Annotated in this window: 95 protein-coding genes, 4 tRNA genes and 1 pseudogene (2 of these 100 cut by a window edge); 45 read left to right on the top strand and 55 right to left on the bottom strand. The window is 73.3% G+C overall.

The features are described from left to right. The 3 genes in view from H8838_RS18800 to mobA are tightly spaced (at most 27 nt apart) and all read right to left on the bottom strand, a layout consistent with a single transcriptional unit that may run on beyond the window. Positions 1–337: the 5' portion of an NAD(P)H-quinone oxidoreductase gene (locus H8838_RS18800; RefSeq protein ID WP_185994346.1), read on the bottom strand. The gene continues 644 nt to the left of window position 1, outside the view; the window shows 337 of its 981 coding nt (coding positions 1–337); the start codon lies at positions 335–337; its stop codon lies off the left edge, out of view. Positions 338–364: 27 nt separating this feature from the next. Next, a complete protein-coding gene (locus tag H8838_RS20110) occupies positions 365–688 on the bottom strand; it encodes a DUF6457 domain-containing protein (RefSeq protein WP_181312980.1) in 324 nt (107 codons plus the stop codon). Between the two features lie 18 nt (positions 689–706). Beyond that, on the bottom strand, positions 707–1405 hold the full coding sequence (gene mobA, locus H8838_RS18795) for a molybdenum cofactor guanylyltransferase (RefSeq protein WP_224766256.1): 699 nt from the start codon (positions 1403–1405) through the stop codon (positions 707–709). 25 nt (positions 1406–1430) lie between these two features. Here mobA and H8838_RS18790 point away from each other — a divergent pair, with 25 nt between their 5' ends. The 4 genes from H8838_RS18790 to H8838_RS18775 all read left to right on the top strand — a co-directional run bounded on the left by H8838_RS18790 (position 1431) and on the right by H8838_RS18775 (position 6396). Then, positions 1431–2198 (top strand): carbon-nitrogen hydrolase family protein, encoded by a 768-nt coding sequence (locus tag H8838_RS18790; RefSeq protein ID WP_185994347.1) that lies wholly within the window; start codon positions 1431–1433, stop codon positions 2196–2198. 10 nt (positions 2199–2208) lie between these two features. Further along, complete coding sequence (locus H8838_RS18785) at positions 2209–3585, top strand: hypothetical protein (protein ID WP_185994348.1); 1377 nt, start codon at positions 2209–2211, stop codon at positions 3583–3585. A 69-nt stretch (positions 3586–3654) separates the two neighbouring features. After that, positions 3655–3885, top strand: a complete 231-nt coding sequence (locus H8838_RS18780) for a biotin/lipoyl-binding carrier protein (protein WP_181312984.1) — start codon at positions 3655–3657, stop codon at positions 3883–3885. A 198-nt stretch (positions 3886–4083) separates the two neighbouring features. Further along, on the top strand, positions 4084–6396 hold the full coding sequence (locus tag H8838_RS18775; protein WP_185994349.1) for an SCO7613 C-terminal domain-containing membrane protein: 2313 nt from the start codon (positions 4084–4086) through the stop codon (positions 6394–6396). Between the two features lie 283 nt (positions 6397–6679). Here H8838_RS18775 and H8838_RS18770 read toward each other — a convergent pair. Then, positions 6680–6769: transfer RNA gene (locus tag H8838_RS18770), tRNA-Ser, on the bottom strand. 55 nt (positions 6770–6824) lie between these two features. Continuing rightward, positions 6825–8360, bottom strand: coding sequence for a sulfatase family protein (locus tag H8838_RS18765; RefSeq protein WP_185994350.1), 1536 nt, complete (start codon positions 8358–8360; stop codon positions 6825–6827). Positions 8361–8426: 66 nt separating this feature from the next. Between H8838_RS18765 and H8838_RS18760 the strand changes: the two genes are divergently transcribed. Then, positions 8427–8762 (top strand): hypothetical protein, encoded by a 336-nt coding sequence (locus H8838_RS18760; RefSeq protein WP_185994351.1) that lies wholly within the window; start codon positions 8427–8429, stop codon positions 8760–8762. Between the two features lie 106 nt (positions 8763–8868). Continuing rightward, a complete protein-coding gene (locus tag H8838_RS18755; RefSeq protein ID WP_185994352.1) occupies positions 8869–9801 on the top strand; it encodes an SPFH domain-containing protein in 933 nt (310 codons plus the stop codon). Here the strand turns inward: H8838_RS18755 and tadA are convergent. Together tadA and H8838_RS18745 are read right to left on the bottom strand one after the other, a co-directional pair. After that, positions 9782–10231, bottom strand: a complete 450-nt coding sequence (gene tadA / locus H8838_RS18750; RefSeq protein WP_185994723.1) for a tRNA adenosine(34) deaminase TadA — start codon at positions 10229–10231, stop codon at positions 9782–9784. The genes H8838_RS18755 and tadA overlap by 20 nt on opposite strands. Positions 10232–10287: 56 nt before the next feature. Next, positions 10288–10779 carry a tRNA adenosine deaminase-associated protein gene (locus H8838_RS18745; RefSeq protein WP_185994353.1) on the bottom strand — a complete coding sequence of 164 codons (492 nt, stop codon included), beginning with the start codon at positions 10777–10779 and terminating at the stop codon, positions 10288–10290. A gap of 173 nt (positions 10780–10952) precedes the next feature. Here H8838_RS18745 and upp point away from each other — a divergent pair, with 173 nt between their 5' ends. Beyond that, a complete protein-coding gene (gene upp / locus H8838_RS18740; protein WP_181312990.1) occupies positions 10953–11594 on the top strand; it encodes a uracil phosphoribosyltransferase in 642 nt (213 codons plus the stop codon). Here upp and H8838_RS18735 read toward each other — a convergent pair. Then, positions 11576–12160: a helix-turn-helix domain-containing protein gene (locus H8838_RS18735; RefSeq protein WP_181312991.1), complete on the bottom strand. Its 585-nt coding sequence runs from the start codon at positions 12158–12160 to the stop codon at positions 11576–11578. The two genes, upp and H8838_RS18735, sit on opposite strands and share 19 nt — an antisense overlap. 76 nt (positions 12161–12236) lie before the next feature. On the opposite strand from H8838_RS18735, the gene H8838_RS18730 reads away from it, so the two are divergent. The 5 genes from H8838_RS18730 (at position 12237) to pntB (ending at position 19792) form a co-directional block, all read left to right on the top strand. Next, a complete protein-coding gene (locus H8838_RS18730) occupies positions 12237–13502 on the top strand; it encodes an MFS transporter (RefSeq protein WP_185994354.1) in 1266 nt (421 codons plus the stop codon). A 39-nt stretch (positions 13503–13541) separates the two neighbouring features. Beyond that, positions 13542–14165, top strand: coding sequence for a TetR/AcrR family transcriptional regulator (locus H8838_RS18725; protein ID WP_185994355.1), 624 nt, complete (start codon positions 13542–13544; stop codon positions 14163–14165). Positions 14166–14278: 113 nt separating this feature from the next. Then, positions 14279–16585, top strand: a complete 2307-nt coding sequence (locus H8838_RS18720; RefSeq protein WP_185994356.1) for an MMPL family transporter — start codon at positions 14279–14281, stop codon at positions 16583–16585. A 198-nt stretch (positions 16586–16783) separates the two neighbouring features. Next, positions 16784–18322, top strand: coding sequence for a Re/Si-specific NAD(P)(+) transhydrogenase subunit alpha (locus H8838_RS18715; protein WP_185994357.1), 1539 nt, complete (start codon positions 16784–16786; stop codon positions 18320–18322). A 3-nt stretch (positions 18323–18325) separates the two neighbouring features. After that, positions 18326–19792: a Re/Si-specific NAD(P)(+) transhydrogenase subunit beta gene (gene pntB / locus H8838_RS18710; RefSeq protein ID WP_181312996.1), complete on the top strand. Its 1467-nt coding sequence runs from the start codon at positions 18326–18328 to the stop codon at positions 19790–19792. Between the two features lie 73 nt (positions 19793–19865). Here pntB and thpR read toward each other — a convergent pair whose 3' ends face one another. Continuing rightward, positions 19866–20447, bottom strand: coding sequence for an RNA 2',3'-cyclic phosphodiesterase (gene thpR, locus H8838_RS18705; protein ID WP_185994358.1), 582 nt, complete (start codon positions 20445–20447; stop codon positions 19866–19868). 141 nt (positions 20448–20588) lie between these two features. Between thpR and H8838_RS18700 the strand changes: the two genes are divergently transcribed. Beyond that, entirely contained in the window at positions 20589–21566 is a 978-nt protein-coding gene (locus tag H8838_RS18700; RefSeq protein WP_185994359.1) for a sulfotransferase family protein, read from the top strand. Positions 21567–21581: 15 nt separating this feature from the next. Here H8838_RS18700 and H8838_RS18695 read toward each other — a convergent pair whose 3' ends face one another. The 3 genes from H8838_RS18695 to H8838_RS18685 all read right to left on the bottom strand — a co-directional run bounded on the left by H8838_RS18695 (position 21582) and on the right by H8838_RS18685 (position 24945). Next, entirely contained in the window at positions 21582–22475 is an 894-nt protein-coding gene (locus tag H8838_RS18695) for a hypothetical protein (RefSeq protein WP_185994360.1), read from the bottom strand. A 401-nt stretch (positions 22476–22876) separates the two neighbouring features. Then, positions 22877–23605, bottom strand: a complete 729-nt coding sequence (locus tag H8838_RS18690) for a VIT1/CCC1 transporter family protein (RefSeq protein WP_185994361.1) — start codon at positions 23603–23605, stop codon at positions 22877–22879. A 194-nt stretch (positions 23606–23799) separates the two neighbouring features. Further along, positions 23800–24945, bottom strand: a complete 1146-nt coding sequence (locus tag H8838_RS18685) for an acyl-CoA dehydrogenase family protein (protein WP_181313001.1) — start codon at positions 24943–24945, stop codon at positions 23800–23802. Positions 24946–25112: 167 nt separating this feature from the next. Here H8838_RS18685 and H8838_RS18680 point away from each other — a divergent pair, with 167 nt between their 5' ends. After that, positions 25113–27008, top strand: a complete 1896-nt coding sequence (locus tag H8838_RS18680) for a sensor histidine kinase (protein WP_185994362.1) — start codon at positions 25113–25115, stop codon at positions 27006–27008. A gap of 6 nt (positions 27009–27014) precedes the next feature. Here the strand turns inward: H8838_RS18680 and H8838_RS18675 are convergent, their stop codons facing one another. Together H8838_RS18675 and H8838_RS18670 are read right to left on the bottom strand one after the other, a co-directional pair. Then, the gene (locus tag H8838_RS18675; RefSeq protein ID WP_185994363.1) at positions 27015–27599 is read right to left on the bottom strand and encodes a DUF4333 domain-containing protein; all 585 of its coding nucleotides are present in this window, start codon (positions 27597–27599) and stop codon (positions 27015–27017) included. Between the two features lie 116 nt (positions 27600–27715). Beyond that, complete coding sequence (locus H8838_RS18670; RefSeq protein WP_224766255.1) at positions 27716–28396, bottom strand: NAD-dependent deacylase; 681 nt, start codon at positions 28394–28396, stop codon at positions 27716–27718. A 206-nt stretch (positions 28397–28602) separates the two neighbouring features. On the opposite strand from H8838_RS18670, the gene H8838_RS18665 reads away from it, so the two are divergent. The 3 genes from H8838_RS18665 (at position 28603) to H8838_RS18655 (ending at position 30900) form a co-directional block, all read left to right on the top strand. Further along, positions 28603–28974, top strand: coding sequence for a type VII secretion target (locus tag H8838_RS18665; RefSeq protein WP_185994364.1), 372 nt, complete (start codon positions 28603–28605; stop codon positions 28972–28974). Beyond that, a complete protein-coding gene (locus tag H8838_RS18660; protein WP_185994365.1) occupies positions 28971–30263 on the top strand; it encodes a putative T7SS-secreted protein in 1293 nt (430 codons plus the stop codon). The genes H8838_RS18665 and H8838_RS18660 overlap by 4 nt, the downstream gene beginning before the upstream one ends. A gap of 94 nt (positions 30264–30357) precedes the next feature. Continuing rightward, positions 30358–30900 carry a hypothetical protein gene (locus H8838_RS18655; protein ID WP_185994366.1) on the top strand — a complete coding sequence of 181 codons (543 nt, stop codon included), beginning with the start codon at positions 30358–30360 and terminating at the stop codon, positions 30898–30900. A gap of 6 nt (positions 30901–30906) precedes the next feature. On the opposite strand, the gene H8838_RS18650 is transcribed toward H8838_RS18655, so the two are convergent. From H8838_RS18650 to H8838_RS18625, 6 genes are all read right to left on the bottom strand, one after another. Continuing rightward, complete coding sequence (locus H8838_RS18650) at positions 30907–31437, bottom strand: hypothetical protein (protein WP_181313007.1); 531 nt, start codon at positions 31435–31437, stop codon at positions 30907–30909. A 1-nt stretch (position 31438) separates the two neighbouring features. After that, the gene (locus H8838_RS18645) at positions 31439–31960 is read right to left on the bottom strand and encodes a DUF4333 domain-containing protein (protein WP_185994367.1); all 522 of its coding nucleotides are present in this window, start codon (positions 31958–31960) and stop codon (positions 31439–31441) included. Positions 31961–31973: 13 nt separating this feature from the next. Further along, positions 31974–34013, bottom strand: coding sequence for an FtsX-like permease family protein (locus tag H8838_RS18640; protein WP_185994368.1), 2040 nt, complete (start codon positions 34011–34013; stop codon positions 31974–31976). Further along, positions 34010–34813, bottom strand: a complete 804-nt coding sequence (locus tag H8838_RS18635; RefSeq protein ID WP_185994369.1) for an ABC transporter ATP-binding protein — start codon at positions 34811–34813, stop codon at positions 34010–34012. Before H8838_RS18635 ends, H8838_RS18640 begins: the two co-directional genes overlap by 4 nt. A gap of 157 nt (positions 34814–34970) precedes the next feature. Beyond that, positions 34971–35636, bottom strand: a complete 666-nt coding sequence (locus H8838_RS18630; protein ID WP_185994370.1) for a response regulator — start codon at positions 35634–35636, stop codon at positions 34971–34973. Continuing rightward, complete coding sequence (locus H8838_RS18625) at positions 35633–36973, bottom strand: sensor histidine kinase (RefSeq protein ID WP_185994371.1); 1341 nt, start codon at positions 36971–36973, stop codon at positions 35633–35635. Before H8838_RS18625 ends, H8838_RS18630 begins: the two co-directional genes overlap by 4 nt. A 222-nt stretch (positions 36974–37195) precedes the next feature. Between H8838_RS18625 and H8838_RS18620 the strand changes: the two genes are divergently transcribed. Continuing rightward, a complete protein-coding gene (locus H8838_RS18620; RefSeq protein ID WP_185994372.1) occupies positions 37196–38983 on the top strand; it encodes a sensor histidine kinase in 1788 nt (595 codons plus the stop codon). Between the two features lie 27 nt (positions 38984–39010). Here the strand turns inward: H8838_RS18620 and H8838_RS18615 are convergent, their stop codons facing one another. Then, positions 39011–39748, bottom strand: a complete 738-nt coding sequence (locus H8838_RS18615) for a DNA alkylation repair protein (protein WP_185994373.1) — start codon at positions 39746–39748, stop codon at positions 39011–39013. Positions 39749–40102: 354 nt separating this feature from the next. On the opposite strand from H8838_RS18615, the gene H8838_RS18610 reads away from it, so the two are divergent. Together H8838_RS18610 and H8838_RS18605 are read left to right on the top strand one after the other, a co-directional pair. Continuing rightward, positions 40103–40423 carry a tyrosine-type recombinase/integrase gene (locus tag H8838_RS18610; RefSeq protein ID WP_224766254.1) on the top strand — a complete coding sequence of 107 codons (321 nt, stop codon included), beginning with the start codon at positions 40103–40105 and terminating at the stop codon, positions 40421–40423. A 54-nt stretch (positions 40424–40477) separates the two neighbouring features. Next, the gene (locus tag H8838_RS18605) at positions 40478–41635 is read left to right on the top strand and encodes a Fic family protein (protein ID WP_185994374.1); all 1158 of its coding nucleotides are present in this window, start codon (positions 40478–40480) and stop codon (positions 41633–41635) included. Positions 41636–41681: 46 nt separating this feature from the next. Here the strand turns inward: H8838_RS18605 and H8838_RS18600 are convergent, their stop codons facing one another. Together H8838_RS18600 and H8838_RS18595 are read right to left on the bottom strand one after the other, a co-directional pair. Beyond that, the gene (locus H8838_RS18600; RefSeq protein ID WP_224766253.1) at positions 41682–42011 is read right to left on the bottom strand and encodes a DUF3024 domain-containing protein; all 330 of its coding nucleotides are present in this window, start codon (positions 42009–42011) and stop codon (positions 41682–41684) included. A 110-nt stretch (positions 42012–42121) separates the two neighbouring features. Further along, the gene (locus H8838_RS18595) at positions 42122–43066 is read right to left on the bottom strand and encodes a 1,4-dihydroxy-2-naphthoyl-CoA synthase (protein WP_185994375.1); all 945 of its coding nucleotides are present in this window, start codon (positions 43064–43066) and stop codon (positions 42122–42124) included. A gap of 91 nt (positions 43067–43157) precedes the next feature. Between H8838_RS18595 and H8838_RS18590 the strand changes: the two genes are divergently transcribed. The 5 genes from H8838_RS18590 (at position 43158) to H8838_RS18570 (ending at position 49576) form a co-directional block, all read left to right on the top strand. Further along, positions 43158–45275: an elongation factor G-like protein EF-G2 gene (locus H8838_RS18590; RefSeq protein WP_185994376.1), complete on the top strand. Its 2118-nt coding sequence runs from the start codon at positions 43158–43160 to the stop codon at positions 45273–45275. A gap of 35 nt (positions 45276–45310) precedes the next feature. Continuing rightward, on the top strand, positions 45311–46510 hold the full coding sequence (locus H8838_RS18585) for a cysteine desulfurase-like protein (RefSeq protein WP_185994377.1): 1200 nt from the start codon (positions 45311–45313) through the stop codon (positions 46508–46510). 69 nt (positions 46511–46579) lie between these two features. Then, positions 46580–47365 (top strand): alpha/beta fold hydrolase, encoded by a 786-nt coding sequence (locus H8838_RS18580; protein ID WP_185994378.1) that lies wholly within the window; start codon positions 46580–46582, stop codon positions 47363–47365. A gap of 112 nt (positions 47366–47477) precedes the next feature. Continuing rightward, a complete protein-coding gene (locus H8838_RS18575; RefSeq protein ID WP_185994379.1) occupies positions 47478–48047 on the top strand; it encodes a hypothetical protein in 570 nt (189 codons plus the stop codon). Between the two features lie 221 nt (positions 48048–48268). After that, complete coding sequence (locus H8838_RS18570) at positions 48269–49576, top strand: HNH endonuclease signature motif containing protein (RefSeq protein ID WP_185994380.1); 1308 nt, start codon at positions 48269–48271, stop codon at positions 49574–49576. A 78-nt stretch (positions 49577–49654) separates the two neighbouring features. Here H8838_RS18570 and H8838_RS18565 read toward each other — a convergent pair whose 3' ends face one another. The 6 genes from H8838_RS18565 to H8838_RS18540 are packed head-to-tail and all read right to left on the bottom strand — an operon-like array spanning position 49655 to position 63613. Next, positions 49655–50296 (bottom strand): LysE/ArgO family amino acid transporter, encoded by a 642-nt coding sequence (locus H8838_RS18565; RefSeq protein ID WP_181313021.1) that lies wholly within the window; start codon positions 50294–50296, stop codon positions 49655–49657. A gap of 9 nt (positions 50297–50305) precedes the next feature. Next, positions 50306–51490 (bottom strand): glycosyltransferase, encoded by a 1185-nt coding sequence (locus H8838_RS18560; RefSeq protein WP_185994381.1) that lies wholly within the window; start codon positions 51488–51490, stop codon positions 50306–50308. A gap of 4 nt (positions 51491–51494) precedes the next feature. Continuing rightward, a complete protein-coding gene (locus H8838_RS18555; protein ID WP_181313023.1) occupies positions 51495–52301 on the bottom strand; it encodes an alpha/beta fold hydrolase in 807 nt (268 codons plus the stop codon). A 3-nt stretch (positions 52302–52304) separates the two neighbouring features. Then, positions 52305–52646: a hypothetical protein gene (locus H8838_RS18550; protein WP_219924532.1), complete on the bottom strand. Its 342-nt coding sequence runs from the start codon at positions 52644–52646 to the stop codon at positions 52305–52307. Then, positions 52639–55995: a type I polyketide synthase gene (locus H8838_RS18545; protein ID WP_185994382.1), complete on the bottom strand. Its 3357-nt coding sequence runs from the start codon at positions 55993–55995 to the stop codon at positions 52639–52641. Before H8838_RS18545 ends, H8838_RS18550 begins: the two co-directional genes overlap by 8 nt. Continuing rightward, a complete protein-coding gene (locus H8838_RS18540; protein ID WP_224766252.1) occupies positions 55988–63613 on the bottom strand; it encodes a type I polyketide synthase in 7626 nt (2541 codons plus the stop codon). The genes H8838_RS18545 and H8838_RS18540 overlap by 8 nt, the downstream gene beginning before the upstream one ends. A 306-nt stretch (positions 63614–63919) precedes the next feature. Between H8838_RS18540 and H8838_RS18535 the strand changes: the two genes are divergently transcribed. Continuing rightward, positions 63920–65359, top strand: a complete 1440-nt coding sequence (locus H8838_RS18535; RefSeq protein WP_185994383.1) for a wax ester/triacylglycerol synthase family O-acyltransferase — start codon at positions 63920–63922, stop codon at positions 65357–65359. Beyond that, positions 65359–66828: a wax ester/triacylglycerol synthase family O-acyltransferase gene (locus H8838_RS18530; RefSeq protein WP_181313026.1), complete on the top strand. Its 1470-nt coding sequence runs from the start codon at positions 65359–65361 to the stop codon at positions 66826–66828. The genes H8838_RS18535 and H8838_RS18530 overlap by 1 nt, the downstream gene beginning before the upstream one ends. Before the next feature lie 49 nt (positions 66829–66877). On the opposite strand, the gene H8838_RS18525 is transcribed toward H8838_RS18530, so the two are convergent. The 3 genes from H8838_RS18525 to H8838_RS18515 are packed head-to-tail and all read right to left on the bottom strand — an operon-like array spanning position 66878 to position 69581. Then, a complete protein-coding gene (locus H8838_RS18525) occupies positions 66878–68005 on the bottom strand; it encodes an ABC transporter permease (RefSeq protein ID WP_181313027.1) in 1128 nt (375 codons plus the stop codon). After that, a complete protein-coding gene (locus tag H8838_RS18520) occupies positions 68002–68643 on the bottom strand; it encodes an ABC transporter ATP-binding protein (protein ID WP_181313028.1) in 642 nt (213 codons plus the stop codon). Before H8838_RS18520 ends, H8838_RS18525 begins: the two co-directional genes overlap by 4 nt. Then, positions 68640–69581 (bottom strand): peptidoglycan-binding domain-containing protein, encoded by a 942-nt coding sequence (locus tag H8838_RS18515; RefSeq protein WP_181313029.1) that lies wholly within the window; start codon positions 69579–69581, stop codon positions 68640–68642. The genes H8838_RS18520 and H8838_RS18515 overlap by 4 nt, the downstream gene beginning before the upstream one ends. A gap of 770 nt (positions 69582–70351) precedes the next feature. On the opposite strand from H8838_RS18515, the gene H8838_RS18510 reads away from it, so the two are divergent. Continuing rightward, entirely contained in the window at positions 70352–70726 is a 375-nt protein-coding gene (locus tag H8838_RS18510; RefSeq protein WP_181313030.1) for a hypothetical protein, read from the top strand. Here the strand turns inward: H8838_RS18510 and H8838_RS18505 are convergent. The 11 genes and pseudogenes from H8838_RS18505 to H8838_RS18455 form a co-directional block, all read right to left on the bottom strand. Beyond that, positions 70723–71659: pseudogene (locus H8838_RS18505) on the bottom strand (IS5 family transposase). The gene H8838_RS18510 and the pseudogene H8838_RS18505 overlap by 4 nt on opposite strands. Positions 71660–71734: 75 nt before the next feature. Continuing rightward, complete coding sequence (locus H8838_RS18500; RefSeq protein WP_181312087.1) at positions 71735–72379, bottom strand: ACT domain-containing protein; 645 nt, start codon at positions 72377–72379, stop codon at positions 71735–71737. A 177-nt stretch (positions 72380–72556) separates the two neighbouring features. Beyond that, positions 72557–74308 (bottom strand): exodeoxyribonuclease V subunit alpha, encoded by a 1752-nt coding sequence (gene recD / locus H8838_RS18495; RefSeq protein WP_185994384.1) that lies wholly within the window; start codon positions 74306–74308, stop codon positions 72557–72559. Continuing rightward, positions 74305–77724, bottom strand: coding sequence for a UvrD-helicase domain-containing protein (locus tag H8838_RS18490; protein WP_185994385.1), 3420 nt, complete (start codon positions 77722–77724; stop codon positions 74305–74307). Before H8838_RS18490 ends, recD begins: the two co-directional genes overlap by 4 nt. A 17-nt stretch (positions 77725–77741) precedes the next feature. Then, on the bottom strand, positions 77742–81149 hold the full coding sequence (gene recC, locus H8838_RS18485) for an exodeoxyribonuclease V subunit gamma (RefSeq protein ID WP_185994386.1): 3408 nt from the start codon (positions 81147–81149) through the stop codon (positions 77742–77744). 67 nt (positions 81150–81216) lie between these two features. Continuing rightward, positions 81217–82611 carry a hypothetical protein gene (locus H8838_RS18480; RefSeq protein ID WP_181312083.1) on the bottom strand — a complete coding sequence of 465 codons (1395 nt, stop codon included), beginning with the start codon at positions 82609–82611 and terminating at the stop codon, positions 81217–81219. 7 nt (positions 82612–82618) lie between these two features. Beyond that, positions 82619–83980 (bottom strand): hypothetical protein, encoded by a 1362-nt coding sequence (locus tag H8838_RS18475; protein ID WP_185994387.1) that lies wholly within the window; start codon positions 83978–83980, stop codon positions 82619–82621. 108 nt (positions 83981–84088) lie between these two features. After that, complete coding sequence (locus tag H8838_RS18470) at positions 84089–84325, bottom strand: hypothetical protein (protein WP_181312081.1); 237 nt, start codon at positions 84323–84325, stop codon at positions 84089–84091. Between the two features lie 49 nt (positions 84326–84374). After that, complete coding sequence (locus tag H8838_RS18465; protein WP_181312080.1) at positions 84375–84653, bottom strand: DUF7218 family protein; 279 nt, start codon at positions 84651–84653, stop codon at positions 84375–84377. Positions 84654–84673: 20 nt separating this feature from the next. After that, a complete protein-coding gene (locus H8838_RS18460; RefSeq protein ID WP_181312079.1) occupies positions 84674–84811 on the bottom strand; it encodes a hypothetical protein in 138 nt (45 codons plus the stop codon). A 38-nt stretch (positions 84812–84849) separates the two neighbouring features. After that, on the bottom strand, positions 84850–85812 hold the full coding sequence (locus H8838_RS18455; protein ID WP_181312078.1) for a TIGR03557 family F420-dependent LLM class oxidoreductase: 963 nt from the start codon (positions 85810–85812) through the stop codon (positions 84850–84852). A gap of 222 nt (positions 85813–86034) precedes the next feature. Here H8838_RS18455 and H8838_RS18450 point away from each other — a divergent pair, with 222 nt between their 5' ends. After that, positions 86035–86553, top strand: coding sequence for a gamma carbonic anhydrase family protein (locus H8838_RS18450; RefSeq protein WP_181312077.1), 519 nt, complete (start codon positions 86035–86037; stop codon positions 86551–86553). A gap of 27 nt (positions 86554–86580) precedes the next feature. On the opposite strand, the gene H8838_RS18445 is transcribed toward H8838_RS18450, so the two are convergent. Next, positions 86581–87474, bottom strand: coding sequence for an SGNH/GDSL hydrolase family protein (locus H8838_RS18445; RefSeq protein WP_219924323.1), 894 nt, complete (start codon positions 87472–87474; stop codon positions 86581–86583). A gap of 108 nt (positions 87475–87582) precedes the next feature. On the opposite strand from H8838_RS18445, the gene lhgO reads away from it, so the two are divergent. Together lhgO and H8838_RS18435 are read left to right on the top strand one after the other, a co-directional pair. Next, the gene (gene lhgO / locus H8838_RS18440; RefSeq protein ID WP_181312076.1) at positions 87583–88782 is read left to right on the top strand and encodes an L-2-hydroxyglutarate oxidase; all 1200 of its coding nucleotides are present in this window, start codon (positions 87583–87585) and stop codon (positions 88780–88782) included. 178 nt (positions 88783–88960) lie between these two features. Beyond that, on the top strand, positions 88961–93001 hold the full coding sequence (locus H8838_RS18435) for an alpha/beta hydrolase (protein WP_185994388.1): 4041 nt from the start codon (positions 88961–88963) through the stop codon (positions 92999–93001). A gap of 71 nt (positions 93002–93072) precedes the next feature. Here the strand turns inward: H8838_RS18435 and H8838_RS18430 are convergent, their stop codons facing one another. Then, positions 93073–93861, bottom strand: a complete 789-nt coding sequence (locus H8838_RS18430; RefSeq protein WP_185994389.1) for an isocitrate lyase/PEP mutase family protein — start codon at positions 93859–93861, stop codon at positions 93073–93075. Between the two features lie 270 nt (positions 93862–94131). Here H8838_RS18430 and nadE point away from each other — a divergent pair, with 270 nt between their 5' ends. Then, positions 94132–94965, top strand: coding sequence for an ammonia-dependent NAD(+) synthetase (gene nadE / locus H8838_RS18425; RefSeq protein WP_181312073.1), 834 nt, complete (start codon positions 94132–94134; stop codon positions 94963–94965). A gap of 84 nt (positions 94966–95049) precedes the next feature. On the opposite strand, the gene H8838_RS18420 is transcribed toward nadE, so the two are convergent. After that, complete coding sequence (locus H8838_RS18420) at positions 95050–95889, bottom strand: AfsR/SARP family transcriptional regulator (protein WP_191465639.1); 840 nt, start codon at positions 95887–95889, stop codon at positions 95050–95052. A 167-nt stretch (positions 95890–96056) separates the two neighbouring features. On the opposite strand from H8838_RS18420, the gene H8838_RS18415 reads away from it, so the two are divergent. The 3 genes from H8838_RS18415 (at position 96057) to H8838_RS18405 (ending at position 99249) form a co-directional block, all read left to right on the top strand. Then, positions 96057–96974 carry a manganese catalase family protein gene (locus H8838_RS18415; RefSeq protein WP_181312071.1) on the top strand — a complete coding sequence of 306 codons (918 nt, stop codon included), beginning with the start codon at positions 96057–96059 and terminating at the stop codon, positions 96972–96974. 31 nt (positions 96975–97005) lie between these two features. Beyond that, positions 97006–98202 carry a putative manganese transporter gene (locus tag H8838_RS18410; RefSeq protein ID WP_185994391.1) on the top strand — a complete coding sequence of 399 codons (1197 nt, stop codon included), beginning with the start codon at positions 97006–97008 and terminating at the stop codon, positions 98200–98202. A 330-nt stretch (positions 98203–98532) separates the two neighbouring features. Next, positions 98533–99249, top strand: coding sequence for a hemerythrin domain-containing protein (locus tag H8838_RS18405; protein WP_181312069.1), 717 nt, complete (start codon positions 98533–98535; stop codon positions 99247–99249). A gap of 32 nt (positions 99250–99281) precedes the next feature. Here the strand turns inward: H8838_RS18405 and H8838_RS18400 are convergent, their stop codons facing one another. Both H8838_RS18400 and H8838_RS18395 read right to left on the bottom strand, forming a co-directional pair. After that, a complete protein-coding gene (locus tag H8838_RS18400; RefSeq protein WP_181312068.1) occupies positions 99282–99638 on the bottom strand; it encodes a hypothetical protein in 357 nt (118 codons plus the stop codon). A gap of 133 nt (positions 99639–99771) precedes the next feature. Then, a complete protein-coding gene (locus H8838_RS18395) occupies positions 99772–100653 on the bottom strand; it encodes a universal stress protein (RefSeq protein WP_181312067.1) in 882 nt (293 codons plus the stop codon). Between the two features lie 164 nt (positions 100654–100817). Here H8838_RS18395 and H8838_RS18390 point away from each other — a divergent pair, with 164 nt between their 5' ends. The 3 genes from H8838_RS18390 (at position 100818) to H8838_RS18380 (ending at position 104092) form a co-directional block, all read left to right on the top strand. Beyond that, positions 100818–101393 carry a winged helix-turn-helix domain-containing protein gene (locus H8838_RS18390; RefSeq protein WP_185994392.1) on the top strand — a complete coding sequence of 192 codons (576 nt, stop codon included), beginning with the start codon at positions 100818–100820 and terminating at the stop codon, positions 101391–101393. Then, complete coding sequence (locus H8838_RS18385) at positions 101390–102652, top strand: MFS transporter (protein WP_185994393.1); 1263 nt, start codon at positions 101390–101392, stop codon at positions 102650–102652. Before H8838_RS18390 ends, H8838_RS18385 begins: the two co-directional genes overlap by 4 nt. 102 nt (positions 102653–102754) lie before the next feature. Continuing rightward, positions 102755–104092 (top strand): hypothetical protein, encoded by a 1338-nt coding sequence (locus H8838_RS18380; protein ID WP_185994394.1) that lies wholly within the window; start codon positions 102755–102757, stop codon positions 104090–104092. A gap of 73 nt (positions 104093–104165) precedes the next feature. On the opposite strand, the gene H8838_RS18375 is transcribed toward H8838_RS18380, so the two are convergent. After that, positions 104166–104238: transfer RNA gene (locus H8838_RS18375), tRNA-Arg, on the bottom strand. 96 nt (positions 104239–104334) lie between these two features. Continuing rightward, entirely contained in the window at positions 104335–104664 is a 330-nt protein-coding gene (locus H8838_RS18370) for an ArsR/SmtB family transcription factor (RefSeq protein WP_181312063.1), read from the bottom strand. Between the two features lie 180 nt (positions 104665–104844). On the opposite strand from H8838_RS18370, the gene H8838_RS18365 reads away from it, so the two are divergent. The 3 genes from H8838_RS18365 (at position 104845) to H8838_RS18355 (ending at position 109921) form a co-directional block, all read left to right on the top strand. Further along, positions 104845–106689 carry a phosphoenolpyruvate carboxykinase (GTP) gene (locus H8838_RS18365; RefSeq protein WP_181312062.1) on the top strand — a complete coding sequence of 615 codons (1845 nt, stop codon included), beginning with the start codon at positions 104845–104847 and terminating at the stop codon, positions 106687–106689. A gap of 237 nt (positions 106690–106926) precedes the next feature. Further along, complete coding sequence (locus tag H8838_RS18360; RefSeq protein ID WP_185994395.1) at positions 106927–108804, top strand: phosphoenolpyruvate carboxykinase (GTP); 1878 nt, start codon at positions 106927–106929, stop codon at positions 108802–108804. Between the two features lie 115 nt (positions 108805–108919). After that, complete coding sequence (locus H8838_RS18355) at positions 108920–109921, top strand: phospholipase D-like domain-containing protein (protein WP_185994396.1); 1002 nt, start codon at positions 108920–108922, stop codon at positions 109919–109921. A 115-nt stretch (positions 109922–110036) separates the two neighbouring features. On the opposite strand, the gene H8838_RS20245 is transcribed toward H8838_RS18355, so the two are convergent. From H8838_RS20245 to H8838_RS18345, 3 genes are all read right to left on the bottom strand, one after another. Continuing rightward, the gene (locus H8838_RS20245; protein WP_258236647.1) at positions 110037–110159 is read right to left on the bottom strand and encodes a hypothetical protein; all 123 of its coding nucleotides are present in this window, start codon (positions 110157–110159) and stop codon (positions 110037–110039) included. A 255-nt stretch (positions 110160–110414) separates the two neighbouring features. Next, positions 110415–110508: transfer RNA gene (locus tag H8838_RS18350), tRNA-Ser, on the bottom strand. Positions 110509–110600: 92 nt separating this feature from the next. Further along, positions 110601–111053: a hypothetical protein gene (locus tag H8838_RS18345; protein WP_181312059.1), complete on the bottom strand. Its 453-nt coding sequence runs from the start codon at positions 111051–111053 to the stop codon at positions 110601–110603. A gap of 112 nt (positions 111054–111165) precedes the next feature. Here H8838_RS18345 and H8838_RS18340 point away from each other — a divergent pair, with 112 nt between their 5' ends. Beyond that, positions 111166–111594 carry a hypothetical protein gene (locus tag H8838_RS18340; protein WP_181312058.1) on the top strand — a complete coding sequence of 143 codons (429 nt, stop codon included), beginning with the start codon at positions 111166–111168 and terminating at the stop codon, positions 111592–111594. A 37-nt stretch (positions 111595–111631) separates the two neighbouring features. After that, positions 111632–111719, top strand: a tRNA-Ser gene (locus tag H8838_RS18335). 104 nt (positions 111720–111823) lie between these two features. Here the strand turns inward: H8838_RS18335 and H8838_RS18330 are convergent. Continuing rightward, the gene (locus H8838_RS18330) at positions 111824–112114 is read right to left on the bottom strand and encodes a hypothetical protein (RefSeq protein ID WP_181312057.1); all 291 of its coding nucleotides are present in this window, start codon (positions 112112–112114) and stop codon (positions 111824–111826) included. Between the two features lie 133 nt (positions 112115–112247). Between H8838_RS18330 and H8838_RS18325 the strand changes: the two genes are divergently transcribed. Both H8838_RS18325 and H8838_RS18320 read left to right on the top strand, forming a co-directional pair. Then, a complete protein-coding gene (locus H8838_RS18325) occupies positions 112248–113117 on the top strand; it encodes an AAA family ATPase (RefSeq protein ID WP_181312056.1) in 870 nt (289 codons plus the stop codon). A gap of 61 nt (positions 113118–113178) precedes the next feature. Next, positions 113179–114642 (top strand): vWA domain-containing protein, encoded by a 1464-nt coding sequence (locus H8838_RS18320; protein WP_224766251.1) that lies wholly within the window; start codon positions 113179–113181, stop codon positions 114640–114642. A gap of 31 nt (positions 114643–114673) precedes the next feature. On the opposite strand, the gene H8838_RS18315 is transcribed toward H8838_RS18320, so the two are convergent. Then, a protein-coding gene (locus tag H8838_RS18315) for a hypothetical protein (RefSeq protein ID WP_181312055.1) crosses the window boundary here: on the bottom strand, positions 114674–115343 show its 3' portion. It continues 698 nt past the right edge of the window; 670 of the gene's 1368 nt are visible here — the last part of the coding sequence; its start codon lies beyond the right edge, outside the window — the gene reads right to left on this strand; it ends in the stop codon at positions 114674–114676.

The raw sequence follows: 115343 nt of genomic DNA, 5'->3' as shown, positions 1-115343 counted from the left end.
CGACGCCCTCGGGGACCGGCATCAGCTGGCCGACCGGGACGGCGACCTGCTCGGCGTACCCGCCGCCGACCAGCAGGGCGCAGGCCTCGTCGCCGACCGCCCAGTCGGTGACGCCCTCGCCCAGCGCGGCCACCCGGCCGCTGCACTCCAGGCCCAGGATGGGGGAGGAGCCCGCGGGCACGGGGTAGAGGCCGCGGCGCTGCAGGGTGTCGGCCTTGTTGACCGCGGTGGCGACCACGTCGAGCAGCACCTCGCCCGGACCGGGCTCAGGTGCGGGCTGGTCGGTGACGGTGAGGACCTCGGGGCCTCCGGGCTCGGTGATGTCGACGGCGCGCATGGCGGCCAGACTAGACCGGGACCCTCGTCAGTCCTCCAGCTCGTCCTCGGGCAGCTCCAGGGTGCTGGTGTCCGGCACCGGCACCTCGACGTCCTCGACCGCCGGCTCGTCGGCCGGCTTGTCCCAGCCCAGTGCGAGCGTCTGCGCCCGGGCGGCCAACCGCTCCACCGCCTCGGGGTCGGCGCCCGCCGCCCCGGCCGCGTAGCCGAGCACGAAGGTGCTCAACGGCGCCGCCGGACGCGCCACGTTGTGGGCGACGTCGCGGGCCAGGTCGAGCACGAGTCCCTCGTCCACCTCGAGCTCCAGGTCGAGGACGTCGCACAGCTCGTCGATCCAGTCGTGGAGGTTCACCGAGCCAGGGTGAGCCACTCAGGAGGGGTCGTGCAAGTCCCTCTTCCCGTTCCTCTCCCCGTCCCACTCCCTGGCCGCCGCACCAGCCTGCGCGCCAGTCTGTCCGGGGGGCTGTCCACCACCCGGGAGGTCCGCCCAGGTGTCCACGTCGCGCGCCTCGGAGCCCCGGGCCGGGACCGCCGCGAGGTCCAGCGGGTCGAGGAGCCGGCGTACCGCGACCCCGTGCCCGGAGCCGATCTCCTGGGCGGCCGGGAGCAGCCGGGGCAGGGCGAGCACGCCGCACAGCTGGCGGCGACCTCCGTCCCCGTGCAGGAACGCGCCGTCGCGGCCGGCCGCGGCGGCGAGCAGCCGGTCGAAGGTCGCGGCGGTGACCCAGGGCATGTCCACGGCGAGCACGGCCAGCCAGGCGGCCCGGGCTCCTTCACCGGGCGGTCGAGCGAGCTCGTCGAGCCCGGCGAGCAGGCCGGCGAGCAGGCCCGCGACGGGGCCGCCGCCGGGCGGCTCCTCCCGAGTGAAGCGCACGGGTCGCCGGGTGCGGGCCTCGGGCCCGACGACCACCACGGTCCCGGCCCGGTCCAGAGCGGCGACCGCGTGGTCGAGCAGCGAGTGGTCCCCGAGCCGCAGGGCCCCCTTGTCCACGCCGCCGAGCCGTCGCCCGGCGCCGCCGGCCAGCACCACCCCGATCAGCGGCGGCGCGGGCTCGGAGGCTGGGCTCATGGCGGCAGTCTGTCAGGCTGGGGCCATGGCCGATCAGCTGCGCGTGACGCTCGTCCAGGAGGCCTCCGACCTGGACCCGGAGACGAACCGGATCCGGCTCGCCGAGCTGGTCCCCGAGGGCAGCGACCTGGTCGTGCTGCCCGAGGCCTTCGCCCGCGACTTCGGCTCGCCGGGCTCCGACGTCGCGCCGTACGCCGAGCCGTTGGACGGGCCGTTCGCCACGGCCCTCACCCAGGTGGCCGAGCAGCGCGGGACCACCGTGGTCGCCGGGATGTTCCGCACCGGCGAGGACCCGCAGCGGCCGCTCAACACCCTGGTGGTGCGCGGAGCGGCCGAGGCGAGCTACGACAAGATCCACCTCTACGACTCCTTCGGCTACCGCGAGTCCGACCGGCTCAGCGCGGGCGGGTGGAGCCCGGTCGTGGTCGAGGTCGGAGGCTTCCAGGTGGGGCTGATGACCTGCTACGACCTCCGGTTCCCCGAGCTGGCCCGGGACCTGGTGCTCGCCGGGGCGGAGGTGCTGGTGGTGCCGGCCGCGTGGGTGGCCGGCGAGCGGAAGGTCGACCACTGGCTCACTCTGCTGCGGGCCCGGGCGATCGAGAACACCGTGCACGTGGTCGGGGTCGGCCAGCCGGGGCCGCGGTACACCGGCTACTCCAGCGCGTTCTCGCCGCTGGGCGACGTGCTGGTCCAGACCGGTCCGCACCCCGGGCGGGTGCAGGCCGTGCTGACCCGGGAGGACCTGGAGGCCGCTCGACGGATCAACCCGTCGCTGGCCAACCGCCGCAGGTAACCTCGGGAGCGTGTCTTCCCCACGCCCAGGTCGTCGTGCCGCGCCCAAGGAGTCTCGCTGGGCCAAGGTCCGGGTGACCCGTGGCGGTGGGCAGCCGAACGGCAAGCGGGTCGCGGACCGCAAGCCTCGCCGCGGCGCGGAGGAGGCGTCCGCCTCGACCGCTCCGTTCGTCGACCCGGTCGACTCGGTGGCGGCCCCCTACGAGGTGCCCGAGGTGATCGGCGCGGTCGAGGTGCCCCTGGTCACCAGCCCGCCCCCGGAAGACCCCGGTCCCCGGGCCGACGTGCTGGACGTTGCGGGCCTCGACGGTGTCGGCGGAGCGGACTTCCCCCTGACCGACGAGCCGGCGCCGCCGGAGGTGGTGGACGCCCCGCTGCTCCCGGTGCCGGAGTCCGTGCAGCAGCCGGTGGGCCCGCCGCTCGGGCGCTCGTGGCGGGTGCTCGGCGGTGCCGCCGTCGTGCTGCTCGCCGGCTGCGTCGCCCTGGCGCTGGCCGCGCTGCACATCGGTCCGGGCTGGCTCGACGGGGCGGGTGCGGTCGCGGTGCTCACGACGTACACCTGGGCACTGATGGCCCGCACCGGTGGCCGCCAGGTCGTCTTCACCGTGCTGGCGCTGGCGATCGGGGTGATCACGGTGGCGGAGGGCGGCGACGTCCTGCGCAGCGGGGCCGCGGTGATGACCTGTGTGGTCAGCGGCGTGCTCGCGGTGGTGCTGACCGTGCCGGCCCGGACCTTCGTCGGCGTGGTCCGCGAGGTCGTGATCGCCACCGCGGTGGCCTCGGTGGGCGCGTTCGCCACCGTGGGCTTCGAGCCGGTGGCCAGCACGGTGCGCTTCGAGTACATCACCCTGGCGCTCGGCTTCGCCTTCATCTTCAGCCTGGTCTGGCGCTTCGGTGCGGGCCTGCACGGCCTCGGCACCCGCGGCCGGGTGACCCTCCTGGTCGGCACGGTCCTGCTGGCCGGGAGCCTGCTCTACGCGGAGATGCTGCGCCGGTACGGCGTCGAGCAGGTGGTCGACCCGACCAACGCGGCGGTGGACTGGAGCCGGGACCACCTGGGTGCCTTCCCGAACCCGATCATGACCCTGCTCGGCGTGCCCGCGCTGGCCTGGGGCGTGCACATGCGCGCCCGCCGGCGCCAGGGCTGGTGGGTCTGCGCCTTCGGCGCGGCCGCGACGCTGCCGGTGGCGCAGACGCTGGTCAACTGGGACACCTCGTACGTCGAGGCGGGCCTCCAGCAGGTGTACGGCGTCGGGCTTGGCCTGCTCGTCGGCTACGGCGTGATCCGGCTCGACCTGCGCCTGACCGGGCAGCGCGGCCGGCGGGCCCGGGCGGTCGAGGCCGAGCACGCGGTGCGGCCGGAGCCGAGCCGGTTCAGCTCCCTCTGACGGGTGCGCCGGGGGCGTCGGGTCGCGCCGGTTACGGGTACTTCCCGGTAACCCCTAACGTCCGTAGCCATGGCACGGAAAACCACGACCGAGGTACTCGCCGAGATGGTGGCGGCGGTGATGGAGGTGGCGGTCTCGCCCGGTGACGAGGTCGCCGTCGGCGACACCGTCGTGCTCCTGGAGTCGATGAAGATGGAGATCCCGGTCCTGTCCGAGACCGGCGGCCGGGTGCTCGAGGTCCGGGTGGCCCCGGGCGACGTGGTGCAGGAGGGCGACGTGCTGGTGGTGCTCAGCGCCTGACCGGCGCGCGGGTTGAGTACGCACACCCATGGGTCGACCCGACCCGTGCACCAAGATGGCCCCGTGACGTCCGCGCCTCCTACTCCGCCTCCGCCTCTGCCCTGCCCCCACTGCGGGACCCCGCTCGTCCCCGGGGCGCCTGCCTGCTCCGCCTGCGGGCTGCGCCTGGTCGGGCCGGACGCGGCTCGGCTGTGGCAGGTGCAGCAGGAGATCGCCCGGGTTCGCGCCGAGACCGACCAGTACCTGGGTCGGCTCCGGGCCGAGGCCGACCAGCTGCTTGCCGGGCTGCTCCCGCAGGGTGCTCCGGCCCGGGCTTCAGCCCAGTCTTCAGCCCAGTCCCCAGCCCAGTCTTCAGCCCAGGCGCCGGCAGCCCAGTTCCAGGGCGCCCAGGCCCAGAGCGCCCCGTACCAAGCGGCCCCCCTCCAGGGCGCCCCGTTCCCGTTCGCCCCGTTCCCGGCCGGCGGGCCGGGGCCGGCCGAGACCTACCGGCGCCCGGCTCGCTCCCTCTCGGGCCAGCAGGTGCTGCTCGGCCTGGGGGCGCTGCTCCTGCTCTCCGGGGTCTCGTTCTTCCTGCTCGTGGTCTGGCTCGTGGTCGGGGTCGCCGGCCAGGCGGTGATCATGCTGACGCTGACCGGCCTCGCGGTGGTCGCCACCGCCCAGGCCACGACCCGCTCGCTGCCCGCGGCGGCGGAGACCTTCGCCGTCGTCTCGACCGGCCTGCTCGTGCTGGACCTGCGGGCGGCGCAAGCCCTCGGTCTGGCGAGGCTGGACAACCTGCCGGGCGACGTCTACTGGGCCGGGGCAGGACTGGTCGGCGGACTGGTGCTGCTCGGTTTCGACCGGGTGGTGCCGCGCGGCGGAGCCGACCCGGACCGCGGCGCGCCGCTGCGCCGGGTGCTCACCTACCTGCCCGCCGCCTCGACCCTGTTCTGCGTCGCTGCGGTGGCCCTGACCTTCGCGCTGGCCGACGGGTTCGACCTCGGCGACGTGGGCGCCTCCTTCCTGGCCCTGGTGCTGGCGGTCGCGGGTGCGGTCGCGGTGGCGCTGGCGCGCCGGTTCGACGTCCCCGAGGCGCCGGTGCGGCGTCAGGGCGTGGCCTGGCTGTCGTGGGCCGCGGTGCCTCCGGCCGTCCTCTCCCTGCTCGCCCTGGCGACGTCGGTCGGCACCGGTGCGGCGGTCGGCTACGCGCCGGGCTCCACCGGGCTCGAGCGCTACACCGCGATGCTCCTGCTCCTAGCCGTGCCCGCCCTGCTGCTGGGGCTCCTGGCGGTGCCGGGCGCGCGGATCTCCCAGGCGGCGCGCCGCGCGGCCCAGCCGTTCGGGCTGGCCGACGTCGCGGTGGTCGCCGCGCTGCCCGCGCTGGGGATCCTCGTCGTCGACGCCCACCGGCTGCTCCTGGTGGGTCTGGCCTTCGTGGTCGCGGTCGCCGTGGTCGCCGACCTCGTGCTGCGCGCCCGAGGCTCCGCGCCCCGGACGGCCCGGGTGGCACCGCGGCCCTCGGCCGCGGGTCTGGTCGGCTGGCTGGTGCTGCCGGTCCTGGTCGCGCTGGTGATCCTCCTGGCCGACGAGGGTGCCGTCGACCTGCTGGCCGCGATGGACGCCGCCACCGGCTGGCAGGTGACCTCGCCCTGGTGGCTGCCGGTGCTGCCGGCGCTGGCCTGGCTGGCGGCGGCCGTCGGGGCCACGGTGGTGACGCGCGTCGCCTCCTGGCAGGTGGTGCTCCAGATGGCACTGCTGGCCACGCTCTACACCGCCTGCCGTGACGCGGCTCCGGTGGTCCAGGTCGCGGTGGCGCTGGTCGCCTCCGCCGCGAGCCTGGCCTGGGCCGGCTACCTGCGGGCGCAGCCGGAGACGGGTGAGCTCGACCTGGTCGACGCCGCGACAGTGGCCTTCGCCGCGATCTACGGGGTGGTGGCGATCCTGGCCAGCCTCCAGGAGTCGGCGTACCTGACCTCGGCGGCCTTCGTGGTGACCGGCGTCTGCACCCTGGCGTACGCCGGCAGTCGCGGGCGGCTCGGGTTCGGCTACCCCGGCGCGGTGCTGGTCTCGGCCGGCACCAGCGTGCTCTTCCGGGAGAGCGGCGTCGACCTGGTCGAGGCCTACACGCTGCCGCTGGCGCTGCTGCTCGCCGGACTCGGGTGGGTGCAGCACCGGCGCGCTCCCGGCACGCCGACGCTGCTCACCATGGCCCCGGCACTGAGCACCGCGCTGCTGCCCAGCGCCTCGGTGGCCATCGCCGAGGGCGACGCGGTGCGGCTGCTGCTGGTGACGCTGGTCGCGGTCGCGGTCCTGGCGGCCGGGCTGGCGCGTCGGTGGAAGGCGCCGGTGACGGTGGCCGGGGTGGTGCTGCTGATGGTGGCGATCTCCCAGGGCGGCCCGCTGATCGGGTACGTCGACGGCTGGGTCACCCTGATCGGCACCGGCGCCCTGCTGCTCGCGATCGGCGTGTGGTGGGAGAAGGCCGTGCTGGCCGGGCGTCGCTCGGCCACCTGGTACGCCGCCCTGCGCTGAGACACCGGCGGGGCGGCGGCGAGGAATCCCCGCACAGCCGGGGATTCCGGGGGTTGGCACGTGTTACGACCCGTGCCAACCACGTGGAACCCGTGCCAGGTCCGGCGTCGGCTGACGGACGGTACGACGATCCCCACGGTGCCGGACACATAAGCGCCGTGGTGTCCGGGCCTCGTCCGCGGCGGCGCGTGGGAGCCGGAGAGCGACTCAGGTGCCCGGACAGCACGAAACCCCGCCCGGGAGCTCCCGGGCGGGGTTCCGGATCCGATCGTCTCGGACCCGCTGGCGGTGGCGGTGGGATTTGAACCCACGGTGGGTTTGACCCCACACAACATTTCGAGTGTTGCACCTTCGGCCGCTCGGACACGCCACCGCGGGGAAGGCTACCGGACCCCCCGGGCGGCGCCGAAATCGCCTCCCCCGGGTCCCTACTGGTCGGCGTCCACCGCCGTGGGTGCGGGCTCCGGCAGGTCGGGGACGGCGACCCGGCAGGCCTCGCCGCGGCAGTCGGCGAGCGACTTCAGCAGGAACGGTTCGAGCGCCTCCCGCACCCCGGCGTACCGGTCGTCGTCGTAGACGTTGTCGAGCTGCGCGGGGTCGGCCTCCCGGTCGTAGAGCTCCCAGAACCTCGGGACCTTCCACCGGGTCAGCGTGTACCGGTCGGTCCGCACCGAGCGCCACTTCCAGGCCCGGGCCTTCACCTTGCCCGGCGACCCGGCCTGCAGCAGCAGCGCCCGGTCGCCCTGCGGCTCGTCCGCGCGGGCGTACGGCAGGATGCTGACGCCGTCCATCTCCCGGGCGGCGGTGGCGCCGGCGAGCTCGGCGATGGTCGGGGCCAGGTCGATCATCGCGACCGTCTGCGCCCGTCGCTCACCGGCCGGGATGCCGGGGCCGCGCATCACCAGCGGCACCTTGACCGCGGGCTCGTAGGGCACGTTCTTGCCGACCAGGCGGTGCTCGCCGAAGAGGTAGCCGTTGTCGGAGGTGAACATCAGCACCGTGTCGTCGAGCTGGTCCCGCTCCTTCAGCTCGGCCACGATCCCGGCGACCGCGTCGTCGAGGGCGGCCAGGGCGCGGATCCGCTGGGTGAAGAGCTCCTGCTGTGCGGCCGGGTCGACCTTCGTGCCGCGGCGGCTGGCCTTCGGCTTGTCGGAGACGTCGTCCTCGTTGAAGGCGGGGGACTCCAGCGAGGGCAGGGGTACGTCGCCGAGGATGTCGGCGTGCCGGTCGGCGGCCGGCGGCGGGCCCGAGCAGTCCTTCTTGGTGTAGCCCTCACAGGTGCCGTGCGGCGCGATGAAGCTCGACCAGAGGAAGAACGGCTTCTTCGCGCGGCTGAACTCCCGGACCATCTCCCGGGACTGCTGGGCCACGGTGTCGGTGTAGTAGTCCTCCGGGCCGAACCGGACCAGCTCGCCGTCGTCGTACTGGAGGAAGTTGCGGTAGTTGGAGAGCACGCCGATGATCGGCCGCCACCGGTCCCAGCCCGGCTCGATCCCGTCCTGGTCGTCGTAGCCGTGCATGTACTTGCCGACGAAGCCGGTCGCGTAGCCGGCGCGCTGGAGCCAGACCGGCAGGGCGTTCTCGGGGTCGAAGCCCTGGTGGCCACCCCACGGCGGGGAGTTGGTCCGGACCCCGTTGTTGTGGGCGTACTGGCCCGACAGGATCTGGGCGCGCGCCGGGCAGCAGTTCGGGTGCGGGGCGACCATGTCGTCGAAGCGCACCCCGGCCCTGCCGATCAGCCGCCGGGTCTTCGGCATCCAGCGCAGCTCGACCTCGGTCTGGTCGTCGGAGGTGATCAGCACGACGTTGGGGGCGTCGGGGTCGGCGGCCCGGGACGGCGCGAGCCGGGGCGCCTCCTGCCCGCTGCCGCGCGGTTCGTCGACCTGGGCGCCGGAGGTGCATCCCGTCGCCGCCAGCAGGGTGGCGCCGGTGAGCAGGGCGAGGCGGCGGAGGCGGGACGGCATCCGGGCAGGCTAGCCGCCGGACGGCGGCCGGCCGCGCAGGTGACCGTGCGGCGTTAGTCTCCTCGGGTGATCAGGTTGCTGCTGCTCGCCGTCCTCGTCGTCGTCCTCGTGGCGACCGCCATGATGGTGCTGGCCGCCGGGCGCGGCGACTCCCGCCGCCGGGACCGGGCGTTGACCAAGGTGCGCCAGGTGACCGACCTGGCCTACCACCACGACGAGATCTCGCCGGCCCTGGCGGGCGCGGTGATCCACCGGACCCGCGGACTGGGCCCCGACACCCCCGCGCCGGCGCTGGAGTCCGCGCTCGACGACGTGCTCGACCTCGCCCGAGGCCACCGCGCCGAGGAGCCCGACCTGGCCGCGATCGTCATCGACACCGTCCGGGGCAACGAGCTCACCTGACGCGTTGGTGGAACCTGCTCCGGACCGGCTGCCGCGTCGGACATGATGTGCGCTGCCCGGCCCGCGGACGAGCGGCGGGCTCCAGGTACGTCGACACGGGAGCACCATGGCCAAGGACCTGACCGGACGCAGCACCGGCGGCAGACTGTTCGCCAGGACGGGGGCGGCCGTCGGGCTGCTCGTCGTCGCGCTCCTGGTCGTCCTGGTGTTCGCCCGGCCCACCACCGTCTCCACCGGCCCCGACCAGGTGGCGCTGCACTACACGGGCGGCGCGTTCACCCCGACCCGCTTCGGTGACTGCGTCGGCACCTCCAGCCGGGCCTGGGACGGTCCCGGTGACAAGCACTTCTCCTACCCCTCCTCGCAGCGCAACTACGTGTTCGGGGAGAACGGCGACCGGGGCGGCATGACGTTCGTGACCAAGGACGGCATCGAGATGGCCGTGGACGGCGTCGCCTCCTTCATGCTCAACACCGAGTGCCAGACGCTGCGCCGGTTCCACGACCTGATCGGCAACCGGTACTCCGCCTACATGGACTCCTCGGACGGCAACGGGTCGCAGGGCTGGCTCAACATGCTGGCCGTCTACGTGTCCAAGCCGCTGGAGACCGCGGTCGACCGCGCCTCGCAGAACTACACCTACACCGACCTCTACATGGACCCGAACGTCAAGGCCCAGTGGGAGCGCGACGTGCTCGACCAGCTGCCCGACCTGGTCGGCCGGCAGATCGACGGCGAGGAGGAGTTCTTCACGAACTTCTCCATCACCCTGCAGAAGCCGGTCCCGCCGGAGTCGGTCAAGGCCGCGCTGACCGCCCAGCAGGAGGCGGTGGCCAAGGCCAAGGCCAAGGAGGCCGAGGCCGATGCCCAGGTCAAGGCCGCCGAGGCGCAGGTCAAGGTGGAGAAGGCCGAGGCCCAGAAGATCCAGGAGCGGATCAACGTCCTGGGCCGCGACGGCTACCTGCGGCAGTACGCCATCGACAAGGGGCTGAACCCCTACCAGCCCACCACCAGCGGGATCATCCAGAACCGGGAGTGACCCGCTGGCTGCGGAAGAAGTCGTCCAGCAGGGCGGCCGACTCCGCGGCGAGCACCCCGGCGACCACCTCGGGCCGGTGGTTGAGGCGACGGTCGCGGACGACGTCCCACAGGCTGCCCACGGCGCCGGCCTTGTCGTCGTACGCGCCGAAGACGACGCGCGCCACCCGGGAGAGGACGGCGGCACCGGCGCACATGGTGCACGGCTCCAGGGTGACCACCAGGGTGCAGCCGTCGAGCCGCCACTCGCCGCGGGTGCGGGCCGCCTGGCGCAGCGCCACCACCTCGGCGTGACCGGTCGGGTCCGCCTCGGCCTCCCGCACGTTGCGGCCGGTGCCCCACACCTCCCCGTCCGGGGAGAGCACCACGGCGCCGACCGGGACGTCGGCGGAGGCGGCGGCCTCGCGGGCCACGTCGAGGGCCAGGCGCATGGCGTCGTCCCAGGCGGAGGCGCGGCCGAGCGGTCGGTGGGGGGCGGGCACGGCGCTCAGCTGGACCGGAGCCCGACGACGGCGTCGAACTCGGGGCCGAAGCCCAGGCGGTCGGCGATCTCGGAGAGCATCTCGTCAGGGTAGAGCTCGGCGTCGTCGAGCAGCACGCCCATGTCGATCGCGGGCATCCCCAGGTCGCCGACCAGGTCGAGGTCGCCGGCCGGCTCCTCCTCCTCGTCGTCCTCGGGCAGCAGCCCGAGGAACTCCACCGCCGAGCGCGCCAGCTCCCACTCGATCGCGGCGCTGACGTCGCTGAGCAGCACCCGCGTCACCGCCCCGGAGACCCGGACCATCACGAAGAAGTCCTCGTCGATCGAGACCATGGCCAGCGCCCCGGCGTCCCCGGGGAGCCGGCGCAGTCCCTGGGCCAGCGTCTCGACCGACGCGCACGAGGTCACCGCGAGCTCGGCGAGCCGCCAGCTCCCGTCCTGGCGGTAGGCGGCCAGGGCGAAGTCGATGTCGTCTGTCTGCTCCGGGGCCAGCGCCACGGTCGACCCCCTCTGCCCGGCTCCTGGCCCGCGTCTCCGGCGGGCCTGCCCGAGCGTCCAGCGTGGCACGGACACCAGCCCCCGCCAACCCCCGCGGGCCGGCGCGCACGTCACGCGCGCGCACGGGTGCCCGGAGGGGGCTCCGGCGGGCCGGCTCGACTAAAGTCGGAGACATGCGCATCCAGGTCGTCGACCACCCGCTCGTGGCCCACAAGCTCACCGCACTGCGCGACCAGGAGACGGACTCGCCCACGTTCCGTCGCCTCACCGACGAGCTCGTCACCCTGCTCGCCTACGAGGCCACCCGCGACGTCCGGGTGGGACCGGTCGAGATCCACACGCCGGTCTCGCTGACCACCGGGGTCAAGATGGCCACGCCGCGGCCGCTGGTCGTGCCGATCCTGCGCGCCGGGCTGGGCATGCTCGAGGGGATGATGCGGCTGCTGCCGACCGCGGAGGTCGGCTTCCTCGGGATGGAGCGCAACGAGGAGACGCTCGAGGTCGCGACGTACGCCGAGCGGCTCCCCGACGACCTCTCGGGCCGCCAGTGCTACGTGCTCGACCCGATGCTGGCCACCGGCGGCACGCTGGCCGCGGCGATCAAGTTCCTCACCGACCGGGGCGCCGACGACATCACCGCCCTGTGCCTGCTGGTGGCCCCCGAGGGCTGCGCGCGGCTCGAGCGGGAGCTGAGCGACCTCGAGGTCCCGGTCGCAGTGGTCACCGCCGCGATGGACGAGAAGCTCAACGAGAAGGGCTACATCGTCCCCGGGCTCGGGGACGCGGGAGACCGGCTCTACGGCCTGGCCGGCTGAGCGTCCGGTGCGCCCGGTGAGTCCGGGTGCGGCTGGAGCATCGAGAGGAACACGTAGGTACGCCGGGACGCGTCCCGGCCGCGGGTGCGGCGACGCCAGTCCTGGAGCAGGTCGCTCAGCTCCTGGGTGAGCGCGAGCGCCTCGTCCTCGGTGAGCCGCAGCGACTGCTCGGTGACGGCCCGGTGCACCCCCTCCTGCGGGCCGACCGTGTGCGCGGCGTCGACCAGGGTGTGTGCCCAGGAGGCGGCCTGGGAGCGGAAGACGGCCGCGGCCGCCGGCCCGCCCGGCTGCTTCTCCAGCTCGCGCAGGTCGAAGTCGAGGCTCTCCTCCTGCACCTGGCGCCACACACGGTCGCGCCGGTCCCGGCCCTCCCCGGGCGCCTCCTCGACCAGGCCGTACTTGGCCAGCTGGCGCAGGTGGAACGAGGCCTGGTTGGCCGGGATGCCCAGCTCGCGGGAGAGGTCGGCGGCGCGCAGCGGCCCCTGGGCCGAGAGCTCGCCGAGGATCCGGTTCCGGACCGGGTGGGCGAGGGCGCGGAGCACCGTCGGGTCGTGCACGTAGGCCATGGCAGGACCCTACCCGCACGAAATATTGCGCAAGAATGCTTGCGCAATATGTCTTGCGCAATCTACCGTCGGCGCTGTGACCGGCTACCGATCCCTCGCCCGCAACCGCGACTTCACCCGGTTGTGGGTGGGGGAGGCGGTCAGCCAGCTCGGCACCGCGGCGACCCTGTTCGTCTTCCCCCTGCTCGGCTACGCGCTCACCGGCTCCGCGCTGCAGGCCGCGATCCCGGTGGCGGCGTACACCCTGGGCATCGCGCTCGCCCTGCTGCCGGCCGGCGTGATCGCCGACCAGCTGGACCGCCGTCGGCTGCTGATGGGGGCCAGTGCGGTGGGGCTCGTGCTGAGCACCTCCATCGGGATCGCCGGACTGCTCGGCTCGCTGAGCCTGACCCACCTCGTGCTCGTGGCCCTGGGCACCGGGGCGGTGGCGGGGATCTACATGCCCACCGAGCTCTCCGCCGTCCGCACCGTGGTGACCCGGGCCGAGCTACCGACCGCGATCAGCCAGAACCAGGCGCGCCACCACGTGGCGTCTCTGCTCGGCGGACCGCTCGGCGGCGCGATGTACGCCGTGGCCCGGCCGCTGCCCTTCCTGGTGGACGCGGTCACCTTCGCCGTCTCCCTGGTCAGCGTCTCCCGGGTGCGGACCGACCTCTCGCCGACCGAGCGGGCGCGCAGCACGCCGGGGCGCGAGCTGGTCGAGGGGCTGCGCTACCTGCTGGCCCGGCCCTACTTCCGCGCCAGCGCCGCCTTCTCCGCGGCCTTCAACCTGGTGGTCAACGCCGTCCTCTTCGTCGCCGTGCTCCGGTTGGCGCAGGCCGGGGTCCCGTCCACCACGATCGGTCTGGTCGAGGCGTTCGCCGGGGCCGGGGGAGTCGTCGGCGCGCTCGTCGCGCCGTACCTGGTAGACCGGGTGCGGACCGGGCACCTCACGGTGGCCGCGGCCTGGATCTGGGTGCCGCTCCTGGTGCCGCTGGCCTTCTGGTCCTCCCCGTGGGTGGTCGGGCCCGTGCTCTGCGTCGGGCTGCTGCTCAACCCGGCGGGCAACGCCGCCAGCCAGTCCTACCGGGTGGCCATCACCCCCGACGAACTCCAGGGCCGGCTCGCCTCCTCGTCGCAGTTCCTCGCCTTCGTGACGATCCCGCTCGCCCCGCTGCTCGGCGGGTGGCTGCTGGAGACCTTCGGTGCCGCCAGTGCCGTGCTGGCGCTGCTCGTGCTCGCGGTCCTGGCGGCGCTCATCCCCACTCTCACCCCGGCCATCCGCACCGTGCCGCGCCCGCGGGACTGGCCGACGCTCGCCGAGGCCACTGCGCCGACTGTGATCAGCGCAACCACCCCATAAACGCTGCACTCCAACCACCTGAGTGCAAGAATGCACTCCATGTCCGAGAGTGCAACGCCTGAGCCCCTGGCGAGCTCGCCCGCGACCGGCTCGCGCGCGGCGAAGCGCTTGGAGACCAGCCGCCGGATCATGCGCGAGGCGCTGAGGCTCACCCTCGAGCGCGGCCTCGAGGGCTGGACCATGGAGGACCTCGCCGGGGCCAGCGAGGTCTCCCGCCGCACCCTGTTCAACTACTACCCCGCCAAGCTCGACGCCGTGATCGGGCCTGCGCCCGAGCTCGGGCCCGAGCTCTTCGCCGACTTCCGGGCCGGCGGGCCGACCGGCGACCTGATGGAGGACTGCAAGGTCCTGGCCCAGGCGTTGCTGGCGGAGAACGCGTTCCACGAGCGCGACCTGCGGCTCCAGCGCCAGGTGCTCACCGAGGTGCCTCGGCTGCTCATCGCCGTGCACGAGCGGTTCGAGGCGATCGCCGGGGAGCTGGTCGAGCAGATCCTCGCCCGCGAGGGCAAGGAGTTCGGCGACCAGCGGGCCCGGATGCTGGTGCGGCTGATGGTCGCGCTCTTCGACAGCTGCCTGGAGAGCCTGGCCCTCGAGCGCGACGAGCGCCCCCTGCCCGACCTCTTCGCCGAGGCGCTGGACACCGCCCGAGAGCTGCTCGCCTAGGCCCGGCGACCCCCGTACGACGCACGAACTCCCCGACGCACGCACCGCAGAACCCCAGAACAAACCCCCCGAGACCACGTGTCCGTCCCACCTCCTCAGGAGATCTGACCCAGATGGCAACCCTGCTCTACCGACTCGGCAAGACCGCCTTCCGGCGCTGGCCGTTCTTCCTGATCGCGTGGCTGATCGCCTTTCTGGCGATCGGCGGCTTCGCGGCCACCCAGTCCAAGCCGATGAGCGACGCGCTGACCATCCCGGGCATCCCCTCGGAGAAGGCGTCCGACCTCCAGCAGGAGCTGTTCCCCAACGCCGAGGACCCGTTCGCCGAGGCGACGGTCAACATCGTCGCGGTCGCGCCCGAGGGCACGACGCTGGAGGACCCGGAGAACGTCAAGGCGATCGAGCAGCTGCTCGCCGGCATCCCGGAGCTGCCGCAGACGCCGCCGGTCAAGGAGATGCAGCTGGTCGACCCGGCCACCGCGGCCGCGGGCCAGGAGAAGATGGTCCTCGACGCGGCCAAGGAGAGCGGCATGCCGCTCGACGTGGCGCGCGAGAACGCCAAGGTGCTCTCGCCGCTCTCGGAGGACAAGACCACTGGCATCGTCAGCTTCGAGTGGGACGTCGAGTCGCCCACCGAGGTGAAGGGCACCACCATCGACGAGCTCGAGGAGCTCCTGGCCGACGTCGAGGACTCCAGCGGCATGCGCCTGGAGATCAACGGCTCCGGCACCAGCGTGATCACCGAGCTCGGTCTGACCTCCGAGGCGATCGGCGTCGCGGTGGCGCTGGTGGTCCTGCTGATCACCTTCGGCTCGCTGGTCGCCGCCGGCATGCCGATCCTGATCGCCCTGGTCGCGGTGGGCCTGACCAACGTCGGCATCATCGGCATGACCGCCTTCACCGACATCGGCTCGACCACGCCGCTGCTGGCCACCATGATCGGCCTGGCGGTCGGCATCGACTACACGCTCTTCATCCTGGCCCGCTACCGCAGCGAGCTGCACCACACCGACGACCGCCAGGAGGCCATGGGCATCGCGGTCGGCACCGCCGGCTCCGCGGTGGTCTTCGCCGGCCTGACGGTCATCATCGCCCTCGCCGCGCTGGTGGTCGTGGACATCCCGTTCCTCGCCTCGATGGGCTTCGCGGCCGCGACCGGCGTCGCGCTGGCCGTGCTGGCCGCGCTCACCCTGCTGCCGGCGTTCCTGGGCGTGCTGAAGTCGAAGGCCTTCGGCGGTCAGGTGATCAAGCACAACCCCAAGCGCGAGGCCGACGGCCACGTCATCAACAACGGCGTCCGCTGGGCCCGCCTGATCGGCAAGGCCCCGGCCGCGTTCGCGCTGCTGGTGGTCATCGTGCTCGGCGCCCTGGCGTTCCCGATCAAGGACCTCTACCTGGCGTTCCCGACCGACGGCACGAAGCCGACCTCCACCACGCAGCGCCAGGCCACCGACCTGACCGCGGACGCGTTCGGGGCCGGTCGCGAGGGTCCGTTCGTCGTCGTCGTCGACGCCGGCGACGTGCCCGAGAAGGAGCGCGGTCAGGCCTTCGGCGAGGTCGCCGGCTGGGCCGCGGAGATGGACGGCGTCGCCAACGCCCAGGTGGTGATGAGCAACGAGGAGGGCACCGGCGCCCAGGTGCTGGTCACCCCGACCACGGGCCCGGACGACGAGGAGACCACCGAGCTGCTCCAGGCGCTGCGCGACGGGCAGTCCGACATCGAGGAGCAGACCGGCGCCACCACCGGCGTCACCGGGCTGACCGCGATCACCACCGACGTCTCCGACCGGCTCAACGACGCGCTGCCGGTCTACCTGGCGGTCGTGATCGGGCTCGCGTTCGTCCTGCTGGTGCTGGTCTTCCGGTCGATCCTGGTGCCGCTGACCGCCACCCTGGGCTTCCTGCTCTCGGTGCTGGCCACGCTGGGCGCCACCGTCCTGGTCTTCCAGGAGGGCGCGCTCGGGATCATCGAGGGTCAGCCGATCGTCTCGTTCATGCCGATCATCCTGATCGGCATGGTCTTCGGGCTCGCGATGGACTACCAGGTCTTCCTGGTGACCCGGATGCGTGAGGCGCACGTGCACGGGAAGTCCACGCGGGACGCGGTGGTCGACGGCTTCCGCAACAGCGCCCGGGTGGTCACCGCCGCGGCGGCCATCATGATCGCGGTCTTCGCCGCCTTCATCCTGCAGACCGAGCCGATCATCAAGTCGATGGGCTTCGCGCTGGCGGTGGCGATCGTCTTCGACGCCTTCATCGTCCGGCTGGTGCTGATCCCGGCACTGCTCTACATGCTGGGTGACAAGGCCTGGTGGATCCCGCGCTGGCTCGACAAGATCCTGCCCAACGTCGACGTGGAGGGCGAGAAGCTGCACCGCCCCTACCTCAAGGACGGCGTGCCGGAGGACGACTACATCTGAGTCGCCCCTGGGTCGTACGACGCAGGCACGGGCCGCGGTCTCCTTCCGGGAGGCCGCGGCCCCTTGCGTCTGCGGGGTCCACAGCATCGGACGGGGGAGTCTGGGAGGGGGTCGCGGGGGCCCGGTCACCCGTGAGACCGTGCGGGATGCGACACACGTCACCTGTAGGTTGACCTCGCTCACACCTAGGAGGCATTCGTGCGCATCGGCATTCCCCGCGAGTCCCGGCCCGGCGAGACCCTCGTCGCGGCGACGGCGAAGACCGCGGATCAGCTCGCCAAGCTCGGCTACGAGGTCGTCGTCGAGACCGGCGCAGGCCAGGCAGCGGACCTGCGGGACGAGACGTACGCCGACGCCGGCGTGCGGGTCGCCGACGGTGCGGAGGTCTGGGCCAGCGACGTGGTGGTCAAGGTCAACGCACCCACCCCCGAGGAGATCGGCCGGCTGCGTCGGGGCGCCACCGTCGTCTCGCTGATGGCGCCGGCCCGCAGCCCGGAGCTGGTCGAGCAGCTGGCTGCCGCCGGCGTCACCGGCCTGGCGATGGACGCGGTGCCGCGCATCTCGCGGGCGCAGTCGATGGACGTGCTCAGCTCGATGGCCAACGTCGCGGGCTACCGCGCGGTGATCGAGGCCGCCCACGTCTTCGGCCGCCAGTTCACCGGCCAGGTCACCGCCGCCGGCAAGGTGCCGCCCGCGCGGGTCTTCGTGGTCGGCGCCGGCGTGGCCGGGCTGGCCGCGATCGGCGCGGCCGGCTCGATGGGTGCGATCGTCCGCGCCTTCGACGTACGCCCCGAGGTCGCCGAGCAGGTGCAGTCGATGGGCGCCGAGTTCGTCACCATCGACGACCCGGCGATGGAGGCGCAGGCCTCCTCCGACGGCTACGCCAAGGAGATGACGGCCGAGCAGGAGAAGGCCACCGCGGTGATGTACGACGAGGAGGCGCGCAACGCCGACATCGTCATCACCACCGCGCTGATCCCCGGCCGGCCCGCGCCGCGGCTGATCACCGCCGAGACGGTCAGCCGGATGAAGCCCGGCTCGGTGATCGTCGACATGGCCGCCGCCAACGGCGGCAACTGCGAGCTCACGGTGAAGGACGAGAAGGTCGTCACCGAGAACCTGGTGACGATCCTCGGCTACACCGACCTGGCCGGCCGGCTGGCCGCCCAGACCAGCCAGCTCTACGGCACCAACATCGCCAACCTGTTCAAGCTGCTCACCCCCGGCAAGGACGGCGAGCTGGTCCTGGACATGGACGACGTCGTGCAGCGCGGCATCACCGTGGTCCGCGACGGGGAGTCGATGTGGCCGCCGCCGCCGGTGCAGGTCTCGGCCGCCCCGGCCGCCGCGCCCGCCCCGGCGAAGGAGCCGGCCGCGCCCAAGCCGCCACCGGACCCGCGCCGCAAGGTGTTCGCGGCCGCCCTGGGCGCGGTGCTCTTCGCCGCGCTCGCGACGGTCTCACCGGGGGCGTTCCTCAACCACTTCACCGTCTTCGCGCTGGCCGTCTTCGTCGGTTACTACGTCATCTCCAACGTGGCGCACGCGCTGCACACCCCGCTGATGAGCGAGACCAACGCGATCTCCGGGATCATCGTGGTCGGCGGGATCCTCCAGGTCGGCTCGGAGAACCTGCTGGTCTCGGCGCTGGCCGTGGTCGCCGTGCTGGTGGCCAGCATCAACATCTTCGGTGGCTTCCTGGTCACCCTCCGCATGCTCGAGATGTTCCGGAAGGACTGAGCCATGACCGACTTCCTGACGTCCTCCGAGCTCGTGGGCTTCGTCCAGGGCCTCTACATCATCGCCGGCGTGCTCTTCATCGCCGCGCTGGCCGGGCTCTCCAAGCACGAGACCGCCAAGCGCGGCAACCAGGCCGGCATGGCCGGCATGGGGCTGGCCCTGGTCGCCACGATCCTGCTGGCCGCCCGGCAGAGCCAGTACGTCGGCTACCGCGACCTGCCGATCACCCTGGTGCTGATCGCCGTCCCGATGCTGATCGGCGGCGCCATCGGCGCCTGGAAGGCGCGCACGGTCGAGATGACCGGGATGCCCGAGCTGATCGCGCTGCTGCACAGCTTCGTCGGCCTGGCCGCGGTGCTGGTCGGCTTCAACTCCTTCTTCGAGCACGGGACGCACGACAAGGTGCACGCGGTCGAGGTCTTCCTCGGCGTCTTCATCGGGGCGGTCACCTTCACCGGCTCGATCGTGGCCAACCTCAAGCTGAGCGGGAAGATGAAGTCCTCGCCGCTGACCCTGCCGGGTCGGCACCTGCTGAACGCCGGGATCCTGGTGGTCTCGCTGGGCCTGATGATCTGGTTCATGTCGTCGCAGGCGATCCTCACCGGCGACGTCGAGGTCGGGCTGGTGCCGCTGCTGCTGATGACCGCGCTCGCGCTGCTGCTCGGCTTCCACCTGGTGGCGGCGATCGGCGGCGGCGACATGCCCGTCGTCGTCTCGATGCTCAACTCCTACTCCGGCTGGGCCGCCGCGGCCGCCGGCTTCATGCTGAGCAACGACCTGCTGATCATCACCGGCTCCCTGGTGGGCTCCTCCGGTGCGATCCTGTCCTACATCATGTGCAAGGCGATGAACCGCTCGTTCATCTCGGTGATCGCCGGCGGCTTCGGCTCCGACGGCGGCTCCGCGGGCGAGGCGCGCGACTACGGCGAGCACCGCGAGATCACCGCCGAGGAGACCGCCGAGCTGCTGACCGGGGCGAGGTCCGTGGTGATCACCCCGGGCTACGGCATGGCGGTGGCCCAGGCGCAGTACCCGGTCGCCGAGCTGACCGCGGCGCTGCGCTCCCGGGGCATCGAGGTCCGGTTCGGCATCCACCCGGTCGCGGGCCGGCTGCCCGGCCACATGAACGTGCTGCTGGCCGAGGCCAAGGTGCCCTACGACATCGTGCTCGAGATGGACGAGATCAACGACGACCTCCCCGAGACCGACGTGGTCCTGGTGATCGGCGCCAACGACACGGTCAACCCGGCCGCCGTCGAGGAGCCGGACTCCCCGATCGCCGGGATGCCCGTGCTGGAGGTCTGGAACGCGCGTGAGGTCATCGTCTTCAAGCGCTCGATGGCCACCGGGTACGCCGGCGTCCAGAACCCGCTCTTCTTCAAGGAGAACACCCGGATGCTCTTCGGGGACGCCAAGGAGCGGGTCGAGGACATCCTCCGGTCCGTGCCGCGCGAGGCCGCCGTCCGCTGACGGCCTGACAGCCTTGACCTTCTGACCGGCCTGGACGCCGTCTGCCTCGCCCCCCGCCGAACGGGACCGGAGCTCACGACGAGGTGGCGCCGGCGCCGACCGGCAGCTCGGTCAGCACCTCGTAGCGCGGCCGCTTGCGGGGCCCCTCGCCCAGGTGCGACTGGATCAGGGTCACCGTGTCGACCGTCCAGGGCGGCCCCTCGTAGGAGTCGAGCAGGCGGACCCACGGGGTGACCTCGGTCGGGCGTCCCATCCGGGCCACGGTCAGGTGCGGCCGGAAGCGGCGGCCCTCCACCGTGGTCCCGGTCCGGCTGGCCGCAGCCCGGGAGCCCTCGGCCAGACGGCGGAGCTGGAGCCGGCCGGGGTCGTCGAGGGCGAGCCCGGCCCACAGGACCTTGGCGCCGGCGACGTGCGGGAAGGCGCCACCCCCGGCGATCCGGGTGGGGAACCGGTCCCGGCGGGCCGCACCTCGGCCCAGGCGCTCGACCAGCTCGTCGAGGTGCCGGTCGGCGACCTCGGGCAGGAACGCCAGGGTCACGTGGATCTGGTCGGCCAGGGTCCAGCGGAAGCGGGCGGCCTCGCGGCGTACGTCGAGGAACTCGTCGAGGTGCTCGACCGCCTCGGGCGGCGGCACGACGGCGACGAAGAGCCTCATGACCACAGTCTGGGACACGCGCGTCCGCCTCGACACCCCTGCGGCGCCGGTCGGTCCCGGCTTCCGGACGTCACGCCGGGCCCTGCCGGACCCCCGGTGGACACCCCTTGCCAAACCCTTGTGGCTCACTAGTCTTTTGGAATGGCTGCGGACCGTCTCCCGGACTTCTTCCTGATCGGTGCCCCGAAGGCCGGCACGAGCGCCCTGCACGCCGCCCTGGCCCAGCACCCGCAGCTGCACATGAGCCGGGTCAAGGAACCGAAGTACTACATGTGCGGCGACTCGCCGCCGCCGGCGTACAAGGGGCCCGGCGACGCGCACAGCAACCGGGAGTGGATCTGGCAGCGTCGGCGCTACCTCGACCTGTTCCGCGACGTGCCCGCAGGCGTGCTCGCGGGGGAGAGCACCCCGTTCTACCTCTACAACCGCGACGCCCGTCGCCGGCTCGCGGTGGACCGCCCCGACGCCAGGCTGGTGGCGGTGCTGCGCGACCCGGTCGACCGGGCCTACTCCAACTGGATGCACCTGTGGACCGACGGGCTGGAGCCGCGCGGCGACATCCTCGAGGCGGTGGCGCGCGAGCAGCAGCGGATCGACGCCGGGTGGGCGCCGTTCTGGCACTACCGGAACGTCGGGATGTACGGCCGGCAGCTCGCCGACCTCTTCGACCACTTCCCCCGCGAGCAGGTGCTCGTGCTGCGCTACCGCGAGCTGGTCGACCAGCCGTCGCAGGCGCTCGACCGGGTCTTCCGGTTCCTGGGCGTCGACACCGCCGACGTGGCGGCGATCCCGAAGGACAACTCGCGTCCGTTCGTGCGTGACGGCGCCCGGGTGCGGGCCATCGGCCCGGTGATCCGGGCCGGGGCGGCGGTGGGACAGTTCCTCCCGCCGGAGGTCTGGCGCACGGTGAGCCGTCCGCTGGTCGCGCAGCTGCACCGCGGCGGCGACGAGTCCCGGCCGCGGCTGACCCCGGGCCAGCGGGCGTTCCTGCTCGAGCCGCACCTGCCGGACATCGCGCTGCTCGAGGAGCTGACCGGCGAGTCGTTCGAGGACTGGAAGACCTACCGCGACGGCGGCACCTTCTCCAGCCGTACCAGCGCCCAGTCCAGGGTGGGCTGAGCCAGGGTCGGCGGGTCAGGCCCGGCTCAGCGAGGTCACCAGGTCGTGCGCGCCGTCCTCGCGGGCGACCTCGACGTAGAACCGGGTCGAGCCGTCGGGGAGCGGGACCGCGGAGGCGTAGCGCAGTGCGCCGTCGGAGTGCGGGGAGCGCAGCGGCGGCACGCTGTCGTCGGCGACCAGGGCGCCGTCCTGCGCGGACGCGACGCCGGTGGTCTCGTGCCAGTTGTCCTCGGCCCGGGGGCGGCCGTCGTACAGCACCACCAGCGGGTCGTGGGAGAGCACGGTGGTGACCCGGGCGCCGCGGGCGTCCCAGGCGTCCGGCCGCGGCTCCAGCACCGTGCCGTGCCGCTGCCAGACCAGGCCGTCGTCACTGGTCAGGTACGCCGTGCTCATCCGGTCCTCCTGGCCGGGCTCGGTCAGCGGGTGCTCGCAGACCCACATCTCCCACCGTCCGTCACGCTCGGTGATCACCGGGTCCTTGACCGCCACGGCGTCGTCGCCGGCCAGCACGACCGTCCGCCGACCGGTGGGGAGCCCCTGGGGGGTGTCGGCGTCCAGCGCCTCGATCCACCAGTGCTTCGACCCCGGGGTGGCGCAGGAGAGGTAGAGCCGCCAGCCGCCGTCCGGGCGCCTGAGCACCACCGGCCGCTCGAACGACTCGGCACCGAACTGGTCGCGGAAGACCTGGGCCTCGGTGCGGAACCGCACCCCGTCCACCGAGCTGGCGACGACCGTGGAGAGGCCACGGCCCGCGTCGAGCGGTCGTCGGATCCGGTAGGCGAGCCAGAAGGTGTCGTCGACCAGGGTCACGGTGGCAGCGCCCGCCCAGTTGCCCGGCCCGATCCCCGGGGCCGGGACGACGACCTCGGCACCGTCGAGCTCGGGCAGCGGCAGCGTGTGCAGGCTCATGCGGCTAAAGTCTATCTTGCTTGTTGCCTTTGCGGCAGTCCCTCGGCACGTCCGACGGAATCCCCGCACAGCCGGGGATCCCCGGGGTTGGCACGGGATGCATGCCGTGCCAGGTCACCGGAGTGCGTGCCATGTTCGTGCCTGGCGGGCCGAAGCGCCGGGACAGGCGAGTGCGGTACGCCGGCGCCGCCGCTGGCCGCCCGGCCGTCCCCCGACGTACGCCGTGCCCAGCCCGCGGTGGGACGCACGGACCTGGCGCGGACTTCACCGACCTGTCGAGCGTTGCGACGCGTGCCAACCCTCGGGATCCCCGCACAGCCGGGGATCGCACCACCGACGCCAGGGGCGCAGGCGGGGGCGCAGGCGGGGCGCAGGCGGGGGCAGGGAGAGAAGCGAGCCTCTCAGACCTGGCCGCCGATCAGCAGGCCCACCACGTGCGTGGCGACCATCGCGAAGACGCCGCCGCACACGTTGCGGATCACCGCACGGCCCGGGGGCGAGCCGCCGAGCCGGGCACTGACGTAGCCGGTGACGGCCAGGGCCAGGGCCACCGCCACGGCGGTGATGTAGACCCGCAGGTCGATCGGGGTGAAGACGATCACCAGCAGCGGCAGCAATGCCCCGAGGGTGAAGGCGAGCATCGACGCCCAGGCGGCGTGCCAGGGGTTGGTCTGCTCCTCCGAGTCGATGCCCAGCTCGACCTCGGCGTGCGCGGCCAGCGCGTCGTGGGCGGTGAGCTCCTTGGCGACCTCCAGGGCAACCCGCTCGCTCACCCCGCGGGAGACGTACAGGCCGGCCAGCTCCTCCAGCTCCGCCTCGGGCGCGTCGCGCAGCTCGGCGCGCTCCTTGTCGAGCAGCGCCAGCTCGGAGTCGCGCTGGGTGCTCACCGAGACGTACTCGCCGGCGGCCATGCTGATCGCACCGGCGACGAGTCCCGCGACGCCGGCGACCAGCACGGCGGACTGGGTCTCGGTGGCTCCGGCGACGCCGACCACCAGGCCCGCGGTGGAGACGATGCCGTCGTTGGCGCCCAGCACGCCGGCCCGCAGCCAGTTGAGCCGCGACGCCACGCTCTGCTCGTGCGGCTCGTCGGCATGGGTCCGGCCGAGGCTGCGGGGAGGCTTGCTCATGGGTCAATCAGATCCCCTGCCGGGAGCAGCGGCAAGGGCCCCTCGGCACGTTCAGTCGGTCCGAGGGCGGTCTGCTTCCTGGTCCATGGCGGGGGCTCGGCTGTGGCGACGGCGCGAGAGCGCCGGAGCCCCCACCATGGAGGTCGGGCAGACCGGACGGGGTCCGGGGCGACCCCGTCCGGGCCAGAGACCGGTCAGAGACCCAGGTCGCGGGCGATCAGCATCTTCATGATCTCGTTGGAGCCGGCCCAGATCTTGGTGACGCGGGCGTCGCGCCAGGCGCGGGCCACGCGGTACTCGTTCATGTAGCCGTAGCCGCCGTGGATCTGCAGGCAGTGGTCGAGGACCTCGGACTGGATCTGGGTGGCCCACCACTTGGCCTTGGCCGCGTCGATCGCGGTGAGCTCCTTGCGGGTGTGCTTCATGACGCACTGGTCGATGTAGGCCTCGGTGACCTCGACCCGGGTGACCAGGTCGGCCAGCAGGAACTGGGTGTTCTGGAACTTGCCGATCGGCTGGCCGAACGCCACCCGGTCCTTGGCGTACTGGATGGTCTCCTCGAGGATCTGCTTGGCGTGCGCGACCCCGGTGATCGCGGTGCCGAGGCGCTCCTGCGGGAGGAACTGCATCATCGAGATGAAGCCGGTGTCGAGCGGGCCGACCAGGTCGTCGTTGCTGACCCGGACGTCCTCGAAGGAGAGCTCGGCGGTGTCGGAGTCGTCCTGGCCGACCTTGTCCAGCACCCGGCCGACGGAGAACCCGGGGGTCTTGGTGTCGACCGCGAAGAGCGAGATGCCCTTGGCCCTCTTCTCGGGCGCGGTGCGCGCGGCCACCACCACGATGTCGGCGGAGCCGCCGTTGGTGATGAAGGTCTTGGAGCCGTTGATGACCCAGTCGTCGCCGTCCCGGACCGCGGTGGTCTTGAGGTTGGCGAGGTCGGAGCCGCCGCCGGGCTCGGTCATGCCGATGGCGAGCAGGGTCTCGCCGGAGGCGACGCCGGGCAGCCAGCGCTTGCGCTGCTCCTCGTTGGTCAGGTGCACCAGGTAGGGCGCGGTGATGTCGGCGTGGATGCCGACGCAGGAGGGCAGGGTCATGTTGACCTTCGCCAGCTCCTCGGTGAGGACCGCGTTGAACCGGTAGTCGCCGGCGTCGACGCCGCCGTGCTCCTCCGGGATCTCGAGCCCCAGGAGCCCCTGCGCACCGGCGTCCAGCCAGAACTGCCGGGTGAGCCCGTGGTTCTTCTCGTACTCCTCGAGGTTCGGGACCACCTGTCGGTCCAGGAACTCCTTGACGGAGGCGCGGAACGCCTCGTGGTCCTCGTTGTAGATCTCGCGCGTCATGCCCCCCAGGTTACTCGCGGGTCAACCATCGCGTACGCCGTCCCGCCCCGTGTGCACGCCGGGGAGGAACCGGCGTAGCCCTGCCCTTGGGGGTGTCTTTCCCCTAGACTCCGGACGGGGGTCGGTACGCCGGAGACGACGTGCCGAGGCACAGGGGGTGCTGCCTGATGAAGCCTGACAACGGACGTTCGTCGTCGTCCGAGGGACGACCGCGCGCCGGGACCTGGGGCGGTGCCACGGACCGGCAGGCGCTCCAGCAGATCGCCGAGGACATCAGCTCGCGCTCACGGTTCCAGGTCTGCGTGATCGAGGTGCTGCGCACCGACGGGATGCTCGAGACGGTCGCGGTCGCCGGGCGCCCGGACGTGGTCGGCTGGCTGCTCGGTCAGGGCACCCCGGTCGGGGCCAGGGACGACGCGTTCACGTGCGGAGCCACCTTCGGGTCGCTCACCTTCGTCGCGGCGGAGTGGCTGAGCGAGCGGGCGGCCGACCTGGTCGACGTCTACGGCTACGTGCCCGACCTGCCCGACCTGCCCGACTCCGAGGACTCCGACGCCTGGCGGGCGCGCGACATGCTGGTGGCCCGCCTCACCGACGAGTCGGGAGCCCTGCGCGCGGTGGTCTGGCTCGACGAGCCCGAGAGCGGTCGCCGACTCCAGGTCCCCGAGCTGCTCGCGCTCTCGAGCTCGCTGGCGCTCGACTTCCGGGCCGTCGTCACGACGGTGGAGCGCGAGTCGCTGGCCCAGCAGGTGCGGATGGCACGGGCGGCCAGGACGATGATCCGGGCCGCCAGCGGACGGCTGGAGATCGCCGAGCTCCTGGAGATGGCCAAGCACGAGCTGCGCGAGGCGTTCCGCGCCTCGCACCTGGACGTGCACGTGCAGCACGGTCTTGTCCCCGAGGGACAGCGGCCCGGACAGGACGGCCTGCGGCACGGTCTCGACGGGCAGCGGCACGGTCTCGACGGGCAGCGGCCGGGGATCGAGCCGCAGAGCAGCGTGCTGGACGGGCTGAGCTCCGTCTCCCCGGCGCTGGAGAGAGAGATCGGGGAGGCGATGACCCGGGCCTGGCGGCACGAGCGGGTGGTGATCATCGAGCCGGGACACGTCTGGGGCGACGCGGGGCTCGACTCCCGTTTCCGCGACGAGCTGGACCTGCACCTGGCCGAGCTCGGCCTCTCGACGGTCGTCCTGGTCCCGATGGCGGCCGGCGGCCTGCTGCTGGGAGCCCTGGTGATCCACCGCCGTCCCGACGGCGTGCGGTGGACCGACAGCGAGAGCTCGGCAGCGCTGGACGTCGGGCAGGACCTGGCCAGTGCCATCCTGCAGGCCCGGGCACTGCAGGGCGAGCACCAGCTCAACGTCGAGCTGCGCAGGCTCGACGAGTACCGCCAGGAGCTGATCTCGACGGTCTCCCACGAGCTGAAGAACCCGATCGGAGCGATCCTGGGCCACCTGGAGATGCTCGAGGGCGAGCCCGGCCTGCCGCGCCACGTGAGCCTGGGGATCGACGCCGTGGGGCGTGCGGCCTCCCGGCTGGGGACCCTCGCCGAGGACCTGCTGACCCTGAGCCGGCTCGGCTCCGCCGGCGCGAGCCGGGCGGCGCTGCCGATCGACCTCGCCCTCGTGCTCACCGAGGCGGTGGAGAGCTCCCAGGTCGCGGCGGACCAGGCGCAGGTGCGCCTCGAGGTCGGGCGTCGTGACGAGCACGCCGTCGTCCTGGGCGACGCCGACGACCTCTACCGGGTGATCTCCAACCTGGTGAGCAACGCGATCAAGTACTCACCGCCCGACGCCACGGTGCGACTGTGCCTGAGCCTGGAGGACGACGGAGTCTGCTTCACCTGCGAGGACGAGGGGATGGGGATCAGCCCCGCCGACCAGGCCAAGCTGTTCGAGGAGTTCTTCCGCTCCACCAACCCGCTCGCGCTGGCCAGGCCGGGCACCGGACTCGGCCTCCCGATCGTCAAGCGGGTGGTCGAGCGGCACGGCGGCCGGATCGGGGTGGAGTCGGAGCTCGGTCGGGGCACCCACGTGTACGTCTGGCTGCCCCGCGCCGACTGACGCGCCTCAGCCGGCCTGGTCGCCCTCGACCTGCCCACCGCCGACCTCTGTGCCCTCGAAGTCCTCCCCCTCCACCAGCTCACCGCTGACCACGTCCCAGTCGAAGGACACCTGGAGCCCGTCGACCTCGGTCGTCGTCACCTGCACGGGGACCGCACCCGCCTCGGTCAGGCCCCGGCAGGTGAGGGTGGAACCGGGCGTGGCCACCAGCACGTCGTCGCACATCACCTTCTTCACGCCCACGTCCTCGGTGCCCAGCTCGTCGGCGAGCCTCTTCTGCACCTCCGCGGCGCCGAGGAAGACCAGCGTCTCGTAGGAGAGGTCGTCACCGTCGACCTCGGTGGTGATGAACCGGACCCCGGTCACCGAGCCCTCGGCGTCCTCCACCAGGCAGTCGGCGCTGTCGTTCACCACGGCCTTCAGGTCGCCGGGGCAGTCGATGAGGTAGTCCTCGACGCCCTCTCCGGTGGCGGCCTCCTGCACGCGTTCCTCCAGGGTGGAGGCGGACACGGTCGAGGGGTAGCCGCACCCGCCCACGAGGAGCAAGGGCACCACCGGGGCGAGCAGGAGCCGGGAGGTGGGTCGTCGCATGCTGCCACGCAATCAGGTCCCGGCCCGAAGGAACCGGGCCGAAGGTCCCCGGATTTCCGAGCCCAGGAGCTACCCGACCCAGCAGCCACCTGACCCAGGAGCCACCTGACCAGGAGCTATCGGGACAGGAGCTCGTCCACCCAGGCCGGCACCAGCTCGGTGGCCGGGCCCTGGCGGGCTCGAGCGAAGCCGTCGGCGCCGAGGCTGGCGTCCAGGTTGAGCTCGAGCGTGTCGCCCTGGGCCCAGTGCACGAACGCCGCCGCGGGGTAGACCGTGCCGGAGGTGCCGATGGCGACGAACAGGTCGCACGCCTCCAGCGCCCGCTCGATCCAGTACATCTCGTAGGGGATCTCGCCGAACCAGACGACGTCGGGGCGAAGGCTGCGGCTCCCGCAGTCGGGGCAGGGCGGGCGGTGGGCCAGCGGCCCGTGCCACTCGTGCCGTGCGTCGCACGCCGTGCACCAGGCGGCCGCCAGCCTGCCGTGCATGTGCAGCACCCGCTCCGAGCCTGCCCGCTCGTGCAGGTCGTCGACGTTCTGGGTGACCAGCAGCAGGTCGTCGCCGAGGGCCTGCTCCAGCCTGGCCAGCGCCTGGTGTGCGGCGTTGGGCCGCACCCGGGACAGCGCCGCCCGCCGCTCGTCGTAGAACCGGTGCACCAGGTCGGGGTCCGCGGCGTACGCCTCCGGGGTCGCGACCGTCATCGGGTCGTGCCCTTCCCACAGGCCGTCGGAGTCCCGGAAGGTCGGCACCCCGCTCTCCGCGGAGATGCCGGCACCGGTCAGGACCACCACGCTCATGAGGTGAAGTATCCCCGGCCACGGGCGCCGGGACCGAGCCGGACGCCGTGATAGAAGTGCCGCGAGGGTTTGACCGGCCCGTGCCGGGGAAGGAACCCCGGCGAGAGCGCCGGGCAGAGGTGCAGACAGGCGCTGCCGGACAGGGTGCCAGGACGTTGACACGCCGCAGGGGCGGTCGCACGGGTCGAAGGGGTGGACGAGGGACCATGACGCTCGAGGTCGTGCCCGAGGAGCTGCGCAGCGCGGCGAACAAGCTGGCCGCGGCGGCCGAGCCGCTCGCCTGTCGCGACGTGAGCGAGTCGGGAGTGAGCGGTGAGTCGTTCGGGCACGTCGAGCTCGCCTCGTGGACCCAAGCCATCCTGCAGTACTGCCGCGAGGCCAACACCCAGCTCAGCACGGCCGCCACGACCATGGGGCAGGACCTGAAGGAGACCGCCGACGACGTCGAGGCCGGCGACCGCAACGTCGGCACCAGGTTCGACCCGTTCGGGTACGGCCTCGGTGGCACGGGAGTGGGCGGAGTCGGTGCGGGCGGGGTCTCGACGCCGTCCTTCGGCCCGGGGCCGGTCGCCCCGTGACCGCACCCGCCTCCAAGGAGCTCGGCCAGACCGACGACCACCGCGAGCTGGTCCCCGGCGACGTGAGCGCGGTGCGGGCCGTGGTCACCCGGCTCACGCAGCTGCACACGACGACCGACGGGGCGTTCGACGACTTCGGCGCGGCCCGCGTCCCGGCCTGGACCGGGTTCGCGGCGGCGGCGTACGAGTCCGCCCACGAGGAGGAGCGGGAGCGCTGGAAGCTCTACCTCAAGCTCCTCGACACCTCGGCCAAGGCGCTCGAGGTGTACGCCGGCCACCTCGAGGCCGCGCAGGGCAAGGCGGCCGAGGCGCTGGCCAAGTGGGAGGAGGGTGAAGCCAAGCGGATCGCCGCCTACGACGCGTGGGAGAAGACCCGGCAGACCTGGAACGCCGCGGTGGCCGAGGGGCGTCCGCTCGACGAGATGCCGCCACACCCCGGTGCCTTTCCCTCCGACCCCGGCGCCGCGCTGCGCAACGAGGCCGAGGAGCTGCTCGAGACCGCCCGGGACGAGCTCGAGGCCGCCGGCGAGACGGCGACCGTGGCGCTGGGCCGCGAGGACGGCTCGCGCACCGAGGAGGAGAACGGCTGGTTCGGCGCCGAGGGCTCGGCGTCCGGGCCGTCGTTCAACTGGGGCCCGCTCTCCGAGGCCTTCGGCAGCGACCCGCGCGAGGTCGGCGGTGGACGCAGCTGGGACGACTTCGCGCTCACCCTCGGCGAGGCCGAGGGCGCCGCCTGGATGTACCGCGCCACGGGCACCTGGGAGGACTACTGGGGCGACGTCCGGATGAACGCCGACGGCACCTTCCGGTTCCTCGAGGCCAGCGGCCGCGCGGGCGCCGGCCTGGACTCGGACGGGGCCCGGGTCGACCTCGGCGGCAAGCTCACCGTGGTCGGCGTCGACGGCCAGGTCGGCGGGGAGTACGGCGTCGTGGAGGGCAACGTGTCCGGCGAGGCCGAGGTCGCCGCCTCGGCCGACGGCAAGGCCCTGTTCGGCCGCAACGGCGCCCACGCCAGCGGCGAGCTCTTCGCCGGTGCCCGGGCTGGGGTGGACGGCTCGATCGACGTCGGCGGCTTCGGCGGCAAGGCCGGGGTCGAGGGCTGGGCCGGCGCGGGCGTCGGCGCCGAGTTCAACGTCGGCTACGAGTCCGGCAGGTTCACCATCGGGGGCAGCGGTGGCATCGCCTGGGGGGTGGGTGGCAAGGTCAGCGGCGAGGTGATCCTGGACTTCCCGAAGATGTACGAGACCGGCCGCGAGATCGTCGAGGGCATCGGCGGCTGGTTCCCGTGACCGCCGCCCGACCTGCGCGGCACCCGCACCCGTTCCACCGCCCAGCACCAGCACCAGCACCTGCCCCAGCACCCGCACCAGAGAGGCGCATCCCGTGAGCAAGCTGCCCGTCCCCGTCGAGTTCCGGCTGCCCGAGGGCTGGGAGCCGGTGCGCCCCGAGGAGTGGGGGGTGGAGAACGCCGCCTTCATGGCGGTGCGGCGCGAGACGCCCGGCGGGTACGTGCCGATCCTCAGCATCAGCGGCGACTGGCGGCTGGACTACACCACGCTGGACTCCATCGCCGATGAGTCGGTCGCGCTGGCCCAGGCCCAGGCCGACCAGGTCGAGATCCTCGACCGCCGGGAGATCGGCTCGGAGGAGGCCCCGGCGATCCTCCAGCTGCTCGGGGTGAGCGCCACGATCGACGGTCGCCCGTGGGAGCTGCGGCAGGGCCAGGTGCTCTCGGGACTGGTCGACCTCAAGGACCCGTCGCGTCGGGTGGTGGTGATCTACACCGTGACCTGCTCCGCGGAGCAGTTCGACGTGGTGGGCCGCGAGTTCCAGGCGTTCATGAGCACGGTGCGCCCGGTCGCCCCCGACGGGTCGTCCGGGACCGAGGGCGCAGACAGCCCCGAGAGCGCCGGACCGACGGGCTGAGCGTAGTCAGATCTGGCCGGTGAGCCAGAGCACCAGCACCAGCAGCAGGCCCAGCACGAGCAGCACCGGGACGCTCAGAGCCGCGTAGAGCCCGATCTTCTCGGCGCCGCCGGCGCGGGAGGAGAGCCCGAGGTCCTTGCCGACCAGGGTGATCAGGTCGCGCCCCTCCTCGGAGTCGAAGCGGTAGTCGACCACCCGGCCCACGGTGCCGTCGTCGCGGATCGCCCAGATCTTCTCGTGACCGAACTCGATGCTGCGGCCCATCGTCTTCGTGGCCGAGGCGGCGACCCGCGGGTGGCCGGCCTCCCACCGGACCTCGGTGGACTCGTCGGTGATGCTGAACGTCTCGGGCGTCACCTTGACGTGGTGCACGAAGACCTTCTTCAGGCCGGCCCGGTTGAACAGGCCGAACCACTGCGCGTCCGCCACGTCCAGGGTCAGGTCGAAGCCGCTGCTGGTGCGCTTGACGACGTACGGCGTGCCCTCGGTGGCTGCCTGCACCCGGCGGACGAACTCGTCGGTCACGGGGGTGGTCATCTCAGGCCACGACCTTCCAGCTGAACCCGACGCGCAGCCCGTCGACCTCGGTGACGGTCACCGCGATCGTGCCCTCCTCGCCCTGGGAGGTGGCGGTGCACTCGGTGGTCTCGTCCTTGACGCCGTCCAGCTCCTCGGCGCACGCCAGGTCGGAGACGTCGAACCCCTGCTCCTCGAGCTGGCCGGTGAGCGCGGTCTCCAGCGTCTCGGGCGCCAGGAACGGGACGGTCTCGAAGGAGACCTCCTCGCCGTCGACCTCGGTGGTGGTGAACCGGACCCCGGTCTGACCCTCGCCGTCGTCGACGATGCAGCTCGCGGTGGCGTCGACCTCCGCCTCCAGGTCCTCCGGGCACTCGACGGCGAGGTCGACGCCGTCGGCCGCGGTCACGTTGTCGGTGACGTGCTTCTCCAGCTCGGAGGCCTCGACCGAGGAGGCCGTGGCGCTGCAGGCGGTCAGCAGCCCGAGCAGCAGGACCGAGCCGGTGGAGGTGGCGAGGCGGAGGGTCAGGCCGTGATTTCGCATGGGGGGCAGTCAATCAGACCGAGCCAGCGCCGGTCGCGCGCTCCCACCGCACGCTCCGGGCGACCACCGGGACCACCGTCAGCAGCGGAACAGCCAGGACCGCACCGGCGAGGCCGGCGAGCGTGACGGCGTCCACGGGGGGTACGCCGACTCCCAGCAGGCCGAAGCCCACCCCGAGCACCGCGGGCGTCACCGCAGCCGCCCCGATCGCGCACGCCGCGACCCCGGCGACCAGGGCCTCGACCCCCGCCATCGCGACCAGCTGACGCCTCGTGGCGCCGGTCCGGCCGAGCAGCGCGAGCTCGGCGCGCCGGCCGGCGGTGGTCAGCACCAGGGTGTTGGCGGCTGCCACGCCCACGAAGAGCAGCAGGAGGAGGGTGAGGACGCTGGACAGGGTGCGGTCCGCTCCGGCCCCGGCGGTCGCGGCGGCGACGTACTCCGCCTCGCCGGTGACGGTGAGGCCCAGGCCGGCCAGCTCCTCGCGGACGGTGGAGCCGTCGCTCGTGGTCGGCCCGCCCTGGACGAGCCCGCCCTGGACGAGCACGGTCTGGACGAGCACGGTGTCGATCGTCGCCTCGACCCCCTGGGCTGCCGGCGTGGCCTCACTGGTGAGGAAGGCCCCGAAGCCCAGTCCTCGCTCGTAGACCGCGACCACCTCGACCTCGTGCTCCGCCCCGCCGTCCCAGCGGACGAGCAGCGAGTCCCCGACCCCCGTGCCGGTGTCCAGGACGGCGTCGCGGCTCAGGGCGATGGTGCCCGGACGGTCCAGAGCGGCGAGGTCGCCGTCGGAGACCTCGGGGTCGAGCGCGCTGGAGCTGCCGGTGCTGTTGCCGGGGTCGGGGGACGGCAGCGTGCGCACCTGGGTGGACTCCCAGGCGAGGGCCTCGAAGGCCCGGACGTCGCCGAGCTCGTCGTCGACCTGCACCTGCGCCGGGACCAGGCCCAGCGGCGTGGTGGAGCCGGCGCCGGCCAGGGCGGTCAGCTCGTCGAGACGAGCCTGGTCGATCCCGTCGCCGTCCGGTGCGGTCACGACCAGGTCGGCGCGCATCCCCTCGGTGAGCTGGCGCTGGGCCGCCTGGACCACCGCCTCGTCGACGGTGCTCTGCACCGTGCCGACCGCGAGCACCAGAGCCAGCGGCACCACCGCGGTGGTCAGCCGCCGGGAGAAGCCCCGGGTGTTGGCCAGCGCCAGGACGGTGGCGGGTCCGCCCCGGAACCGGCGGGTGCTGCCGAGGACCCAGGCCACGAGCAGCGGGCCGGCCAGGGCGGCCGCCCCGACCAGCAGGAACGCCGAGGTCGCTGAGGCCGCGCTGCCGATGGAGCCGGGCACCAGGACCGGGCTGAACGCCGCGAGCAGCCCGGCGATGCCGACCGTCAGCGCCGCGACCCGGCGTACCGGGCCGATCCCGGCGGGCTCGACCGTGCTCTGGCGCACCGCGGTGGTCGGCGGGGTACGCAGCGTCTCCCGGCTCGCCAACCGGGCGACGAGCCGGGCCAGTGGCAGCAGGACCAGCACGGCCGCGACCACCGGCAGGGGGGAGAGGGTCACCGCGAAGTCCGGGGCGACCACCTGGGCCTCGACCAGCAACGGGGTCAGCCACCGGGTGGCGAACAGCCCCGGGACGGCGCCGAGCGGCACCGCCACCAGCGTCACCAGGGAGACCTCGGCGGCCACCAGACGGCGCACCTGGCTGCGGGTCGCCCCGACCGCCCGGAGCAGCGCGAAGTCCCGCTGCCGCTGGCGCAGCGCCAGGGAGACGGTGGAGGCCACGACCAGGACGACGAGGACCAGCGCGGTCCCGGCGAACGAGGTGGCCAGGGCGATCAGCAGGCCCGGATCCCCCGTACCGGAGCCGGAGCGCAGGCCCGACTCGACCAGCACCCCCGTGCCCGAGAGCAGGGCGCCGGCGAGCGCCAGGACGACCATGGTGCCGGCCAGGGCGGACGCGTGGGCCCGGGCGCCGGAGCGGGCGAGGGGCCACAGGGTGCCCCTCGTCCTGCGCGCGCTCGTGCCGGTGCTGGTGCTGGTGTCCATGCCGCTCACCGGGCTCACCCGGCCAGGGTGAGCATGCGGGCGGTGACCTGCTCCGCGCTCGGGTCGTCGATCCGGTCGACCAGGCGGCCGTCGGCCAGCAGCAGCACCTGCTCGCAGGCCGCGGCCACCCGCGGGTCGTGGGTGACCACGACGACCGTCTGGCCGAGTCGCCGGGCGGTCTCGCGGAGCAGGGTCAGCACCGCGGCTCCGGTGCGCGAGTCCAGCGCGCCCGTCGGCTCGTCGGCGAAGACCACCGTCGGACGGGAGAAGAGCGCCCGGGCGATCGCGACCCGCTGCGCCTGGCCACCGGAGAGCTCGCCGGGGCGACGCCCCTCCATGCCGGCCAGCCCGACCGCGTCGAGCAGCTCGGCCAGCCAGGCCGCGTCCGGCTCGTCGCCCGCCAGGACCACGGGGAGCCGGACGTTGTCGGCGACGTCGAGATGACCGATCAGGTTGTAGTCCTGGAAGACGAAGCCCACGTGCTCGCGGCGGAACCGGGTCTGCGCGTCCGGGGCCAGCGCGCCGATCTCGTGCTCGCCGACCCAGACCCGACCGCTGGTGGGCACGTCGAGGCCGGCGGCCACGTGCAGCAGGGTCGACTTCCCGGAGCCCGAGGGGCCCATCACGGCGGTGAACGAGCCGGGACGCAGCGTCAGCGAGACGCCGCGCAGGGCGGCGACGGCGGCGGGGGCGGCGCCGTACCGCTTGTGCACGTCGACCAGCCGCAGCGCGGGGGCCGGGCTGCCCGGGTGGCTGCCCGGGTGGCTGTCCGGGTGCTCTGCCGTGGGGCTGACGGGGTGGGGTGCGGGTGTGGCCATGGTGGGCTCCTCGGGGCTGTCTGGGGGTTCCCAGGGCGTCCCACCACGCTAGGAACGCGCGGGGGTCGCCGACGAGCGCCGGAGGAGGGAGATCGCGAGGTTGCATCCTTCGATGCAAGGGCTCGCCGGGCAGCCTGCCGAGCGGCCTGGCGGGGCGTCAGTCGGGGATCGAGACGACCTTGTTCTGGTAGGCCCAGACCGCGGCCTGGAGCCGGGAGCGGACGCCGAGCTTGGGCATCATCCGGGCCAGGTGCGACTTCACCGTCGAGGTCTCCAGGAAGAGCCGGCCGGCGATCTCCTCGTTGGACATCCCCTGGGCGAGCAGCAGCAGGATGTCGAGCTCGCGGGCGGTGAGCAGCTCCGTGGCGCGGCCCGCGGTCACCGGGCGGGTCTCCCGGCGGGTGACCACCTCGCGCAGCACCCGCTTGGTCAGCGAGTCGTCCAGCGTGCCGTTGCCGCGGGCGACGCTGCGGACCGCGGCGAGGAGCACCTCGGGCTCGGCGTCCTTGAGCAGGAACCCCGAGGCGCCGGCCTCCAGGGCGCCGAAGAGGTGCTCGTCGATGTCGAAGGTGGTGAGCACCAGCACCGGCACCGGGTCCTCGACGCCGGGGCCGCAGAGCTCGCGGGTGGCGCTGATCCCGTCATGGTGGGGCATCCGGACGTCCATGCAGACCACGTCCGGCCGCAGCCGGCGCGCCGCCTCGACCGCCTCGGCGCCGTCCGCCGCCAGCGCCACGACCTCCAGGTCCGGCTCGGCGCCCAGCAGGGTGCCGAGCCCGGCACGCACCAGCGGCTGGTCGTCGGCGACCACCACGCGGATCATCGGTCCTCGCCCTCCCCGGCCCTCTCGTCGTCGGCCCTCTCGTCGTCGGCCTTCTCGTCCTCGGCCAGGGCCTCGCGAGGCATCCGCAGCCGCACCTGCCACCCGCCCTCGGCCGTCGGGCCGTGGTCCAGCCGGGCGCCGGTGAGCTCGGCGCGCTCGGCCATGCCGAGCAGGCCGAACCCGCCAGTTCCCGCCGGCGGCGACCCGTCGGACCGTACGCCGAGCGGTGCCTCGTTGCGCACGGTGACCACCGCCGCGGTCCGGTCCCGGTCGTCGAGCACCACCTCGGCGCGGGCGCCGGGGGCGTGCCGGGCGGCGTTGGCCAGCGACTCCTGGACCATCCGGTAGGCCGCGAGCTGGGCCAACGGGCCCACGCCGGCGCCGAGCGGGTGCTCCCCGGGGAGCACCCGCAGGTGCACGTCGCGGCCAGCCGTGATCGCGTCGTCGACCAGGGCGGAGACGCCGGCCAGCGACTCAGGGCGCACGGGCGCCGAGCCGTCCCCCCGCTGTCCGGGGTCCTGCTCGCGCAGCAGCCCGACCAGGCTGCGCAGGTCGCCCAGCACGGCCTTGCTCTGCCGCCGCACCAGCTCGACGGACTCCTTGGCGGCGGCCGGGTCGGTGTCGATCTGGGTACCGATCGCGGCGGTCATCACCGCGATCCCGGACAGGTGGTGGGCGGCGATGTCGTGCAGCTCGCGGGCCATCGCCGTGCGTTCGCGCGCGACCGCCGCGGCCAGCAGGGCCTCCTGCTCGCGGGCCATCGCCGCGGCCTGGCTCTCCCGGGCCTGCCGGGTCTCGCGCTGGGCGGTCAGCAGGGCCGCGACCACCAGGGGCAGGCCCACGGTCCCGATCCCCTGCAGCACGCCGGCACCGACCGCCTCGCCCGTCGAGTCACCGACGTCCAGGCCGGCCAGGGTGATGCCGAGGGCGACCAGCACGGCGGTCGCGGCGTACGTCGGCCAGGAGGTGGCGAGCGGTCTGGCCAGCCCGAGGGTGAGGACGGCGACCAGCACCGCCAGGGTCGCGACTCCGCTCGCGTCGCCGAGCCCGCAGGCCGCGGCGACCGGGACCCCGGCAGCGACGGCGAGCAGCGCCGCCCGCGGCGCCGTACGACGCAGCAGCAGGAGCCCTGCCTGCGCCAGCAGCGTCGCGGCCCCCAGCCACCAGCCGAGCCCGCCCGGGTCGGGCAGCGTCAGCCCGGCCGACGGGTCGGCGGCAGCCAGCGCCGGGGCGACCGCCAGCGCGGCCAGGGCGAGCGCGCCGCACGCCCCCGCGACGACCAGGTCGACGGGCCGTCCCGCTCCGGCCGAGCTCTGCGACCCCTCTGCCTCGCCCACGCAGGACATCATGCCCCCGACCGGCGCGGACGCGGGTCCGACGCGGGCTGTGCGGGGGTCCAGGACGGTCATCTGTCGCAATTCGCGGACCGGCGCGGTCGTGCTCCCGTAGTCTCACCGCTCGGGGGTCGCCGCCCTGGACGGGTGTCGACGAGCGACGTCGCTGGCTCACTCGCTCGGGAGGGTCCTGGTCAGCCGAGGACCCGGGAGCAGTGACTTCACATGACAAGCCAGCAGGTCGACGCCGTACGCCTCCGGGACGACTCCTGGGGCGAGCCGGCGGACCGCGAGGTGCTGCAGCGGATCGCGGCTGACGTGGCCTCGCGCGCCGGGTTCGCGGTCTGCGCGATCGAGGTGCTGCGGCACGACGGGATGCTCGAGTTCGTGGCGGTCCACGGGAGCCCGGAGGGATCCGCCCGGCTGCTGGGCCAGGCGTCTCCACCGGACGTGATGGTGCCGGTCCTGTCGTGCGGGGCCGAGTGCGGCGCCTTCACCTTCGTGGCCGTGGAGTGGGTGACCAAGGAGGCCTGGGCCCAGATGCGCGTCTACAGCCACGTGCCCGACCTGCCCCCTTCTGACCTCGAGGACGCCTGGGACGCGGAGGACATGCTGGTGGCCACGCTGCGCGGGCGCGAGGGCGAGGTGCGCGGCATGCTCTACCTCGACGAGCCCCTGGACGGGCGGCGTCCCACCGCCCGCCGGCTGCTCACCCTGACCGACGACCTGGCACTGACCTTCACCGCGGTGGCGGGCGCGGTCGAGCGCGAGGCGCTCGCTCAGCGCTACCGGCTCGGGCACGCCGCCCGCGAGCTGATCAGGAGCGCGGACAGCCGGCGCGGGGTGGCACAGCTGCTCGAGGAGACCCGGACCCGGCTGCGTGAGGGGTTCCGCGCCACCGACCTCCACGTGCGGGTGCTCGCCGCCGAGGGCGCGCGGGAGGAGTACACCGAGGTGTCGGCGTACGCGACCCCGGAGCTGCTCACCGCGGTCGAGGCGGCGGCGCGGCTGGCGTACGCCGCCGGGACGGTCGCGGTGGTCGAGCGCGACGAGGTCTGGGGCGCGCGCGGGCTCGACCCCGGGCAGCGGGCGCTGCTCACCGGCCTGGTCGTCGAGCACGGGCTCGGTGCGGTGGTCGTGGTGCCGGTCGCGACCGGGGGCCAGCTGCTCGGGCTGATGGCGATCGTCCGGACGGCCGACCAGGACCGCTGGGTGGAGTCCGAGAGCGCCGCGGCCGTCGACGTCGGGGAGGACCTGGGGCGCGCGGTCCTGGACGCCCGGGCGTTCCAGAAGGAGCAGCGGCTCAACGCCGAGCTGCGCGGGGTCGACGCCTACCGCACGGAGCTGATCGCCACCATCGCCCACCAGATGAAGAACCCGATCGGTGCGGTGCTGGGCCACCTGGAGATGCTCGAGGACCACCACGCCGTGACCCCGGTCCTGGCCGGGCCACTGGGCGCGATGGCCCGGGCGACCGAGCGTCTCGAGCGGCTCGCCGAGAGCCTGCTCACGCTCAGCAACGTCGGCCGCTCGCAGACCGCGTCGATGCGGGCCCCGGTCGACCTGGTCGCGCTGGTGACCGACGCCGAGGAGCTGGTCTCGGTGCCCGCCGCCCGGGCCGAGGTGCGGGTCGAGGTCGAGCCGGTCTCGGCGCCGGGCAGCGCGGTCGTCGTCGGGACAGCCGACGACCTGGCTCACGTGGTGACGAACCTGCTCAGCAACGCGGTCAAGTACTCGGACCCCGGCGCAAGCGTCCGGGTGCGGCTGGACCGGGTCGGCGAGGAGGTGGTGCTGACCGTCGCCGACGAGGGGCTGGGCATCTCCGAGGCGGACCAGGAGCACCTCTTCACCGAGTTCTTCCGCTCCACCGACGCCCGTGCGCTCGGGCGGCCGGGCACGGGCCTGGGACTGACGATCGTCCGCCGGGTCGTCGACGGGCACGGCGGGCGGATCGAGGTCGACTCCACGGTGGGCGTGGGCACCACCTTCCGGGTGGTGCTGCCTGCTGCCTGAGCGGTTGACCGCTGACCGGGTGCCGCCTCAGAGGGCGCGGAGCCGGGCCCGCAGGTCCGCGTCGAGGTGCTCGGTGGCGTAGGAGAGGGCGGTGCGGCCCATCCGGGACGCGTGGGCCAGCAGGAAGTCGACCAGGACCTGCCGGTCGACCCGCTTGCCCACCTCGCGCAGCATCCAGCCCGCCGCCTTCTGCACCAGGTCGCGTCGGTCGTCGAGCACCGCGGTCGCGGCCGCCAGCGCCGGTCCCGGGTCGCCGGCCTTGGTGTCCGCGAAGGACGCCATGATCCCCGCACGGCGGCGCCACAGGTCGGGGTCGGCGAGCAACTCCTCGACGAGACCGGCACCGGCCCCGGAGGTACGCAGGTGCTCGCCGACGAGCCACTCCGCGGAGACGTCGACCAGGTCCCAGTTGTCCACCCGGCCGGCGCGGAGCGCGTCCAGGTAGAGGGCGTGCAGCGCCGCCCGCCGCTCCGGGTCGGCGGTCCGCGGGCGCAGCGTCCGCTTGAACGCCTCGACCGCGATCACCAGCGCGGCGAGGCGGTGCTCGTGCTCGCGGTCGTCGAGCAGTGCGCGGACCTCGGGAAGCGGCAGGTCGGCGTACGTCTTGGCGACCGCCCGGACCGCCGGGACCCGGACCCCGACGAAGACGTCGCCCACGCCGTACCCGCCCGGCCCGGTCTGGAAGAAGCGCGCCAGATTGGCCGCGTCGGTCGGGTCCGCCCGCTCCGACAGCGCCGCACGGACGTCGTCGGCGGTGCCCGTCATGTCAGCCTCCCGATGACTACAGACTCCCGCCCCGAGAGCTGGCGTCGGCTCAGTAGTACCAGGGGAAGCAATCTGGCGGGTTTTGGCTGGCCGTGGTCGGCGTTGGAAGTTGTCGAAAAGTGGCTCTGACACAGCTGTGGCTGACGACGGGTGCGTTGGTCTGCATCGGACGAAACCGGATCTCTTGCGGACTATTTGCGGACCGCTTCGCGAGTCGACGGTGTCATCGCTGCGCGATCGAAACGCGGCCTCCATCGACATCGACTCGCTGGGCGCCGGCCGCGACCGAGACCGGTGCAGAGGGCCACTCGGCGGCGTGGTTAATCCACGAGCACGGGTGGCGGTGGGACTCCGATGGCGACTGGTCCCGACTCCCGAACCCCACCCCCCAGCGACACCGCTCAACTGGCTGCGGGCATCGACTGGCGCTGGCGGGAGACCCGGAAGTCAGCCGGATTGCCGCACGTACGCCTGCACGACCTGCGGCGCTTCTGCGCCTCCGGGCTGATCGCTGCCGGCTGCGACGTCGTCACCGTCCAGCGGGCGCTGGGTCACTCGTCGGCGACCACCACGCTGAACACCTACAGCCACCTGTGGCCCACGGCGGAGGATCGGACGCGGGCGGCCGCCGCGGGACTCATGAGCGAGGCTGTCACTTTGTCACTTATTAAGTGACAAAGTGAGTTGCGTTTGTTCGTATGCTCGGCACTTAATAAAGGACATACGGACATGCCAACTCTCTTCAGCACGCCAGACCCCGACCTCGAGGACCAGCAGGTCCTCTCCGAGATCCACGCCTTCCGAGCCTCGCTCGCGGCGTTCCTTCGGGTGCCCAAACGCTGGAACGGCCTCCTTCGGCGAACAACGACGGCCCGAGCGATCCAGGGGTCCAACACCATCGAGGGCTACACGGTCAGTGATGAGGATGCCGTCGCTGCGGTCGACGACGAACCGCCGCTCAGCGCAGACGAAGCCACATGGCTTGAGATCCTCGCCTACCGACGGGTGCTGACGTACGTGCTCAACGTGGCGACTGAGCCAGGCTTCGAGATCAACGAAGCAGTCCTTCGGTCCATGCACTTCATGCTGCTCGATCACGAGCTCTCGAAGACGCCAGGGCGTTACCGCACCAGGGAGATCTTCGTGCGCGACGACCGGCGGGGAATCAACGTCTACGAAGGGCCTGACGGTGATCTGGTCCCTGAGCTGATGCGTGCCCTGTCGGAGTCGCTCGCCAAGTCCAGCGCTGATGACCCGCTTGTGCGGGGAGCCATGGCGCACCTGAACCTCGTGATGATTCACCCGTTCCGCGACGGCAACGGGCGTATGGCCCGAGCTCTCCAGACGATGTTGTTGGCACAGGACCAGGTCGTCGAACCGACCTTCTCCAGCATCGAGGAGTGGCTGGGTAACAACACGCGGGAGTACTACGACGTTCTCGCAGCGACTGGCCGCGGCGCATGGCGACCGGAGAACGACGCCACGCTGTGGCTGAAGTTCAATCTCCGTGCACACCACATGCAGGCTCAGACGATGCGGCGCCGTTTCGATGAGGCCGAGACCCAGTGGCGCGAGATCGATGACCTCATCAGTGCGCACAAGCTGAACGACCGGATCGGTGCCGCCCTCTTCGATGCATTGCTCGGACTCCGGGTAACGCGGCCGTCGTACGTGAAGCTCACCGAGCTCGACGAACGCACCGCAACCAGAGACCTCGTGAACGCAGCCGAACTCGGTCTCCTGGAGGCTCGTGGCGAGCGTCGGGGACGCCACTATGTCGCCGGTGAACCGCTGCGACAGATCCAAGAGCGACTCCGCGCCGAACGAAAGCCGCTTGAGGACCCGTATCCGACCTTGCTCGGAGAGATCCGACGGGCGCAGCCGTAGGAACCAGCACAGCGAACCGTGGGACCGTGGCACCACCAGAGGATCATCAACCCCAGAAGATCGGGTCGCCCGAGTCCTCGATGTAGTCGAGCAGGGCCTGGATGTTCTTCGTTGGGCGCTTCCGCTTGTACTCGTGGAACTTGAGGTTGCGGTCGCGCCAGTAGATCGACCACAGCCCGGTCGTCCTGGTGTAGCGCAGGCGAGCGATCGGGAATCGGGTGGGCTCGCCCACGCCGTCCCAGGGTGGTCGGACCTCGACGATGGTGACGTGCCGATCCGCGACGTCTGCCTCGACCTTGAGCTCGTCCCAGAGGTGCTCTGGGACACGCCCGCGCGCCCACATGCGGATCCGGTGAAGGTCGGTCTCAGGAAGCACGAGCACCCCTGGTCATCGATGGCTCCCGCCGAGCTCTTGCGGACCTTTTTGCGGACTGAATGCGGACTATGCGTCCCTAAACCCCGTCTGACCTGCGGAAACGCTGAGACTCAGTAGTACCAGGGGTACGGCGACCAGTCCGGCTCGCGCTTCTCCAGGAACTGGTTGCGACCCTCCTGGGCCTCGTCGGTCATGTACGCCAGCCGGGTGGTCTCGCCGGCGAAGAGCTGCTGGCCGACCAGGCCGTCGTCGAGCAGGTTGAAGGAGTACTTCAGCATCCGCTGCGCGGTCGGCGACTTGCCGTTGATCTTGGCGCCCCACTCGAGCGCGACCTTCTCCAGCTCGGCGTGCGGGACGACCCGGTTGACCGCACCCATCCGGTGCATGGTCTCGGCGTCGTACTCGTCGCCGAGGAAGAAGATCTCCCGGGCGAACTTCTGACCCACCTGGCGGGCCAGGTACGCCGAGCCGTAGCCGCCGTCGAAGGAGCCCACGTCGGCGTCGGTCTGCTTGAACCGGGCGTGCTCGGCGCTGGCCAGGGTGAGGTCGGCGACCGCGTGCAGGGAGTGCCCGCCACCGGCGGCCCAGCCGGGCACCACGCAGATGACCACCTTGGGCATGAACCTGATCAGCCGCTGGCACTCCAGGATGTGCAGCCGGGCGAGCTTGGCCTTGTCGATCGGGCTCGGCTCCTCGGCCCCGGTGTCGGCGGCGCCGGTCGTCGTGTCCTCGTACTGGTAGCCGGCCTTGCCGCGGATCCGCTGGTCGCCGCCGGAGCAGAAGGACCACTTGCCGTTCTTGGGGCTCGGCCCGTTGCCGGTGAGGATCACGCAGCCCACGTCCGCCGACTGGCGCGCGTGCTCGAGGCTCCGCAGCAGCTCGTCGACGGTGTGCGGACGGAAGGCGTTGAGCACGTCGGGCCGGTCGAAGGCGATCCGGACCGTGCCGTGGGCCTTGGCCCGGTGGTAGGTCAGGTCGGTCAGGTTCTCGAAGCCGGGCACCTCGTTCCAGTCCGCCGGGTCGAAGATCTCGGACACACCGTCGATCGCGCTCATGGCCGTGAGGCTACCGGCCGTGACGGCGGTCGCGAGGAGAGGGACGGCTCGGCCCTTGTGCTGGGCTCGGCGCAGGGCTTGTCTGGAAGGCATGGCGGAGAGGCACACCTCCAGGAACGCCCCCACGGGGCGGCACGACCTCGGCGCGCAGGATCCCGCGCGGATCCGCAACGTGGTCCTCGTCGGACCGCCGGGAGGCGGGAAGACCACGCTGGTCGAGGCGCTGCTGCTGCACACCGGCGCGCTGTCCCGGGCCGGCACCGTCGAGGACGGCACCACGGTGAGCGACCACGAGGAGTTCGAGCGCGCCCACCACCGCTCAGCCTCCCTGGCGGTGGTCCCCCTCGTGCACCGCCGGACGAAGATCAACCTGCTCGACACCCCCGGGTACGCCGACTTCGCCGGCGAGGTGCACGCCGGCTACCGGGCCGCGGACGCCGCGCTCTTCGTCGTCCCCGCCGACGCCGCCACCGACGGAACCCTGGATGACGCCACCCGGCTGCTCGCCCGCGACTGCCTGGACGCCGAGGTGCCCTCGGCGGTGGTGGTGACCAAGCTCGACCACGCCCGCGCGGACCTGGCCGCGGTGGTCGGCGCGCTCCGCGAGACCTTCGGGGAGCGGGTGATGCCGCTCTTCGAGCCGGTGCGCGAGGGGGAGCGGATCACGGGTCTGCAGCACCTGCTGGCCCCCGGCTCGGCGTCCCCGGAGCAGGCAGCGGCGCACGACCGGCTGGTCGAGGCGATCGTCGAGGAGGCCGAGGACGAGGCGCTGATGGAGGCCTACCTCGACGGGGAGGAGGTCGCGGAGTCGGCGCTGGTCGCCGACGTCGACGCGGCGATGTCGCACGGGGTCTTCCACCCGCTGCTGCCGGTCTGCGCGACCGCCGGGGTGGGGCTGGGCGAGCTGCTCGACCTGGTCGTGGCCGGCTTCCCGGCGCCCGCGGAGCGTCGCGTCCCGGACGCCTTCACCCCCGAGGGGCGGGCGGTGGCGGCGCAGGCCGCGGACCCGGACGGCCCGCTGGTCGCGGAGGTGGTGAGCACCAGCAGCGACCCCTACGTGGGCCGGGTCAGCGTGGTGCGCGTCTTCTCCGGCACGCTGCGGCCCGACGTGCCGCTGCACGTCTCGGGGCACGCGGCCTCGTTCCTCGGCGCCGACCACGGCCACGAGGACCACGACGAGGACGAGCGCTCGGGCCCGCTCTCCTACCCGTTCGGCGGCCAGCTGGTGCCGGCCGCGGAGATCGTGGCCGGCGACATCGGCTGCGTCAGCCGGCTGAGCGCCGAGACCGGCGACACCGTGAGCTCGCCCGAGGAGCCCCGGGTGCTGCGGCCCTGGTCGATGCCCGACCCGCAGCTGCCGGTCGCGATCGAGGCCGAGACCCGCTCCGACGAGGACAAGCTCTCCGAGGCGCTGACCCGGCTCGCCGCCGAGGACCCGAGCCTGCGGGTCGAGCGGAACGCCGAGACCCACCAGGTGGTGCTCTGGGTGCTGGGGGAGGCGCACGCCGACCTGGCGCTGGACCGGCTGCGCTCGCGCTACGGCGTCCAGGTCGTGGAGCGCGACCTCGTGGTGCCGCTGCGCGAGACCCTGGCCGGACCGGCCACGGGGCACGGGCGGCACGTCAAGCAGTCCGGCGGGCACGGCCAGTACGCCGTCTGCGAGGTCGAGGTCGAGCCGCTGCCGGCCGGCGGCGGCTTCGAGTTCGCCGACCGGGTCGTGGGCGGCGCGGTGCCGCGCCAGTTCATCGGGTCGGTGGAGAAGGGCGTGCAGGCGCAGATGGCTCGCGGCACCCGGCTCGGCTACCCGATGGTCGACCTCAAGGTCACGCTGGTCGACGGCAAGTCGCACAGCGTCGACAGCTCCGACATGGCCTTCCAGACCGCCGGCGGCCTGGCCCTGCGGGAGGCGGCGGAGGCCGCCGGGGTGGTGGTGCTCGAGCCCTACGACAAGGTCGCGGTGCTGGTCCAGGACAGCCTGGTCGGGGAGACGATGAGCGACCTGTCGGCCCGCCGCGGCCGGCTGCTCGGCACCGATCAGGTCGGGGACGGCCGGACCCGGGTGCTCGCCCTGGTGCCGCAGACCGAGCTGGTCCGCTACGCCATCGACCTGCGCGCTGCCACCCACGGCGCCGGCACCTTCACCCGCGAGTTCGCGCACTACGAGCCGATGCCCGAGGAGCTCGCAGACGGAGTGTCGTCGCGTCGCTGAGCCCGGCCGCTGGTCCGGTCGCGGAGGATGGCGTCATGACCGCGTACCTCGACGTCGCCCGCCTCCGGGCCGACTTCCCCGCCCTCGACCTCGGCGTCGCCCACTTCGACGGGCCCGGCGGCACCCAGGTGCCGCGCCAGGTCGCCGACGCGATCGCCCGGACGCTGACCGCCGGCCTCTCCAACCGGGGCGCGGTCACCGAGGCGGAGCGCCGGGCCGAGAGCGTCGTCGTCGGGGCCCGGTCCGCGGTGGCGGACCTGCTCGGCTGCGACCCGCGGGGGGTGGTCTTCGCACGGTCGGCGACCCAGGCGACGTACGACCTGGCCCGGACGCTGGCCAAGGAGTGGCGGCCCGGTGACGAGGTGGTCGTCACCCGGCTCGACCACGACGCCAACATCCGGCCCTGGGTGCAGGCCGCCGAGGCCGTGGGAGCGGCCGTGCGCTGGGTGGAGTTCGACCCCGCCACCGGCGAGCTCGACCTGCTCGGGCTCGCCGAGGCGCTCTCGGAGCGGACCCGCCTGGTCGCCGTCACCGCCGCCTCCAACGTGCTCGGCACCCGGCCCGACCTGGAGGTGATCGCCGAGGCCGTGCACGCCGCCGGCGCGCTGCTCCACGTCGACGGGGTGCACCTGGTCCCGCACGCGCCGGTGGACGTGCCCGCCCTGGGCGCGGACTTCTTCGTCTGCTCGCCGTACAAGTTCTTCGGGCCGCACCACGGGGTGCTGGTCGCCGACCCGGCGCTGCTGGAGACCCTGCGGCCGGACAAGCTGCTGCCCTCCTCCGACGCGGTGCCGGAGCGGTTCGAGCTCGGCACGCTGCCCTACGAGCTGCTCGCCGGCACCATCGCGGCGATCGACCTGATCGCCGACCTCGCCTCCTCGGCGCCCGACCGGCGGACCCGGGTGCTGGAGTCGATGCGCGCGGTGGAGGAGCACGAGGAGCGGCTCTTCGGGCGGCTGCTCGCCGGGCTGGAACGACTGCCGCGAATCCGGCAGTACGGCGCCCCCGCGCGCCGCACCCCCACCGTCTACTTCTCCGTCGAGGGACTGACCGGCCGCGAGGTGTACGAGGCGCTGGCCGCGCGCGGCGTCAACGCGCCCGCCAGCCACTTCTACGCGATCGAGGCCTCCCGGCACCTCGGGCTCGGGGACGCCGGGGCCGTGCGGGCCGGGCTCGCGCCGTACTCCACGGTCGAGGACGTCGACCGCCTGCTCGAGGGGCTCGCCGCCCTCTGACGGTTGGTGGTTGAGGAGGGCCGCCAGGCCCGTCTCGAAACCACCCCGCCCCACCCCTACCCTGGCGCGATGGAGCACGCACGCAACCCCGACGACGGGGTCCGGATCGCCTTCGACGTCGTCGGCGAGGGCGAGCCGATGCTGCTGGTGCACGGCACCGGGCTCTCGTCGCAGATGTGGCGCGGGGCGGGCTACGTCGAGCCGCTCTCCGCGAGCCACCGCCTGCTGCTCGTCGACCTGCGGGGGCACGGACGGAGCGACAAGCCGCACGAGGAGTCGGCGTACTCGATGGCACGGGTCACCGGCGACCTGGTCGCGGTGCTCGACCAGGTCGGCGTGGAGCGCGCGCACCTGCTGGGCTACTCCGCCGGAGCCCGGGTCGGCGTCAACCTGGGGGCGCTGCACCCCGGCCGGCTGCTCAGCCTGCTGCTCGGCGGCGGCAGTGCCCGGTCGCAGCGCGGTGGGCTCGACCAGATCTTCTTCCCCGACTGTGCCGCAGTGCTCGAGAACCACGACATGGCCGAGTTCGTGCGGCGCTGGGAGCAGGCAGGGGGAGCGCCGGCCGAGCCGGTCCGGCGCGCGTTCCTGGCCAACGATCCACGGGCGATGGCCGCCTGGTTCCGCGCCTCGGAGGACGCTCCCGGCCTGAGCGACCAGCAGCTCCGCGCTCTCGACGTACCGGCGCTGCTGTTCGCGGGCTCGCTGGACCATGCTCGGCTCAGGGACTCACGGGCCGCCCAGGCGGTGCTGCCGGACGCCCAGGTCGCCGAGGTCTCGGGACACGATCACCTCTCCACCATCTCCGCGTCGCAGGAGGTCGTGCCGTTGGTCGAGCGGTTCCTGGCGACCTGGTGAGTTGTCGTCGGCCGCCTGGGCGACAGGGCATCGGTCGGCTGCGGACGCCGCGGGGCGCAGGGGATCTGCTCGTTCTCCCGTCGCGGGGCTCGACTCTCCCTATCTTGAGCGCATGCCCAGGAACAGCCTCCGCCTCACCCGTGCGGTCTGCGGCGCACTGATCGTCTTCTCCTGCTCCGCCGTCGGGTGCGGGACCGAGGTCTCCCCGGCCGAGCCCGACCCCGTGGCCGCGTCCGAGAGCCCAGCGGACTCCGAAGCGCCAGCCGACGCGGAGGCGGTCGAGGCGGCGGAGGCGACCGTGCGGGCCTTCTTCGCGGTGAAGAGTCAGGCGGAGGAGCCGCTGAGCGCCAAGATCGACAGGCAGGCGGTCTACCTCACGTCTCGCGACGCCCACCCGAGCGCGCCGTACGAGGCGGGTCAGGAAGGTCGTCCCTCCGGCATCTCGGACTCGGAGGTGACCGTGGACCTGTCGAACGTGCGGTGGCTCGACGACGACATCCAGATCGACTTCGATTTCGATGGCACAGGCCTGAGCTACCCGATGATCGGCGACGAGCTGCAGACCGATCAGGCGACCGCGCAGAGGTCCCGGTGGGAGGGCACGGCGACCCTGGAGAACCGGAACGGGGAGTGGCTGATCCGCGAGCTGAGCGTGGACTCCTTCGGCGGCGGCATCGGGTGACCACGGCGGCTGCCGAACCGGCATGCGTTCGCCTGGGTGCGGCTGCCGCTGGACCGACCGGGACGGCATGACTATTTTCGAACGTCTGTCCAGGCGGTGAGATGACCCCCCGATTCGCCGCCAGCTTGTCGGTGGCCACCGGTTGACTGGGTGATGTCGGGAGGTCATCGGGAGCCTTCGGTACGACGGACGGGGGTCCTGGGATGTGGCAGCAGGCGGGGATGGCGCACCCGATCGCACACGCGGTCGCACTCGTCGACGAGGCGCTGACGTGCGCGAGGGTCGCGGACCCGGGACTCCTCTCCGAGGACGAGCAGCGGGATGTCCTGCTGCGGTTGTCGCAGCAGGTCGACCAGCTGGAGTCACTGCGGCTGCGGGTCATCGGTGTGGTCGGCGCCGCGGGTGGCGTGGCCGAGTCCGACGGGGCCCGCTCGGCGGCCTCGTGGTTGACCGCCCGGGTCCGTACGGGGTTCGGCCCAGCGCGGGCGGCGGAGAAGCTCGCGGAGGCGATCACCGACCGGTGGCAGCGGGTGGGGGCCGGCCTGGAGGACGGGTCGGTGAACCTGCCGCAGGCGCGGGTGATCGTGAGGGCGCTGGAGTCGTTGGTGGTCGACCCGCTGCCCGGCGAGGAGGTCCCGGTCGAGGTGCTGGCCGCCGCGGAGGCTCACCTGGTGGCGCAGACGGCCGTGTTCGACCCGGGCCAGCTGGAGCGGTTGGGCGCGAAGATCCTGGAGGTGGTGGCTCCGGCGACGTGCGAGGAGCACGAGCGCAGGCTGCTGGAGCGTGCGGAGCGGCGAGCGAACGCCGCGACCAGGTTGACGTTCCGGCGGCGCGGTGACGGTGCCACGGACGTGGCGGCCCGGATCCCCGACCACGTCGCGGCCCGGCTCAAGACGTATCTGGAGGCATGGACCGCCCCGAGGCAGGACGACTCGACCCGGTGCGGGGCGGCGACCCCGTTCGGTGGGTTCGCCCAGCGCGATCCCGCGACCGGGGTGCGCCTGCCGCAGGAGCGGTTGCGCGGGCAGGCGTTCTGCGCGTTCCTCGAGGCCGCGGACCCGACCCGGATGCCCGTCCACGGCGGCGGCGCGACCCGGGTGGTGGTGACCATGACCCTGGAGGAGCTGCGCAGCGGAGCCGGGGTGGGCACGGTGCTGAGCAACGGTGACGACCTCACCACGATGAGCGCGGGGCAGGTGCGTCGGTTGGCGTGTCAGTCCGGAATCGTGCCCGCGGTGCTGGGTGGTGACTCGGTGCCGGTGGACCTGGGCCGGTCGACCCGGTTCTTCACCCCGGGTCAGCGGTTGGCGAAGACGCTGACCCATCGGGTCTGCGCGGCGGAGGGGTGCACGGTCCCCTCGACCTGGTGCGAGGGACACCACGGCCGGGATCCCTGGGGTGCCGGCGCAGGGTCCGACCTGGCTGACTTGATGTTCCTGTGCTCCTGGCACCACCAGCGTGCCCACGACCCCGGCTACCGCACGAAGACCCTGCCGAACGGAGACGTCCGGTTCACCAGGCGCACGTAGGAACCAGGCGTACTGAGGGACCGGGCGCACGTGAGGACCAGGCGCGCGCAGGTGCAGAACCGGGAGTCGACCGGCGGTTCACCAGTCGAACGCGAGCTTGCCGGCGACGAAGATCATCGTGGCCGCGATGACCAGCTCGAGGACCTGCCAGGCGCGCGGGCGTGCCAGCAGAGGAGCCAGACCTCGCGCCCCGAAGCCGAGCCCGCTGAACCAGACGACGCTGGCCAGCGTGGCCCCGAGGCCGAAGGCCCAACGCCCGTCGATCACGCCCGCTCCCCATCCGGTCACGGGACCGCTGTGGGTCGCGGCGACAGACCCGATCAGCAGCACCGTGTCGAGGTAGACGTGCGGGTTCAGCCAGGTCAGGGCCACGGCCTTGAGGAGCACGGTCCGCCGGGGCTCCTCGGCGGGAGCGCTCTGTGCGGCGTGCAGGGACTCGCTGCTGAACGCCCGCCGCAGCGAGTGCGCGGCGTACCAGAGCAGGAAGGCGACCCCGAGCCAGCGGACGACGTCGATGACCCACCCGGCGCGGTCGACGACCGTCCCCACACCGCTTACCCCGGCGGCGATCAGCACCGCGTCGGAGGCGGCGCAGATCAGCACCACTGCGCCGACGTGCTGGCGCAGGACCCCCTGCCGCAGCACGAACGCGTTCTGCGCGCCGATGGCGACGATCAACGAGCCGCCGGTCAGGAACCCGGCGAGGAGCGGTTCGAGCACGTGCTCACGCTAGGGCCTCGCGAGCTCCACCAGCGCCGACGCAGCGGCAGCCGCCCCGCCCGCCGACGCGAACGACTTCGCGATCCCGGTGGCGGCTGCCCGCAGTCCCTCGTCGGTGAGCGCGGTGGAGATCGCGCTCCGCAGCTCCTCGGCGCGAACCCGGGCGAAGCGCACCCGTACGCCCGCCCCCGCCTGCACCACCTGGTCGGCGACCACCGGCTGGTCGTCGCGGATCGGCGCCAGCACCAGCGGGAGCCCGGCGGCGAGCGACTCGCAGACGGTGTTGTGGCCGGCGTGCGAGACCACCGCGTCGACCCGCTGGAGCAGCGCGAGCTGCGGCACCCGGGGGCGGACGACGACGTTCGCGGGCCGGTCCGGCACCAGCGACGGGGGCGCGACGAAGACGGCCTGCCACGGCTGGTCCCGGCAGGCGTCGGCGGCGACCTGCCAGAACCGGGTGCCGGCCTCGGCGTTCAGCGTGCCCAGGGAGACCAGCACGGTCGGGCGGTCGGCGTCCAGGGTGTCCCAGGGGAAGTCGTCCTCCTCCGGCCGGTCGCCCAAGGAGGGCCCGACGAAGGTGACCGGTGAGTCGATCGCCAGCGGGCCGACGAGCTCCGCGGCGGTGTAGGCGAGCAGCAGGTGCTCGGAGACCCGCAGGTCACCGGCCTCCGCGGCCTCGGGCGCGATCCCGTGCGCCACCTGGAGCTCGACCCGCCTGCGGTGCATCGCCTCCGCGACCCGCGGCAGCCCGGAGAGCGGGTCGACCAGCTCGGCCGAGGTGGTGGCCGAGGTCGCCCACGGCAGACCGCGCCGCCGGCCGACGACCGCGCCGGCCAGCGCCTGCTGGTCCACGACGAGCACGTCGGCACCGAACGCCTCGACGGCCGCGTCCACGCCGTCGACCATCGCGTCGCCCAGCGGCAGCAGCACCTCCTCCTGGAGGAACTTGAACGCCGCGGCACCGCGCAGGTCGCTGCGGCGGGCGCCCATGTCGGCGGCGTACGACGTCACCTCCGACGAGGTGGCCGGCAGGAAGACGGCATCAAAGGGGAGCAGGTGCTCCACGGTGCCGGGGACCCCCGTCCACGCCACCCGGTGGCCGCGGGCGACGAGGTCGGCGGCGACCGGCACGGTCGGGTTCACGTGGCCGGTGAACGGCGGGACCACGAAGAGGAAGCCGGAGGGGTCGGTCACCGGCTCAGGCCCCGGCCGCCACGCCTGCGCGCTGTCGCCCCATCCACTCCAGCGCCCGCTGCCGGACCAGGCCGCTCTGCTCGGTGAGCAGCGAGTGGGTGGTGCCGGGGACGATCTCCAGCTCGCAGTCGGGCATCTGGGTCTGCAGCGCCTCGGCCAGGTGCAGGATGTCGGACTCGCTGCCGTACATCGCCCGCACCGGGCAGGCGATCTGGGGCAGCCACCCGATCGGCTGCTCGTCCTTGAGGTCCTGGATCAGCGTCGTGTCGGCCAGGAACCGCTCGGCCCGCCGGGCCAGCCGGGACATCTTCCGGTCGGCGTTGTTCTCGATCCACTCCTGCGAGGTGTTCTCGTCGAGGCCGAACGCCGCGAGGGCGAGGCTGCCGGCCATCTGCTCGGCCCACCCCTCGACCGCGAAGTGCGCCTCGACCAGGAAGAGGCTGGCCACCCGCTCGGGGTGCCGGTGGGCCAGCGCCAGGGCGACGACCGCGCCGAAGCTGTTGCCGAACAGGTGCACCGGCTCGTCCAGGCCCCAGGCGTCGAGGAGCGCCACCAGGTCGTCGACCTGGGCCTCCACGCCGTAGCCGGTGGCCGGCTGCTGGGTACGCCCGTGGCCGCGCAGGTCGTACAGGTGGACGTCGCAGGTCAGCGCCAGCGGGTGGGCGAGCGTGTAGAACCAGCTGGACAGGTTGTCGATCACCAGCCCGTGCAGCATCACCACAGGCGGGCGGGGGCCGCCGTCCGCGGGGTCGCCCTCCCCGCGGATCACCTGGACGTGGAAGTCGAGCCCGTTGGCCCGCAGGTGTGGCACCGCTCAGCCCTTGACCGAGGTGACGACGAAGTCGACGACCTGGCCGACGGTGAGGCCGATGACCTCGTCGAGCTCCATCCCCGCCATCCAGCCGACGAAGTCGACGCGCTCCCCGTAGGTGGCGAGCAGCCGGTCGGCCAGCGCGACGAACTCGATGCTCTCCAGCTGGAGGTCGGCGTCGAACGAGGTCTCGGGGGTCAGCGGTCCGTCGAGCAGCAGGTCGTCGCCGACGACCTCGGTGAGGAGGCGCTCGAGGTCGGCGAGCACCTGCTCCGGGGTCGGGGCGGCGTCGGCGGTGGGTGCGGTGGCGGTGGTGGGTGCGGCGGCGGCGGTCGACTCAGCCATGGCTGGGGTCGGGAACTGTCCAGGCAACGATGTACTCCTCACGTGCGGCGACCGCCGGGGTGGCGGGCGCTTGGTGGTCCGGGTCGAGCATCTGGTCGGGATCGGCCAGCTGGTCCGGCTGGTCCGGGTGGTAGAGCGAACGGGTGGCGACCCACTGGTCGCCCACCCGCAGGTGGTGGAAGTCGACCTCGACGACCTCGAAGTCCTTGGGACGTCCCTGGAGCCCGGTGCCGATCGCCTTCGCGGCGGCCTCCTTGGCCGCCCACCAGCGGGTCAGCTCGCGGTCGCGGTCCCGGCCGTGCGGCGCCGACTCGAGGAAGAGCGCGTGCTCCTGAGGGGACAGCGAGGCCGACTCGAAGATCGACGACCGCTCCGCGACGAGCTCGATGTCGATGCCGACCTCGTGCCCGACCGCCGCGACCGCCACCCCCAGCTGACCCGAGTGGGCGATGGAGACCCGCAGGTCCAGCTCGGTCGGCGTGCTCGCCACCGGCCGGCCGGACCGCTCGTTGGCGATCCGGACCTCCACCGGGAAGAGCGGCTCGCGGCCGCGCTCGACGACCTCACGGCGTACGGCGTCCTTGGCGGCGATCCGCCCCAGCAGCCAGGTGCGCTGGGCGCGCGGGTTGCGGGAGTGGTAGTCCTGCCGCTCCTCGGCGCCCAGGAAGCGGCGCATCACCAGGTCGCGGGAGGGGGAGTCCGGCCAGCCCTCGCGGACCAGCATCCAGCCGCCCGGCTGGGGCTCGGCGAGCAGGTGGGGCTGCGGCACCTTGAGCACGGTGAAGAGCCGGTCGTCGGACTGGAACCGCCGGTCCTCCCAGCCCTCGATCCGGCACCACAGCACGCCGTCGACGAGCAGCTCGAGGTCCGCGCGGACCGCGTCGTCGGTCAGCTCGGTGCAGTGCGCGACGCAGTCCACCAGGGCGCCGGGCGCGGGGTGGGGGCCGTAGAAGCTGATCGCGTCCATGGTCGTGGGCAGCACCATCCGGTCCTTGTCCACCGCGCAGGCGAACCAGTAGCCGAAGAGCTGCCCGGCGTTGTCGAGCAGCGCGCCGGTGGCCGGCTGGCTCACCAGCGTGCCGCGGACGCCGTCGCCGGCGAACCGCTCGATCGACCGGATGCCCTGGTAGCTCGGACCGTGGAAGAGGTGGCGTCGGGTGTAGATCTCCTCGACCGGCACCGGCATCTCCAGGCGGCCGCGGAGGAAGCGGTTCCACGGGCGGGGCGGGGCGGAGTGGGCGGCAGCCAGGTGCACCACCGCCCGGGCGTGGCCGTCGATGCTGGCGCGCACCACGGTGACCGGACCGGGGTGGCCGGGCACGTGGTGGTGGTCGTGCTGGCTGTGCTGGCTGCAGTGGTCGGGCGGGCCGGGCTCGTCGAGGCCTGCCTCGTTCGCCGCCTGGGTGGAGACCGGGTCGACTGCGGCGCGGACGGTCACCTCGACCGCCGGCTCGACGGCGAGCCACTTGAACGCGCGCACCGACTCCACCCGGACGGCGACCGTGCCCGGCACCAGCGCCTCGGCCTCCTCGACCATCATCTGCACGATCCCGGTCATCGGGACCAGTGGGAACGTGTCCTCGACGCACGGCCAGCCGTCCGGCTGCTGGAAGAACGCGTGGTCGGCCCACCACGGCTGCTCGGCGATCGAGAGGCGTACGACGCGCTGCCGGCTGACCGGGTCCGAGCCACCCTGGCCGGGGCCCGTGGTGCCGGCTGAGTGACCGGTCGCCGGCTCGAGCAGGGCCGCGGCGGGCTCGAGCGGCGCCACCGCTGGCTCGGCCACCGGTTCCAGCAGCGGGGGTACGTCGTCGGACGCCGGCAGCACAGCCGGACGGGTCTGGCGCGTGACGCGGAGCGGGCGCGGGGCGGCGGTGGCGGCTGCAGCGAGGACGGCGTGCGCGGCCTCGGCGGTCTCCGCCAGCAGCGCTTGGTACTCGGCGAGCAGGGCCGCCGGGAGCGCGGGGGCAGGCGCCGTCCCGGGTGCGGGCGCGGGTGCGGGAGCCACCTCGGGCGACGGGACGGCCGCGGGCGTGGCCGCGGCCACAGGTGCTGGCGCAGGTACGACAGTCCCAGCGGCCTCCGGCGCGTGGGTCGGTACGGCGGCGACCGAGGCAGGCGCCTCCGGCACGTGGTGACCCGAAGGCCCGGGATGACCCAGCTGCTCGAGGTCGACGGGTGCCCCGGCGCTCCACAGCGCGGCCGCCACCCGCCGCAGCTGCGCGACGCCGGGGATCCGCGCACTGGCCGCGGCGACGGTCAGGACGTCCTGGCCGCGGAGCGTGTCGTCGACGAAGCCGATCAGGCTGCCCGTGCCGACCTGGACGAAGGCGCGGACACCCTCGTCGTACAGCCGGGTGGTGAGCGCGCGGAACCGCACCGGCTCGACCAGGTGGCGCAGCGAGAGCGCGGTGATCCCGTCGGCGTCGTCGGGATAGGGCTCGCAGGAGGTCGCCGACCACAGCGGAACCTTTGCCGGGAGCAGCGGCAGGTCGCTGAACTGCGCCCACATGGCGTCGACCATCGGGGCGAAGAGGGGCGAGTGGAAGCCCGAGCGGAACGGCAGCTCCTGCGCGAGCACCTTGCGCTCGGCGGCGCGGGCGCGGACCGCGGCGGCGACCTCCGCCGGGGCGCAGGCGATCGACTGGTGGGGGCAGTTGTCGTGCGAGACGTGGGCGTCGGGGAGCCCGGCGACCAGCTCCTCGGCCACCTCGACACCGCAGCCGAGCGCCAGGAAGACCACGTCCGAGACCTGGATGGCGCCGGGACGCAGGCTGGTCAGCAGCCCGTCGAGCGCGGCGTCCGGCACCATCCCGGAGACCACCTGCCCGGTCCACTCGCCCAGGCTGTGGCCGGCGATCGCGTCGGGGCGTACGCCGAGGCGGGCCAGCGCGGCGGCCAGCAGCCGGCCCACCGCGATGATGCCGCGGCCCTGGTCCTGGAGCGCCCACTCGCGCTCGCCGTGGTCGGCGAGCCCCTCCCAGGCCAGGTCGAAGTGCTCGGCGACGTCGGCGACCAGCGGAGCGAACTCGGGCTCCACACCGGGGAACAGGAACGCGACCTTGCCGCCGTCGCGCAGGGACCCCTCGGGGTCGAACCAGACGTCGTTGCGGCCGCGGAACGGGGTGCCCCGGGTCAGCACCTTCGTGGCGAGCGTCAGCCGCCGGGCGTCGGGCGCCACGACCGCCAGGCGCGCCGGACCGGAGGCGGGCGGGGGTACCGGGGGTAGCATCCGGCGGTCCTCGGGGGTCGCTGACCAGGCGGTGAGCTGGGCCAGCAGGTCGGCGGCGTCGGCCCCGGCGAGGAGCAGCAGCTCCTCGCCGTCGTCCGTCGACCGCGGCTCAGTCACGGACCACCGAGCCCCGGCTGCCGGAGTCGCGCAGGTCGCCGCCCAGCATGGACGGGTTCAGCACGGACGGGTGCAGCCCCGAGCGGTCCAGCGGCGGGGCGAACGCCTCGGGGTCGCCCCGCATCACCACCAGCTGGGCCGGACCCTCCTGCTGGGAGACCTGCTGGAGCAGGGCGCGTACGGCGTCGTCGGGGTCGAGCAGGCCGATGCCGCGGCGGGCGTACTCCCGCTCGAGCTCGGGGGAGACCATGCCGCCCCCGGCCCACGGGCCCCAGTCGAGGCTGAGCACCCGGCAGCCGTTCCGGCCGTCGTGGGCGCGGGCCAGGGTGTCGAGGGCGTCGTTGGCGGCCGCGTAGTCGACCTGCCCCCGGTTGCCGAAGACCCCGCTGACGCTGCCGAACAGCACCACGAACCGCAGGCCCAGGCCGAGACGGGTGAAGATCGTGCGGGCCCCGTCGACCTTGGTGCCGTAGACCCGGTCGAAGCTCTCGTCGTTCTTGTCCCGGGCGAACCGGTCCTCCAGCACCCCGGCCCCGTGCACGACGCCGTCCAGCCGGCCGAACCGCTGGTGCACCTCGTCCAGCAGGTCACCGAGCTCGGGGCGTCGTACGTCGAGCGCGACGTACTCCACCTCGGAGCCCAGCGCGCGCAGCCGGGACAGGGTGGCCCGGACCTCGCGGGCCGCCAGGATCCGTGCCGAGGCGGCCTCGACCTCCGCGGGAGTGCGCAGGGTGCCGGTGGCCAGCAGAGCGCGGCGCAGCGACCGTACGTCGGTCGCGGAGGCGGTCGTGGGGTCCTCCTCGCCCACCGGGAGCGGGGAGCGGCCGACCAGCACCAGGCGGCAGCCCGTCGTGCGGGCCAGGCCCTCGGCGACCCGGGCGGTCACCCCGCGGGCGCCTCCGGTGAGCACCACGACGGAGTCGGAGTCCAGCGGCGGGACGAGGTCCTGGGCGTCCTGGGCGGACAGGGTCCGGGCAGGGCCGAGCGCCCGGGTGGCCCGGTGCCCACCGACCCACGAGATCGCCGTCGGGGCGTCGACGTCCAACAGCTCGTCGACCAGCGTCTGGGCCAGCGGCACGAGGTCGGCGTCGCGCAGGTCGGCCTCGCCGACGTCGACCGACCGGAGCAGCACGTCGCTGCGCTCCCGGGCCAGCGACCGGAGCATCCCGGCAACACCGGTGGGCGTGCCGTCGGGGTGCAGGGCCAGCCCGACCGTGAGCACGCGTCGGACCCTCCCCGCCAGCGCCGGGCGCAGGCCTGCGAAGACCGCGCGGGCGTCGACCGCCGGGTCCTCGGCGGTGCCGCGTAGGTCGAGGAGCACATCGCTCGCGCCGGCCTCGGCGGCCGCCTGCTCGTCCGCGGCCGGCGAGGTGACCTCGGCGCCGGCCTCGGTCAGCACCTGCCGGACCGCGGAGGTCAGGCCGGCGTGGCCGGGACGCAGGAGGACGCGGTCGCCGGTGAGCCGGCCCCGGGGGACCGTGGGCCCCAGCGGCTCGCTGCGGACCTCGAACAGGTGCGTCACCTCGGGGACGACGCGCTCGGGGGTACCGGCCTCGGATTCAGCGTGCTCGGCGGCGGGAGCAGGTGCCGGGACCTCTGCGGGTGCCAGCTCGGGCGCGGCCTCGGCGGTAGCCGGCTGGGTCTGCTGGGTCTGCTGGCTCTCGATCCAGCCGACGATGGCGGCGAGGGTCTTGTGCCGGGCGAGCTCCTCGACGACGGACTCGTCGAGGCCGGCGGCGTCGCCGAGTCCGCCGAGGCCGAGGCGTTCGGCGAGCTCGCCGACGATCTCGATCCGCTTGATGGAGTCGATGCTGAGGTCGGCCTCGAGGTCGAGGTCCGGGTCGAGCATCTCCACGGGGTAGCCGGTGCGGTCGCTGACCACGGTCTGGACCGCCACCAGCAGCTCGGCGCCGCTCAGGGACGGCGAGCCGGATCCGGTGGGCACCGCCTTGTCGGGTGCGGTGGACGCGGTGGGCGCGACCGCGGGGTCGGCGCCGGCCACGGGCGCGGCCTCGGCGGCGGCCGGCTGGGTCTGCTGGGTCTGCTGGCTCTCGATCCAGCCGACGATGGCGGCGAGGGTCTTGTGCCGGGCGAGCTCTTCGACGACGGACTCGTCGAGGCCGGCGGCGTCGCCGAGTCCGCCGAGGCCGAGGCGTTCGGCGAGCTCGCCGACGATCTCGATCCGCTTGATGGAGTCGATGCTGAGGTCGGCCTCGAGGTCGAGGTCCGGGTCGAGCATCTCCACGGGGTAGCCGGTGCGGTCGCTGACCACGCCCTGCACCGCCACCAGCAGCTCCGCCGTCGTACGCAGGGGGGCGGCCGCGGCAGCCGGTACGTCGACAGGGGTCGCGGCAGGAACCGCGGCGGGCGCGGCGGACGCGACCGGCGCCGGAGCGATCGACGGGGCCGGAGCCGGAGCGACCGCTGCCGGGGCAGGGCCACCGGGCACGCCGGCAGCAGCGAGGGGCGGGGCAGCCGCTGCCGTGGCGGGCAGCGACGTCCCCGCGACCGGGAGCTCGGCCCCGAGGTAGCGCAGCATCACGTCCCGCTCGGCCGCGACCAGCTCACGGAGGCCGCGCAGGTACTCACCGACGACCGCGGAGACCGCGTCGTCCGGCAGCGGAGCCGCGCCGGCGGCACCGGCCACAGCACCGGAACCAGCACCAGAAGCAGCATCGACAGGGGGCACAGGAGTCAGAGACGACACGGGAGCTCCTCCGGTCGGGGACGGCAGCGAGGACGCGGTCGGGGGCGCGACGCCGGCGGCGGTCGCCGCAGGAGCCAGCGCCGGGGTCGAGGTGGCGGGCTGGAAGCTGCCCTTGATCGGGGTCCCGTCCGCGCCGCGCACGAACGCGCCGTCCACGGTCCAGGCGGGTGCCTTGAGCGGCAGCCGGGCCAGGTCGAGCGCCTCGGCCCGGTCGGCGAAGAGGCCGGTCGGGTCGACCGGAACCCCGAGCGTGGCCAGCTCGCCCACCGCGGCGAGGAAGCGGACCAGGCCGGGCTCGCCCGAGGCGTCGGTGGAGACCACCGTGTGCGGGCGGTCGCCGAGGATCTTGGCGACCTGCGAGCTCAGCACCCGGCCGGGTCCGGCCTCGACGAAGACGCGGACGCCGTCGGCGTACATCGACTCGACCTGGTCGACGAAGCGGACGCCCGCCGCCACCTGCTCGGTGAGCAGCCGGCGTACCGCGCCGGGGTCACCGACCGGGTAGGGCTCGGCGGTGGTGTTGGACCAGACGGGGAACCGGGGCGCGGAGACGGACGCCTCGGCCAGCCGCTCGGCGAACAGCTCGCCCGCGGAGGCGACCAGCGGCGAGTGGAAGGCGCACGCGACCGGGAGCAGGGTGGCCTTCACCCCGTCGGCCTCCCACGCGGCGACGGCCTCGCGGACCGTCTCGGTCGGGCCGGAGACGACGACCTGACGGGGCCCGTTGTGGTTGGCCACCACCAGCGAGGGCCAGGAGCGCAGGCGCTCGGTGACCTCGTCGACCGGCAGGGCGACCGCGGCCATCGTGCCCGGGTCGCCGCCGCTGCGCTCGACGGACTCCAGGATCGCCCGGCCGCGCGCCTGGCTGAGGGCGAGCAGGGTGGCGTCGTCGAACGCGCCGGCAGCGGCCAGCGCGGCGAGCTCACCGTAGCTGTGCCCGGCGGCGACGTCGGGCTCCACCCCGAGGCGGCCGAGCAGGCGGGTCATCGCCAGGGCGGCGATCCCGAGCGTGGGCTGGGCGACGTCGGTCGCGGTGATCGCCGCCTGCTGCGCGGCGCGCTGGTCGCGGTCGAAGGCGGTCGGCGGGAACATCGTGTCGGTCCACGGCGAGCCCAGCCGGAGCAGGTCGTCGAGCCCGCCGAAGGTGACGAAGAGGTCCTGCAGCATGCCGGGGCGCTGGCTGCCCTGGCCCGGGTAGAGGAAGCCCACCCGCGGCTTGTCTGCCGCGTCGTCCGACGAGGCACCGTCGGCGACGAAGACCCGGTGCCGGGCGTCGGTGCCGGCGGCGACCCGGTCGAGCTGGGTGGCGAGGTCGGCCAGGCTCTCCGCGACCAGCGCCACCTGGACCGGACCGCGGCCGCTGCGGGCGACCGCGGCGGCGAGGTCGCGCAGGCGGTGCCGCTGGCCGTCGGGATCGCCGGCGCGGATGGCGGCGACCTTCTCCGCGAGCTCGGAGACGGCCTGCCGGGCCTGGCCGGCGTCGGGGGCACGGAACAGGAAGAGCTCGTGCGACCAGTGCGTCACCCCGTACGCCGGGCGGTCGCCGCCGTCGTAGGAGGAGACCAGGGCGTGGAAGTTGGTGCCGCCGAACCCGAAGGCGCTCACCCCGGCGCGCCGGGTCTCCTCGGGCCACGGACGCGGCTTGTCGTGGAAGCGGAACGGGCTGGTCGCGGGGTCGTAGTACGGGTTGGGCTCGACCATGCCGGCCGTCGGCGGCAGCACTCCGTGGTGCACCGCCTTGACCACCTTGATCAGGCCGGCCAGGCCGGCGGCGCACTTGGTGTGGCCGATCTGCGACTTCACCGAGCCCAGCACGGCGGCGCCCGGGGCCACGCCCGCGTCGGCGAAGACCTCGGTCAGGGTGGCCATCTCGGTGCGGTCCCCGACCACGGTGCCGGTCCCGTGGGCCTCGACCAGGCCGATCTCGCCGGCGTCGCGGCCGGCCAGGGTCAGCGCCCGGACCACCGCGCGCTGCTGCCCCTCCTTGCGGGGGGCCGTCAGGCCGAGGTGGCGCCCGTCGCTGGAGCCGGCCACCGCGTCGACGACCGCGTAGATCCGGTCGCCGTCGCGCTCGGCGTCGACCCGGCGCTTGAGCACCACGCAGGCGATCCCCTCGCCCAGCGCGATGCCGTCGGCGCTCGCGTCGAAGGTCCGGCAGCGTCCCGTCGGGGAGAGCGCCTTGACCGAGGAGAACATCAGGTAGTCGTTGAGCCCGTTGTGCAGGTCGGCCCCGCCGGCCAGCACCAGGTCGGACTGGCCGGTGCGCAGCTCCTTGCAGGCGGCGTCGAGCGCGGCCAGCGAGGAGCCGCAGGCGGCGTCCACGGTGTAGTTGACCCCGCCGAGGTCGAGCCGGTTGGCGATCCGGCCGGCGATCACGTTGGCCAGCACGCCGGGGAACGAGTCCTCGGTGATGGTGGGCAGCCAGGCGTCCAGCTCGCCCGGCAGCTCGCCGACGAGCTGGGGCAGGAAGGAGCGCAGGCCGTAGGCACTGCCGAGCTCGTTGCCGGACTCGGCACCGAAGATCACCGACGCGCGCTCGCGGTCGAACGTGCGGGCGGCGTACCCGGCGTCGGCCAGGGCGCGGCGCGCGACCTCCAGGCTGAGCAGCTGGACCGGCTCGATCGCGGCCAGGGAGGCCGGCGGGATGCCGTAGGCCAGCGGGTCGAAGCCGATCCGGTCCAGGAACGCGCCCCACTTGGACGGCGTGTGCCGGCCGGCCTTCTTGGTGTAGGCGTCGGCGTCGAAGTAGAGGTCGGCGCTCCACCGGTCGGCGGGCACCTCGGTGACCTCGCTGCGGCCCGAGACCACCGTGGCCCAGAACGCCTCGGCGTCCGTGGACCCGGGGAAGAACGACTCCACGCCGATCACGGCGATGTCGAACGGGTCGGCCTCGGGCTCGCCCACCCGTGCCGAGGCGCGCGCGGACCCGGTGCCGTGCTCGGCCTCCAGCGCGGTGATCAGGGCGGCGCTGCCGGCGCTGACCTCCTCGTGCAGGGACTCGACGGTGGTGACCTGGTGCCGCAGGGTCGCCACGTCGCCGATCATGTACATCCCCTGGGCGCGCTGGCGGGGCTCGTCCACCCGCTCCAGCCCGCCGTCGCCGCGGACCAGGCCCTTGGAGGCGATCCGCAGCCGGCCGAGGTTGAGCTCCTCCAGCTCGGCCCACCGGGCGCCGGACTCGACTCCGGCGGCCTCCAGGTCGGCCTTGCGCCGGGCGAAGGCGCGGACGAAGTCGGTCTCCACGCAGCGGGTCGCGTGCCCGGGCGCGGTCTCCAGCAACACGGTGGTCCCGCACTCGACGGCCACCTCCTGGAACGCCGGCTGGATCGCGCCGGCCTCGACCGCCTCCTCGGTGAAGAGGTACGCCGTACCCATCAGCACGCCGACCTGGGCGCCGCGGGCGGCGAGCGGGGCGAGCACCGCGGCGGCCATCGCCGCGGACCGGGCGTCGTGGATGCCCCCGGCCAGCAGGACCCGCAGCTCGCTGGGCTCCTCGACCTGGAGGAGCCGCTCCACCTGGGCGTCCCAGAGGGCGAGGCTCGAGCGCGGGCCCACGTGGCCGCCGCACTCGCGGCCCTCGAAGACGAACGAGCGGGCGCCGTCCTTGAGGAACCGGTCGAGCAGGCCGGGGGAGGGGACGTGCAGGTACGTCGCGATCCCGGCCTCCTCCAGCGGGGCCGCCTGCGAGGGCCGGCCACCCGCGATCAGCGCGACCGGCGGGGCGACCTCGTGGATCACGGCGAGCTGCTCGGCGCGGAGCTCGGCCGGGGCGAAGCCGAGCACGCCCACGCCCCAGGGTCGGTCGCCCAGCAGCTCGGCGGTCTCGGCGAGCAGCGCCCGGACCTCGGCGGCGGGCATCAGGGCGAGCGCCAGGAACGGCAGCCCGCCCCCGTCGGCGACGGCCGCGGCGAACGCGGCCCGGTCGCTGACGCGGGTCATCGGGCCCTGGGCGATCGGGTAGCGGGTGCCGTGCGCGGCGGCGACGCCGGCGCCGGGGGCCAGCGGCTGCTCCGCGACGACGGCCGCCAGGTGCTCCTCGATCGCGGCCAGGACGGCCTGGACCACCCCGCCGACGGTGACGAACCGCTCGGCGAGCGCCGCGGCCGAGCCGCTGTCCTGGCCGAGCGGCACCAGGTCGGTGGCCAGGTCCGGCCCCAGCATCGAGATCACGGTCGCCGGGTCGGTGTCGTCGGACAGCGCGGCGGCGGGCAGGTCGGGCCGGGTGTAGAAGCGCACCCCGGCCACCACCCGCGTCTCGCTGCCGTCCATCGCGGCCAGCGCCTGGCGGGACGCGGCGTCCAGGGAGGACTCGCGGAGCAGACCGAGCTGGGTGTCGAGCACGACGCCGGCGCCGCCGCCGGCGATCACGGCGGCAGCGGTCCGCAGGCCGATGCCCCCACGCAGCCAGACCGGTACGCCCAGGTCGACGACCTGCTGGAAGAGGATGAACGCCTCGGTCTCCCCGACCACGCCGCCGGCCTCGCGACCCGAGGCGAGCAGCCCGGAGAAGCCGGCCGCGACCGCCGCCTCCGCCTGCTCGCGGCTGGTCACCTGGGCGACCAGCTCGCGGCCCGGGGCGGTCCACCGGGCGACCAGGTCGGCGAGGTCGGCCAGGTGGGGGAGCGCCCGTCCCTGGTCGGTGAGCGGGAGCACCACGACCGGGAAGCTCTCGACCGGCGCCAGGTCCGGGTCGAGGCCGCGGGCGAGGTCTGGGCCGGGTCGCAGCCAGCACGACGCCGTACGACGACGGGCGAGCTGGGCGAGCGCCTCGGTCATCGCGGCGTCGTCGGAGACGTCGAGCAGACCGGTCCCCCCGGCCCGGTGCGCGGCAGCCACCAGGCTGGGGTTGGACCGGCCACAGGGGTCGGCGGCGACGACCGTCCGGTGTGGTGCGGGCGCGGTTCCGCTCATCGCAAGACTCCCTCCCCTGTCGGGACCTCCGCAGTACGCGGACCCTGCCCTCCCCAGGCCAGGTGCTGGACAACCCTCCCTTGTTACCCAGCGGTCACTTTCGGTGAGCAGCCACTGTAAGTCGAAACCTACGAAGCCGTAACCCCCCAGGACGCAGGTGTATTTCGCCTGCTCGGACGCGTCCGCGCCACGTCGGCGGGGTGCTCGGACCGGTGTCCACCGGTCGGACTGGGGAGGGTGACGCGGCTCACGTGACGTGCCATGCTCGCCCGTTCCGGTCCGGTCCGCAGGAGGGACTCCACGCACATGCACCGACTCGCCGGCAGCGACGCCGGGTTCCTCTTCATCGAGGGCGAGACGCAGACCTCGACCTGCGTCGACGTCGTCCTGCTCGCCCCTGCTTCTCCGGACGAGGCGCTCACCCCCGAGGTGCTCCGGGCCCGGGTCGCGGCGCGGCTGCCCACCACCCCGGGGCTGCGCCGGCGGATGCGTCCGGTGCCCGGCGGACTGGGGCACGGCCTCTGGGTCGACGACCCCACCTTCGCCCTGGACCGGCACCTGCACCACGTCGTCCTGCCCGCGCCGGGCGAGGAGGCGCAGCTGCGGGCCCACCTGGCCGAGGTGCTGCCGTTGCTGCTGGACCGCACCCGGCCGATGTGGGCGCTCACCCTGGTCGACGGGCTGGCCGAGGGACGTCAGGCGCTGGTCTTCCAGTTCCACCACACCCTGGCCGACGGGGCCGGGCTGCTGGAGACGATCACCCGCCTGCTCGACGATCGGGCCGCCGAGGTCCCGCCCGCCCCCGGGTCGGAGCCGGCCGCCGATCCCGCGCGGGATCCCGGTGCCGCCCTGGTGCTCGTGCTCACGCTCTGGCACCAGCTGGTGGCCTGGCTCGCGGCACCCCGCCTGCTGGTCCGGACCGTACGCCGCTTCCGCGCGGTGGAGCGGCGGCGTGCCACCGCGGAGGTCCGGGTGCCCGGCTCGCTGCGCGACGCCCCCGCCACGGTGCTCAACCGGAGCGCGGACAGCAACCGCGACTTCGCCCGCGCCCGGCTGGAGATGGCCGACGTCCGGGCCGTGCGCGGCGCCGTCGGGTGCACGGTCAGCGACGTGGTGCTCGCGGTGGTCACCGGGGCGCTGTGCGACCACCTGGACGACCGGGACGAGCTGCCCGACAAGCCGCTGGTGGCCAACGTGCCGGTCGGTCACGAGCCGCCGGGTGCCGGCCCGCGGACCACCGGGAACCACTTCTCCAACTACTTCGCGCTGCTGCCCACCCACCTGGTCGACCCGCGCGACCAGCTCGCCGCGGTGAGCGCCGCGACCGAGGAGTCCAAGCACCAGCTCAGGCTCCAGGGGATGGAGACCATCCCGGCCTGGATCGACCGGATCCCACCGCTGGTCGCGGCCCGGGTGGCCGCCCGGCTGGCGGCGCGGCAACGCGAGGGGAGCGCCGCCCCCGACTTCAACGTGCTGATCTCCAACATGCGGGTCAGCGGCGGGCCCTGGACGCTGCACGGCCGCGAGGTCGAGGACTTCTTCATGACCGGGCCGGTCGCCGACGGAGCCGGGCTCAACATCACCGTGACCGGGTACGGCGACCACCTGACGCTCGCGCTGGTGGTCAACCCGAGCGCGGTGGAGCGCCCCGAGCTGCTGGCCCTCGGGCTCGAGGAGTCGATGGCCAGGCTGCGGGCGGCGACCGTCGGGACGCCCGTGGTCCCGCGTCGAGGGGACGTGGCCTGATGCGGCGGCTCAGCGGCGAGGACGCCGGCTTCCTCTACATGGAGCAGCCCGAGCAGCCGATGAACTCCATGGCGCTGGGCGTGTTGGAACCGAGCGTGTTGGAGCCCAGCGCCGCGCTGACTCTCGCCGACCTCCGCGCGCACCTCGAGCGCCGGCTCGACGAGCTGCCCTCCTTCCGGTGGCGGATCCTCCCGGTGCCGCTGCGGCTCCACCACCCGGTCGCGGTCGACGACCCCGACTTCGACCTGGACCGGCACCTGCGGCACGTCACGCTGCCGCCCGGGGCCACCGACGCCGACCTGGAGGCGCTCTTCGCGGAGATCGCCGAGGAGCACCTGGACCGGGACCGTCCGCTCTGGCAGGTGGTGCTGGTCGACGGCCTGGACGGCGGTGGTGACGGTGCCCGGCAGGCGGTGATCGCCAAGTACCACCACTGCCTGGCCGACGGGGTCGCCGCGATCTTCAACTTCTCCCGCATCTTCAGCGACACCGACTTCAGCGACACCGACTTCAGCGACACCGGCCGCGGGCCGGGGCCGGCGGGGACGGCGTACCGGCCGCGACGGCTGCCCGGACCCGGACGCCTGGTCCGGGACGCGCTGCTCGACCACGTGCGCGCCTGGCCACGACTCCCCGGCCTGGTGCTCCGGACCCTGCGCGGGGTCCGCGCCGTCCGGGCCCGGCGACGTACGGCGCGGGTGGAGGTGCCCGGCTTCGACGCGCAGGCCCCGTGGACCCCGCTGAACGACGCCTTCACCGTCCGCCGCAGCTACGTGCGGGCCGAGCTGTCGCTGGCCGGCGTGAAGCAGGTCAAGGACGCTGCCGGGGGCACGCTCAACGACGTGGTGCTCGCCGTGGTCGCGGGCGCGCTGTGCCGCTACCTCCCCGCCCGCGGAGGGCTGCCGGAGCGGCCGCTGCTGACCACGGTGCCGGTGAGCACCGAGGGGACCCAGGCGCTCAGCCGGCAGTGGGGCAACCACTTCTGGAGCTTCACCACCACCCTGGCCACCGACGTGAGCGACCCCTGGGAGCGGCTGGCGGTGATCGGCGCCTGCGCCCGTGAGGGCAAGGCCCGGCTCGAGCTGCTCGGCGTGGGCCTGGTGCCGGACTGGCTGGACGTGCTCCCGCCCCTGCTCGTCGAGCCGGGGGCGCGGGCGATGCTGGAGCGCGGGCGCACCGCGCGGGAGTCGGTCGACGCCTCGATCCTGGTCTCCAACGTGCGCGGTCCCGCCGAGCCGTGGTCGCTGCGCGGGCGGGTCTTCGCCGACCTGCACGTCGACGGCCCGCCGAGCAACGGGGTGGGGGTCAACGTCATGGTCTGGAGCTACGGCGACCGGCTGCTGCTGGGGTGCCTGGCCTTCGCCGACTCCCTCGACGACCCGGCGGCGTTCCGGAGCGCGCTGCTCGACAGCTTCGCCGAGCTGCACGCGCTGGCGGTCGGCCAGGAGCCCGTCCGGTCCCTGGCCTAGGGCGTGTCTCCTAAGCCCGGATCCACCTAGCTGATCGGTGGATCCGAGGCTATGGCACTCGGAGGATGCGTACCGGGTCTTGTGCTGCGGCGATGGTTGCAGGCGGGACTGCGGCCAGGAGGGCGGTGAGCAGCGTCAGGGTGGGGACCCCGAGGATGAACGGGATTCCTGGGACGGTGCCTTGGGTGGCGTTCACCATGGCCACCCCGAACCCGGTGCCCAGCGTGACGCCTGCGAGGGCGCCGAGCCCGGTAGGGAGCAGCACCAGTACGACTAGAGCGGACCGGGTCGCTCCGAGCGCGCGGCGGCGGCCGAAGTCGCGTTTGCGCGCTGCGGTCGCGCCGTAGAGGCTGACCGCGATGAGGACCAGGCCGCTGGCCAAGGCAAGGAGCATGAGCTGTCGGCCACTGTCGCCGAGCTCGCCGCGGAGCACCTCCTGGAGGTCGACGAGCACCGCGGGAGAGTCGATGCGCAGCTGGCTGGGGTCGGTCATGTGGAGCATGGTGGGGATCGCCCGTTCGAGGGTGCGTACGTCAGCGACGGTCTCAGCAACGACGTAGACCTCTCGCATCAGGCGGTCGTCGCTTGGGACGGCGCGGATCAGGACGCTCTGCTGGAGCTCTGTCACCGGGGAAGCCGCGTCGAAGGTGCCGACGACGGGGCCGTCGAAAAGTGGGCCGCGCACACCGCCGGTCCGATCGGCCAGACCGAGGGCGATCATGGCCTCGGTGCCCGCGATCGCCTCCTCGAGGCGAGGCGCGCGGCCCGCGGTGAGCCGGACCGAGGGTGGAAGCTCGCTGAAGAGCGCTGCGCTGGGAACGGGTCGGCCGACCTGTGGCATGGCGCTGTTGCGCACGTCGACGGTGTCCCCGATGGCCAGCATCCAGTCGACGCCGGGAAGCTCGGCAACGTGCTGCACACCCATGGCGGTCAGACCCGCCTCCCCGGACGGATCAGAGAACCGGATCGTGCGGGCGCCGGCTCCGTCGACTTGACTGACCACGGCGGCCTCGGCAGCGGCGGCACGGCCGGCGGTGACGAAGACCGAGAGGCAGACCGCGGCTGTGATGAATGCGGTGACGACCGAGACCAGGGGTTGGGCACGGAAGATCTGCCACCCCTCCCCGAGCAGCGCGCGGGTGCCTGGCCGGCCAGGCGCGACGTCGCTCTCCCTCATGCGCCGACCGTCAGTCGTGCGTCCGCGCGTTCCGCGAGCGCATCATCGTGCGTGGCGACGATGACGGTCGCGCCCTGCGCGGCAGCATCGATGAAGGCCTGCCAGACCACCTCGGTGGTGTCCGCGTCGAGGTTGCCGGTCGGCTCGTCCCCGATGATGACGGGCGGCTGCTTGACCAGGGCCCGGCAGACCGCGACGCGCTGCGCCTGGCCCCCGGAGATCTCGCCGGGCCGGTGATCGGCGCGATGACTGACCTCCATACGCTCGAGGAGTCCGTAGGCCCGTGTGGCGGCGTCCGTGCGGGTGATGCCGGCGTACAGGGCTCCCTCGAGGACGTTGTCCAGCACCGACCGGGACAGATCGAGCATCGCGTCCTGGAAGACGAATCCCACGCTCGCGCTGCGGACCTGGGTGCGGTCGGCATCGGAAAGGGAGGTCACCTCACGGTCGCCGTAGAAGATGACACCCTCCCGGGCACGCAGCATCAACGCGAGGAGGTAGAGCAACGTCGACTTCCCCCCGCCGGAGGGCCCGGTCACCGCCGTGATCGCTCCGGACGGGAACGAGTGCGTCAGCCCCTCGAACACCCGATCGCCTCCAGCGCGGTACCCGAAGCTCAGCTCCTCGACGCGGATCATCCGCTCTGCGCCTCGGCCTGCCCGAACAGCAGGATCTCTGTACCAATCTCCAAGCCGTCCACGATTGCCTGACCGCCGTCCGCGGCCAGCACCTCCACGGGACGCTGCTCCCCGGAGGTGTCGGTCACGAAGAGCCCACCGCTCACGTCGGACTGGATCGCCGCCGCGGGAACCATCGGACCGGACGTGCGGGGCACGACCACCACGGTCGCGCGCAACCGCTGCGGTCCGTCGGTGCCGACGTACCGATCACACCGGGCACCGCACACCTCGCCTCCTCGGGCGCCTCGTAGCACCAGGGTGGTTTCACCCGGCTCACCGGCTTGGAGCGAGGCAACCTGGGCCTTCCACGTTTGACCGCCGGTGCTGACGCGCACCCGCGCGTTCGGCGGCACGGAGTCCAGCTGTTCATCTGACAGGGTCATGGTGAAGCGCGGGGAGGCGGCGAGCACGTGCACTGCCTCGGTGCCAGGGGAAACCTGCGCACCCACGGTGATCGATTCCGCCAGTCTCACGCGGGAAGGCAGCCGATCAACGAAGAGGAGATCGCCTCGCGGGACCACACCCGTCTCGCGGACCCCACTGGATCGTTGCCACGCTCGCACCGCCGACTCAGTGGCCGTGCCGAACGTCCCCGATGGAGTCGAACTGAGGTACCCACGATCGGTGAGCAGTTGCTGAAGCTGACGGACATCCTGACCCACGTCCCCCGCGGACAAGTCCCGGTACTGCGGCACAGCACCTGAAGCCACGAACACCGGCCGCTCGTCGACGCGATAGAGGACGTCCCCGCTCCGCACGCTGCTCCCCGGCCTGACGAGGACGCCCGTGACGGTTCCGCTGGCGGCGTTGGTCGCCCTCCTCACCACCTGCCACTCGGCGGTGGCGCCGAAGTCGAAACCTCGCTCCACCCTGCCCTTGTCAACCGTGTACGTCACCGCCTCGGCACCGGGTAGATCCACCGCTGGCGGAGCAAGCGTTGCTCGACCCGCTCCCCAGCCCAGGGCAGCCACCATTGCGGCCCCGGCTGCCCAAAGCGCAACCGTCCTCACTCGGCCCACGTGTAGCCCCCGCCCATGTCGTCATCTCCGTCCAACCCCGTGCGTGTTCTCGACCCTTGACGGCCGCCCTCGCCGCACGCATGCTCATGCTCCACCACATCCACGGGGGAAACCATGCACCGACCAAAGATCATCGTTGCTGGAGCGACAATCGGGCGAGTGGCTGTTGCAGCCGTGCCAGCCAATGCCGTGTCCTCGACCGGCAATCGATCCTGCAACCCCACGAACGGCTACGGCTGGGTCGAGGCCCAACACAAGGGATCCGCCGAGCAACGGCCTCCCGGCGGAATTAACCAGTTGCTCGGTTCTTCATCCGGTTGGAGCACCTACAAGACTTTCGCAAGCGTTCCCGGAGGAGGATCCTGGCGGGCATACGGCAGCGTCGGCTTGCAGCACGTCAGCACCGGCTGTGTAGGCGGATGACCGCTAAACCTCTCCAGTACCGTCAGCACATAGCCCGCCTTGCGGCTCTGACGCTCATCGCAGTCGCTCCTCTCACCGCTGGGTGCACTGGGGAGCAGACCGGCGCTGACCTCGAAGCGCTCCCGTCTTCGCCTCCGGCTTCTACCTCCCCATCGCCCCAAGAAGAGAGCCGCTCTATCTTCGACGGGACCCAAAGGGAATGGCTCTACGCCTACGCAGGCTGCATGGAGGACGGCGGCTTCGCGGTCAAGGTCAACGAGGAACAGGGCAACTTCGACTCCGTCGACCTGCCACCGGAGCAGTACGACGCATGGAACTCGCACATGGAGAAGTGCGGCCAAAAGGTCGGTGACCCCAAGATCGACGAACTCACCGATGCCCAAGTGCGGGATCACTTCGATGATTACCTCGCCACCGCGAACTGTCTCGAGGAACTGGGCTACGAAATCAGTGAGCCCCCGTCTCGGGAGTCCTGGGTGAAGTCCTGGGACACAGCACTCAATTGGATGCCACATGGAGAAGTCAGCGACGTCATCGACGACCCGTCTGAGTGGGAGCGAGTGAACCAGGAGTGCCCGCAACCGCAACCCCTGACCTAAGTTGCCAGCCAGATGGTGATGGCGCGTAGGACGACGGCTCCTCGGTAGACGGTGGCGAGTTTGTCGTAGCGGGTGGCGATGCCGCGCCATTGCTTGTGGTCGTTGAAGGACCGTTCCACGACGTTGCGGCCCTTGTAGACCGCGGCGTCGAAGGCGGGCGGTCGTCCGCCCGCAGAGCCACGCCGCTTGCGGTGCGCGATCTGGTCGGAGGGTTGAGGGATCACCGCGGTGATGCCGCGGTCGCGGAGCATGGTGCGGGTGCCGCGGGAGGAGTAGGCCTTGTCCGCGAGCACGGCGTCGGGTCGGGTCCGTGGCCGGCCTGACCCGAGTCGGGCGACGGCGAGCTGGGCCAGGAGCGGCTTGAGCATCGTGGAGTCACCGGCCTGGCCCGCGGTCAGGGCGATAACCAGAGGCCGCCCGCGGCCGTCGACGAGCTGGTGGATCTTGGTCGACAAGCCCCCACGAGAGCGACCGATGGCGTGATCGGGTGGCTCGATCCAGGGGTTCTTGTAACTCGACTCAGCCCCCTGTGCGGGCCGCGGCTCGTGCCTCGCGTGCTGCTCGGGAGTCCCCGGTGGGTTGCTCGACCCGGGTGGTGTTGGTGGCGTGTTGATGAGCGCGGTTGATCGTGGAGTCGACGCTGACCATCCAGTCCAGCTTGCCGGCGGCGTCGGCCTCGGCGAGGAGACGGGCGTGGATCTTGTCCCAGGTGCCATCGGTGGAGAACCGGTGGTGTCGCTTCCACACGGTCTGCCAGGGTCCGAACGAGGAAGGCAGATCGCGCCAGGCGATGCCGGTGCGGAACCGGTAGATCACGCCCTCGACCACCTGCCGATGCTCACGGAACGGCCGCGACTTCACACCATCCGAGGACGGCATCAGCGGCGCGATCTGCTCCCACTGAGCATCGGTCAGGACCCGTTCGCGAGACATGACCGCAGCAAATCAGGCCGCCACGCCCGGACTAGGGAGACACGCCCTAGCTGTACTCGGCCGGCGTCGCGCGGGTCAGTCGTCGGTGGACTGCTCGGCTGCCATCGCCGCGGCCGCGGTGATCGAGGTGGCCAGGTTGACCAGGTGGCCGATCCGCGCGAGCTCGGAGTCCAGGAACTCCGGCCCGCCGTGGCGGCCCATCACGTAGAGGTCCTCGCCCACGGGCACCCCGCAGAGCACCAGGTTGTCGTCGGGGCCGCTGAGCCGCGTCGGCCGGGTGATGTCGGCCCACTCGACGAAGTCCGGGGCGGCTTCGGTGTGGTCGAAGAGCGAGACCTCCCCGTCGGTACGCCGCAGCCGCACCGCCCAGTCGACCCGGAAGGAGACCGGGATGAGCCGCATCAGCCGGTGGTGCGCCTCCTCGGGGTGGGCGGTGATCTCCTCCACCACCTCGAGGTCGAGGAAGAGGTTGCCGCCCGCGGCGTACCGGTTGATCCACATCACCCGGACCCCGTCGAGCTGGCTGCAGGCCGAGACGATGGAGTCGGGCATCGTGCCCGGCGCCATCTCCAGGAGCACGTCGTCGACCGCGGTCCCGTGCTGGGTCTTCTCCACGATCTCGATCGCCTCGATGTCGCCGCCCGCCTCACCGATCGCCGTCGCGACGCGACCCAGGGATCCCGGGACGTCGGGCAGCTCCACACGCAGCAGGAAGGGCATCGGACGACTCTCCAGAGAACATGAAGCGCGGGCAGAGGGCGGGAGGGTGGGACGGGCAGAGGTGGGACGGGCAGAGGGCGGGACGGGTGGTGCAGCGGCACCGGGTGGCGCCACGCGCTGACAGTATCGAAGTCGTGTGACGGGTAGATGTCCCCGCCGCGAAGGTCTCGCCCCGGGCTACTGCAGGCGCAGCCGGTCCGCCAGCCCGGTGGCGCGCATGGCCCGCCGGGTGACGGCCGCCCGTACCTCCGCCTCGGACCCGACGACCCGCACCTTCGACCGGGCGCGGGTGACCGCGGTGTAGAAGAGCTCCCGGGTGAGCAGGCGGGAGTCCTCGGGCGGCAGCAGCACGGTGACCTCGTCGGCCTGGCTGCCCTGGCTCTTGTGGATCGTCATCGCGTGCATCGTGTCCACGTCGCCGAGCCGCGAGGGGGCGAAGTCGCGCGGGCCGTCGCCGGAGTCGATGACCACCCGGCGCCCGGCCGGGGTCTCGACCACCACGCCGGTGTCGCCGTTGTGGACGCCGAGGGAGTAGTCGTTGGCGGTGACCAGCAGCGGGCGGCCCAGGTAGGAGGACTCGTGCAGCGGGTCCCCGGTCTCCGCGCTGATCCACTGCTCGACCCGGGAGTTCCAGTGGCGCACGCCGTACGGCCCGTCGCGGTGCGCGCAGAGCAGCCGGTGCCGGTCGAGCGCGCGCAGGGCCCGGGCGGCGTCACCCGCCTCGGCCGCGTCGCGGACCGCGAGCGCGGTGCCCAGCGCCGGGCCCCGCACCCGGGCCGAGGGGTCCTCGTCGCGGACCCACTCCACCGCCGGGTGCCCGGCGGCGAGCACCTCCACGGTCAGGTCGGCGTCGCCGGTACGCAGCGCCTCGGCCAGCGCGCCGATCTCGGCGCCGAACCGGTGGGTGGTCGCGAGTGCGGCGACCGGGGAGTCGTCGCGGTGCTCGTAGCCGCGGACCAGGTCGCTGAGCACCGCGCCGGCGTCGACCGAGGAGAGCTGGAAGGGGTCGCCGACCAGGACCAGGCGGGCGTCGGGCCGTACCGCCTCGAGCAGCCGGGCCATCATCGTGAGCGAGACCATCGACGCTTCGTCGACCACCACCACGTCGTGCGGCAGGCGGTTGCCGCGGTGGTGCCGGAAGCGGGTGGTGTTGCCCGGGTCGCGGCGCAGCAGCCGGTGCAGGGTGGAGGCCTGGATGCCGGTCAGCCGGGCCCGGTCGTCCTCGGAGAAGTCGCGCGCCGACTCGTGCACCGCCTCCTGGAGCCGCGCGGCGGCCTTGCCGGTGGGTGCGGCCAGCGCGACCCGGACGGTCTGGCCGCGGGCCGCGAACTGGTCGTGCAGCGCCACCAGCAGACCCGCCACCGTGGTGGTCTTGCCGGTGCCCGGGCCGCCCGTGACCACGCAGGTCCACTGGCGAGCCGCGCGCAGGCAGGCGGCCCGCTGCTCGTCGTACCCGGTGGGGGCGAAGACCCGGTCGAGCGAGGCCTGCATCAGCGCGTCGTCGTGCGGCGGAGTCCCCTGGGCGCGGGCGGTGAGGTCCTCCAGGACCTGGGTCTCCTGCTCGTGGTAGCGGTCCAGGTAGAGCAGGCCGCTCTCCCAGCACAGCACCCCGAGCGCCACCAGCGGGCTGCGGGCCACGGCGCCGGCCCAGGCCTCGGGCTCCGGCCAGGGCAGCTGCTCGTGCTCGGGGACGTCGGCGGCCGGGGCCAGGTCGAGGCAGACCGAGCCGCCGCGCACCGCCCGGCAGGTCAGCGCGATCGCGAGCAGGACCGTCTCGTCGGTCTCACCGCCGAGCTGGCCGAGCGTCCGCGCCACGTGCACGTCGCCGGAGGTCACCACGCCCGCGGCGTTGAACCGCGCCAGCAGGCCGGTGGCGGCCAGCGCCAGACGTGCGTCCTGCTCGTCGACCGGCTCGAAGACGTCGGTCATCGGCTCGTCCTCCCGTCCGCAGAGCTGTCTGGAGCCCCGTCGAGCAGCCCGTCCAGCAGGGCGGAGAGCTCCTCGACCAGGGCCACCGGGGGACGCCAGGAGAAGACGCCGCACGGCATGCCGTCGACCGTCGGGGTCTCGGGGCCGCACATCCCGCGCAGGTAGAGGTAGAGCACCCCGCCGAGGTGCTGCTCGGGGTCGTAGTCGGGCAGCCGCCAGCGCAGGTAGCGGTGCAGCACCACGGTGTAGAGCAGGGCCTGCAGGGGGTAGTCGGAGGAGCCCATCGCCGCGGCGAGCACCGAGGGCCGGTAGGAGTGGGCGGTCAGCGGGGCGTCGAGGTCGCCGAGCCAGTTGGTCTTGTAGTCGACCGTCAGGTAGCGCGGGCTCCCGTCGACCTGCACCCGCAGCACCACGTCGATCGAGCCGGTGAGGTAGCCGCGCAGCGCCTGGTCCGCGAGCGCCGGGTCCTGCTCGAGGGTGTCGGCGTAGCCGAGCAGCGGGTCGTCCGCGGGCAGGTGGCGGCGCAGCAGCGGGGCCAGGTCGCCCAACCGCACCGGCCGCGCCGACCCGGCGCCTCCGCTGCCGTCCCCGGGGTCGTCGCCGCCCGCCAGGGGCAGCTCGAAGTCGAGCTCGGCCAGCCGGTCGCGGAGCTGCAGGTCCATCCAGGTCAGGTCGCCGGCCAGCGGGCCGAGCGGGCTGGCGCAGACGCTGACCAGGGCGTCGGCGAGCGCCTCGGCCTCCAGGTCGACGGGCCACCAGACGCGGTGCTCCTCGACCAGCTCGACCAGGTGGGCGCGGAAGTCCGGCGCGGCGGGGTCGGCGTGCTCGAGCACCGCGTGCACCAGCGACCCGAAGGTGGCCCCGACCGGCAGGTCGGCCATCGGGGAGGGGACGGCGGCCAGCTCGGGGTGGTCCGGCTCGGCGGCCAGCACCAGCGGCGCGCCCGCGTCGTCGGTCTCCGGGACCTCCTCGGGCTCGGAGAGGGCGACGGCGTGCCCGTCCACGGTGGCCGCCGCGGAGAGCGAGGAGTACGACGTACGCCGCCAGTCGGTGTCGACCCGGCGGGTGAACGCGCGGGCCTCCAGCCGCTCCCGCGAGGGCTCCAGCGGAGTCTCGTCCGGCGGGTCGCTGACAGCCAGCTCGGGGTGGAAGGCCCCGGCGTCGCGCCAGTGGCCGAAGATCTCCACGATCCGGTCCTCCTCGACCAGCGCCTGCTCGTCGGGGACCGCGGCGCCCTGGGGGCGCCGGCCGAAGAGCATCCGGTGCAGGGGGGAGCCGGAGGTGTTGCGCAGCGTGGGGGCGTACCAGGTGACCACCTGGGACTTGGCCCGGGTGAGGGTGACGTAGAGCAGACGCAGCGACTCCCCGGCGTCCTCGCGCCAGTGCCGCGCGACGCCCTCGGCCCGGTGCGGGCCCGGTCCGCCCACGTCGCGGCAGCGCTGCCCCTCGTCGTCGTGGAAGAGCGGCACGTCCGGGTCGGTGCCGGTGTAGCGGTTCCACAGGGTCGGGGCGTAGACCACCGGGTACTCCAGGCCCTTGCTGCCGTGGATGGTGACCAGCTGCACCGCGGCGGCGTCGGAGTCGAGGCGGCGGGTCCGCTCGGAGGCCACCTCGAGCTTGTCGTCGGCGACCTGGCTGCGCAGCCACGAGACCAGGCCGACCGCGCCCAGTCGCTGCTCGACCGAGACCTTGTGCAGCGACTCGCCGATGTGGCGTACGTCGGTGAGCAGCCGCTCGCCGCCGAGCCGGCCGAGCACCCGCTCGGTCAGCCCGTCGAGCACGGCGCACTCCAGCACCGCGGCCACGCCACGGCTGCCGAGGACCTCCGCGAGCACCCGCACCTGGTCGGAGAACCGGTCGGTGAGCCGGTCGGACTCGGCGGTGCTGGTCGCGTCCAGCTCCTCGGCGCTGAGCCCGAAGAAGCAGGTGAGCGCCGCGGCCCGGACCCGCTCGGCCCGGTGCGGCTGCTCCAGGGCCTCCAGGAACGTGAGCCACTCGGTGGCCGCGGGCGTGTGGAAGACCGAGCCGCCGGCGTTGACCACGGAGGGCACGCCGACGTCGTGCAGGGCCCGCTGGGCGGCCTGCAGGTCGGCGCGCCGCGCCGCCAGCACCGCCACGTCGCCCGGCACCAGGGGCCGGTCCTCGAAGGTCGCGCCGCTGGTCAGCAGCTGCTTGATGTCGCGCGCCATGTCGGTGATCACGTGGTCGCGCCAGCGGTCGATCGACGGCTTGGCCCGCGGGCCGACCCCGAGCTCGGAGCGGCGGACCAGGCGCATCCGGAACGGCGCCCCCGCACCCTTGAGCCGGGACTCGCGGTGGTGGGCCTCGACCGGGTGCACCACGATCCGGGGGTTGCCCAGCTCGGCCCCCTGGAGCAGGGCGTGCAGGCCGTCCAGCAGCGGGCCGTCGGCGCGCCAGTTGGTGCCGAGCGTCTGGGTGGTGGTGGCCCGGCCCGCCGCCTGCAGGTACGTCGCGACGTCGCCACCGCGGAAGGCGTAGATCGCCTGCTTGGGGTCGCCGATCAGGACCAGGGTGGCGACCTGGTCGAAGGCGCGCTCGAAGACCTGCCACTGCACCGGGTCGGTGTCCTGGAACTCGTCGATCAGCGCGACCTTCCACCGCTGGCGCATCCGCACCCGGGCGGGCGAGTCGGGGGCGGCCAGGGCGTCGGAGAGCTGCCCGAGCAGGTCGTCGTAGCTGAGGATGCCCAGGCGCCGCTTGCGCCGCTCGACCTCCTCCAGGACGTCGAGGGCGAACCGGACCCGCACCGCGGCCCCGGAGTCCGGTGCCTCCTCCAGGGCGCGCATCGGCTCGATCCGGGCACGTGGGTCGTCGACCACCGCGCGGGCGATCCGCCGGGCCACGTCGTGACCCCAGGGCGGGTGCTGCTCCCCGGCGAACCGGGCCAGGTAGAGGTCGTCGACCACCTCGTGGGTGAGCAGCTCGAGGTCCTCGACCAGGACGGCGTCCCGGTCGGTGTCGCCGGCCACCCCGAGGCTGCGCAGCACCAGCTGGCAGAACTGGTGGATCGTGGCGATGGTGGCGGCGTCGAAGTCGGTGAGCGCGGCGGTCAGCCGGCGCAGGCGCAGGGCGCGGTCGGCCTCGTCCGTGTCGAGCAGCCACCGGTGCAGGGCGTTCGCGGGGTCGGCGGAGCCGGGGTCGGTGAGCACGCTGACCGCGTCGTCGAGCTGCTGACGGACCCGCTCGCGCAGCTCCTGGCTGGCGGCGCGGGTGAAGGTGACCACCAGCAGCTCGTCGAGCCGTGCCTCGCCCTGGGCGACGTACCGGGTGACGAGGGCCGCGATGGTCCAGGTCTTGCCGGTGCCCGCGCTCGCCTCGAGCAGGGTCGTGCCGGTGGGCAGCGGGCCGGCGATGTCGAACGACTCAGGCGTCCGGCTCGCTTTCAGGTCAGACATCAGGTCCGGTGTCTGCATCACATCCCCCTGACCAGCTCGCGGTCACCGGTGACCAGCGGGCCCCAGACCCGCCAGGCGTAGTGCCCCAGCCGGTGCGGGGCGGCGCCCAGCTCGGCGTCGTCGGCCCCGGTGGTCGGCGGGTGCTTCTCGTCGTCGCGCAGTTCGGTGGCCAGCTGCTCGTACGCCGCCTGCTCGCCGAAGGCGCGCACGTGCCAGCGGTCGGCGTCCTCCTTGGGGAAGCCGTTGTCGCTGAACCGCGGCGTCTCCCACTCCCGGCGCGCCTTGCCGTCCGGGTCGGCCTCGCGGCCGCGCAGCAGGTGCACCCGCTCCTCGGCCCAGGCCAGCGAGGTGCGCGGCGGCAGGGGCAGCGGTTCGCGCAGCCCGCGCTCGTAGACGTCGACGAGGTCGCGCAGCCAGCGCCGCGCGTCGGGCTCGGCCAGTGGCGCCAGCAGGGCCCGCTTGGCGCTGGAGCGGTACTTGCCGATGGTGTGCACGGTCCAGTTCTCGTCGGGGCGGCCGGCGGCCAGGGCGAGCGCGTCGAGCCAGGAGGCCAGTCGCTGCTTCGCGCCGAGGTTGGAGTAGCCGACCCGGACGACCTGGTTGCCGAAGATGTCAGAGACCGTGCCGGTGACCCGCCGGTCGCCGAGGTCGATGTCGACGTCGAGGGCGCGCTGGGTGCCGGTGCGCAGGGCCAGGGCCGACTCGACCAGGGGCCGGACCTTGCCGACCACCTCGGTGAGCAGCCCGGCGCCCAGCGCCAGGGGAGGCAGGTGCCCGCGCAGCTGCTCGGCGAGCATCGCCGCCTGCGGGTCGGCGCCGGCGAGCACGTCGTGGACCAGCCGGTTGCCGACGTCCCACTGCTCCAGGGCGTCCAGGGTGATCGGGATCGCGTCCTTGACCTCGTCGGCCTCGTAGGGGGTGGTGATCCGGAGCCGGTGGACGAAGAACGCCTTGACCGGGTGCCGGAGGAAGTCGTGCAGCTCGGCGAGCGAGACCTCCGTGGCGGGCTCGGACGGGGGCCGCAGGGGCTCGGGCACGAGCTCGCGGACCACCGTCTCCGGCGCGCGGGCGGCGAGCGCCCCGGCGAGGGCCGAGCGGTCGAAGCTGAAGGGGCCGGGGCCCAGCAGCGCTCCCGGCACCAGGTTGGCCTCGTCGAAGGGCTGGAGCGGGTGGTGCACCAGGACGCGGTCGCGCACCGGCTCGGCGGCGGTCCGGTCGAGCGCGTCGAGCAGCTCACCCAGGGGCACCGCCGGGGGCCGCGCGGCGCCGGTGTGCTCGCCCCGCCCGGTGTAGGTGATGACCAGGGTCTCGCCGGCGGCGCCGATCGCGTCGAGCAGCAGTTGGCGGTCCTCGGCGCGCACGTCGCGCTCCCCGGTCAGCTCGCGGCGCGCCAGCACGTCGTCGCCGTCGACCGTGGCCACCCGCGGGAAGACTCCGTCGTCCAGGCCGACCAGGCAGACCACCCGGTGCGGCACCGAGCGCATCGGCACCATCGTGCAGACCGTGAGCGTGCCGGTGCGGAAGTTTGCGCGGGTCGGACGGCCCCGCAGCCGGTGCTGCAGCAGGGAGCGGATGTCGGCGTGCCGCAGCCGGGTGTCGTCGTCGCCGGCGCTGGCCGCGATCCTGGCCAGCTCGCGGTCGAGCTGGGCGACCTGCCAGGCGTCCTCGGGGTCGGCGGTGGTCAGCTCGTGCACCCCGGAGCCGAGCGCCTCGGTCCACTGCCGCGCGGTGCGGGCGGCCCGGGCCCGGTCGACGAAGGTGTGCAACCGCTCGACCAGCTCGGCGAACCGGCCGGCCAGCTCGAGGTCACCGTCGCCCACGTCGTCGAGGGGCAGGGTGCCGCCGACCTGGCGGTGGCCCAGGCCGGACATCGCCGCGCCGAGCAGCACGCGGCGCAGCCCCGACTCCCAGGTGTTGGCGTCCAGCGGGAGGCCGAAGTCGGCCCGGTGGTCGACGTCGTGGCCCCAGCGGATCCCGGCCTGGCGGACCCAGGCGGCGATCCGCTCCAGCTGGTCGTCGCCGAGGCCGAACCGGGCCCGGACCGGCTCGGTCGCGGCCAGGTCCAGCACCTGGGTGGCGGTGAGCCGGCCGGCGGAGAGCTCGACCAGCGTCGCGGCGACCGCGAGCAGGGGGTTGGTCGCACCCGGCGCCCGGTCGGCCAGCCGGACCCGCAGCTGGTGGGCCGGGTGGCCGGTGCCGGGACCCGCCACGTCGGCCAGCCCGAAGCCGGCCGAGACCAGCGGCGCGTAGGCCTCGATGTCGGGGCACATCACCAGGATGTCGCGCGGCTCGAGGGTCGGGTCGTCCTGGAGCAGGCCGACCAGCACCTCGCGGAGCACGTCGACCTGCCGGGCCTGGCCGTGGGCGGCGTGGACCTGCACGGAGCGGTCGTCCGGAGCCGGGCGTCGCGCCGCGCGGGTCTCGGCGTCCGGCGCGCGGTTGGCCCGCAGGTCCGACTGCAGCCAGCCGAGCAGGGTGTCCGGCGCCGGCGGGTCGTCGGCGGCGGCCGGCTCCAGGACCGCCGCCTGCTCGCTGGCCACCCCGAGGGTCCGGCGCAGCTCGCGGGTGTCGCGGCCCAGGGAGGCCAGCAGGGGGTGGCCGACCAGGTCGACGGAGTCGTCGGTGGCCCGCGGCACGGGGCCGCCCAGGCCGGTGGGGGCCAGGTCGTCCCACAGGGTCGCCGAGACCTGCGGCAGCCACAGGTGGACCTCGCGGGTCTCCGCCAGTGCGGCGAGCAGCTCGACCTCGGTGACCGGAAGCCTGGTGTGGCCGAAGAGCGAGAGCCTGGTCGGCAGCTCCAGCGTCGGGTCGTCGGCCCGCAGCCGGTCCAGGGTCCGGGCGTGCCGCTCGTCGGGCGCAGGCAGCCCGACCCGGACGAGCAGCCGGCGCCACAGCTCGGCCTGCCAGTGCAGGTCGGGGTCGAGGTCGCCGCCGGCGCCGTCGGTGTCGCGGCCCAGCCGCCAGTCGGTGAGCAGCCGCGGGCGCTGCGTGGCGTACGAGGAGAAGAGGGAGGCCAGGCGGTGGGCGACGGAGAAGCGCCGCGACCGGCGCAGCTCGTCGTCCGGGTCGCCCAGGTGCCGGGTGAGGGCCTCGAACCCACGCTCGCCGAGCGACTCGTCGACCACCTCCAGCAGCGGCCAGACCAGCTGGTCCGGCGCCCACGGGTCGTCGCGCTCGCGGCCGAGCAGCAGGCCGACCAGGGAGGACGGCGCGAGGAACCGGACCCCCGCGCAGACGCCGTCGGCCCGCCCCGCGCCGGCGCCCAGCCGGTGGGAGAGCCGCTGGGTCAGCCAGCGCTCCATCCCCTTGACCGGGACGACCACGACCTCCTGCTCGAACGGGTCGGGCAGCGGCGTGCTCAGCAGCCCGCCCAGCTCGTCGGCGAGCTGCGCGGTGCTGGTCGCACGATGCAGGTGGAGGGGCACGCGCCGAGCATGCCACGCGACCCCGACAGGGGTCGGTCGATGGTCGGGAGGACCGGAGCCCGGCGGCTCAGCCGTCCCCGGCCGGCCGGCACGAGGGTGGCTCGCACGGCTCGAGCCGGAGCGTCAGGCTGCCGGTGGCTCCGGGGCCGAGCTTGACCAGGACCTGGTGGGGCTCGCCGTACAGGTGCCACCCGGTGCCGGTCGGCCGCGTCGGGTCCAGGGTGATCCCCGCGCAGCCCCGGTCGGGGCACGGGCCGGTGAGCTGTGCCGACCAGTCGCCGCCGGTGACCGCGAGGTCGGTGGCCGTGAGCCGGACGCCGATCGGCTGCCGGGCGGGCACGATCGCCCGGAACCACTGCCCCGGCTCGGCGGACTCGAACCGGACGGGAGGGCCGCCGACGACCAGGTCGGGGGCAGGGAGGATCGACCGCACGCGCACGGTCGTCTCCGCGGAGAACGGGGCGGCGGGGTCGGAGGAGACCACCACGCGGGCGGTGCCGCCCGTCGGTGCACGCCCGTTCGGGGTCAGCCAGTAGAAGGCGCCTCCCGGGTCGGCGACCCCGTCGAGGTAGGGCTCGACGCCCGGCGGGAGCTGCACGGTGAGGACCTGTTCGCGTCCGCGCTCGACCGCCAGCCGCAGCGGCGGGCCGTCGAGCTGGGCCTGGTGCTCGACGGCGCTGCGCGCGACCACGGTGGCCTCCTCGCCGAATGCGAGACCGACCCGCGTGCCCCGTCGCAGGACCGACGGGTACCGGTCGCGCCCGCCCCGCGGGCCGTGGACCAGCCGCTCCCCGTGCTCGACCGAGATGCTGGAGACGGCGCCGAACCTCAGCTCGTCGTCGACCAGCAGCGGACCGGACCTGAGCGGGAACCCCTGGGGCGTGTAGCCGCCCAGCGTCACCCGACCGGAGCGGGGCACGTCGAGCCAGGCCACGTCCAGGAAGCCCCGGCGAGGAGCGGGCAGGCGGACCGGTGCCCCGTCGACCCGGAGCTCCTGACGGCGCAGCTTCAGCAGCTGGATCCGGACCGTGAGGTCCTTGCGCATCAGGCACCGGCCGCGGAACCCGAGCACGGCTCGGCCGTTGGTCCGCACCCGGAAGACGTCGTCGAGACGCCCGTCCTGCGTCCCCCGCCCGTCCGTCAGGGTCAGGTGCCCCCAGCACGGCAGGTCGCGGGCGCTCCAGACGGCCAGCGCCACCTCGTCGCCGCGACGTGCCGAGAACGCGATCTCTCCTCTCTGGTCCGCGGTCAGGCGTACGGGACCGCCGCCGTAGCGGCGGACCACCCGCTTCACCGGGCGGGCACGGTCGGCGCCGTCCGCCGTCGTCGCGCCGGTCGCGGACGACCCCGCAGCCGCCGCCGGCGATCCTGCCGGGGAGAGGCCCAGGGAGAGACAGAGTGAGAGGCCCACGGAGAGGCCCAGGGCCGCCAGGGCGAGGGGGGCGGAGCGGAGTCGACGCACGGCCACCTCACCGCCGCCCGTCGGGCTGCGCGGGCTTGAGCAGCTGCAGCGTCAGCGCTCCGCTGCTGCGCGGGCCGAAGCTCACGGAGACCGCGTACGGCTCGCGGTAGACGATGGCACCGAGGTCGAACGGCTTCTGCCAGTCGATGTGCGCGCCGCCGATGCAGTCCCGGTAGCAGGGCCCTCCGAGGGTCGCCGACCACTCGCCGTCCACCTCGACCTGGCTGGCCAGCAGCTCGACCCCGCCCGGCTCGCTCGCCGGGACGGAGGCGCGGAAGCGCTGTCCGCGCTCGGTCGAGGTGACCCGGACCGGCGGTCCGCCGACGAGCAGGTCGGGCAGCCGGCGGATCGATCGGACGCGTACGGTCCGCTCCCGGGAGAAGCTCGCGTTCCGGTCCGGGGGGAAGACCAGGTGGTACGTGCCCGCTGCCGCCGGCGTCGAGGGACGCGGCTCGAGCCAGGTGGAGGCCCCGTCCCGGCGGTCGGGCTCGAGGAAGGTCTCGGTCCCTTCCGGGAGGTGGACCGAGACCACGTGCTCGCGGCCGCCGCCTTCGGCGAGGACCACGGGAGGTCCGTCCAGCACGGCGGTGTGCTCCACCGCGCTGAGTGCCTGCACCCGCGCGGCGACCGGGAAGGTGAGTCCGACCCGGGTTCCCTTCGTCACCGGTACGGCGTCGTCGCGCCACTCGCCCCCGAAGGCCGCGGGCTGCCCGGTCTGCACCGAGGCGCTGTCGGCGCCGTACCACGGGCGCAGCCGGCCGTCCTCGAAGACCAGGTCGGTCTCCAGGGCACGTCCGCGTGGGTCGCTGCCGAGGAGGGTCACCCGGCCGGTGGGCGGGGCCTTCACCCAGGCGATGTCCACGAAGCCCCGACCGGACGGACGGAGCCGCACCGGACGGCCGTCCACCGGGACGTCGCGGCCGGTGACCTTGACCAGCTGCGCGAGGGTGCGGCGTGGCTTCCCGCCGGGGTACTGGCACCGGCCGCGGAACCACACCGTGGCCCGGCCGGCCGCGCGGACCCGCAGGACGTGATCGAGCGGGGCGGTGCGCGAGCCGCGGCGATCGGTGAGGGTGAGGCTGCCGAAGCACCGGTCGGACCCGTCGACCTCGGTGACCCGCAGGGTGACCACGTCGCCGCGGTCCGCCCGGAAGGTGATCGCCCCGGCCTGCCGGGGAGCCAGCTTCACCGGCCCCTGGCCGTAGGCGCGGACCACGCGTCGTGCCGGTGGCCGCTGGGACTCGGCCGCTGAGGCGGCACTGGACCCGGCCGCGCCCGGACCTGCGGCGGCGAGCTCGGGCTGGCCCAGCAGGGCGGCACCCGAGGCGACCGTCCAGGACAGCAGGACGGTGATGACGGTACGGCGCATGGTTCCCCCACCAGTGCGGTGCGCGCGGACTGCCCGGACGCAGTGGCACGCTAGCGGATCGCCGCCCGGACGCGCGCTGGGTTCAGCCGGGAGAGCCGGCGCTCGCGGCTAGGCGTCCTCGGCAGGGTCGGGGCTCGAGTCGTCCGGGTTCCCGGCCAGGCGGTCGGGCTCGGTGTCGACCAGGCTCGCGCCGTCGGGGTCCTCGACCGGCGTCGGGGGAGCGTCGGCTCCGAGCAGGTCGTCCAGCACCTCGTCCTCGGCGGTCGGGGGCAGGTCGGAGTCGTCCAGCTCGGTCTCCGGCGGGACGAGGCGCTCGCCGTCGGGGTCGATCGGGTGCTCGGTCATGCAGTCCTCCTGGGTGTCGTGCTCGGTGGTGCTGCGTGAGGGACGTCGATCAGTGGTCGCGCAGGGCCTCGACCAGCTCGTCCTTCTTCATCGAGGAGCGGCCGTCGATGCCGATCTCCCCGGCGCGCTTGCGCAGGTCGTCGACGGTCCAGTCCTCGTAGCTGCCCGACTGGCCGCCCTTGCTCCCGACCTTCGAGCGCGAGCTGTTGGCGGCCGCGTTGGCGATCCGCGCGGCCTTCTCCTTGCTGTTGCCCTCGTCGCGCAGGTCCTCGTAGAGCTTCGGGTCCTTGACGCTGGGTCCAGGGTCCTTGCCGGTGTTCTTGGCCATGGTCTCTCTCCTGCCTGGGTTCAGAGAACGACGATCCCGACGATCAGCATGGCGATCAGCCCCACGGCGATGAGCCCGAAGAGGGCCATCACCTGGAACGGTCGTCCCGACTGCTGGGTCGGATCGATCTGGTCCGGGTCCTCACGTGGCGTGGTCATGCCCGGTTCGTACCCGCCGCGGGTCGGCTCATGCGACCTCAGGCGCCCGCGCGGCGCCGCAGCTCGGGCAGACCCTCGGCGCCGAACGCCTCGATCATCTCGCGGTAGTGGCGGCCCATGTTGGAGACGTAGAGCTCCTCGAAACCCGCGTCGAGGGCGGGCTGCAGCGCCTCGAGGTGCTTGTCCAGGTCGGGGCCGCAGGAGACGCTCTGGGCCGTGGACTCCCGGGTGACCAGCTGGGAGGCCTGCTCGAAGTGCTTGGGAGAGGGGAGCACCTGGGCGAGCTCGCCGGGCAGGCCGGAGTTGGCCCAGAGCCGGTGCGCCTCCTCCACCCCCTCCTCCTCGGTCGGCGCCCAGGCCACCTTCATCCCGATCTGGGCCGGCTTGCCGCCGGAGGCCTCACGGAACTGCCCCAGCAGCTCGGTGTCGGGCGAGGTGGTGATGTAGCCGTCGCCGAGCCGTGCAGCCAGCTCGGTGGCCTTGGGGCCGAACCCGGAGACGTAGATCGGCGGCGGGGCGTCGGGCAGCGTGTAGATCCGCGCGCTGTCGCAGGTGAAGTGCTTGCCGTAGTGGGTGACGGTCTCGCCGGTCCACAGCTCGCGGATCAGGCCGATCGCCTCCTCCAACCGCTCCAGCCGGACGTCGGCGGTCGGCCAGGGCTCGCCGTGGATGTGCTCGTTGAGCGCTTCGCCCGAGCCGACGCCGAAGGTGAACCGGCCCTCCAGCATCACCGCGCTGGTGGCCGCCGCCTGGGCCAGCACGACCGGCGAGATCCGGTACGACGGGCAGGTGACGGCGGTGGTGACCGGCAGGGAGGTGGCCTGGCTGATTGCGCCGATCAGCGACCAGACGAACGGGCTCTGGCCCTGCTCGTCGTTCCACGGGTGGAAGTGGTCGCTGATCCACAAGGCGTCGAAGCCGGCCTCCTCGGCCAGCACGGCCTGCTCGACCAGCTCGGCGGGGGTGAACTCCTCGGTGGACAGGAAGTATCCGAAGCGCATGGCGACGCCGTACCCAGAGCGCCTCCCAGGGCAAACCGGGACACGCAAGTGGTGGGTTGGTGCAGCGACGGAGGCGGACGTCGACACCAACCCACCACTTCTCACCAGCTCGCTGCACGGTCGGCGAGGGCCGGTGGCCGGAGGCCTCCGGACCCTGCCGGAGCAGCCGCACCCACGGACCGGACGCCCGGTCCGCGCACCACGCTGGCTACCTTGACCCGCATGCTGATCGCACTCGAAGGCCGCGCCCCCGTCGTCCCCGACTCCGCCTGGGTGGCTCCCACCGCCACCCTGGTCGGGTCGGTCCACCTGGCCGAGGGGTCCTCGGTCTTCTACGGCGCCGTACTGCGCGCCGACAACGAGCCCATCACCATCGGCCCGCGCTCCAACGTGCAGGACAACTGCGTCTTCCACGTCGACGCGGGCAAGCCGCTCACGCTGGGGGAGGGCGTCTCGGTCGGCCACGGCGCGGTCGTCCACGGGGCCACCATCGGCGACCACGTGCTGGTCGGGATGGGCGCGACCGTGATGAACGGCGCGGTGGTCGGCGACGAGGTGCTGATCGCTGCCGGAGCGCTGGTCACCGAGGGAATGGTGGTGCCTCCGCGCACCCTGGTCGCCGGCGTGCCCGGCAAGGTGCGGCGCGAGCTGACCGACGAGGAGGTCGAGCGGCTGCACCTGAACGCGACGATCTACGAGCACCACCGCGAGCTGCACCGGGGCGGCACCGTCGTGGGCTAGGCGCCAGTCGCAGGGCGAGGCGGTCGGTCAGCGTCGGGTGCCGAGCGCGGCGGCCACCGCGTCGGCGTACGCGACGTAGCCGGCCGTGGTCGGGTGGAAGGCGCCCGGGTCGGTGAGCCCGAGGATCCACGGGTCGGCCGCGTTCGCGCCGTGCCCGGCGAAGCGCGCGGTCACGTCGACGAACGCGAAGCCGTGGCGACGGGCGGCGGCGCGGATCGTCGCGTTCAGCAGGTCCGCGCCCACGTTGAGCTGCTCCTGCTCGGCGGGGGAGGCACCCAGGTAGGCGCCGGCCTCCGGCGAGAAGAGGTGCGGGTAGCCGGTGACCACGACCACCGACAGCGGCGCCCGGCGACGCACCTTGCGGTAGACGCCGTCCAGGAGCGCGGGGAGGTCGTCGCGGATGCGGGCGCGGATCGCCTCCTGGGTGGTGGCGCAGGCCGCGTCGGTGCCGAGCAGGCAGTCCCGGACCGCCAGGCCCCAGCCGATGTCGTTGCCCCCGATGCTCAGGGTGACCAGCCGGGTGCGCAGGTCCAGGGCGTCGAGCTGGCTGGGCTCGACCCCGCCGGGCGCACCCTCGACCAGGGTGGTGGTCGTCGCGCCGGCGCACGCCACGAAGTCGTCGAGCACGAAGCGGAACCACCACCACCGCAGACCGTCGAGGAGCTCGGCGTAGGCGGCGTCCGAGCGCCCGCAGGCGGCCGTGTACGGCGGGACGCCGTAGCCGGAGCCGTAGGAGTCGCCGAGCGCGTCGTAGTCGAGCGCGAGCACGGGCGGCTCGGGGTGGCGAGAGCCTGCGGCGGCGCTTGCGGTGGACCCCGCTGCCGTGGCCGGGGACGGGAGCAGGACCGCGAGCAGGGCGGTCATGAGGGCGACGACGAGGGCGGTCGCGACGGCGACCCGCGGAGCGCGGCGGACGGTCATGCTCGACGGTAGGACCCCGGCCGACCCGGCGAGAAGGGGCGCAGGTCCTGGGACCTCTCGTGCGGACCGCCATTGTCACCAGCGCACACCGGTGGTGGAGTTCGCTCCATGGCTGAGCAGAGCATCGGGGTGGTCGGGGGCGGCATCGTGGGGCTGGCGGTCGCGCGCGAGCTGACCCGGCGCCTCCCCGGCGCCCGGGTCACGGTGCTGGAGAAGGAGAGCCGGCTGGGCACCCACCAGACCGGGCACAACTCCGGCGTCGTGCACGCCGGCATCTACTACCGTCCGGGCAGCCTCAAGGCCGAGCTGTGCACCCGCGGCCGGCTGCTCCTGCGCGAGTACGCCGCCGAGCGCGGGCTGCCGTACGAGGAGTGCGGCAAGCTCGTGGTCGCCGTCGACCGCGCCGAGCTGGGCCGGTTCGACGCGCTCGAGCGGACCGCCCGGGAGAACGGGGTGCCGGGGCTGCGCCGGGTCCAGGGCGCCGACCTGACCGACGTCGAGCCGCACGCGGCGGGCCTGGTCGCGCTGCACTCGCCCCAGACCGCCATCACCGACTACGTGGCCGTCGCCGAGGCGTACGGGGAGGACGTGGTCCGGGCCGGCGGCCAGGTGCTGCTCTCCACGACGGTGACCGGGATCCGGCGTCGGGCCGGCGCGATCACGGTGACCACCGACGCCGGGCCGCACCGGTTCGACCGGCTCGTGGTCTGTGCGGGGCTGCAGGCCGACCGCGTCTCCCGGATGACCGACGGCGTCGACGGGCCCCGCATCGTCCCGTTCCGCGGGGAGTACATGGAGGTCGCGCCCGCCAAGCGGGCGTTGGTCCGCGGGATGGTCTACCCGGTGCCCGACCCCCGCTACCCGTTCCTGGGGGTGCACTTCACCCGGCGGGTGACCGGGACGCTGGAGGTCGGGCCGAACGCCGTCCTCGGGCTGGCCCGCGAGGGCTACCGGCGCGGCGACCTCGACCTCGCCGACGTCCGGGCCATGGCGACCTGGCCCGGCACCTGGCGGATGGCGTCGCAGCACTGGCGCACCGGGCTGGAGGAGCTGCGCGGCAGCCTCTCGGTCCGTGCCTACATGCGGGCCGCCAGCCGTTACGTGCCCGAGATCGGCGCCGCCGACGTGGTCCGCGGCAAGGCGGGGGTGCGCGCCCAGGCGGTGGACCGGGACGGCTCCCTGGTCGAGGACTTCCGGATCGGTCACGAGGACGGCATCACCACCGTGCGCAACGCCCCTTCGCCGGCCGCCACCTCCAGCCTGGCGATCGCCGAGCACGTGGTCGACCAGGTGCTCCGTCAAGGCTGAGAGGTGCGTCCGCGTCATCTGCTTCACCCTTCTGTTTCCTCGTGGAAACACCAGGGAGACGGACGGGCAACAGTCGCTGCTTAGCGTCCGGACCAGGTCGATCCCCCTCGACCCGTCCTGACAGGAGAAGCGTTTGCGCAACACGTCTCGGAGGTGGGGTCGACTGGCCCTCCTCCCCATGCTGGCCGCGTTGGCGGCCCCCACGGTCCTCCCGGCCTCGGCCGAGCCCGCCGCCCCGGCTCCCCTCACCGCTGCGGACCTTCCCGACCCGATGGAGCGCGGTGACTACACCCCCGTCACCATCCAGGAGACCAAGCTCGGGACGGTCCCCCTGCACGAGCCCGACTCGTCGGGCGCCGCCCCCCAGGCCCGGACCGCCCGCGCGGCCGAGGACATGGAGATCCGCGGTTCGCTCTACTACCCGGCCGACCGCACCGCGCCCTCCCCGGTGCTGGTGCTCGTCCACGGCAACCACGGCTCGTGCGACGCCGGACAGGACACCGCGGCCATGTCGTGCGCGGAGTTCAAGCGCAACGAGGCCGGCTACGCCTACCTCGGCGAGAACCTCGCCACCTGGGGCTACACCACGTTCTCGGTCTCGATGGACCAGCTGATGATGCGCCAGGACAACGCCAAGGGGAAGGGGATGCACCAGCGCCGCCGGCTGATCGCGGCGAGCCTCGACGCGCTCGCCCGGGCCAACGAGCCGGGCGGCCTGCCGGTCTCCCCGACCTCCACGCTCGGCGACACCCTGGTCGGCAAGCTGGACATGACCCGGATCGGCCTGATGGGCCACTCCCGCGGCGGCGACGCGGTCACCAGCTTCATCGACTACAACCGGCAGCGCACCGACGGCCCGCGCTACCCCTTGCGCGGCGTCATCGCGCTGGCCCCGGTCGACTACGAGCGCAAGGCGCCGTACGGCACGCCGTTCATGTCGATCCTGCCCTGGTGCGACGGCGACGTCTCCAACCTGCAGGGCGCGCGGTTCTTCGAGCGCGGCCAGTACGTCAACGGCGACGACCCGTTCCCGCGCATCCAGTCCTCGCAGCTCGGTGCCAACCACAACTGGTACAACACCGTCTGGGCGGCCGACGGACAGGACGGCGGCAACGTCGCCGACGCCGCGTGCGGCAACTCCCTGCCGACCGACAACCGCAACGTGCAGCCCAACAACCTGCGGCTGAGCGGCGGCGCGGCGGCCGACTCCTACGTCATCGACAACTCCGACACCTACAACCCGCTGGTCAACACCAAGATCTCCGGTGACCCGGCGCGGATGGGTGACCAGGAGAAGATCGGGCTCGCCACGATGAGCGCGTTCTTCCGCCGGTACGTCGGCGGCGAGGGTGCCTTCGACCCGTACCTGACCGGTGAGCTCTCCGACACCGAGTCGCACCTGCAGATCCCTGCCTCGGCGTGCCCGACCAGCGACTCCGGCCGGGCGATCGGCTGCGAGGAGCGGGTCTCCACCAGCTACTTCCCCGGCACCCAGGAGCGGGTCGACGTGATCCGCCCCGAGATCCAGGCGCCCCTGAAGGTCAACGCCCTCGGCGGTGCCCTCGAGGGCAAGGGGTTCGTCAACCCGTACCTCGCCGACGGAGGCGTCCCGGTGCCGGCGACCACCAAGCCCGGCTTCGACTGGTGCAACCCCGAGCCCGACGACTTCGCCCCCGCCCAGCTGGGCAAGTCCACCCAGCCGACCGCGGTCAAGCCGTGCCCGCTCCCGGGCAAGGCGGCGCTCGGCGGCCAGAACGGCATGCGGGAGAACTCCCCGGTCAACCACTCCTACGGTCGCCAGCTGGCGCTCGCCTGGGAGGAGGGCCGGACGGCCACCCTGCGGGCCGACATCCCCGCTGCGTCCGCGGACATGAGCGGGCTCGAGGCGCTGGCCATGGGCGCCGACGTCAACTACTTCGACCTGCGCAACCCGGGCGCCGTCGCCGACCGCAGCGGTCAGCCGCCGGTCAGCTACGACCCCGCCTCGACCACGCAGGACTTCGTCATCGCCCTGACCGATGCCGAGGGCAACGAGGGCACGGTCCGCGCGGGTGACGAGCGGTGGGGCAACGCCCTGCACATGTCGACGGGCAACCAGACCGCGCGGATGCACATCGTGCTGGACCAGATCCGGGTCCCGCTGAGCGAGTTCGCCGCCCAGGGCGTCGACCTCGCCGCACTGGACAGCCTGGAGCTGCGCTTCGGCGTGGACGGCACGCCGGCCTCGGGCTCGATCCAGCTCGCCGACGTCCGCTTCCAGGAGTCCGTGGACGCCGACCTGATCCTCTCCGACGGCACCGCGCCGGACCAGGGCGCCGGCTCCGGCCCGACGTCCGGCCCGGACCCGGCCGACCTGCTCGCCGACTACGACGTGACGCCGGGCAACCTCGCGCTGATCGACACCGTCGGCAAGCCGGGCGCCGGCACCAGCTGGCTGGTCGACGACGACCGCGTCCAGTGCCCCAGTGCGGACACCACCTCCATCCAGGAGGCGGTCGACCTGGCCTCGCCGTGGGACACCATCGTGGTCTGCGCCGGGGTGTACGAGGAGTCCTCGACGCCGGTCTTCCACGCCTCCAACCCGGTCGCGACCGGGGCGGTCAACGGCCTGACCATCACCAAGCCGCTGAAGATCAAGGGCGCGGGTGCCGACAAGGTCACGATCAAGCCGGACCAGTCGCTGGGAACGCTCGCGGGCGCGACGCCGTACCTGCGTGACGGGGGCGGCAACGTCATCACCGTCTCGCGCCAGTCGCTGGGCTCGACCGACACCAACGAGCTGTTCGTCGACATCTCCGGGGTCACCGTCACCTCGGGCTCGGTCTGGGCCGAGGCCGGCATCGCGTTCTTCGGCGCGGCCGGTCGGGTCTCCGAGAGCGTCGTCGGGCCGCTGCGCTCCGCCACGAACGCCGCCGAGCTGGCGGAGAACCCGCACGGCTGGGGCATCGTCAAGACCGGTGTGATCAAGGGCGAGGGCCCGGGCACGGTGGAGAACGAGGTCACCGTCGCGAACAGCCGGGTCTCCGGCTACCAGTCGGGCGGGATCCTCTTCGACGGGGCCAGCGGCCCCGACGGCCGGCCGGCGAACACGGCCCGCCGCGGGATCGTCGAGAAGGGCCACGTCACCGGCACCGTGGTGACCGGCCGCCCCAACGCGGTCGTCGCCCAGACCGGCATCGAGTACGCCGCCGGCACCACCGGCTTCGTCCGCAGCAGCCGGGTCACCGGGAACTACTTCCGGCCCGACCCGTCGAAGTCGTACGGCGTGCTCCTGGCCGACGCGGGGACCGAGACGGCCGGCGCGCTGACCGTCTCGACCAGCAGCCTGACCGGCAACGGCTACGCCGTCTACAACGGCAACGCCGACGGCACCGGCGTCCGCGAGGGCGCTCCGGTCGTGGTCTCGGGCAGCCACCTGGGCACCGGCAACCCGGTCGTGGGCGGCCCGGCCGACCCGACCACCGGTCAGGAGGCCGTCTCGGGCCGTGACTCGGCCAACGCCGCCACGGTGACGGTGCAGTCGCGGGCCAGCAGCGTGCCGGCCTCGGTGCCGAGCCGCGAGGGCCGGGTGGCCGACGCCGCCCCGACCGCGCAGCTGGTCGACCCCGGGACCGGCCTGGTGGTCGCCCAGGGCGACACGGTGAACCCGCTGGTGCGCGGCACCGACGACCACGCGGTCCGCTCGGCGGCGCTCTACGCCGACGGCGAGCTGGTCGAGGTCGTCGACTCCCCTCCGTACGCCTTCTCCTGGAAGGCCGGGGCAGAGCACGTGGGCGACGAGGTCGAGTTCACCGCCGTGGTGACCGACTCCGCGGGTCAGCGGACGACCTCGCCGGCGCTCACCGTGACCGTCGCCGAGCCCACGCCGGAGCCGACGCCGACCCCGACCCCGACGGCCGTGCCCACCCCCGGTGCGCCGCCGACCGTGGCCGCGCCGACGGTGGGTCTGGGCAAGACCTCGGCCGACAAGAAGAAGGGCCTCGTCAAGATCCGGGTGAACGCCAGTGGCGCCGGTTCCGTGGCCCTGACCGGCAAGAAGGCGGTCCCGGTCAGCAAGGAGACCACCGGGAGCCGCCAGCTCACGGTGCGCCTCAAGCCCGCCCTGCGCAAGAAGCTCGCGCGCACTGGCAAGGTCCGGGTCGCGGTGACGGTCACCTACACCGACGCCACCGGTCAGAGCGCGACCGCGAGCCGGAAGGTGGTGCTGCGCAAGCGCTGAGCCTCACCGAGCTCACCACGCCGAAGGCCCCAGCGACGAGTCGCTGGGGCCTTCGGCGTGTGGCTCGTCGACTAGTTGAGCGGCCGCACCGACTCCGGCACGCCGCCGCCGCGGTGCACGTCCTCCACCAGCTCCTGCAGGGCGGTCAGCGCCACCCGCTGGGAGAGGGGACCGTAGGAGACCCGGGCGACGCCCAGCTCCTCCAGCCTGGCCAGCGGGGGCACGCCCGGCAGGCCGATCAGGGTGAGGCGCTGCGGGCCGAACGCCTCGACCAGCGTGGCGACCTCCCGCTCGTCGAGCACCCCGGGCACGAAGACCACGGGAGCGCCGGCCTCGAGGAAGGCCCGGCCGCGCGTGACGGCGTCGTCGAGCACCTCGCCCCGGTCCCGGTCCTTGCCCAGGACGAAGGCGTCGGTGCGGGCGTTGAGCACGAAGTCGTCGACGCCCTCGGCGCGGGCGGCCTCCATCACCTGCTCGACCACGCGCACCGCCTCGTCGAGCGGCTTCATCTGGTCCTCGAGGTTGGCCCCGACCACGCCGACGCCGATCGCGCGCCGAACGGTGTCGGCGGCGTCGCAGTACCCCGCCTCCAGGTCCGCGCTCACCGGCAGGTCGGTCGCCTCCACGATCCGGGCGACCTCCGCCAGCATCTCGTCGACCGGGATGTTCTCGCCGTCCTCGTAGCCGCGGGAGGCGGCGATGGAGTGGCTCGCGGTGGCCAGGGCCTGCGTCCCCTCGGTCTGCGCGACCACCTTGGCCGAGATCACGTCCCAGACGTTGACGACCGTCAGCAGCCGGGGCGCCGTGTGCAGGCCCAGCAGCTGCGAGGCCCGGCCCGAGACCTCGGGGAGCGCGCTCACGGACAGCCCCAGATGAGGCTCGCCGCGACTCGGCGCAGCCGCCACGGGAGTCCGGGGACGTTGTCGGCGATCCGGTTGACCACGGGTGGTGCCTTTCTGCTCACGTCTGCTCTCACCGGCGCAGTTGTCTGCGCTCGGCTCGGGCCGCCGAGTCACTCGGCGGCAGCCCGGTCGTACCCGGCCCTCCCGGCACCGAAACGCGGGGCATGAAGCCACGCCGGTCGGGAACGGGAGCCTCGAGCCCGGCACCACAGCAGACGCGGAGGACCGATGACCCAGCAGAGCACCGAGCGGACCAGCGACCGGCAGCACGAGATCGCCCGTGCCCTCGGGGTGGTCGCCGACCTGGACCCGGCGGCGGAGGCCGAGCGCCGGATCGCGTTCCTGGCCGACTACCTCACCGGCGCGAAGGCGTCCGGCTACGTGCTGGGCATCTCCGGCGGGGTCGACTCCACGGTGGCCGGCAAGCTGGCCCAGCTGGCCTGCGAGCGCGCGGGCGGCCGGTTCACCGCGGTGCGGCTGCCGCACGGGGCGCAGGCCGACGAGCACGACGCGCAGGCGGCGCTGGAGTTCATCGGCCCCGACGAGGTGGTCACCGTCGACATCAAGCCGGCGGTCGAGCCGCTGCACGCGGCCACCACGCCGGTCGGCGGCTACCCCGACCGCGGGCAGGCCGACTTCGTCAAGGGCAACATCAAGGCCCGCCTGCGGATGACCGCCCAGTACGCCGTCGCCGGCCGGCTCGGCGCTCTGGTGATCGGCACCGACCAGGCGGCCGAGGCGGTGATGGGCTTCTTCACCAAGCACGGCGACGGCGCCGCGGACGTCACCCCGCTGGCGGGCCTGACCAAGGACCAGGTCCGGCAGATCGGCGTCCACCTCGGTGCTCCGGAGAACCTGGTGCACAAGGTGCCCACCGCCGACCTGGAGGAGGACCGGCCGGCCCTGCCCGACGAGACGGCGCACGGGGTCACCTACGCGGAGATCGACACCTACCTCACCGGCGGACCTGTCTCCGAGGAGGCACGGTCGGTGATCGAGGCCGCCTACGACCGGACGGCGCACAAGCGGGCGCTGCCCGCGGCACCGGTCGAGCTGGGCTGAGAGCGGGGGCACACAGCGGGGGCACACAGCGGGGGCACACAGCGGGGGTCGGACTGACCCGGACCGAGCTCGGGGCGGTCCGGGTCAGGCCGAGCGGTCCAGCGGCCGCCCGAGCAGCGGGGCCACCAGCTCCCTGATCGCGGGGGAGGGCGGGATGCCCAGCTCGTCGCGCAGCATCCGGCGGTAGCCGTCGAACTGGCGCAGCGCCTCGGCCTGGTTGCCCTCGGCCAGGTGCACCTCGATCACCCGGCGGTGGGCGGTCTCCCGCAGCGGCTCGGACTGCACCGCGGCCAGGCCCGCCCCCAGGGCGTCGACGTACCGGCCCTCCTCGCGCAGCCGGTGCGCGCAGCTCTCCAGGGCGTGCAGGCGGCGCTGGCGGTAGCTCTCCCGCTCCACCTCCAGCCACGGGTCGTCCCAGTCCGGCAGCAGGTCCTCGCCGAGCACGGCCAGGTCGCCGTCCGGGAGCGGTCGGTGGCCCACGGGCCCGCAGCAGAGGGACGCGAGCCTCTCGGCCTCCCACAGGTCGACGCTGAGGTCGGGGGAGAGCCGCAGGGTGGTGGTGTCGCAACGCACCAGCTGTCGGCCACGCGGGCGCGGCAGGCGCCACAGCACCGAGCGGAGGTTGGCCGTCGCCTGGCTGGTGCTGGTGTCCGGCCACAGGCGCTCGGCCAGCGCCGCGCGGCGCACCGGCCGGTCCCGGCAGGTCACCGCGACGTGGGCGAGCAGCCGCTGGGCCGAGGTGGAGACCCGCAGCGACTGGCCGTCGTACGTCAGGTCGAACCCACCGAGGAGGCAGAGCCAGGCGGGGCCGGCGGGGAGTGGCCTGGAGGAGGATGGCCCGGCGGAGGATGGCCCGGCGGAGAGTGGCATGGCTGCTCCGGGAGGTAGCAGACGGTCGCCCGTGGTCTCGAACAGGTTCTTCACGTACCCCGCCACGCGAGGGCCATGCCGCGGCCTGTGCCGGAAGCGCGTCGGGCGGGTGGCGGCCTCGTGACGCGACCGTGACGCGGCGGCACGCGCCGGACACACGACCGCCCCGCAACGTGGTCGGTCCACGGGGCGTCCTGGCCCCCGGACCGAGAGGGAACCCCATGTACCGGCACACCAAGCAGCTGCAGTTCCAGGCCCAGCCCGAGCGTCCCGACGCCCTGTTCGCCGCCAAGCTCCAGGAGCTGGTCGGTGGCCAGTTCGGCGAGATGACGGTGATGATGCAGTACCTGTGGCAGGGCTGGAACTGCCGCGTCCCCGGCAAGTACAAGGACATGATCCTCGACATCGGCACCGAGGAGATCGGTCACGTCGAGATGCTCGTGACGATGATGGCGCGGCTCCTCGAGGGCGCCCCGTCGGAGACCCAGGCCCAGGCGGCCGCCGCCAACCCGGCGCTGGCCGCGGTGCTGGGTGGGCAGAACGTCCAGCACGCGATCGTCACCGGCGGCGCCGCGATGCCGACCAACAGCCAGGGGGTGCCCTGGAACGGCGGCTACATCGTGGCCAGCGGCAACATGCTGGCCGACTTCCGGCACAACGTCGCCGCGGAGGCGCAGAGCCGCCTCCAGACCGCGCGGGTCTACCAGATGACCGACGACCCCGGGGTCAAGGAGATGCTCCAGTTCAACCTGGCCCGTGACACCTACCACCAGCAGCAGTGGCTGCTGGGCATCGAGCAGCTGATCGAGGACGGCTTCACCGACGGCCTCGAGGACTCCCTCAAGGAGGAGGAGAAGGCCGAGCAGGCCCGCACGTTCTACTCGTTCACCGAGGGCAGCCGCGCCGGCGAGGGCCGGTGGGCCCAGGGCACCGCCCTGGTCGGCGACGAGCAGCTGGTCTTCGCCGAGGGCGTCCCGCTGACCGACGACATCAACCAGGTCCCCGCGCCCGACCCGCTCCTGTTCGCGACGTACGACGGCAGCATGGGCCCCGGCACGCCGGGCAACGCCGCGGGCTCGCTCAAGCAGGGCGCGGAGAACCTCATGCACAAGGCCAAGGAGAAGCTGACCGGCGAGTGAGCCGGTCGCTCCCGTCCCCGAGGAGGCTGCCGTGATCGAGCTCGTGATCCGCCCGATGGCCGACGCCTTCATGCAGGTCGGCGTCTTCGTCGCCCTGCTGGCGGTGCCCTTCGGCTGGGCGCGCTACCGCTGGGGCCCCCGCTTCGACGCCGCCCTGGAGCGGCACCGCGGGTGGGGGCCCGTGGTGGCGGCCCTGCTGACCGTGCCGCCCGGGTGCGGGGGCGCCATCGTGGTGATGGCGGTCTACGCCCGGGGCGCGGTCAGCTACGGCGCAGCGGTGGCGGCCCTGGTCGCCACCACCGGGGACGCCGCGTGGGTGCTGCTGGCCGCCGACCCGGTGCTGACCCTCCAGCTCAAGGTGCTGCTGGTCGTCACCGGCGTGACCACCGGCTACCTGGTCGACCTGCTCGGGATCGATCCCGCGCAGGGCCTGCGCCCGGTGCCGGGGAGCGGGTCTGCCGCTCCCCGGTCCGGGACCTCGCCGGTCCCAGCCGCCCCGGCGGGCGTCGCTCTTCGGGAGGCTGTGCCGGGGACCGTGCGGGCCCAGGCAGGGGGCCCGGTCCCCGCGCCCGGTGCCGGGTCGCCCGTGGCCGCGCTCGGTGTGCGGGCGTGGCAGGAGCTCGGCGTCCTCCCCGGTGCCCTCTGGCTGCTGCTCGGGGCCGGGCTGCTGGTGAGCATGCCGGTGACCTTCCAGCTGCTCGACCCGGCCGCGGTCGGCGACGAGCTGCTGGGGGGCGCGGACCCCTACCTCGCCCTGGGGGCGGTGGGCACGGCGCTCTGCCTGGTCGGCTTCCTCCGCGACGGCTGCCAGGTCGCCGACGACGACCCCGACACCGCCTCCCCGTCCTCGATGGCCCAGGTGCTGCGGCAGGGCGGCCGCGAGGTCGCCTTCGTCACCATGTGGGTGACCGTGGCGTACGTCGCGTGGGCGCTGCTCTCGGCGACCACCGGGTTCGACGGCTCCCAGCTGCCGCTCTTCGGGGTCGCCGGCGTGCTGGTGGGTGCACTGGTCGGGCTGGTCCCCGGCTGTGCCCTGCAGATCGTCTTCGCCGGGATCTTCCTCAGCGGCGGGATGCCGTTGTCCACCCTGGTGGCCAACTCGATCAGCCAGGACGGCGACGCCTTGATCCCCCTGCTCGCCCTGCGCCGGCGCTCCGCGCTCCTGGCCGCGGTGATCACGACGCTCCCGGCCCTGGTCGTCGGCGGCGCCCTGCTGCTCCTCCGGTGAGGAGCCGACCCTCGCTCGTCCGCTCCCTCCGCACGAGAGGCGACAACATGTTCAAGGCCCGGTTGTCCAAGGCCCAGCTCCACACGCAGACGCACTCGCTGGCCCACTCGCTGGTCCACGCCCACACCCTGACCCAGCACCTGACCCCGACCACCACTCGCATCCACCTGGCGCTGGCCGCGTCGGCCGCCGCCGTCGCGGGTACGTACGGACTGCTGACCGCGATCGCGGTGGTGGCCCTGCTGGCGCTGCGCGAGATCGCCCGGCGCCACGTCGCCCCGTCACCCCTGTCCGGCCCCGGTGCCGGGCCCGACCCGAGGAGGGACTCACATGACGTCACTGGCCATGCAGGACGAAGCGCAGCTCGGCGGTCCGTGGAGCGTGCTCACCCGGCAGAAGCGCGACCACGTGCTGCTTGACCGGCTGCTGGAGGCGCTGCCCCGCACGCCGGGTCCCGAGCAGGACGAGGTGCTCCAGCGCATCTACCGGCTGGTCTTCCCACACGCCTTCGCCGAGGAGTCCGTGCTCTGGCCGGTGATGCGCCGGGTGCTCCCCGACGGGGAGCAGCTGACCCGCCAGGTCGAGGAGGAGCACCAGGAGGTCAACGAGCTGGTCACCCGGCTCGACGGCGACAAGCTGACGCCGGCCGAGCGCGAGGCGGTCCTGGACCGGCTGGTCGAGGTGCTGCGCGAGGACGTCCGCGACGAGGAGGACGAGCTGCTGCCCCGGCTCCAGGAGCGGCTCAGCCGCCAGCAGCTGCAGCGCCTCGGCGTGGCATGGGAGGCGGTACGCCGGATGGCGCCCACCCGACCGCACCCGGTGGTCGCCCGCCGTCCACCGGGCAACGTGCTGGCGGCGCTGCCGCTGACCGTGCTGGACCGGTCCCGGGACCGCGCGGAGAGCGGCGTACGCCGTGGGCCCGAGCCGGTCCGTGAGCCGCTCGCGCGGTTGAGCGGGGCGTTGGCCGCCGGCGCGGGCCGGGTCGAGCGCCTGGGGATCATGCGCCGGGGCGAGGCGCCGACCACCCACGTGGACGAGGCCGGCTGAGCGGACGGGACCGGGGTTGCCCGACGGCGGGTTCAGCGCCGCCGGGCGGCCGCCCAGGCGGCCAGCCACCCGGCCTCGCAGACGGCGTCCTGCAGGTAGGTCCAGCGGATCCGCCCCCTGGGCACGTAGACCAGGTCGATCGCCAGCAGGGTGGCGGCGGTGCCCAGTCCCACCAAGCGGGCCGTGGTGAGCTCGTCGTCCCGTGCGGCCTTGAGCTGGGCGACGCCGACCGTGGTCAGCAGTCCCGCCACCGTGTACTCCAGCCACCGGTCGGTCTTGGGTCCGTAGATGGCCTCGAAGCTCTTGATGCTGAGCAGGGGCCAGAGGCCGCCGATGACGTTGAAGGCGCCCTGGCAGGCGGCCACCTCTCGGGGCGTGGGGCGCCTCATCACGCGCTCCTCGGTCGCCGTACGGCCACTTGCCGGCGGGTGGAGGCGAGGTCGTCGACCATGGACTGCCTGTGCCCCGCCCCGGGTCCTGCCATGCGCCTGCACCCGGACACGGGTGCAGGCGCGTCCCGGATCAGTCGGAGCGTCGCTCGGTCGACTCCGACGCCAGCGGGACCACCATCACCGGGCAGTGGGAGTTGGCGAGCACCGCGCGTGCCCGCGAGCCGAGCCGGGGCGAGATCGGGCCGCGGCGACCGTGGCGGCCGACCACGACCAGGGACGCCGTCTTGGACCGCTCGACCAGTGCGTCGGCCGGCCACTCGTGCACGACCTCGACCTCCAGGTCGGCGCCGGCGTGGTCCTGGCTCGAGTGCCGGAGGTTCTCCAGCGCAGCCCTGGCCCAGGCGCCTTCGGGCTCGAGCAGGTCGTCGTAGGCGCCGGGCAGGTGCCAGGCGTGCAGCAGGCGGGTGCGCCACCCGTGCAGCTCCGCCTCGGCGACGGCAGCCTTGACCACCTCCGCCGGCCCGCCGTCGTCGTGCACGCCGGCCACCACGTCACCCGACGACTCCGGCTCGGCCTCGTGGCCGGCGGGGACGGAGATCACCGGGCAGTGCGCCTGGGCGGCGACCCGCGCCGAGGTCGATCCGGTGACCAGGCGGACCATCCGGTGCACGTGCTGGTGCTGGAGGACGACGCGTACGGCGTCCCGGCTCAGGTCGCTGAGCAGCGCGCCGGCGGCGCCGTACCCGACCACGGAGGAGACCGGGACGTCCCCGGCCAGCTCCTCGGCCTCGGCGGCCACCTCGGCCACGATCGTGCGGCCCAGCTCGGTCCAGTCGTCCTCGAACGTGACCAGCACCGCGCCCGGCGGGGTGGGCGGTGCCGGAGCGACCGCGTGCACCAGGGTGACCCCGGTGCCCAGACGTCGTGCTTCCTCGAGGGCGAACCGCAGGGCCTGGGTGTTCTCGCCCCTGCCGGTGACTCCCACCAGGACGGAACCGGGCATCGCCTTCATCGTGGCCTCCTCGGGCAGATGACGGGCCGCAGGACCGCGTGCCTGCGTCCTCGCTCCCACGTTATCCCTGCCGCCGGCCGCGCCCCCGGGGTGTCGGTGTCTGACTCGTCACCCGTACCGCAAAGACTCTTTGCAAATGCTCTTTGCACTGCCATGATGGCCCGATGGAACGCACCACCGTGACCCTCGACGAGCAGTCGCTGGCGGCCCTGTCGCACCCGCTGCGGGCCCGGCTCCTGAGCCTGCTGAGGATCGAGGGACCGAGCACGGCCAGCGGCCTGGCGGAGCGGTTGGGGGAGTCGAGCGGACTGACCAGCTACCACCTGCGCAAGCTCGCCGACGCCGGCCTGATCGAGGAGGACCCCGAGCGCGGGAGCCGCCGCGAGCGGTGGTGGCGGGCCGCGCACGGGCTGACGGCGTACTCCGCGAGCGACTTCCTCGGCAGTCGCCCGGCGTACCGGGCGACCCAGGAGATGCGCCGCCAGGCCTACCGATGGCAGCTGCGGCTGCTGGAGCAGTGGCTGGCCGAGGAGGCCGAGTGGGACGAGGAGTGGGTCGAGGCCGCCGACTCCAGCGACGACGTGCTCACCCTGACCCCTGACCGGGCGAAGGCGATGACGGCGGAGATCCGGGCCGTGGTCGAGCGGTACCGGGACGAGACCGCCCCCGCCGACGAGTCGGCCGCGCGGGTGCTGTGGCTCCAGCACCTGGTGCCGTTCCGCGGGGAGCTCCCGCTGTGAGCGGCGGCGGGACGTCGCTGACCGGCGAGCAGGTCTACCGCCGGTTCCTGGCGCTGACCGCGCTGCGGTGGCTGCCCACGGGCCTGCTGATGCCGGTGATGGTGCTGCTGGCGCTGGAGCGCGGCCTCAGCCTGTCCCAGCTCGGCCTGGCCGCGGCCGTGCAGGGGCTGGTGGTCGTCGCCCTCGAGCTGCCGACCGGAGGCCTGGCCGACTCGCTGGGCCGGCGTCGCCTGCTGCTGGTGGGCAAGACGATCAACCTGGCCGCGCTCCTGGTGCTGCTGGTCGCGGACTCGGTGACCGGCTTCGTCGTGTTCTTCGCGCTCCAAGGTCTCTACCGGGCGCTGGACAGCGGTCCGCTGGAGGCCTGGTACGTCGACACCGCCCGCGCCCTGGACCCGCGCACCTCCCTGGCCCGCGGGATGGGCGCGCAGGGGGCGGTGCTCGCGGTGGCGATCGCCGTCGGCTCGGCGGGCGCCGGACTGCTGGTCGCCTGGGACCCGGTGCCCGGCGCGGACGCGCTGGTCGTCCCGGTCGTGCTGGCCGCGGTGCTGCAGGCGGGCGCGCTGCTGGCCACCGCGCTGCTCATGGTCGAGGCGCCCCGCTCGGCCGGGCTCGGGTTCCGCCGCCAGCTCGCCGCCACCCCCGGCACCGTCCGCGCCGGCTTCGCCCTGGCGCGGGGCGACCGGGTGCTCTTCGCGCTGCTCGCCGTGGAGCTGTTCTGGGGCTTCGGCATGGCCACCTTCGAGTCGCTCACCCCGGTCCGGCTGGCCGAGGTGGTGGGCGACGAGCGGCAGGCCGCAGCGATCCTGGGCCCGGCACTGACCGGGGTGTGGATCGCCTCGGCACTCGGGTCGGCGCTGACCCCGCGGCTCTGCGACCGCTGGGGCGTCGCGCCGACGGCGGCGCTGATGCGGGTGCTCCAGGGACTCGCGGTGCTGGGGATGGGCGTGGCCGCCGGGGTGGTCGGCCTGCTCACCGCCTTCCTGGCCTGCTACGCCGTGCACGGGCTCTCCAACGCGGCCCACGTGTCCCTGCTGCACGAGCAGGCCACCGACGACGTGCGAGCCACCGTGCTCTCGCTCAACTCGATGGTCGCCCAGCCCGCGGGAGCCGTCGGGATGGTGGCGCTCACCGCCCTCGCCGACGGCACCTCGGTCAGCCTGGCCATGTGCGTCGGCGCCGTGGTGCTGGCGCTGGCCGCCCCGCTCTACCTGCCCGCCTGGCGAGCCGAGCGCAGGCGGGTCGAGGTGGGGGCGTGACCGGTCTGCGCGGCTGGGCGCAGGCGGCACCGCCGCCGGCCGCAGACCAGTAGGGTGCCCCCACCTGACGGTGTCCGAGCCGTCCGTACTGGTGGGGGAGCCATGCGCCGAGCGGTCGCTGCCGTCGTCCTGTCCCTGGTCGCCTCGAGCGGAGCCGCCCTGGCGGGCACGCTCGAGACCGGTGGCGCGAGCCGGGCGGCCGCTGCGCCCGGTCCGCCGGCTGCCAAGCACGTGTCCCGGGGGTACGGCGACGCGCCGGTCCGGCTCGCGTACCGCCAGGAGGGGACGATCACCTTCCAGGCGTCCCGCGGCGACGAGGTCGTCCTCAGCGCGCGGAGCAAGTACTCCAGGTCGTGCCGGGGGCTCGTGACCCTGACGGACCGCCGCGGGGCGCGGGCCGAGAAGCGGACCTACCAGTCCCGGGTGTTCCGGGTGCGGACGACGGGCCGGGCGACGTTCCGGTTCCGGCCCACGGCCCGCTGCGGCTCGGAGGACGACCCCGTCCTGATCCGGCTGATGAAGGTGCGCGGACACAGGATCGCCGTCGACGGGAAGCCCGTCCGGCTCCGGAAGCCCCGGCCCGGCTTCTACGACGTGGCGTGGATCCGGGTGCCCCGCACCGGACGGGTCAGGCTGACCGGGCGCAACGCCGGTGGGCGCCAGATCGACGCCGACCTCATGCTCGTGGGCGACGAGCTGAGCGGCCTGGACGACGACGGCGTGTCGGTGGAGCACGGGCTGCCGCTCAACCGCCTGCCGTGGGACTACACCGACGACGACCACCCGGCGCTGCGCCACGGCACGCGCGTCGGTCTCACCTTCCGTTCCCGTGCCCGGGTCGAGGCGCTCAGCGCGCTCACCCACACCGTCGAGCTCGACGGCCCGCCGGTGACCTTGGCGTCGGGAGGTGGACGCGAGCACGTGCTGACCGTCCGGCTCCCCGAGGGGGTGGAGACCTACCTGGACGCCGAGACGGAGTGGTGGGCGCCGGGATTCCAGTACTGGCTCGCCGACGGACCCGGCTACCCGGCGAAGGCGGGCACGTACCGCCTGGTGGTGGCCAGCCGCGCGGACGCGCCGTACGCGGAGCGCTCCCTGCGTGTGCGCGCCTACCGGGACGCCCCCGACCTGGTGGTGGGTGGACCTCCGGTGCGTCTGGAGTCGGCCGAGCCGGGACAGAGGTTCCGGATGCGGGTGCTGGCGAGCGCGGCCGGGGCGGTCCGGCTCGCCGCCAGTGACGTGACCGTCCAGGGAGGTGGCTGGTTCGCGGGGGTCTCTCGTACCTGTGGCCGCGACTGCTACGGCGGGGTCTCCGTCAACCAGGAGAACCCCGTGGCGACCGGCGCCGTGGTCGACCCCGCGCACGCCAGGGCCGAGCTGGTCCTCGAGCACGGCGCCAGTGGCGGCGTCACCCTGACCTTGACGCCTGAGCCGAGCTGAAGACGCGGAACGCAGAGGCTGGGGAACGAGAAAACCCCCGCGACCTGGTGGTCGGCGGGGGCCTCTCGTCTTGCGCGCCCGTAGGGATTCGAACCCCAAACCTTCTGATCCGTAGTCAGATGCTCTATCCGTTGAGCTACGGGCGCCCGTCCTGGCACGCACTCGAGGCGCGTGACAACGACTGGTAGAGAGTAGCCGATCAGCCGGGCGGTCGCGAAATCAGGAGGTCTCGCGCAGCCGGATCACGACGTCTCGCGCAGCTCGTGGAGCATGCCCTCGGTGTCGCTCCACACCGAGGCGAGGATCGTCCGGCCGGCCGCGAGCAGGTCGGCGATCTGCGGGCTGGCGGCGGCGTACGTGACCGCCACGCCCTGCCGGGAGGCGGTCACCAGGCCGGCGCGGCGCAGCACCGAGAGCTGCTGGGAGAGGTTCGAGGCCTCGATGCCGATCTCCGCGAGCAGCTCCTTCACCTGTCGGGGGCGCTCGGCCAGGAGCTCGAGCACGCGGACCCGCGTGGGGTGTCCCAGCGTGCGGAAGAGGTCGGCCTTGGCCTCGTAGAGTGGTACTGCCATGATGCGCTGACCTCCTTCGGGGGTAGTCTCATCAGCGTGCAGACTACATGAGTTGCAAAACTCTTCAACTAGGATGCAGGCAGACGCAGCACCAGTCGAAACGGCCCAGCGGGTCGAGTGATTCCGACCCGGGCGAAGAGTCCGGGGTCCAGCACTTCCACAGGTAGGGAGCAAGGCACGATGGCAGACGTTGAGGCAGCCCTGGACGCAGCCGGGCTGACGAACCAGCACGTCCGTGACTACGTGAAGTACTACGCGGAGCTGACGGGCGCCGAGCGCGTCGAGGTCGTCACCGCGGCCGACGACGACCGGCTGCTGGCCGAGGCCGTCGAAGCCGGCGAGCTGATGCCCGCCGGCGAGGACCGCTACTACTCCCGCAGCTACTACAAGGACACGGCGCGCTCCGAGGAGCGCACCATCGTGGCCACCAACGACCCCAAGGACAAGGGCGTCTACAACAACTGGCGCCCCGCCTCGGAGATGAAGCCGATGCTGGAGGACCGCATGCGCGGCGCCTCGGCCGGCAAGACGATGTACGTCGTCCCCTACCTGATGGCGCCTCCCGGCAACGAGCTCGCCCCGTGGGCGGCCGGTGTCGAGCTGACCGACACCCGCACGGTCGTGCTGCACATGATCCGGATGGCCCGCGTGGGCGTCGAGTTCGTCAACGACCTCGAGGACCAGAACAGCTTCGTCCGCGCCGTCCACGTGACCGGCGACCTGGAGAACCTCGGCCAGGGCACCCCGGAGGACCAGCGCTACTTCGTCACCGTCGGTGACGAGCGCACGATCCTGCACTTCGGCTCGTCGTACGGCGGCAACGCGCTGCTCGGCAAGATCGCCCACGGCCTGCGCCAGGGGGCCTACGACGGCTGGGCCTCGAAGAAGTTCCTCGCCGAGCAGTACATGCTCATCGGGATCACCGACAACGAGACCGGCAAGACGTACCACATCTGCGGTGGCTTCCCGAGCGCCTCGGGCAAGACCAACCTGGCGATGATGCTGGCGCCCGACGCCCTGGGTGACCGCTACACCGTCCACTTCTACGGCGACGACATCGCGTGGCTGTGGGTGGACGAGAAGACCGGCAAGCTCATGGGCATGAACCCGGAGTACGGCGTCTTCGGTGTCGCCAAGGACACCAACGAGATCACGAACCCGACCGCGCTCAAGTCGGTCGAGCCGGGCACCAAGACGATCTTCACCAACGTCGCCTACAACCCGACCACCCAGGAGGTCTGGTGGGAGGGCCGCACGCCCGAGCCGCCGGCCGACGTCGAGGGCTGGCTGGACTGGAAGGGCAACCCGATCTCGGAGCGCTCCGAGGCCGAGCGCAACGAGCCGTGGGCGCACCCGAACAGCCGCTTCACCACGACGCTGGACAACGTCCCGAACATCGCGCCCGACTACAACGCCGCCCCCGGCGTGCCGATCGACGCGATCATCTTCGGTGGCCGCACCCGTGACCGCGAGCCGCTGATCCGTGCGGTCCGCGACCTGGCCGAGGGCGTCTACGACGGCCTCACCCTGGGCGCCGAGGCGACCTTCGCCGCCGAGGGTGTCGAGGGCCAGCTGCGCTACGACCCGATGTCGAACCGGCCGTTCATGGCCTACGGCGAGGGCGACTACGCCCAGCACTACCTCGACGTGGTGGGCGCGGCCAAGGACCAGCCGATCTTCGCGCACGTCAACTGGTTCCAGCGCGACCCGGAGGACGGCCACTTCCTGTGGCCCGGATACCGGGAGAACCTGCGCCCGCTGCTGTGGCTGCTGCAGCTCAAGAACGGCGAGGTCGAGGGCAACCAGACCCCGGTCGGCATCATCCCGACCGAGGAGGAGCTCAACCTCGAGGGTCTCGAGCTGCCGGAGGAGGACCTCCACCGGATCCTCACCATCGACAACGCGCGCTGGCGTCAGGAGATGGGCTTCCGCGAGGAGCACCTCAAGCAGTTCGACCGGATGCCCGAGGCGATCTGGGAGGCCCACCGCCGCGTGGCCGCCGCGCTGGAGGCGGACAAGAGCTGAGCGTGGGCTGAGCCCCACCGCACGCTGACGGTCCCCCGTCTCCCGACCGACCACCTCCGGGTGGCTGGTCGTGGAGGCGGGGGACCATCCCATTTGCGCAAACTGCTGACAGGGGTGGATCGATCCAATAGGAGCCTCACCCCGCGAGCATCTAGCCTCTGGGCACCCATCCGCCGGGCAACGCTGCCGGGCGCTCAGAAGCCCGACCGACATCTGCTCGCACGCGAGAGGGACAGCATGACTGCCACGATCGACACTCCTGGGTCTGTGCCCACGACCGCCGGCTCGGCCGGCGCCCCCACCAGCCACCCGGGGATCCTGGCCTGGGTCGAGGAGGTCGCCGCCCTGACCAAGCCGGCCGACATCCACTGGTGCACCGGCTCCGACGAGGAGTGGGACCAGCTCACCCGGGCCCTGGAGGGCACGGGCACCTTCACCCGGCTCAACCCGGAGCTGAAGCCGAACTCCTTCCACGCCGCCTCCGACCCCACCGACGTGGCCCGGGTCGAGGACCGCACCTACATCTGCTCCGTCGAGGAGCGGGACGCGGGACCCACCAACAACTGGATGGATCCCGAGCAGATGAAGGAGCTCATGCGCGGGCTCTACGACGGCTGCATGGCCGGCCGCACGATGTACGTCATCCCGTTCGTGATGGGTCACCTGGACGCCGAGAAGCCGATGTTCGGCGTGGAGGTCACCGACTCCGCGTACGTCACCGTCTCGATGCGCGTGATGGCCCGGATGGGCACCGACGTGCTGCGCCGGATGGAGGAGCTGCAGGCCGCAGGCGAGGACGTGGCCTGGGTGCCGGCGCTGCACTCGGTCGGGATGCCGCTGGCCGAGGGCCAGGCGGACGTGGCGTGGCCGTGCAACGACACCAAGTACATCGTCCAGTTCCCCGAGGAGCGGATGATCTGGAGCTTCGGCTCCGGGTACGGCGGCAACGCGCTGCTGGGCAAGAAGTGCTACGCCCTGCGGATCGCCTCGGCGATGGCCCGCGACGAGGGCTGGATGGCCGAGCACATGCTCATCCTCAAGCTCACCAGCCCCGCGGGGGTGACCAAGTACGTCGCGGCCGCCTTCCCGAGTGCCTGCGGCAAGACCAACCTGGCGATGCTCCAGCCCACCATCCCCGGCTGGAACGTCGAGGCGATCGGCGACGACATCGCCTGGATGCGGATCGGCGAGGACGGTCGCCTGTGGGCGGTCAACCCCGAGTTCGGCTTCTTCGGTGTCGCCCCGGGCACCAACGAGCACACCAACCCGAACGCGATGAAGACGATCAACAAGGGCAGCTCGGTCTTCACCAACGTCGCGCTCACCGAGGACGGCGACGTCTGGTGGGAGGGCCTGGAGAACCCGCCGGCCAAGGCGACCTCCTGGAAGGGCGAGCCGTGGACGCCGGAGATCGGTGCCGCCACCGGCGAGCTCTCCAGCCACGCCAACAGCCGCTACTGCACCCCGATCAAGCAGTGCGACATCCTCGCCGCCGAGTACGACGACCCCCGCGGCGTGCCGATCGACGCGATCCTCTTCGGTGGCCGCCGCCGCACCACCATCCCGCTGGTGACCGAGGCCCGTGACTGGACCCACGGCACGTTCATGGGCGCCACCCTCTCCTCGGAGACCACAGCGGCCGCGGTCGGCGCGGTCGGCGTGGTGCGCCGCGACCCGATGGCGATGCTGCCGTTCATCGGCTACAACGCCGGGGACTACTTCGGCCACTGGATCTCCATGGGCAAGGAGAACGACGAGTCCAAGCTGCCCCGGATCTTCTACGTCAACTGGTTCCGCCGCGACGCCGAGTCCGGCGACTTCCTGTGGCCGGGCTTCGGCGAGAACAGCCGCGTGCTCAAGTGGGTCATCGACCGGCTCGAGGGCCAGGCCGCCGCGGTGGAGACGCCGATCGGCCACGTGCCGGCGCCGGGCTCGCTCGACGTCGAGGGCCTCGACCTGAGCGACGACCAGCTGGCTGCCGCGCTGGCCGTCGACGTGGAGGAGTGGAAGGCGGAGATCCCGCAGATCCAGGAGTGGTTCGAGAAGTTCGGCGACGACCTGCCCGCCGTCCTGTGGACCGAGCTGGACACCCTGCGCGCCCGCCTGGACGCCTGAGCCACCCAGCCCGCGACGTCGCCGCCGCCCCTGACCCGCGCGGGTCGAGGGCGGCGGCCGTACCGGGTCCGTGCAAGGATTCCGCCCAGAGCGCCGGAGCAGGGAGGAGCGCGTCGTGTCGCAGTTCGGACCCGAGGACCGTGAGCTCTTCGAGCGGATCGCCACCGACCTCTACGACGCCATCGTCTCCCGCGGCGGGATCGCCGCCTCCGACCAGCTGGTCGCGGGCGAGGAGGGCAAGGCCGCCCTCGACCTGCTCCGCCGGATCGGGCTGGTGGTCAACGACGAGGGACGGTGGGTGCCGGTCGACCCGTCGACGGTCTCCTCGACCGTGGTGGCCCCGATGGGCCAGGAGGGCGCCGAGCTGATCTCGGAGTCGGCGCGGTGGGCGCAGGCCTTCAACGCGCTGGGGCACCTGTGGCGCAACGCTCCGGGATCGGCGCGCGGCCTCTTCACCGAGGTGCGCGGAGAGGCGATCAACCCCTTCATCGCCTCGGTCGTCGCCGACGCCGAGTTCGAGCTGCTCACCGCCCAGCCGCAGTTCGGGCGGAACGCCCCGACGCTGGCCGCGGCCACGCAGCGCGACACCGACGCCCTGGACCGCGGCGTGCGGATGCGCACGCTCTACCAGCACTCGGCCAGGCGGCACTCCGCCACCCACAAGTACGTCGCCGCCGTCTCCCGGCGGGGCGCCGAGGTGCGCACCCTCGACGAGTTCTTCAACCGGCTGATCGTGGTGGACCGGCGGCTTGCGGTGATCCCCGGCCACGAGGGCCTGGCGGTGGCGCTGGCCATCCGCGAGCCGTCCCTGGTGGCCTATCTGGTCGACATGTTCGAGCGCACCTGGGAGCGGGCCCGCCCGTTCACCCAGCGCGAGACCTCGATGAGCAGGGACGTCGCCGCGGAGCAGCGGGCGATGACCATCAGGATGCTGATCGCCGGGTACGCCGACCCGGCGAGCGCCAAGCGGCTCGGCGTCAGCCCGCGCACCTACGCCGGCTACGTGGCGGACCTCAAGCAGGAGTACGACGCCCAGACCCGGTTCCAGCTGGGCTACGCGATGGGCCGGCTCGGCGTCTCCGGCCACGAGGACCCGGTCGACCCCGAGAACGGATGAAGGCAGCGACCAGAGGTCGCTGCCTTCATCCGTGGTGCGGGACCAGCCGAGTGGCTTTCACCGGGGCTCGGCGGGGGGACCCGAGCATCCCGGCCCCGCAGTCGGTGGGGTGGTGTCAGCGGCCGATGGAGTAGCCCCAGCTGGTGTCGCGGGCCTGCGCGGGGGCGGCGGTCGCGCCGAGGCCGAGGAAGCCGGCAACGAGGGCGATGGCGGTCAGTCGGAGCATCTTCTTCTGCATGGTCACACCTTCCGGGTCGGGGTCATGGGGACCCTCTCAGGAAGATTCTGCGCGTCCGTCCGAACATTCGTCAGTCGATGTGCCGTGCATCTTTGTGCACTGCAGTGACCTGCAATCGGCTCCGGGGTTGACGCGAGGCGCCCCGGGCGGGTCCCGAGCGGGCTCCGGACGGTCGAGCGGGGCCGTGACGGTTACCCGGAAACGGTACGGAAATGGGTTCGGGCCCCGTGCGCATCGCACGAGGCCCGAACACGCTGGCGGAGGCGGAGGGATTTGAACCCTCGATGGGGTTGTAGCCCCAAACCCGCTTAGCAGGCGGGCGCCATAGACCGGACTAGGCGACGCCTCCTTGCAGCGAGGACAGGCTACTAGGCCCGCCGCCGTGTGCCGAATCAGCCCCACGGGTCGGCACGTCGCGCCCGTCCGGGCACCCGCGGCCGGTCAGGACCCGCCGGGTGCGCCGACGCCGTGCCCGCGCTGGAGGTGCTCCACCACGTCGCGGGCGAAGGCGTCCTTGTCGGCGTTGAGCACGTCGGCCGGGATCGTGGTGGTGCGCCCGTCGCGGAGGCGGATCACCACGCACGGCGACCCGTGGCGGTGGGTGGTCACCACGTCCTCCACGTCCCGCCACCGGGCGCCGGACACGCCGGCGCCGCGGACCCGGCGTACCTCGTAGCCCTCGTCGCGCAGCCGCACCACCCAGCCGTTGCTCCACGCCATCAGCGTGACCAGGGCGACCAGCACCAGCAGGACCGGGACGAGCAGGACCATCGTGTGCAGGCTCAGCACGGCCACGCCGACGGTCGCGAGCGCGATCAGCACCGCCGAGGCGATGAGGGCGACGCCGAGCATGCGGGCGGTGAGAGCGGGGGAGAAGCGGTAGTCGGAGGCCACATGACGATTGAACAAGATGACCCGAAGTGACTACGACCCGGGCCTTGCCCAGGCCAGGTGAGCCCAGTCACACTGGTCGCTCAGGTCACGTTCCATGGGGGAGGAGCGCTCCGTGAGCACCGCAGCCGGCGACCCGCCGGGCTCCGTGTCCGACGAGGGAGCCACGTCAGAGGTCGGAGCCGTCCCGGGAGAGGTGCATCTGCGCCGCCTCGAGCACGCCCTGACCTCCCGACGCGCCAGCACCCCGCTCGAGGTCTGGCGCTGGGCGGTGCTCCAGCGGATGGTGACGGTCCGCGAGCTGCTCGTCCAGGAGTCGGACCAGCCGGCCGACTGGACCTCGGCCCGCGACTCCCGGTCCCTGCGGGAGCGGAACCGGCTGCTCGGCCGGATGAGCGAGCTGCGGTTCCGGATGATGGGCGACCCCGACGTCGACCGGGCGGGCTACGAGATGCGCCGGCTGGTGGCCGAGATCCGCGAGCACCTCGTCCGGGGCAAGGCCTGCGGGCCCGAGGACCGGGGAGAGGCCGCCCGGCCCGAGTGATCTCCTAGACTGCTCGCACGCGCGGCTGGCCGCGCGTGGAGGGGTGCCGGAGTGGCCGATCGGAACCGCCTTGAAAGCGGTCGTAGGGAGACCTACCGCGGGTTCGAATCCCGCCCCCTCTGCCACGCGGGACCGCCTGGAACAGGCAGCAGGAACGGCGCGAGGGCGCCCGCGGCTCGCGGACGCCCTCGGCGCGGTGCATCGGTCGGCATCAGCCGTCCGGGAGGACTCAGTCCTCGTCCTCGTCGTCCTCGATGGTCGCCTCGTCGAGGAAGTCGGCAGCGATCCGCAGCAGCTGTCCGGCCACCTCGGGGTCGATGCCCCCGATCATGATCTTCAGGCCCAGGTCCGCGGTCGGGTCCAGGTCCCAGTCGTCGTCGGCCGGCGGCGTCGTGGACAGGTCCACCAGCTCCAGGTGGATGCCCGACCGGGTGCCGCTCACGGTGGCGTCGTGCACGGTCTCCTCGTCGGCGATCAGCTGCGCGGCGACGCTGAGGGTTGCGTCCTCTTCAGTGCTCATGGGTCTCCCTAGGGGTCGGCTGGTCCGAGCCTAACCCTCGGGCGTCGTCGTCCGGCGCCGGTGTGCCCCCGTGCCTCCGGTGTGCCGCCCGGGTGGTGAGCTCTCCCGCGGGTCCCGGCCTAGAGTCGCCCCCATGAGCTCCTGGTTCGCCTCCCCGGCCGACGCCGTACGACGCCTCGGTGAGGTCGGCTACCTGGCCGACCAGCCGACCGGCACCACCACCTTCCTGACCGGCGCCCTGGAGAAGCCGTTGCTGCTGGAGGGACCGGCGGGCGTGGGCAAGACCGAGCTGGCCAAGGCGGTCGCGACGGCGTGCGGCGCCGAGCTGGTGCGGCTCCAGTGCTACGAGGGGCTGGACGAGGCCCGCGCGCTCTACGAGTGGAACTACAAGAAGCAGCTGCTCCGGATCCAGGCCACCGACACCGCGGCCCAGGGGTGGGAGCAGACGCACGACGACATCTTCACCGACGAGTTCCTGCTGACCCGCCCGCTGCTCACCGCGATCCGGCGCGAGGAGCCCACCGTCCTGCTGATCGACGAGGTGGACAAGACCGACGTCGAGGTCGAGGGCCTGCTCCTGGAGGTGCTCTCGGACTTCCAGGTGACCATCCCCGAGCTCGGCACCGTCGTCGCGACCCGCCGGCCCTTCGTGGTCCTGACCTCGAACGCGACCCGCGAGCTCTCCGAGGCGGTCAAGCGGCGCTGCCTCTACCTCCACCTCGACTACCCCGACCTGGAGCGGGAGCTGGAGATCGTGCGCAGCCGGGTGCCGGACCTGGCGGAGAAGGTCGCCCGCCAGCTCGTCGACACCGTGGTCCGGCTGCGCGACCTGGACCTGAAGAAGGCGCCGTCCATCGCCGAGTCGATCGACTGGGCCCGCACCCTGGTGGCGCTGGAGATCGGCGACCTGGACGAGGCCACGGTCGACGCCACCCTGGGGGCGGTGCTCAAGCACCGCTCCGACCAGGAGCGCGCCGTGCGCGAGCTCAAGCTGCGCAGGTGAGCGCGGGTGACGCCACCCAGGACCCGGTGCAGGACCCGGCGCAGGACCAGGAGGAGCGGCCGTGGCCGCCGCTGAGCCCGGCGCACCCACCACGTCGGGGCTGCTCGACCGCCACGTCGCCTTCCTGGACGCGCTGCGGGCAGCCGGCATGCCGGTCTCGCTGTCGGAGGGCCTGGACGCGATCGACGCGGTCTCGGCCCTGAGCTGGGACGACCGGGAGACGGTGCGCACGGCGTACGCCGCCACGCTGGTCAAGCGCCAGCTCCAGCGGCCCACCTTCGACGCCACCTTCGACCTCTTCTTCCCCCGGCTGCTGGGCGAGGGCGTCGCCACCGAGGAGCTGGCCGACGAGCACGGCATCCGGGACTCGGCCACCGCGCTCGAGGACCTGCGCGAGCGGCTGGCGGAGGCCCTCCTGCCGCCGTCCGAGCAGCCCGAGGAGCGCCCGGGGAAGCCCGGTGAGCCGGGGGAGCCGGGGCAGCAGGACGGGCAGGCCGAGTCGCTGCAGCAGCTGGCCACCGAGGCGGTCGGCCGATTCGGCCAGATGCCGGGGCGGGCCCCCGGGCGCTCGGGCTGGTCGGCGTACAACACCCTGCGCCGGGTGGCGCCCGGCGAGCTCGCCGAGCAGCTGGAGGCGGCCCTGCGCGCCCGGGGGCGCACCGACGAGGAGGCCCGCGCCGGCGCGGCGCGGCGGATCGCGGAGTTCTCCGCTCTGGTGGAGGCCGACGCCCGGCGCCGGATCGCCGTCGACCGCCCGCCGGGCGAGATCGCCCGGATCACCCTGCGGCCCACCATCGACCGGCTCGACTTCACCAGCGCCCGCAAGGCCGACCTGGAGGAGATGCGGCGCCAGCTCTACCCGCTCTCGCGTCGGCTCGCCAGCCGGCTGACCAAGGAGCAGCACGCCCGGCGCCGCGGTCCGCTGGACTTCCGGCGGACCGTCCGCGCCTCGATCTCGACCGGCGGGGTGCCGCTCACCACGCACCACCGGCCCAAGCGACCGCACCGCACGGAGCTGGTCGTGCTCTGCGACGTGAGCGGCTCGGTGGCCAGCTTCGCGCAGTTCACGCTGATGCTCGTCTTCGCCCTGCGCGAGCAGTTCTCCAAGGTGCGCGCCTTCACCTTCGTCGACGAGGTGCACGAGGTGACCGACGTCTTCAACCCCGGCGCAGACCCGGGGGAGGTGATGGCGCAGGTCGCGGCGCGCGCCCAGCACGCCGCGAGGTTCGGCCGGACCAACTACGGGCAGGCCTTCTCGCTGTTCGCGCAGCGGCACGCCGACGCGCTGGGACCCAAGGCCTCGCTGCTCGTGCTCGGCGACGCCCGGTCCAACTACAGCGACCTGGGCGAGGGTCACCTGCGCGAGCTGGTGGCCGCCTGCCGCAACGCCTGGTGGCTCAACCCCGAGCACCCCCGCCAGTGGGGCGCCGGCGACTCGGCCGCCCCGGTCTACGGGTCGATCGTGCCGATGGTGGAGTGCCGCAACCTGGTCCAGCTCGAGCAGTTCGTGCACGACCTGGTCTGAGCGCCGCCCGCGCGCCGGCGCGGTCGGCGGGTCAGGCGAGGAAGCCCAGCTCGCGGATCCGGGTCACCTCGGCCACCAGGTCGGGGTGGGTGGCGGCGTCCGCGGCTCGTCCGGCCACCACCACTGCCGGCTCGTCCTCGGTGCCGGTGCAGTCCAGGACCACGGTCAGCCGGTTCTCCACCCCCTGGTTGACCAGGGTGCCGAGCAGCGCGACCGGGTCCGAGCGGTCCTCCAGGGAGAGCACCCGGCAGGTGGGCGGCACCACCGGCACCTGGGCCGCCGGTGCCTTGACCGCGATCACCTGGTCGATCACGAACTTGGTGGACCGGCCCTGCGCGGCGATCTCGGCGGCGGTCGTGCCGCCCTGACCCGTGCCGACGAGCAGCACCCGGGGGTCCTCGGAGTGGGCGACGGCCCGCTCGATCGCCTTGACCACCTGGCGGGCGTACATGGAGTGGTCTCCGCTGACCAGCCGCACCCCGCTGCCGGGGCCGGCGCCACCGCGGGGTCCGTCCAGATAGGCGATGAAGCGGCTCTCGCCGACCTCCTGGACCATCACGGCGGCGTCGACGGCCACGAGGGCGCGCATGAGGTCGGTGATGCTCGACGGAGGGCTCCCCTCGCCCAGGGGGGTCACCTCGGCGTCGTGCGGCTCGTCGCGCTGCGTCTCGGTCACCCAGGCGCCCACGGAGTCCCGCAGC

Source organism: Nocardioides campestrisoli (assembly GCF_013624435.2).
Taxonomy (GTDB): domain Bacteria; phylum Actinomycetota; class Actinomycetes; order Propionibacteriales; family Nocardioidaceae; genus Nocardioides; species Nocardioides campestrisoli.
This window is presented reverse-complemented; position numbering and strand designations above follow the sequence as displayed.

Excerpts from the sequence above, each read along its gene's own strand:
- mobA (WP_224766256.1), bottom strand. The coding sequence starts at position 1,405 with ATGAGCCCAGCCTCCGAGCCCGCGCCGCCGCTGATCGGGGTGGTGCTG.
- H8838_RS18790 (WP_185994347.1), top strand. The coding sequence starts at position 1,431 with ATGGCCGATCAGCTGCGCGTGACGCTCGTCCAGGAGGCCTCCGACCTG.
- H8838_RS18780 (WP_181312984.1), top strand. The coding sequence starts at position 3,655 with ATGGCACGGAAAACCACGACCGAGGTACTCGCCGAGATGGTGGCGGCG.
- H8838_RS18765 (WP_185994350.1), bottom strand. The coding sequence starts at position 8,360 with ATGCCGTCCCGCCTCCGCCGCCTCGCCCTGCTCACCGGCGCCACCCTG.
- H8838_RS18755 (WP_185994352.1), top strand. The coding sequence starts at position 8,869 with ATGGCCAAGGACCTGACCGGACGCAGCACCGGCGGCAGACTGTTCGCC.
- tadA (WP_185994723.1), bottom strand. The coding sequence starts at position 10,231 with ATGCGCCTGGCCCTCGACGTGGCCCGCGAGGCCGCCGCCTCCGCCGAC.
- upp (WP_181312990.1), top strand. The coding sequence starts at position 10,953 with ATGCGCATCCAGGTCGTCGACCACCCGCTCGTGGCCCACAAGCTCACC.
- H8838_RS18735 (WP_181312991.1), bottom strand. The coding sequence starts at position 12,160 with ATGGCCTACGTGCACGACCCGACGGTGCTCCGCGCCCTCGCCCACCCG.
- H8838_RS18725 (WP_185994355.1), top strand. The coding sequence starts at position 13,542 with ATGTCCGAGAGTGCAACGCCTGAGCCCCTGGCGAGCTCGCCCGCGACC.
- H8838_RS18720 (WP_185994356.1), top strand. The coding sequence starts at position 14,279 with ATGGCAACCCTGCTCTACCGACTCGGCAAGACCGCCTTCCGGCGCTGG.
- pntB (WP_181312996.1), top strand. The coding sequence starts at position 18,326 with ATGACCGACTTCCTGACGTCCTCCGAGCTCGTGGGCTTCGTCCAGGGC.
- thpR (WP_185994358.1), bottom strand. The coding sequence starts at position 20,447 with ATGAGGCTCTTCGTCGCCGTCGTGCCGCCGCCCGAGGCGGTCGAGCAC.
- H8838_RS18700 (WP_185994359.1), top strand. The coding sequence starts at position 20,589 with ATGGCTGCGGACCGTCTCCCGGACTTCTTCCTGATCGGTGCCCCGAAG.
- H8838_RS18695 (WP_185994360.1), bottom strand. The coding sequence starts at position 22,475 with ATGAGCCTGCACACGCTGCCGCTGCCCGAGCTCGACGGTGCCGAGGTC.
- H8838_RS18690 (WP_185994361.1), bottom strand. The coding sequence starts at position 23,605 with ATGAGCAAGCCTCCCCGCAGCCTCGGCCGGACCCATGCCGACGAGCCG.
- H8838_RS18685 (WP_181313001.1), bottom strand. The coding sequence starts at position 24,945 with ATGACGCGCGAGATCTACAACGAGGACCACGAGGCGTTCCGCGCCTCC.
- H8838_RS18680 (WP_185994362.1), top strand. The coding sequence starts at position 25,113 with ATGAAGCCTGACAACGGACGTTCGTCGTCGTCCGAGGGACGACCGCGC.
- H8838_RS18675 (WP_185994363.1), bottom strand. The coding sequence starts at position 27,599 with ATGCGACGACCCACCTCCCGGCTCCTGCTCGCCCCGGTGGTGCCCTTG.
- H8838_RS18670 (WP_224766255.1), bottom strand. The coding sequence starts at position 28,396 with ATGAGCGTGGTGGTCCTGACCGGTGCCGGCATCTCCGCGGAGAGCGGG.
- H8838_RS18665 (WP_185994364.1), top strand. The coding sequence starts at position 28,603 with ATGACGCTCGAGGTCGTGCCCGAGGAGCTGCGCAGCGCGGCGAACAAG.
- H8838_RS18650 (WP_181313007.1), bottom strand. The coding sequence starts at position 31,437 with ATGACCACCCCCGTGACCGACGAGTTCGTCCGCCGGGTGCAGGCAGCC.
- H8838_RS18645 (WP_185994367.1), bottom strand. The coding sequence starts at position 31,960 with ATGCGAAATCACGGCCTGACCCTCCGCCTCGCCACCTCCACCGGCTCG.
- H8838_RS18635 (WP_185994369.1), bottom strand. The coding sequence starts at position 34,813 with ATGGCCACACCCGCACCCCACCCCGTCAGCCCCACGGCAGAGCACCCG.
- H8838_RS18630 (WP_185994370.1), bottom strand. The coding sequence starts at position 35,636 with ATGATCCGCGTGGTGGTCGCCGACGACCAGCCGCTGGTGCGTGCCGGG.
- H8838_RS18620 (WP_185994372.1), top strand. The coding sequence starts at position 37,196 with ATGACAAGCCAGCAGGTCGACGCCGTACGCCTCCGGGACGACTCCTGG.
- H8838_RS18615 (WP_185994373.1), bottom strand. The coding sequence starts at position 39,748 with ATGACGGGCACCGCCGACGACGTCCGTGCGGCGCTGTCGGAGCGGGCG.
- H8838_RS18610 (WP_224766254.1), top strand. The coding sequence starts at position 40,103 with ATGGCGACTGGTCCCGACTCCCGAACCCCACCCCCCAGCGACACCGCT.
- H8838_RS18605 (WP_185994374.1), top strand. The coding sequence starts at position 40,478 with ATGCCAACTCTCTTCAGCACGCCAGACCCCGACCTCGAGGACCAGCAG.
- H8838_RS18595 (WP_185994375.1), bottom strand. The coding sequence starts at position 43,066 with ATGAGCGCGATCGACGGTGTGTCCGAGATCTTCGACCCGGCGGACTGG.
- H8838_RS18590 (WP_185994376.1), top strand. The coding sequence starts at position 43,158 with ATGGCGGAGAGGCACACCTCCAGGAACGCCCCCACGGGGCGGCACGAC.
- H8838_RS18585 (WP_185994377.1), top strand. The coding sequence starts at position 45,311 with ATGACCGCGTACCTCGACGTCGCCCGCCTCCGGGCCGACTTCCCCGCC.
- H8838_RS18580 (WP_185994378.1), top strand. The coding sequence starts at position 46,580 with ATGGAGCACGCACGCAACCCCGACGACGGGGTCCGGATCGCCTTCGAC.
- H8838_RS18575 (WP_185994379.1), top strand. The coding sequence starts at position 47,478 with ATGCCCAGGAACAGCCTCCGCCTCACCCGTGCGGTCTGCGGCGCACTG.
- H8838_RS18570 (WP_185994380.1), top strand. The coding sequence starts at position 48,269 with ATGGCGCACCCGATCGCACACGCGGTCGCACTCGTCGACGAGGCGCTG.
- H8838_RS18550 (WP_219924532.1), bottom strand. The coding sequence starts at position 52,646 with ATGGCTGAGTCGACCGCCGCCGCCGCACCCACCACCGCCACCGCACCC.
- H8838_RS18540 (WP_224766252.1), bottom strand. The coding sequence starts at position 63,613 with ATGAGCGGAACCGCGCCCGCACCACACCGGACGGTCGTCGCCGCCGAC.
- H8838_RS18535 (WP_185994383.1), top strand. The coding sequence starts at position 63,920 with ATGCACCGACTCGCCGGCAGCGACGCCGGGTTCCTCTTCATCGAGGGC.
- H8838_RS18530 (WP_181313026.1), top strand. The coding sequence starts at position 65,359 with ATGCGGCGGCTCAGCGGCGAGGACGCCGGCTTCCTCTACATGGAGCAG.
- H8838_RS18525 (WP_181313027.1), bottom strand. The coding sequence starts at position 68,005 with ATGAGGGAGAGCGACGTCGCGCCTGGCCGGCCAGGCACCCGCGCGCTG.
- H8838_RS18520 (WP_181313028.1), bottom strand. The coding sequence starts at position 68,643 with ATGATCCGCGTCGAGGAGCTGAGCTTCGGGTACCGCGCTGGAGGCGAT.
- H8838_RS18510 (WP_181313030.1), top strand. The coding sequence starts at position 70,352 with ATGGAGGACGGCGGCTTCGCGGTCAAGGTCAACGAGGAACAGGGCAAC.
- H8838_RS18500 (WP_181312087.1), bottom strand. The coding sequence starts at position 72,379 with ATGCCCTTCCTGCTGCGTGTGGAGCTGCCCGACGTCCCGGGATCCCTG.
- recD (WP_185994384.1), bottom strand. The coding sequence starts at position 74,308 with ATGACCGACGTCTTCGAGCCGGTCGACGAGCAGGACGCACGTCTGGCG.
- H8838_RS18490 (WP_185994385.1), bottom strand. The coding sequence starts at position 77,724 with ATGTCTGACCTGAAAGCGAGCCGGACGCCTGAGTCGTTCGACATCGCC.
- H8838_RS18475 (WP_185994387.1), bottom strand. The coding sequence starts at position 83,980 with ATGCGCCGTACCGTCATCACCGTCCTGCTGTCCTGGACGGTCGCCTCG.
- H8838_RS18470 (WP_181312081.1), bottom strand. The coding sequence starts at position 84,325 with ATGACCGAGCACCCGATCGACCCCGACGGCGAGCGCCTCGTCCCGCCG.
- H8838_RS18465 (WP_181312080.1), bottom strand. The coding sequence starts at position 84,653 with ATGGCCAAGAACACCGGCAAGGACCCTGGACCCAGCGTCAAGGACCCG.
- H8838_RS18460 (WP_181312079.1), bottom strand. The coding sequence starts at position 84,811 with ATGACCACGCCACGTGAGGACCCGGACCAGATCGATCCGACCCAGCAG.
- H8838_RS18455 (WP_181312078.1), bottom strand. The coding sequence starts at position 85,812 with ATGCGCTTCGGATACTTCCTGTCCACCGAGGAGTTCACCCCCGCCGAG.
- H8838_RS18450 (WP_181312077.1), top strand. The coding sequence starts at position 86,035 with ATGCTGATCGCACTCGAAGGCCGCGCCCCCGTCGTCCCCGACTCCGCC.
- H8838_RS18445 (WP_219924323.1), bottom strand. The coding sequence starts at position 87,474 with ATGACCGTCCGCCGCGCTCCGCGGGTCGCCGTCGCGACCGCCCTCGTC.
- lhgO (WP_181312076.1), top strand. The coding sequence starts at position 87,583 with ATGGCTGAGCAGAGCATCGGGGTGGTCGGGGGCGGCATCGTGGGGCTG.
- H8838_RS18435 (WP_185994388.1), top strand. The coding sequence starts at position 88,961 with ATGCTGGCCGCGTTGGCGGCCCCCACGGTCCTCCCGGCCTCGGCCGAG.
- nadE (WP_181312073.1), top strand. The coding sequence starts at position 94,132 with ATGACCCAGCAGAGCACCGAGCGGACCAGCGACCGGCAGCACGAGATC.
- H8838_RS18415 (WP_181312071.1), top strand. The coding sequence starts at position 96,057 with ATGTACCGGCACACCAAGCAGCTGCAGTTCCAGGCCCAGCCCGAGCGT.
- H8838_RS18405 (WP_181312069.1), top strand. The coding sequence starts at position 98,533 with ATGACGTCACTGGCCATGCAGGACGAAGCGCAGCTCGGCGGTCCGTGG.
- H8838_RS18400 (WP_181312068.1), bottom strand. The coding sequence starts at position 99,638 with ATGAGGCGCCCCACGCCCCGAGAGGTGGCCGCCTGCCAGGGCGCCTTC.
- H8838_RS18395 (WP_181312067.1), bottom strand. The coding sequence starts at position 100,653 with ATGAAGGCGATGCCCGGTTCCGTCCTGGTGGGAGTCACCGGCAGGGGC.
- H8838_RS18390 (WP_185994392.1), top strand. The coding sequence starts at position 100,818 with ATGGAACGCACCACCGTGACCCTCGACGAGCAGTCGCTGGCGGCCCTG.
- H8838_RS18380 (WP_185994394.1), top strand. The coding sequence starts at position 102,755 with ATGCGCCGAGCGGTCGCTGCCGTCGTCCTGTCCCTGGTCGCCTCGAGC.
- H8838_RS18370 (WP_181312063.1), bottom strand. The coding sequence starts at position 104,664 with ATGGCAGTACCACTCTACGAGGCCAAGGCCGACCTCTTCCGCACGCTG.
- H8838_RS18365 (WP_181312062.1), top strand. The coding sequence starts at position 104,845 with ATGGCAGACGTTGAGGCAGCCCTGGACGCAGCCGGGCTGACGAACCAG.
- H8838_RS18360 (WP_185994395.1), top strand. The coding sequence starts at position 106,927 with ATGACTGCCACGATCGACACTCCTGGGTCTGTGCCCACGACCGCCGGC.
- H8838_RS20245 (WP_258236647.1), bottom strand. The coding sequence starts at position 110,159 with ATGCAGAAGAAGATGCTCCGACTGACCGCCATCGCCCTCGTTGCCGGC.
- H8838_RS18330 (WP_181312057.1), bottom strand. The coding sequence starts at position 112,114 with ATGAGCACTGAAGAGGACGCAACCCTCAGCGTCGCCGCGCAGCTGATC.
- H8838_RS18325 (WP_181312056.1), top strand. The coding sequence starts at position 112,248 with ATGAGCTCCTGGTTCGCCTCCCCGGCCGACGCCGTACGACGCCTCGGT.